We start from the raw sequence: 107,736 nt of genomic DNA, 5'->3' as shown, positions 1-107,736 counted from the left end.
CAAATGTGATGCGCATCGTTGCTTCAAATGAAGCAGGTGATGGTTCATCGACCACGTGTGAGACCGGATGCAGTCGATCCTCTCTGCTGATCGGGAGCTCTGATATATTTATCGGAACAACCTCCTGCTTGCACTCGAGCCTTTCAGATCTGGCCGGAAGCTCACAGGCCTGCTGTCTCAATCGAGCGAGTGCCCGGTAAAATGTACTGGTCGGGATGCTGTTATCTCTACAGTATTCAAAGTCGCTTAAGCCGGATGCTCTGGCAGCGAGTATGATCTGATGCCACTCTTCATCAGAGCGGCGAGGTGCACGTTTATTCATCATGGGACTTCCTCTCTTCTTAAGTAGAGTAAAATAGTCCCATAGTGGAAGCGGCAGTGTAGTGAAATGATCCACCACTGTGAATGCCAGTGGGAAGACTGAGACTAAAATACTCTCGTTTTCCATGATTATGGCATTTTCAAAAGTATCAAACTAGCCGCACTGACACTGAGCGCTTACGATATGACTTTTACGCTAAAGTCGAATGGTGACTATGATCTGGTTGAGATGCCAGTACGCAAAGAAGCTGCATAACATCCACAGAGCTGCAAGACGGCCAGGATGAATACCCAAGATGGGTGTTCCCTGGCTGTCTTTTTTATTCCGCGAAAAGGCTCCAGATTGAATTCTGAGACGGCAACACAGATCACTGCGCTGCCATCTGAGCATTCAATGCTCAAAAAAATGTAATACCGCCGGAGTGACGTCCGAAGGCGGGGTACACATTCATCACAAATTTTTGCAGGCCGAGAGGTCGAGCGCAATTAGTGATGGAAGTACCCCCGGTCAAGTGCGTTCATTTTCGGCTGGGGCAGTACCTCCAAGGACGTCAGTCACTGTTTTGCCCTCTGACCCATTCGGTCAGAAAGGACAAGACTATGACAAAGAAGAACGTTACTGTGAACTACAATGGAGAACCGCTGAAGGCTGATGAGGTGCTGGTTTTCACTCCTTATGATGAGGAAGATGTCCAGAACAATGTGACTAACAAAGAAAGCGTTGTAACCATCACGAAAGCCGGGAAGTCTGTAAAGGCTGTCCTGAAAGCAGTACCGAAGGAATTTGAAGCTGTGGCAAAGGCGCAGTTTAATTCTTGGCAGAGAGAACAGCTGCCGAAACCTACGGAGGGACGCTGCATGATTCCACAGCCGGATGGTACATACAAGGAGTGCTCGTAGAAGACCGGTGATAACCGGGTATCCTGTACCAACTGCCCGAACAAGGGCAAGTTTGAAAGAAAGCTGATCGCCAAGGTCAGCATTGAAGAGCAGCAGGATGAGAATGAGCTTACCCTGGCAGAAGCTCCAGCAGCAGATCAGGCCCTCATTGAGGAGGAGAACCTTTCTGAAGCTCAACAGAGAATTGTGGCTAAGTTCGAGGCCATGATGGACAAGTCTCCGAAGCACTGCCTTGCTATGCTTCTCATGGGAATGGGCTACAAGGGGGAGGAATTCGCCAGCCGAATGCATCTGAAGCATGATGCGGCGAATCGTGTTCGCAATCAAGTCCTTGGCACAGCTCCGGAGGGAATTACGGATTTTGACCAGGTTGACACGCAGAACTTCAGTGCCAACAAGGTTGGAGATACGGAATACTACCGTAAAGAGGCACAGAAGGCATTGGAGACTCTTCTGAAAATGTATTTCTAAAATACTGCGGCACCGTGGAGGTATTGATCCACGGTGCCGTCTTTTACTCTTTCTTCAAAAAATGAAGAGTAGTCTAATCCAATAACCGGATGGAGGGGGCATCTCCTTTATTTAGGGGGTGCAAAAGGGGGTGCAATCGTTTCATTGTATCAAAATGGTGGTTACGATGAATGTAAAGTATGCTGTTATCCGTACTCCCAAAATCCTTTATTTTCAATGATTTTTACATTTTTATATACAGTTAGCCTAATCTGAGTTATAATGAGAACAGCCTATACGGGTGTACTCTATAACGATAACGCAGGAGGGCATTATGGCTATCGTTAAAAAATTGAAACAGCATCCGCCATTACCGCCGTCAAGATATGAGGTTGGCATTTATTGCCGTGTCAGCACTGCAAGTAAAACACAAGTCGTGAGCATTGGTCACCAGCTTTCCGGCCTTATTGCGGATGTGGCTAATAGTCAGCAGGCGCGGCTGTATGACGTCTATTTGGACATTCAGTCCGGCAGGACATCTGATAACCGTAAGAACTTAATGCGGCTCCTGGACGATTGTAGAACCGGGAGAGTGACTCTTGTGTACACCAAGTCCATCAGCCGATTTGCCAGAAATACGGTAGATGTTCTGACTATTGTCCGGGAACTGAAGAAGATGAATGTCCCTGTCTACTTTGAGAACGAGCAGCTGTATTCCTTTGACAACGAAGCAGAGCTGGCTATTAGCCTTTATGGAGCCATTGCCCAGGGCGAGTCTGAGAACAAGAGTGAGAATATCAAGTGGAGCCTGGATAAGGCTGCCCAGAACCCGGATGCACAAATATATAACCGGAAATGCTACGGATACAGCAACGCTGAAGACGGCAGCCTGGTAATCAACGATCCGGAGGCAGAGGTAATACGGCAGATATTCCAGATGTACTTGGATGGATATAGTATCGGCGGGATTAAGAAGTATCTGGAAGAAAAGGGAATTTTGACTTCCAGGGGAAAAACGACCTGGTCGAAGCGTTCCATCGAAACCATACTGGCCAATGAGAAATATGTCGGTGATGTCATTCTCTATAAGACCTTCTCCCCTAACTTCCCGGAGAAGAAGCGAATACCAAACAACGGAGAACATCAGAAATACATCCAGGAGGATCATCACCCGTCTATCATCTCACGAGAGACGTTCCGGGCAGTTCAGGAAATGCGTGAGAGCAGAAGCAACATTGAACGCCATGTAGATGGTACGGTAACCAGAAAGGCCAAGAGGTACACTGGGAAGAAAGAGTAAATATTGGTTTAAAGAGTTTTATGACTCGTTGTTTGGCGATTTGGTAAATCCCGATAAACTAATTTTATAGGGAACAGAAAATTTGAATTTGTGGAGATGATAAGATGGTCAATATTACAGATGTAAAACAGATTCTTCAACTTGCGATAGATGCCGAGATTAAAGTCTTTCTTGATGGTGGCTGGGGGGTAGATGCGTTGCTTGGACATCAGTCAAGAGTCCATAACGATATTGATATTTTTGTAGAAAAGAAAGATTATCAGAACTTTATAGAGATAATGAAAGCTAATGACTTTTATGAGATTAAGATGGAATATACAACATTGAACCATACTGTATGGAAAGATGCGAAAAACAGGATTGTTGATTTGCATTGTTTTGAATATACGGGCGAAGGTGAAATTCTTTATGAGGGGGATAACTTTCCGGTAGAAACTTTTTCTGGTAAAGGAAAAATTGAGGAGATAGAGGTTTCTTGTATTGAACCATATAGTCAAGTAATGTTCCATTTGGGATATGAATTTGATGAGAATGATGTACATGATGTGAAGCTATTGTGTGAGACATTTCATATCGAAATTCCAAATGAGTATAGATAACTGTAAATTCCAGTTTGACGATTTCAAATTTGTTGATTATGTAGTGTGAATTATCGTTGCTATTTTCTTAATATAGAGCGTATATAGACATACCAAAACAAGGAGGTATTTCGATATGCTTTATTTGAGAATAACAAACGAGGACGGGACTATTTCATTTCATCCGCTTAGAGAAAACAACATCTATGTTCACTGCGAGACTTGTGGTAGTATGGTTCCAATCGATGATCCCATCAATTTCATAGCGGACATGGCCGACATGGGAATTATCATGGATGATGCTTTTAATCGGTGCGAAAAATGCTCAGAAGAACATTTTGCTTGGGAAGAAGAATGCTGCGAAAGCTTGACAAGTGAATAATAATAAGAGGAAAGAGATATTGACCTTGGCGCGTTGATATCTCTTTTTTCGTGAAAGAAAAGACTACTCTGCAACCCTCCATAAAATGACGAGTAGCCCAATCCAATGCCCGGATGGAGGGGGTGCAAAAGGGGTGCAATCGTTGGATTGTATCAAAATGGTGGTTGCGATGAATCACTGAAAATGCGGCTCGCGTACAGCCATCCCGGCGGTCAGCACAAATATAAAGTTGATTTGTTCCCTCTTACACTGGGCACCGAAATTAATCCGAGATCACGAAAAAGCAAGTTCAAAAGATCTCAATTTGCACGAAAAAGCAAGTTCAGACATCGCTTCGGAAATTCTGTTAGAAGGCGGGACATTTTACATTTAACGCATTTTAACTCACAATAACGAGTTAAAAACAAATTTAACTCAACACGAAATGAATTAAAATGAGTTAGAATCGAATTAAATGTAAGTAAAAGATAGACAAGGGCACCAGCCCGTCAGCCCAAAAGGCAGGTCTAGATACACTGAGTAATTATTTCAGCGTGTCTGGACCTGCTTTTTTTAATTTTTTTGTCGTAATGCCCCTTTGCGGTAGTGAAACTAAAGCAAATCCGTACAACTAGGGCGGGCAACCCGTACAGCCGGTACCTAAAAATATCCATCCGTACGGGCTAAACTTGTACATGTAAGGAGCCAAACGACTCCTCTACAGGAACCTTGAAAATTACATACCATTCTTCAGGCACAGCCCTGTGATGGGGAGCCACATCAGCGGATGAACGCAACGATCGCCAATAGAAGGCGGGAGCGTGAACCGGCCTGTAAGTATCGGATTGCTTCCGATATACAGCATTGATCCATCACAGCACAATGATACTTCTGTACGCAGCTCGGTGAGAACCACGGAGGGGTTAGATTCCCATGGATCTGGTAGCAGCCAGACGCCTGAATGCATTCCCGGCAGGTCAGAGCACCTGTCAGTTCCCAGGGGTGTCGAGGACAAATGTGGGGATAACAAATGGCAGATCTTCTCGGTGTATCCGATGACACGGCTTATACCCTGATCAAACGGGATCACATTGAGACCTTTGAGGTAGATACCTGGATGCGTATCCGAAAGGATGTATTTGAGGCATGGTACAAAACGCAGACCAAGTATCGAACCCAAGCTGACCGGGAACGAGATGCAGAGCTGGAAGCCGCATCCATGACGATGCCGGAAATGGCCAGACTGCTTTTGATCACCCGGGATGATATCAAGTGGTTCCTGTTTCAGCAGAAACTCTAACGCGAGAACTAAGAAAGGAGTGAAAGACAATGGCATCCATTGTACAGAGAAATAACCGTTACAATGTCGTTTACCTTTACGACGATGAAGCAACCGGCAAGCGAAAGCAGAAATGGGAAAGCTTCAAGACCATGGCCGATGCAAAGCGCCGGAAAGCTGAGATTGAATATCGGCAGGAAATAGGCACTATGGTGATCCATCAGTGCAAGACGGTGGATGAGCTGCTGAAAGAGTATGTTGCTCTCTATGGCAAGACCACATGGTCCATGTCCGTCTACGGAAGCAATACGGCTCTGATCGAGCATTACATATCGCCGATCATCGGCAGTATGAAGCTCAGTGACGTGACAGCACGGGTTCTGGAGAAGTATTATATGCAGCTTCTGAAGACTCCTTCCGTGCACCGAATCACTCAGAAAGCGAATTCTAAAAATGTGATTTATGTGGCTCCGCCGACCGTAAGAACAACGCAGCACTGTTTGAGAAAGCCTTTTACAGCGGGAAGGGTTCAGACAGTATTGAGTCACCGGCTGAAACCGGATCCGAAGCAAAAGCAGCCCCTTCAGGTGTGGATCCTGACCTTCTGGCAAAGATACTCAGTAATCCGGAAATGGCAGCGCTGCTGACAAGCCTGGCGAAGAGCCTGAACTAAAATAAGGGCCGGATCACCGGCCCACCACTTACATAGAGAGTATTGTAAACTCGGATTTCATTCGAACCGGGAATGCAATACTCTCTTTTTGTGCGATAAGCTGCCAAGCGGACGGATGAGCTTGCTCATACGGACATTTGGCGGCCAACGTACATCGAGCCGATAGGCGAGATTATCGTTTTCCCCAGCGAGTGCTTTTCAGGGAGATGTGAGATATTCTGTTTAGACTCGCGGTTCGACTGCAGATGGGTTTTTGCTCGAAAAAGTGCTAAAATTGGCGGTAGATGAAAAATGTTCTTGTTCCCCTTTTTAGAAAAATCCAAAAAACTGCTAAAATGAACCGGTGAACATCTAACGACATCGGTGAACTTGGACGAACACGGAGCGACTCGGAATACGAAAAAAGCCTGACGGATAGCGACTTTCCTGTACATAGGTGAACACAGATGACAAATGTTCAATGGTTCTCCTAAGCGGAAGGTCGCGCGTTCAAATCGCGTCGCGAACATGAAATGACGGTGTCAGCCCCTTGCGAGTGTAAGTGGGCTGGCATCATTTAATTTCCGGTAACTGGATATTCTCTTCGGACAGGCGGTGCACTATACTAGGGAAAGTAAAAAGTCTATCCTGTTGTTTTATAAAGCGAGGTGATCGATATGACAGATTCTGAATTACATGAAATCACGAGAGAGGCGTCGCAGGTGATCCGTGCGCTGCTGGAGCAGACGGAGCTTCGCGAGCACAGTGTGCTTGTGGTGGGCTGTTCGTCGAGTGAGATCCTCGGCGGGCACATCGGGAAGATCGGCAGTATGGAGGTCGCGGATGCGGTGTATCAGGGGATCGCGCCGGTGCTGCAGGAAAAGGGCATCGATCTCGCGGCGCAGTGCTGTGAGCATCTGAACCGTGCCGTGATCGTGGAGCGTGCGTGTGCGCTTCGAAACGGCTATGAGATCGTGTCGGTCTGCCCGTGGCCACATGCGGGCGGCAGCTGGGCGACGACCTGCTGGCAGCACTTCGAGGACCCGGTAGCGGTCGAGGAAGTGCGTGCGGACGCCGGGATCGATATCGGCGATACGCTGATCGGGATGCATCTGAAGCGCGTCGCCGTGCCGGTGAGACTGCGTATTTCACAGATCGGCGCGGCACACGTGGTCTGCGCGAAGACACGCCCGAGATTATGGGGCGGCGAACGTGCGCACTATACGCCGTACGAGGGAGACCAGGCATGATAGAGAAGATAGCGGCACATGTAGTCTGCGCGAAAACACGCCCGAGATTATGGGGCGGTGAGCGTGCGCACTACACAGCGTTTGAGGGAGGACAGGCATGATAGAACAGGAACAGATGGAGCGGATGCAGCAGGCGGTCGCGGAGATCCGCCGCACGATGGCCGAGGCGGCGATCCGTGCAGGACGGAAGCCGGAGGAGATTCTTCTCTGTGCGGCCTGCAAAACACGTACCGTCGAGGAGGTCAGGGCGAGCGCAGAGCTTCCGATCGACATCTTCGGCGAGAACCACGTACAGGAGCTCGTCGAGAAGACGGATGCGGGCGCCTACCTCGGGAAGCCGGGCCACTTTATCGGCCATCTTCAGACAAACAAGGTGAAGAAGGTCGTCGGCCGTGCGTCGCTGATCCAGAGCGTGGACAGCGAGCATCTCGCCCTCGCGATCGAGAAGGAAGCCGCGAAACGGGAACTTCAGCAGGATATCCTTCTGGAAGTCAACATTGGCGAAGAAAGCAGTAAGAGCGGGGTCAATGCAGACGGCCTCTGGTCTCTGTTTGAGCGCCTGCTCGCGACGACCCCGCACCTCGATATTCGTGGCCTCATGGCGATCCCGCCGGCGGACGCCAGCGAAGACGAGACCCGCCGCTTCTTCGCGAAGATGCGCGGACTCTACGAGGAAGCCGCACAGCGCTACGCCGGCAGCGTCGACATGCAGTACCTCTCCATGGGCATGAGCGGCGATTACCCGCTCGCCATCGCGGAAGGCGCTAACATCGTCCGCATCGGCACCGCCATCTACGGCCCGCGCGATTACTCCGCGAAGGCGTAAATTAATGGGGTCTGACCCCATTAATTTTTTCTAAACGGAATCTAAACTCGAGTTTATGGGGTCAGACCCCCTTACGAAATTCTTAAGACAGAAAAACAGCCGGGTGGAAACACCCGGCTGTTCGTTTACGATGCTGTGTTTTTATGGATTCGGTGGGCTCTGTGGATTCAGCATGACGGAGGCGTAGAAGATGCCGTCACGCCACTCGAAGCGGGCATCGCCGTCGTAGCGCTGGGCGATGTAGCGGATCGAGACAGTGCCGACGCCGTGACCTTCGTGCTTCGTGGAGACGAGCTCGCCCTCGTCCCAGATCGGCTTCCGGCTGCAGGTGTTGTCGACCACGATGGAGAGGCAGGCGTCGCCGTTCTGCTTTACGATCACGCGGATGGCCTGATCAGAACGGATATCCGCAGCCGAGGACACGCCGACGCGCGGATCGATCGCCGTGGCCGCGGTGGAGGCAGTGAGGCTGTCGGCTGCGGCCGGAACAGTATCCACCTCGGTGACGAGTCCGCCGGCATTGGCCTCGGCAGAAGCAGCGCCCGACGATGCGCCACGACTCAGCTCAGTCTTACAGGCGTCGACGGCATTCTCGAGGAGGTTTCCGAGGAGGACACAGAAGATCGGGTCCGGAATCAGAAGACGCTCCGGGAGCTGTACACGGGCGGTGAAGCGGATCCCGGCGGCTTCCGCATGCCCCGCGTAGTAAGCGACGACCGCGTTCACGGTCGGGTTGTTACTGTAGGTCTTCGACGGCGTATCCACGTGCTCTGCAGTGTACTCAGCGAGGTAGGTCCGGATCCCATGGAGGTCATTCCGGTCCGCCAGTTCCTTCAGCACCATGCGATGATGGCGGAAATCGTGGCGGGCGCGCCGGCTCTCCATGATGCGCGTCTTCAGCATCTCGAACTGCTCCGTCTGGACGCGCAGGAGATTTTCCATGGTCTTGTTTCGCTCGTTCGTGATGATCTGCTCCTGCAGATTCTTCATAAAGAGGATCAGCAGATGACTCAGCATGAACATACAGAGCAGCAGCAGGATACGGGCGAGCAGCGCGAGACTGCCGACATGGCCGTCCCGGATCGTGCCGGTGAGCAGCAGGATCATCGTGGTCGCGACGAACGGAAGCAGCCACGCCGTCATCCAGAAATCATGGATCTCGACGGATATCAGCGTCCTAAGGATCTCGTGCAGAAATGTAGACATCGGAATCATGGTACTGAGCGTCATGACGAGCGTCACGACGCCGGCCTGCCAGCTGTAAAAATCGAGGGCGATGTTGTTCTCACAGAGGAAGAAGGTCGCGGCGCGGATCGCCAGCAGATAGTCGATCGTAAAAATAAAATGAAAGAGGATGATCCACCTGTCCGTCCGGGAATTCAGCATCATCAGCACGAGAAACAGCGGGGCCGCGAGGTACTGCACGTACACCGCAGGGAAGCCGAGCTTCACCAGAAGCCCGAAGATGCATAGATATCCGCACTCCCAGAGGAGTATGCGTAGAAGGGTGCGCCGCTTCGAAGAGCGGAGACTGTCCAGCGCCGGCAGGTACCCCACAAAAAGGAACGGAAACGTATTCAGTGCTTCGTTGATGATCAGTTCGGTCATAGCGCCTGCCCCTCTCTCAGCGTTTTAAAGGTATAGTCGAGGTACCGCTCACGTACATCGCTGTACTTCAGTCGGCTGATCGCGATGGTGGCACCGCACTTCATGTCGAAACGGTCGCTCTGCAGCTTATGCACATCCTCGAAGTTCACGAGGACGCCCTTCATGCAGTCGCAGAACCAGTCGAACGGAAGCAGCAGCTGCTGAAACTCCTTCTGGCTCAGATTCACCTCCAGCGTCCCGCCATCCTTCATGTACACCATGATCCGCCGGCTCACGTACTCCGTGTAGGCGATGTTATGCAGAAACAGCCGCACATTTTTCCCCTGAGACGGCACCATCACATAGCGGTCGCGCTCGATGCGGTCCATGTTGCAGCGGTCCAGCGCCCGCGTGACCTGCGCCTCATTCACCGGCTTCAGCAGATAGTAGGTCGCATTCACGTCGTAGCTGTCGATGGCGAAATCCGGCGACGTCGTCACGAAGAGAAGACTGCAGTTCGTATCCTGCTCCCGGATCCGCCGCGCCGTTTCCATGCCGGTCATACCGCTCATATAGATGTCGAGAAAGATGATATCGTAACGTGTCGACTCGAAGTGCTCGAGGAAGGCCTCCCCGCTCGCAAACAGATCCGTCTGATCACAGAACAGTCCATGCGTCGACAGGTAGTGCGCGACCAGGCCCGAAAGACGCTCCGCCTCGCCCTTGATATCATCTACAATCGCGATCTTCATACCGCTCCCCCTCTGATCAGGCTAATGCAGTCGACCTGCACGCTCGTGGCTTTCACCGCTGCAGCTTCGTCCGCCACAGCCAGCCCCTGCACGCCGTGGCACGCTTCCGGCGCCTTCGGCTGATGCAGTCGACCTGCACGGTCGTGGCTTTCACCGCAGTTCTCCGCACCACGACCGTGCGATCTCTGATCACATTATACCCCATCCTGGAAGGGAATCGGCATCTTATATAAATTATAATCCTTCCCCGAAAGAGCGACAGTACATCTTGTGTATGCTTAACTACATCTTGCGATTTCGCGGCGGTCCATGCCTCCGGCCTCCGCATCGTCATGCCGCAGTTTCTGTAACTGGCTTTCACAAAAAGCGTTTCCCAGTCGGATAAATATCCTTCCATTTAAAAAGCGGCAGGCTCCACACGGTCCGCCGCTTTTTGAATCATAAATTACTGCCAGCTTCATCTGTTTAATCTCCATGTACTATTTATAAGGCGTGATGGTATAATTTTAAAAAGTATAGTTAAAGGAGATAAGAAGATGAAGTATGATTTTACGTCAATTATGGATCGTGTCGGTAAAGACGCGATCGCAGTAGAAGCGCTCGGTCAGATGAAGATGGCCCCGAAGCCACCGAAAGACGGCTTCGACATCATCCCGATGTGGGTAGCCGACATGAACTTCCCGACCGTTCCGACGATTCCGAAAGCCATCATCGAGCGGGCGAAGCACCCGGCATATGGTTACTTCTCCCCACGCAAAGAGTATTACGACGCCATCATCCAGTGGCAGAAGAACCGAAACGGCGTCACCGACCTGACCCCGGAGTGTATCGGTTATGAAAACGGTGTTCTCGGCGGCGTGATTTCAGCACTTAATGTCTACTGCTCCAGAGGCGATAACGTCCTGGTTCACAAGCCGACCTACATCGGCTTCACCAACAGTCTGACGAACAATGGCTATCACATCGTTCACAGTGATCTCGTAAAGGATGAGAACGGCGTATGGCGTATGGATTTCGACGACATGGAGAAGAAAATCGTAGAGAATAAGATTCATGCAGCGATTTTCTGTTCACCGCACAACCCTTGTGGTCGTGTATGGGAGCGCTGGGAGATCGAAAAGGCCATGGAGATCTATAAGAAGCATGATGTCATGGTTATCTCAGATGAAATCTGGTCCGATATCATCACCACCGGCCATAAGCATATCCCGACACAGAGCGTATCGGAGGATGCGAAGATGCGTACCGTTGCGCTCTATGCACCGAGTAAGACCTTTAACCTCGCCGGTCTGATCGGAAGCTACCACATCATCTATAACAAACATATCCGTGACCGCGTAGAAAAGGAGTCCAGCTTAGGACACTATAACAGCATGAATGTCCTCTCCATGCACGCGCTGATCGGTGCTTATCAGCCGGAAGGATATGAGTGGCTTGAAGAGCTCCGCGAAGTCATCACCGGAAATATCGATTATGCCTGCAACTATATCCGGGATCACTTCGAGGGTGTTTCTGTAGCCCGTCCGGAAGGAACCTATATGCTGTTTGTTGACTGCAGCGAGTGGTGTGAGAAGCACGGAAAGACCATCGAAGATGTCGAAAAGGCTGCATGGGATGTCGGCGTCGCCTGTCAGGACGGTCGTATGTTCCACGGCCCATGCCACTTACGTATCAACCTCGCACTTCCACTCTCGAGAGTACAGGAAGCATTTGACCGCCTCGACAAGTACGTATTCAACGCGTGATGAAGAGGCGAGCCGCTACGTGCACAGTCACTACAACTTCTGCAGGACCGTTGACATCGACGCCACCATCGCCCTCGTCACTCACCTCGTGCAGGACCTCAGCAGCGCAGACCTCCGGCACATCCTCCGCCGCGACATCCTCTCGGAGGACGACTGACCACGCCGTCTTCCCAATCAGTACAGAACTCATATAACTGAAGAGGTATGAATACAGCGCCGGGCGGTTAATATAATTCAAATTATCATAATCTAAATTATATTAACTGCCCGGCACTGCTATGTCCTCGGCCAATGCCTCCGCCCTCTACATCATCGCTCCGCCGTTCCTGTGACTGGCTTTCGCAAAAAGCGCTTTCCGGTCGCTCCTGCCATTATGTTTTTCGCAGACTCGTCGTAAATCGTCCTCCTGCCATTATGTTTTTCGCAGACTTGCCTCCCGGCAACCTTATGACATTAACTCTGACGAATCCCGGCAGAGAATTCTCGAGCAGATTTCCGGTTTTTGACGCAAATATACCATTTTCTCGACCAGTGACATTATCTCGCCCCACGACATCTCGCTGAAAAAGCTTCGGCAAGGGCTCTCGGCGCACTAAACATAATGTCACGCCTTCCAGAATTGTCCCCTCTGCGAAAAAACATAATGTCATGCAGCCAGAAAATCGTCTCTTTGTAAAAACTCCCTAATGTCACGACTTCTGAAATCGAGGGGATTGCGAGAAAACTCAAAAAAGTTAATGGCATGCGCAGCGGAAATCCGGAATTTGCGAAAGGTACATAATGTCACACCGTCTGGAATTCCAGGGCTTGCGAAAAAATCCAAAAAAGTTAATGTCACATAGACCGGAAAACATCACTTTGCGAAAGCCTCATTTTGCCAGTACATTGTGGTGACTGACCGAACAAGCTATAATCAAATATAGTCTATCCTCGCAATGAACCGCGTAAAAAACAACACTCACTGCAGGAACTTAACATGCATTGATCCCATAGGAGTTGTCTATGTGCTGTCGCTTTTACATCGATAAAGAAAGTCCGGAAATGCAGAAAATCATCGCGCAGATGAACCGCTCCCCACTGATGCAACGCTGGCCCTCCACACAATCTGAAGCCTTTGCTCTCGACGCCCAGACATCATCTCTGCAGGCCAGCTTTCTCTCATCGCGGACTCCAGAGGCACAGCTTCACGGCTCCTTGTCTCCGACGGCACTTTCTACACCCAACGTAATCCCGCCTCTCGACATCCGCCCGACCGACCTCGCGCCGGTTATCGCGCCTGACCGCAACGGCCAGCCTGCGGTTTTTCCGATGCAGTGGGGCTACAATGCCCGCTCGCTCCTCATTAACGCACGCGTCGAAACAGCCGCCGAAAAACCGACCTTTCGCGAAGACTGGATCCGCCACCGCTGCATCATCCCCGCAAGCGGCTATTACGAATGGGAGCACCTAAGCGCCCCGGACAGCAAGCCAAAAACCGGCGACAAGTACGCCATCTATCCCGTGCACAGCACCATGACCTGGCTCTGCGGACTCTATCGCATCGAGGCCGGCCTTCCTCACTTCGTCGTCCTGACACGCGAACCCGCAGACAGCATACGCTTCATCCATGACCGCATGCCGCTGATTCTGTCCGAAGATCATCTTTTTTCCTGGCTTGCTCCGACCACAAACCCCGCTGACATCCTCCCGCATGCCATCACCGACATGACCTTCTTAAGAATTTCATAATGGGGTCAGACACTATATACCCGTAGAGGTATAAATACAGCACCTCCATTTTCTCAAAGATTGACACAATCAAACATCGATAATATAATTCAAATTATCATAATTCAAATTATATTAATTAAGAAAGGCGGACTATATGGACTTCATCGGGAGAGCGTCAGAGCTCGCGACGCTGAATGCGGAATATACGCGAGAGAGTGGTTTCGTCGTCGTGTATGGACGGAGACGGGTCGGAAAAACGACGCTGATCAAAGAATTCATAAAAGATAAGCGTGCGTTTTATTTTCTGGCGACGACGGAAAGTGAAGCACAGAGCCGGAAGCGCTTTGCCTCCGTCCTTTCACGTGGCATGAATAATCCGATGCTCGCGAAAGTCACGTTCGATGACTGGCTGGATCTGTTTCAGCTGGTAGCAGACGATCATCCGGATGAAGAAAAGGTTCTGGTCATCGATGAGTTTCCCTATCTCGTGAAAACGAACCCGGATTTCCCTTCGATACTGCAGAATGCATGGGATGAAATACTGAAAGACCACCATGTGATGCTCATCCTCAGCGGCTCACTGATCAGCATGATGAAAAAGCATGCCTTGTCGTATGACAGCCCACTCTATGGACGAAGAACCGCGCAGATTCGCCTGATGCCGCTGCCATTTACCGACGTATACGTAACGCAAAACATGTCCTTTGAAGATACCGTCATGCAGTATGCCATCACAGGCGGCGTGCCGAAATACATGGAGCTCTTTCAGCCGGACGAGCCACTGATCGAGCAGATTCAGCGTGTGATACTGTCGAAAAACGGTTTCCTCTATGAAGAACCGGATTTCCTTCTGAACGAAGAAGTGCAGGCGCCGGTGAATTATTTTTCTGTGCTCAAAGCAATCTCAGACGGAAACCACAAGCTGAGTAAAATCGGTCTTAGCATCGGACAGGACAGCGCTGCGATCACACCGTACCTGAAGACGCTGATGGACCTCGGATATGTCGCGAAACATGTTCCGATCACCGAGAAAAATCCGGAACGTTCCCGAAAAGGCCTCTATTATGTAGCCGATAACTTCATCCGATTCTGGTTCACCTATGTATATCCTTTCAAAGGAGAGCTGGAACTGGGAAATCAGCAGATCGTGCTGGATCAGATGGAAAAAGACTTTCAGCAGAAGTTTGTGGCCTTTTCCTATGAAAGCATCTGCCGCGATATTTTCGCAGAACTGTGCCGCAGACAGCAGATCGAGTTCACACCATCCCGCATCGGTGCATACTGGTGCAACGACCATGAAGACGACACCGAAATCGATGTGGCTGCCGTAGACAACCGAAACAGACGTCTGTTCCTCGGCGAGTGTAAATACCAGCAGAAGCCGGTAGATGTCGCCGTGTACGCATCCCTGCAGGAGAAAGCCAAATCTCCGGATCTGGCAAAAGCCTTTAAGGATTACGAAATCATCTATGGACTCTTCTCAAAAAGCGGATTCACAGACCGCCTGACCAGCATCGCAGAAGAGAATCCACGGCTTCTACTGATACAGGAAGACCAGCGCCTCTAGCATAGTGCAGGGGGCACTCGACCTCTACTCACCTTAAGAATTTCGTAATGGGGTCAGACCCCATATACCCGAAGAGGTATAAACACAACGCCGGGCGGTTAATATAATTCAAATTATTATAATCTGAATTATATTAACTGCCCGGCGTTACCATGTCTTCAGCCAATGCCTCCGCCCCTTACATCATCGCTCCGCCGGCGCGCAGCAGTGCCCGAAAGTCAGCGCGCCCGCGCCTCCCGGCAGTCGATGAAGATTCACACTCAAAACTGACCCGGGTCAATTTTAAGTGTGAATCTCACCGTGAAATAACCGCACAGAAACCTGTACAACAGCCAGAAAAAAATAAGCCCCGACGCAGACGTCACTGTCCGCCCGGAGCTGCCATATTATTCCACGTCATCTTACGATAAAGATATAATTTCTACCAGTATTATCCTGAAAGTTCTGTTGATATCTATACTGTCATGCTTTTTAAAGCCTTCAACTGATCTCGTTTCGCATAAATCACATTCAAAATATAAAGCGAACCAGAAGACTCATCAGCTTTACTTCAAGCTCCTTTCCAGATCATCAAATACATCATCCATAGCTCTGCCCTGCTTTGCAATAGCCTGAGAATAACTATGCTGAATCATCGCAGAAATAATCTTTGTATTTTCTTCAATTTCTGCCAGTTCTTTTGCTGTATCAGAATCGATTTTCTTCACATGATTTTTATAATCTGCCCAGGTTTTCATAATTCAAGTCCCCTTTCGAAACGTGTAGACTACCTCATAAACATGATGGCGTGCATGCTGTAAAAAGTCAATCGGCGACTTCATTTGAAATCCTTACTAAAGTTCTTATCCAATGCCTCCGCCCTCCACATCGTTACGCCGCCGACCGACCACGGGCTCAACAGTAATTCCTGCAAGCTCCGGTTTTGAGAATTTCGTGATGGGGAATTCCAGGGATTGCGAAAAAATCGAAAAAAGTTAATGCCACATAGAATGGAAAACCTCACTTCGTGAAAACAAATAATGTCCCCCCCTCGATCAAAACGACCTTTTGCGTCAGGCGCACAGAAAATGAAATGATTGTATCAAAACAGCAGCAGGAATGTGATAAAATCAGAAGCATATTAAATCTCGTATTTACGTAGCTCATCTTTAACCGCCGGAGGCCTGCCTATGGACTTAGTATTACATACCGATGCTTCCTACAGGAACGATCTGGACACGGGTAAGTTCGCGCGTATGCTGGACGATCCGTCGCAGTGCTATAAGTTCTACTGGCTGGAGGCAATCCTCAACCTGCTGCCGACCGAGGAAGGCGACATCAGCTTCGAAAAGATCATCGACGAGATGATCTGCGACGCGTGGTACTCCGTGACGCGCTACAAGCTGCATCTCGGCCCGACGATCCGGGGCAAGTGCGAGAATGCGATGGAGCGTGCGATCAATGTCATCAACCGGGATGATCAGATGTCCTATGCGTCCTCGAAGGATGAAATCATGCATGGCATTGAGCAGCATCAGGCGGAGATCCGGGCGGATAAGCTCACACTGACGATCAATGTTCCATACCGGCTGCTGTCCTCCTTCCTCGATGAAATCGGCGGCAGTAATAAGATGTGGTACAAGTCTGGAGAGATGATCCGGTACATCAGCCTGCTGAACCAGGACACCGCACTTCCGTACATCATCATTGACGGAAAGGGTCTGGAGAAGAAAATCCGCATCCATCCGGAGTGGCGCCGGCTGATCATCGACAACTACCCGATTATCAAGGGCTGGATTCAGATGAAGAAGGTGCGCTTCCTGCAGGATCGCAATCCGGGCGTGCCGGGCATCATCTATAAGCTGGCGCCGGAAAATGAAAACGGCCGTAAGCTGTCGAACGCCAAGGCGCTCTGGAAAGAGGTGGCGGATGCGCTCGCGACGCCGATTCACGACATCTATTCCGGCCACGAGATCGATGTTCGAAAGAGTGATCTTGATCACTTCGTGCCGTGGTCTTTCGTCGCCAATGATGAGCTTTGGGACCTCATCCCGATGGAGCGTCGGCTGAATTCCAGTAAGAGCAACCGCCTCCCGGAGTGGGATCTCTACTTCGGTAATCTGGCCGCGCTCCAGTATAAGATGTATGAAACCGTCTTCAGCCACGAGCAGATCCAGAAGGCCTTCGAGAAGTGTCGCCGCGATAATCTCAATGCGATGTGGGCGGTCGAAAATCTGTATATCCCCGGAAATACCGAGGAGCAGTTCACGAACATCCTCGAGCACAACCTGAGACCGGTCTATGACGCCGCGAAGCTGCAGGGCTACGGTCTGTGGAGATATACAGATTATGTGGTTATCCGGTAAGAGAAATGTGGAAAACCATGTCGCTCTGAATGATGAATATGTCTCCGATGTCGCGTTATAAAACAGGACACTTGTAGGTGGATAATTGGAGAAACCTCGTGGATGCATAGAATTTCACTGCAGGGTGGGTCAAATCTGAGTGTAAAACGGATCAGTTTTAAGTGTAAAAAATGATGACGAACGAGAAAAACCAGACGATAGCATATTATGACGATCCCGCCAACGCCTATGCGGATCAGACGCTCCATGCGGACATGAGTGAAAGCTACGAGCGTTTTGAGAAGTATCTCACGCCGGGCGCAGCGGTGCTGGATGCCGGCTGTGGAAGCGGTCGGGACAGTCTGCACTTCATGCAGGCCGGTTACGCCGTGACCGCCATCGATGCGTCGAAGGAAATGTGTGCATTTGCATCGCGGCTTCTGCAGCAGGAGGTCCGACAGCTGCGCTTTCAGGAGTTGGATTACGATGCATGTTTCGACGGCATCTGGGCGTGCGCGTCGCTGCTCCACGTACAGGAGCGGCAGCAGGGTGAGGTGTTCCACCGACTGATGTGCGCACTCGTTCCGGGCGGCGTGCTCTACGCATCCTGGAAATACGGCGAAACGGAGCGCACCGAAGCGTCGAGCGGCCGCCTGTTCTGCGACATGACAGAGCAGAGGGTGGAAGCATTGGCTCAGGTGGAAGGCGGTGCCAGCATCGAAGCGTGCTGGATATCCGAAGATGTGCGCGCGGACCGGCGAAGCCAGAAGTGGCTGAATGTGATTTTCAGGAAGGAGACCTGATGATATGAGTTTAATAGGAGTTGCGAGTGCGGATTCCGTCTGGCGCGGCATGGAGTACTATGAAGATAAAATGGTGGCTTCATGGAATGAAGCGGCCGATGGTACTTATGATGGCGTGGTAGAGGGTAGCAATGGAAACAGCTATGTCGTGCATGTCGATAAGATTCATCCTAGAAAATCCACGTGCACCTGTCCTTTCGCCGAGGGGCGACGTGTTGTGTGTAAGCATATGATTGCGCTGTATTTCACAGCGGAACCGAAAGTGGCAGAAGATTTTAAGAAACAGGTGGAAAATTGGGAGCGCGAGGAGGAAGAGCGGGCGAAGCAGCATTACGACGACTTGAAAAAATATGTAAATAGTCTTAAAAAGCAGGAACTGCAGATGCAACTCTATGATGCGCTCGTAGAATTAGAGGAGATAAAAAATCGTCGGTGGTATTGAGGCGGCGCGCAAGGAAACGGCCGGTGGCGCTCTGTTCCGCGGCGTGACGATGTCGAGGGCAGAGGCATTGGCCCAGAACGGATTTATACTGAAATTTGACCTGGGTCAGCTTTAAGTATAAATCAAAAGAGCCTTATGGTTTAAGACGGGGATATAGTTCCGGGTGACAGGCAATGATAGGACGCTCCGCGCTTCAGAGTACCTGCATTCACACGGAAAGATTTCACCTGGAGTGCTCCTCTTTCTCCCAAAATGTATGTATAATTGGGAGAAAGATGGGCGTTTTGGGAGAAAGGGCGATGTATGAGAGCGTTTGATTACTCGAAGCTGAAGGAAAGAACCTGGGATAATGAGATTCTGGCGTATGTGGCGCAGATTCATGAATATAAAGGGAAGCAGGAAGGGTATGCGCAGCAGAAAACGGTTGAGCTGCAGCGGCTAGTGAAGATTGCGCGGATTCAGAGTACGGAAAGCTCGAACCGGATCGAGGGCATCGTCACTACAAACGCGAGACTGAAGCAGCTGGTGCAGGATAAGACGACGCCTGGAAACCGGGCAGAGGCGGAGATACTGGGGTATCGGAATGCGCTGAACATCATTCATGAATCCTATGAGGCGATTCCGATTCGGAGCAATTATATCCTGCAGCTTCATGGTGAACTGCTGAAGCATACCGCGTTTTCCTATGCCGGAAAATTCAAGACGACACCAAACGAGATCGATATGGTGCTAGAGAGCGGAGAGAAGGTGGTGCTGTTCCGACCGCTGGAACCCTATGAGACGCCGGAGGCGGTAGAGCGTTTATGTGATGCATATGACCGGGCCCTCAGAGATGGTACGGTGGATCCACTTATTCTGATTCCGTGCTTCATACTGGATTTTCTCTGCATTCATCCGTTTAACGATGGAAATGGCCGTATGAGTCGGCTGCTGACGTTGCTGCTCTTATATCGGAGCGGGTACATGGTCGGGCAGTATATCAGTATCGAAAAGGCGATCGCGGACTCGAAGGAAAGCTACTATGATGTTCTGCAGCAGGCGGATCAGAGATGGCAAGAGGGGGAAAATGATCCGAAGCCGTTTATCCGCTATATGCTGGCGATCATACTATCGTGCTACAGGGAACTTGAAAGCCGTATGCGTCTGTCTGGTCAGATCGGGAAAAAGAGCACAGCTTACGATATCGTAAAGATGTATGTACAGGGGACACTGGGGAAGTTCTCCAAGCAGGATGCGCTGGAGGCATGCCCGGGGCTCGGAAGTTCGTCAGTGGAGTCTGCACTAAAAAAACTGGTGGAGGAAGGTGCCATCATACGAACCGGTGCGGGACGGAAGACGAAATACATGAGAAGTACAGAGACGTGACGATGCAGAGGGCAGCGGCATTGGCGCAGGACAGCGGTGCCGCTTTCAAAACTTGAAAAATTTTTGAGTTTTGAAAGTGAGGGCGTTCCACATAGTGGATTCACACGGCAATGTTTAATGCAGGCTGTGAAAGCCTTGATTTTTTTAATGATTGAGCATAATAAAAACGAGAACAGAAATGTTCTCGATGTAAGAGCATCGTTAAAAGCTGGGCTGCAGATTGGATCAGGTTATTTTTGCTATTAAATAGACAACGGCTTAACTGCAAAAAACTGCCGTTAAGCCGCCATAGTTATCATAGAAGATCTCTCAATTTACAGAAAAAATTTCACACCGTCAATCTTTGAAATTACTACGTTTTCTACTACTTAGGCACATAACTATAATGCCGTGATTTGCAAGGATTTGCGAGATATTCCTTAGTAGTAATGGACTACTTAGAGGTTGAAAAATACTGCTACTAATAACCTCTTATGATATTTACGCTGATAATACATATTTGGTCTTTAAATCATTACAGCGATTATAGTTTATGAAGCCTTCCTTTTGCAGACGTCCCACAACAACTCCACAAAGAATGTGTTCTTCTTGAGCAAAGGCACAAATGGCTGCTTTTGAAAAATCATTCTGAGTAGTAAATGTGTTGAATTCTTCTGTAGGAATTAGTGTTTCTTTTGCAAAGCTGTCAGCGGCATCTTCATCTTCTTCGGTTGTTCCATTTGGCTGGTTGATGTGACCAAGTAAAATATGACCAAGCTCATGGAATAGACTAAACCAGAATTTATCTGCATCTTTGCCGCAAACTGTTAAGCCAACAACTATTTTGTTTCCGTCGTAGAAAGTTGCACCATGCAGGAAAGAACCTCCAATGTGAGGGAGAAATACAAGCGCAATACCGCAGTTGGATAATAGCTCAATCAACTTAGGGCAGAAATCCGAAGGATTCATTGTGGTCATGCTTCTTATTTCTGGCAAACTTTTCTTAAGCGATTTTAAATCAACTAATGAAGTTTTAATAGTACGAGCCTCCAGTTTGGCTTTCTGTGCCCATGCCAATAGAGCAAGATTACTTTTTTCTGTTTCGGCTAATCTACGACATGCTATTTTTGACAATTGCATATCCTCAATAATTTCAAGGTTTACAACTTCAAAATATTTTCTAAGATAAATAACCTTTTCGGTTGTATCTCTGGTCTCAGGAACCCAACCATTTTTAGACATTTCACGATAAGGTAGTTTTTTTGCAAGTTCCTTATCAGCATCCATGTCATTCTCAGCGTTGGCTTTTACAAGTTTTTCACGATAAGTGGACTCTAGTTTATTCCAAAACTTAGCAGGAACACCTAATACCATTTCTAAACGAACAGCAACATCCGGAGTCAACTGAACTTCGCCATTGATTAATTTACTAATATGTTTTTCGGACATACCCATGCGTACTGCAAATTCTTTCTGGCTAAGTCCTCTATCAAGCAACTGCTCTTTAATAGTTGCTCCCGGTGGTGTTGCAATAAAACTGCGACTTTTCACCATCGTAATACCTCCTTAAATGAAACGGAACTTTAATGATAATCTACAATTTCCATTACGTTTGCAATTTGAATTTCATTCCCTATTTTTTCAAAAACCAGTCGATAGGGATGAACTAAATCCATTGCGTATTGACCTTTGCGATTTCCTTTTAATGGATGACATCTTCCAATATGGAATTGAACCATCTCTTCAACAGTATCGGATGCATCTATTTCATCTATACGCTGATGGATTTTTTCGGCCATTTCTGAACCATATTTCTTTTCTGCCTCGCTTGCGATTGTACACACCTTTTCAATCTTGCGAGTTTTATATGTTATTTCCAATCCATCACCTCTTTCGCAAGTTTACCTTTGAGGTAAATATATTATATCCTTATTTACTATAAATATCAATATTTTTTGTTTACCTGAGAGGTAAACAAAAATCAGCAAAATTTAAATCCCGATGGAATTTACTCTTTCACTGGAATTTAAATTTTCAAGTTAGCTCTTTGAAATCTGATGTGAACTTAATGACAGAAGGAGACACCTTCTTCGTATATCGATTCTGTTCTAAGATTTTAATTTGCTCTAGTGTAAATGAGTTCTTCATAATAATAGCCTCCAAGGATAATTGAATTGTATCAAATGATCCTTAGAGGCTGTATCTGCTTAATGGGATATCTCCAAAAATACTGCTTACTTTACTGGATTTACCCTGAAAATCTGTCTACTCTGCGGGGTACACTTTACTTTAAGCCCCTCAAACCAAACCCTTAAAAACGCAACCCCTCAATAAGTTTGGAGACCCAATTTCGGTGGGGATTCAGCTGAGCTGACCGCCAGGGGGATGACGGTGTGTCGCTGTGGACAGGCCGGGGCACCGCGGGGTTATTCTACCGCCATCATGGTGCAGGCGGTGATATAGCCGTTTGCATCCGTCGCGCTTACGCTCATATAGTTGTAGTCGATATGGCGGGCGAGGAAGTCGGAGATCGACATCACGTCATCGTAGTTATCGCCCGGACCAACATAATAGCTCACGGTTACGAGGCAGTTCTTCGCGAAGCGGGCGTTCGTGATGATGCCGCACTCCATCGGTTCCCAGACGCCCGGGGCACTGCCCTGGTGATAGATCGGGATGAAGGCGTCCGCCGCATAGCATGGGCCATAGTCCGTCAGCTCACTGATATACGAGTCCTTCACTTCGGCGAAGTTGTAATACGGAACGCCGTCCGGCAGGTAGTAGCAGTACTGGCCGTTCGCCATGTGGATCGCATACGCTGGCATGAGGACCGGGTAGATCATGTCGCTCGTATACCAGGATGCGCCGGCGCTGTAGGCGTAGAAGTTTGCGATACCGTTTTCGTCGATATTGATGCAGAGGGTCTCGCCATCCCCGTTCAGGGTGAGCATCGTCTGCTTCGACATCATGCCGTTCGCATCGAAGTGATAGAGCTCTGCCTTCTGGTCGTGGTTCTCATCGAGCCACAGCCAGCAGTTCTTCGCGAAATCGCCGTCGTCGGTCATGTAGGCCCAGTCCTGGCCCATCGGCACCCACTGTCCCGCCACGGCCGCGATCGGACTGATCGTCATCGCGCAGGCGAGCAGCGCCGCAAAAAATTTCATCTTTCGTTTCATAAAAGCCTCCTTTCTGAGTGTACGCTTATATTCACGAACATGGTGTATCTACAACAAACTTACCATGTTTTCAGGCGGAGGTAAAATACAAATCGGCGATGGGACGATAGGAAAGAGAGGGGCGTACGATCATTTTCGTGAGGCCACGAAAATGATCGGCAAGTTTATGAGTTCTGACTACATTAAGTTTTAATCTTCATGCCAGATGCAACGCATTTCGCTTTTCGTCTCATTCGAATGAGACGAAAGCTGATATTCGGCTCAATTTGCGTTTCATAAAGTTAATGGGGTCAGACCTGCGAAATTCTTAAGTTTCGCTTCGTTTCCTCGACTTTGCGTACCGTAGTCAGCAGCGCGTCTACACTTTCGTCATAACCGATTTTAAACAGTGCTTCGGAGAGGAGCGGGTACACGTCGGTTTTTTCGTCCTGTTGCGCATGTGCGTGAGTGATATGCGCTGCTATTTCACGGAGGTCGGTGAGGATGCGAAGCTTGAGCGCGCGGACCTCTTCTTCAGCGGTCCACAGCGCCTGCATATCATAGTCGGCGGTTCTGCCGCATGGTGCCATGCACTGGCTGCACCCTGGCGCGAGCCGGGCTTTCTCTGCGCGGACGTTCTGTATCAGCGTTTCGAGGGCGGCATCGCTGAGGCAGGCATCGGGCGCGGTGGCCATCAGTCCTTCCGTCATGATCGTCCATGTTTCAGCGGAAGCGACCGCCGGATCATCGATGGCTCTCGCGAGACCGATCAGTGCGCCGGTCAACACATCCTGCAAGCGGACGGTCACATCGTTTTTCTCTGCCATAATGCACCCCGCTCAGTCCAGGATCTTTCCGTCGATGCTGATCGTGACCACCTGCCATGGGATGAACTTTCCGCTGGCCTGCAGTGCCTTCTTCGCAGCCATTTCGAGACCGCCGCAGCATGGCACCTCCATACGGACGATGGTCACGCTCTGGATGTCGTTGTTCCGGATGATCTCTGTCAGCTTTTCGCTGTAATCGACATCATCGAGCTTCGGGCAGCCCACCAGTGCGACCTTACCACGGATAAATTCATGGTGGAAGTCTGCGTAGGCATACGCAGTACAGTCGGCGGCGATCAGCAGCTTCGCACCATCGAAATACGGCGCATTCACCGGCGCAAGCTTAATCTGTACCGGCCAGTTCCGAAGCTGAGATACGGCCTTCATGTGACTGCCGGTGGTCGCTTCTGCTTCCTCTGCATGCTGCATCATGCGGACTCTGGAGCCCGGGCAGCCGCCCTCGTGCATATGCTTCATCTTTTCCTGCAGCTCCTTTTTCTTCTTGTTTTCCTGAACCGCCGCCTCATCGTACGCCGCGGCCTCACGCTCCTCGAAGCTGATCGCGCCCGTCGGGCAGGTCGGCAGGCAGTCGCCCATGCCGTCACAGTAGTCGTCTCTCAGGAGCTTCGCTTTCCCATCCACGATGCCGATCGCGCCCTCATGGCAGGCACTGGCACAGATTCCACAGCCGTTGCATTTATCCTCATCGATATGAATAAGCTTTCGTATCATCTCGTCATCCTCCGTTTTATGTAAACCAGATTTCATCATCCCGATGGAGACATTGGCCCGGCATCGAAGATGATTTTGCGTTTGTAACCCGATCATAGTATATTTAAGCGGAATTGTATGTTTGATTTCAAACAAATCGGAGGGGCAATGCAGAAATATTTACCGATACTACGGAGCTGTCCATTTTTTAACGGCATGCGAGATGATGAGATTCTGTCGATTCTTCACTGTGTGCAGGCGTCCACGGTCACCCGTCCGCGGGGCGCGTATATCCTGCGCGCGGGCGACACGACGGAGGTCATGGGTCTCGTGCTGTCCGGCTCGGTGCTTATCCTCCAGGAGGACCTCTGGGGGCACCGGAATATCCTCTCGAAGTGCACGGCGGGGGACTTTTTCGGAGAACCCTATGCGGCGACGTCCGGCACGGTTCTGAACGTCAATGCTGTCGCCGAGGACGATTGTACGCTTCTCTTTCTGAATGTGAAGCGCCTTCTGACGAGCTGCCCGACCGCCTGCGACCATCACCAGAAGCTGATTCGAAATCTGGTCAGCGTGCTGGCGAACCGGCTGCTGGTCTTCAATGATAAGATCACGCACGTCAGCAAACGCTCTACCCGGGAGAAGCTCCTGTCGTATCTTTCCTCTGAATCCGTCCGGCAGGCCTCGCTCTCCTTTGACATCCCCTTCGATCGGCAGCAGCTCGCCGACTATCTCTGCGTGGACCGCGCCGCCATGTCCGTGGAACTCTCGAAGCTGCAGAAGGAAGGCATTCTCAAAACGAATCGCCGGCACTTCGAGCTGATCGTCGGCAGCGCATCTTAAGAATTTCGTAAGGGGGTCTGACCCCATAAACTTCAGTTTAGATTTTGTTTAGAAAAAATTAATGGGGTCAGACCCCATTAATTTCCGCGGCATAAAATCCCCCTGTTCGGTTGTGAACAGGGGGATTCGTATAGTTCATGGATTACTCCAGCAGCTCCTTCGCGGAGATGCCTGGGCTGGTCATGGCGTGGGTGTCGAGGATCTTGCCGATGTTCTCCTGGGTGAGGATGCCCTTCTGGAGGATGAGGTCCTTCACGGAGGCACCGGTGCGGATCGCTTCCTTCGCGATGTCGGCGGCGTGCTCGTAGCCGATGTGCGGGGTCAGGGCGGTGATGATGCCGACGGAGTGGTCGACGTAGCTCTGGCAGCGCTCGCGGTTTGCGGTGATGCCGACGATACAGTTGTCGGTCAGGGTGTTCACCGCGTACGTAAGGAACTCCACTTCATGGGTGAGGTTCCAGAAGATGATCGGCTCGAAGGCATTGAGCTCGAGCTGACCGCCCTCGGCTGCCATGGTGATGGTGAAGTCGTTGCCCATGATGTTGAAGGCCACCTGATTCACGACCTCCGGGATGACCGGATTCACCTTGCCCGGCATGATCGAGGAGCCGTTCTGCTTCGCCGGAAGGTTGATCTCGTTGAAGCCGCAGCGCGGACCGGAGGACATGAGACGCAGGTCGTTACACATCTTCGAGAGGTTGACGGCGCAGGTCTTGACGGCACCGGAGACGGCCACGAAACCGTCGAGGTTCTGGGTGGCGTCCACGAGGTTGAAGGCCTGCACGAGCTGGAGGCCGGTGACCATGGAGAGATTCGGTACGATGCGGCGGAGATACATCTCGTCCGCATTGATACCCGTGCCGACGGCGGTGCCGCCCATGTTCAGACAGCGCATCTCGTCCTGTGCACGCTCCAGGCGGGCGATATCTCGACGTACGGCCTCACTGTAGGCCCGGAACTCCTGTCCGAGTCGAATCGGGACCGCGTCCTGCAGCTGAGTGCGGCCCATCTTCAGGACATCATCGAACTCCTCAGCCTTATCAGAGAGCGCCTTATAGAGACGCTGCAGCTGGATCTGTGCCTTGATGAGGAGCTTGAGCACGGCGATCTTACCGGCGGATGGGAAGACGTCGTTCGTGGACTGACCGCAGTTTACGTGGTCGTTTGGATTTACGAGGGAGTAGTCGCCCTTTTCACCGCCGAGGATCTCGATCGCACGGTTCGCGATGACCTCGTTCGCGTTCATGTTGAGGCTCGTGCCTGCGCCGCCCTGGATCGGGTCGACGATGAAGGCGTCGCGGAACTCGCCGGCGACGATCTCGTCACAGGCCTGTACGATAGCGTCCGCGACCTTCTTGTCGAGGAGACCGATCTCGAGGTTCGTGATGGCGGAGGCCTTCTTGATTTCTACGATGGAGTTGATGATTTCCGGATGCATCTTCAGTCCGGTGATGTGGAAGTTCTCGGAAGCACGAAGTGACTGGACGCCATAGTACGCGTCCTTCGGGACGGTGCGATCGCCGATGGAATCGTGTTCGGAACGGAAATTTGAATTTACAGCTGCCATGTGTATATCCTCCCTGAATGATGCTGAAGTGGCATATCCGCGGCCGCTTCGATGATGTTCTGGTGCTTATCACATGCCGCTTCTGCGGCTTATCTTCTTGTCTTCACTATAGCTTCGTGTTATGTTATTTTCAAATACTTATATGACGAACTGTATTATAGCCTGCGGACTATAATGTGCCGCGCTTTGCAGGGCGTCTGCAGCCCAGACCGGCCATCGTCCTGGGCAGGCCAATGTCGTCTGCCGGACAGTTCGTCGTCCGTCCGGGACGCGGTGGTGCCGGGCAGATAGTGGAGGATGGTCCCACCCGTAATGATGGACGTGTCGCCAAACGGTGGTGCCAGGCAGGAAGTGGAGGATATATGTTCCAGTCGATGCGCTATATCTATGAGGTTTATAAGGAGATGAGCTTTTCCCGTGCGGCGCAGAAGCTCTTTATCAGTCAGCCGTCGCTCAGTGCGGCGGTGAAAAAGGAGGAGGAGAGGATCGATGCGCCGATTTTCGACCGGAGCACGAACCCGATTCATCTCACTGAGGTTGGGCAGGAGTACATCCGTGCGGTGGAGCGTATCATGGATGCGGAGAACAGCTTCGAGAGCTATGTGCGTGACCTCACGGAGCTCCGGCATGGCGCGCTCAGTATCGGCGGGACGAATTTCTTCGTATCGTATGTACTGCCGCCGATCCTCAGTCGCTTTACGGCGAGCTATCCGTCGATTCATATCACCCTCGTCGAAGGCTCGACGGGTGAGCTGACGGAGAAGCTGTCGGCGGGCACCCTAGATCTGCTCCTCGACAACAGTGAGCTCGATTCGCTCGTTTTCGATCGGAAGGTGATCCAGGAGGACCATCTCCTCATGGCGGTGCCGGTGGACTTCGCGTCGAACATGGAAGTCGTGCCTTATGCATTGACCGCGGCGGACATAAAGGCCGGACATCACCTCGCGGCCGAGCGGACCCCGGTACCGATGCATGTCTTCCGCGACGACCCTTTCCTGCTGCTGCATGAGCGGAACGACACACGTGAGCGCGCCATGACGATCTGCCGGGAGAACCACTTCAGTCCGAAGATCCGACTCGAGCTCGACCAGCAGATCACCGCGTACAACCTCGCCTGCTACGGCATGGGCATCGCCTTCGTCGGCGACTCCCTGATCCAGAACGTCCCGAAGGCGAAAAACCTCCTCTTCTATAAACTCGAAAACCGTGACTCCGTCCGCCAGATCAGCTTCTATTATAAGAAGAACCGCTACGTGTCGCGGGCACTTGCCGCGTTCCTGGAGATGATCTGAAGCTGTAGGCATGATTTCATTTTAAAGCGCTTACCATGCCTGCAGGCTTACATTTCGCCGGAGTGCGTGGTAAGCTGGTGGTGGATATCGACGAAAACTCTCATCCTGGAACAGAGTTTCAGGAGACCGCCGGGGGCGAAACCGGAGGCGACGTGATGAGGTCACGCCGGAGACATTGGCGGAAGCAGGAGGTGACGCATGAATAATCTGGTGAGCATCGGTCGGATGGCAGAGATGAATGGCATCACGGTGGCGACGCTTCGGCTCTACGATGAGATGAATCTGCTGAAGCCGCGGCGGACGGACCCGAAGACGGGCTACCGCTACTACGACATCACGCAGAACGCGCGGCTCGATATGATCGCGTATATGAAGGAGCTCGGGATGAGTCTGTCCGAGATCCAGAACATCCTCGAGAAGGAGGATATCACGCTGATCGAGACGCTGCTGGTGAAGAAAAACGAACAGCTGCATGAGCAGATGCGGGAGCTGAAGTCGCGGCATGCCGCCGTGGAGCGCGCGATCGCGTCGATCGAGAAGTACCGGAAGTCGCCGACGAACGGCACGGTGTCGCTCGAGTACATTGATCGCCGCTATACCTATGGGCGCCCGTGCCGCCACAATTTCTATGCGATGGACGCGGATTCCTTCGAGGAAGAGCTGATGGGGCTTCGACAGGAGCTCGTGAAGAAGGGCTTCCTCCACGTCCACTCGTATAATGTCGGCACCTCAATCACGCTGGCGAACTTCGAGGAGGGCCGTTTCGTCCCGGAGGAGAGCTTCGTCTTCGTGGACCACAAGGACCGGGACATCGTGCCGGGCGTGAAGGTCCTCGACAGCGGTATGTTCGCCTGCATCTACCTCGATTCCTTCGACGAGGAGATCGCATACGCGCTGAAGCTCCGCGACCACTGCCGCGCGCAGGGCTGGATCCTCGACGGCGACTACATCTGCGAGATCATCACCGAGTTCAACGTCTTCGACTCAGAGAAGCGCAGCATGTTCATGCGCCTCCAGGTGCCTGTACGTTTTGTTTGATAATTAACAAACATAATCTGCTTGACTCTCTTCCGACCGCAGACCTTATAGTGGAGATATCAGAAAAGTTCGTGTTTGATGAGACCCACAGGGTCTGCAAAGGAGGAAGATATGGAGAAGATTAAGGTCGTTCAGTATGGCTGTGGTAAGATGGCGAAGTACATCATCCGCTATCTGTATGAGCATGGCGCACAGATCGTAGGTGCGATCGATGTGAATCCGGCTGTGGTGGGCATGGATATCGGTGATTTCGCGGGGCTCGGTCTGAAGACCGGCATCCTCATCTCGAACGACGCCGATAAGGTGCTCGATGAGTGCGATGCAGATGTGGCGATCGTGACGCTGTTCAGCTTCATCAACGATATCTATGATCATGTAGAGAAGTGCGTGGCACGTGGCATCAATGTTATCACCACCTGTGAGGAGGCGATTTATCCGTGGACCACGGCAGCGGCACAGATTAACAGACTCGATGCGCTGGCGAAGGAGACCGGCTGCACCATCGCGGGCAGCGGCATGCAGGATATTTTCTGGATCAATATCGTCGGTCTGGTCGCAGGTGGCATGCATAAGATCACGAAGATCAAGGGAGCATACAGCTACAATGTCGACGAGTACGGACTCGCACTCGCGAAGGCACACGGCTGTGATCTTACGAAGGAAGAGTTCGAGGCGCAGATCGCGCATCCGGCAGCATTTGAGCCGTCCTACGCATGGAACGCGAGTGAGGCCATCTGTAACAAGCTTGGTCTGACGATCAAGTCGATCACACAGAAGCATGTACCGTACATCATCGACCACGACATCTATTCCGAGACCCTCGGCAAGACCATCGAGGCGGGAAAGTGCATCGGTATGTCTGCAGTCGTAACGATCGAGACCATGCAGGGCATCATCGTAGAGGAGGAGACCATCGGTAAGGTTTACGGACCGGACGACGGTGATATGTGTGACTGGAAGATCTCCGGCGAGCCGGATACCGAGTTCCACGTAGTGAAGCCGGCAACCGTCGAGCACACCTGCGCGACCATCGTAAACCGTCTCCCGCAGCTCCTGAACGCACCGGCAGGTTATGTCACCGTCGACCAGTTCGACCCGAACGCATACCTCACCTACCCGATGGAGTATTATATCTGATGAAGTGATCAGGAAGTGCATCGGATAAATTGAAGTGAAGCAGGATGTTCATCAGATGTGGTGATACGCAGGATTTCGTGGCAGACCTGTGCCTGTCCGGTGGAGTCCGTTATCTGACAAGAAATCATCCTGAATAGAAGATTCAGCCTTATGGGGGCGGCCGCACGATTGCGACCGCCCTTTTTGGTGCAGAGAGTGTGGGTATCTGGCGACGCCGCGCGGGAATGCTGCTCGATTTCCGGCAAACCACCGCGCGCGGCCAGGAAATTTGCATGGACGAGCCGGCCGAAATACATGAAAATCAAGGACACTATCCAATAATGGGCGGATTCTGAAATCGTGGATAGTTTGCGTAGCTTTGATTACTTATGCGCACGGATCGGAAATATCCACAATTTCAGAAAAGGCCACTTATTGGATGGTTTTCTGTGAAATCAGACATACGCTTAAAAGCGTACTATCGAATAATCCTTGATTTCAAAAATAGTGGATATGGATTTCAGGCTTTAGGGAAGCATTTCTTCGCGCGCATATCCAATATTCTTTCTTTTTTTTAAAGCTGGATACATGAAGGCGAAGCCCCCTTAGGAAACAAGGCTTTCAATATCCAGTATTTCTGAAATCGCCAAGGATTGGATGGTTTGCAGCTGTCGTCGACTTTTTCAGCCCAAAAACATATCCAGTATTTTCAAAATCGAAGTGGATTAGATACGACTGGACACGCGATGCTTTTTTCGAAAATCGTGTATATGGATTTCCTGCCTGAAATCGAAAATCGACAGGTAAAATAGACACGGACGTTCTTTTTCTTAAATCGTGTATATTTAATCGGCGATTGACAGCGAAAATCAGCATCTGATTCCGATTTTTACAGACACGATTTCTGAAAAAGTGCTTCCGTGTATAGTTTCTCTCCTGAATCTGGTTTCAGAGCGTTATTTTCATAGACACGATTTCTGAAAAAGCCCTTCCGTGTATAGTTTCTCTTCTGGGTCCGGCTTCGAGCGCAACTTTCATATACACAAAATCGTAAATCACCGAATCATGTCGATCGTCGTCTGCGTCTGCCGAAACTATGCCTCCTGCAAGCGAGAAATCCGCAGTATTTCGCACATCCAGGCTTAAATCTGATATGATATAAGTAGATTTTACAACTGTACGTGAGGGTGCCATGCAGGCACCGGGAGGTCTTCGCTTCCGTGCGCGGACTTCCAACAGAAGAGCGTGCCATACAGGCACCGAGGAGGTGACGGATGAGAAAGAGAGACATTGCCTTCGGGCTGGGGCTTATGATGATGGCGATCTCACTGTCGGCATGTTCAGGATCGAAGAAGAATCCGGCAGCGACGGAAGGTCCGACCGTGGTCGAGGCGACAGAAACAGCGGATGCGACGGGGCAGAATCCGGGCGCAGATGAGGATGCTTCCCAAAAGGGGCCAGGCGCCGTGAATGATGCTTCCGGAAACGGGCAGGATGCAGCGGGCGACACCACAGGAAAACAAGATGGTACCGGCACAGATGCGTCAGGCCAGGGCGACGCGCAGGGCGTGCAGCACATTCCGCTCACGGTGGCAGAGCGCAGTCTGAGCGCCTGCAAACCGGACAGCTATGCGACGATGGCGCAGTACGACTACTTCACGCTCGAGCTGGATGCAGAGACGGCGAAGCAGTATCCGGCGCTCCAGCGTGCCCTCGTGCAGGCGGCGAAGGACGAAACCGCCCGCGCACAGAAGTCGATCGCGGATCTCTCCACGGAGTACCAGGAGCTGACCGCTGAATGGAGCGATTACGAGGGCCATATGAGTGAGAGCGTCAAGCCGCATGTGATGCGCGCGGATTCCAGAATCGTGAGCGTACTCTGTAGCTTCGAGGATTATCATGGCGGCGCGCACGGTTACTACTACAGTTACGGACTGAACTATGATGTGGCGAGTGGCCGGGAGCTGAAGCTCTCCGATGTGGTGTCGAAGAAGGACAAATTCATCGAGCTCGTGCGCGACAAGTTCGAAGAGAAGTACGCAAACGACTCGTATATGCTGACGAACGCGGGCGAGTACCTCGCAACCCTCGGGGATGAGGAGTATGCGAGCACGCCATGGATCATGGATTCCGAAAGCATTACCCTTTTCTTCGCGCCGTACGTCCTCGGCACCTACGCGGACGGTGCGCAGGAAGTCAGCATTTACTTTGACGAGGCACCGGAGCTTTTCGCTGCGAAGTACCTCGACACCTGCGCGGACTACGTCATCCCGCTGCTTCCGGCCCGTTCGTATGAGGCCAATGCAGGCGACGGGAAGCGTGTGGCGATCGACGTGGACTTCGACTACAACGACGAGTACGGAAGCTACGCCCGGGAGTACGTGATCGGCAACACCCGCATCCGCCCGGAGGGCTACAGCTACTCTTCGGACAGCTATATCGTGGTTGCCGGCGGAAAGCACTACCTCTATACCTTCTCGTCTGCTGAAAATGACTATTCGATGCTGGAGGTCGTGGATGTGGATACAAAGAGCCTCGATGAAAGCCGCACCGAAAATGCAGGCCTGGGTGGCGTTGACTATACCTGGGACGAGGGCGACAGCTATGATACGAGCTGCCTTCGTGGACCGGCATTCACCGATCCTTCCGATGTCGTGCTTTCACGTCGTCTCGAAGTCCTCGGGACGACGAACGGCTATCGATCCTGCCATGTCGGTACCGATGGCTATCCGGCTGCGAATGACGAGCTCTACACGATTCTGACCAGCTTCGCTATCCGCGCGAAAAAGGATCTGAAGCTCGACGTCGTCGACGCGAGCGGAAAAAAGACCGGCACGAAGACCGTTCCGGCCGGAACCTACCTCTTCGACATGCGCACCGACGGTGAGACCTTCGTGGATCTCCAGACGATCGACGCATCGGCCCTCGGAATCAACGATGAAAGCGAGTGGAAGTACTTCCAGATCGCGAATCGGAGTACCGACCACATCAACCTCACGAAGCCGATCTACCGCGTTCACGTCGATCACTCCGACGGCTGGCCGTACCACGTAAACGGCGTCGAAGAAGACAGCCTATTCGAAGGCATCATGTATGCAGGATGAGGAAGTGGCTGCTGTCCGCCGAGCCACGAGTGAACAGTAACTTCTGATCCTGTCTATATTGTTAAAAATCCATACATGTTTGACACGCATCTGCCTGTATTTTATTATTTACACATGAAACTTCGTGATCAGAGCAGAGGAAACCACCATGGAAAATAAGCGAGCAGAGACGACAGATGAGCGTCACCTCTGGAATATAGACATCAACGATCGGAGTCCGCACGGGATCTGTGTGATGCATGTGCTGCTGAACGAGGCCGGGGCACCGTACGACTGGTGCTTCGACTACTGTAATCCTGCGCTGGCGCGGGCAGAGGGGACGACGCCGGAGGCACTTCGCGGAAAGAGCTACTTCGAGCTGCGTCCGAACAGCAGCCGCGAGTGGCTGCCGTACTACTACCGGGCAGCTTATGAGGATACCTACCAGGCGTTCGACATCGTATCGCAGCAGACCGGTACCTACCTCCGCGTCGAGGCGCTGCCGACCGGGAAGACCGGCTACTGCATGTGCATTCTCAACAACATCCAGCAGGAGATCGTCGAGAAGGAGCGCCAGAACCGGCAGCTGCAGGAGATGTACCAGCAACTCGCAAACGAGAAGAAGGTGCTCGACCAGCTCTGTACGGACTACACCGCCGTATATCAGGTCAATGTCGACACCGGGACCTTCAACGCTCTGCATATCGCATCCGGCTCCAATGCCAGTCGCCTGATGGACCGGGATTATACCGATTTTGATGCATTTACGGATCGCTATGTGGAGACTTATCTCTATCCAAAAGAGCGGGAAAGATTCCGGTCATGGCTCCGTGTGGCGAATATCCGGAAGCTGCTGTCGGAGCAGCCGCGTGTGACCGGACACTATGAGAGCGTGCCGACACCGGACGGGCACCGCTACTTCGAGGCGCAGATCGTGCGGACGTATGACGCACAGGGTAAGATGCATGCGCTGATCGGCTTCCGCTGCATCGACGGCATCATGGAGCGGGAAAAGGCGGTACAGCAGAAGCTGAAGACGGCACTCGATGAGGCGCAGCTTCGCTATGAGATCATCTCGGCGATTTCGAAGGCCTACACGACCATCGTGCGGATCGACCTCCTCCAGGATCGCGCAGAGAAGATCAGCGATCGAGGCCGTGCGCAGGACATCGCGCAGACCGAAAAGACGGCGACGGCAGGGCTTCGGAAGGTATGCGACGTACTGGTGGCACCGGAGTACCGTGCGGCAGTGAAGACATTTATGGACCTCTCGAGCATCCCGGAGCGCATGGCGCACGACGACATCCTCGACACCGAGTATAAGATGGTCGACGGCAGCTGGCATCGCCTGTCCTTACTCGTGAAGAAGCGGGATGAGACAGGGCGTGTCACCCACGTGCTCTGTGCGGTGCGAAGCATCAGTGATGTGAAGCGACGGGAGCTCGACCTCGTCTACCAGGCGGATGCGGCGAAGCGGGAAGGTGAGATGAAGGCCCGCTTCCTGTCGAATATGAGCCACGACATCCGGACACCGCTGAACGGTGTGATCGGTCTCGTGAACCTCGCGGAGCAGTATCCGAGGGACCTCGAGATGCTGACGAAGATCCGGGCGCGGGAGAGGGAGACGCTCCAGTACCTCGTGTCCCTCGTGAATGATATCCTCGATATGAACAAGCTCGCGAGCGGTGAAATCGAGGAGCGGAGCCTCGACTTCGATCTCGTCGATCTGCTCGTTCGCGTAAATCAGCAGGCACTGACGAAGGCAGAGAAGAAGGGCATACAGTATCAGATCGACTGGAATCGCGGCGACATCCGGCATCCGGCCCTGCGTGGAAATCCGGTGTACCTCAGCCGTATCCTTACAAACATCGTGGATAACGCTATCAAGTTCAGCGAGCCGGGCACGACGATCCGCGTCTGGGGTGAGGAGGTGACGGACACCGCACAGGCCGGGGGCGATGTTTCCGCCGCCGGTACCGTCACTGCGCAGGACACCCCGGCTTCGGGCAGGGAGGTGACGAACGCCGGGGCAGAGACATCAGCCTCGGAAGCGGCACCGCAGAAGGCGGTGTTCCGCTTCTACTGTGAGGATCAGGGCTGCGGCATGAGCGAGGAGACGCTGCAGCGCGTCGGCATGGCGTTCACACAGGGTGAAGAGACGAGCCGGACGCAGTACCAGGGGGCCGGCCTCGGCCTCGCGATCACGAAGCAGCTGGTCGATCGCATGGGCGGCCAGATGAAGATCGAGAGCACCCTCGGCGTCGGTACGAAGGTCATGATCGAGCTTCCGTTCGCTATCGGCGAGCAGAACGCGATTCATCCAGAGGAACAGAACTTCGACGAGATTTCGGTGGCGGGTATCCGCGCGCTGGTGGTCGAGGACAACGAGCTGAACCGCGAGATCGCGACCTTCATGCTCGAGAACCACGGCATGGAGGTGACGCCGGCGGTGGACGGCCAGGAGGCGGTGGAGATCTTCGAGAACTCCGCCCCGGGCTACTTCGGTGCGATCTACATGGACATCATGATGCCGCGCATGAACGGCCTCGATGCGACCCGTGCGATCCGCGCCATGAAGCGGCGCGACGCGCGCGTGATTCCGATCATCGCGATGTCAGCCAATGCCTTCGCCGACGACATCATCAACGGCCGTCTCGCTGGTATGAACCGGCACCTCGCGAAGCCGGTCGACGAGGAGGGCATGATCCGCGCGCTTCGTGAGTGTATGTCGGAGAACGATGTGCTGAAGCTCTCGGACGAGCTGTAAAAAAGCATGGAACGCCCGGCGAATCGTGCTATAATGTAAATAAGTTGTAAATGGAAGTATGCATATCTATAGCAATATAGGTATGCATACTTTTATGTTGGAACATATATATCCCGGACACATGCAGGCGATAACCCGCAGTGATCGCAGAGGATGCCCTGTACGGTCGGGAGCATGGCCTGTATGTTTATGTAGATGAACTGGAGAGATTTATGGAGCAGAGTACCGCTATCAAAAAGAAAACCACCACCCGTGACATGACGACGGGCAACATCGCGAAGGAGATCATGCTTTTCGCGCTGCCGCTGATGTTCGGCAACATCTTCCAGATGCTGTACAACACCGTCGACTCGATCGTCGTCGGCAACTACGTCAGTACCGAGGCCCTCGCGGCGGTCGGCGCGACCACGATGATCGTCAACATGGCGGTGTTCTTCTTCAACGGCTTCTCGATCGGTGCCGGTGTTATCATCGGCCGCTATTTCGGCGCGAAAAACATGGAGCGACTGCATGATTCCATCGAGACCACCATGGCCACCACCTTCGTATGCTGCGTGCTCTTCACCATCATCGGTATCCTCGGCGTACCGTTCATGCTCAACTTCATGGCGACTCCGGACGACGTCATGGCCGACGCCAGCACCTACCTCCGCACCTACTTCGCGGGCATCGCCGGCCTCCTCATCTACAACATCGGCTCCGGCATCCTACGTGCGGTCGGTGATACGCGCCGCCCACTGTACTTCCTGGTACTGACCTCCGTCATAAACATTGGCCTCGACCTCCTGTTCGTGCTGCAGTTCCACCTCGGCATCTTCGGCGTGGCGCTCGCGACGATCATCTCGCAGTTCATCTCGGCGGGACTCACGCTGCTTCTGCTCCTGCGCACGAACGACATCTACCGCCTGACCCTCCGCGACTGCCGCATCGACCCGAAGATGCTCCGGCAGATCCTGGCGGTCGGCCTCCCGGCGGGTATCCAGTCCGTCATCACCGCGTTCTCGAACGTTTTCGTCCAGTCCTACATCAACAACTTCGGTTCGGCCTGCATGGCCGGCTGGACGAGCTACAATAAGCTCGACGCCTTCATCATGCTCTTCATCCAGAGCATGGCCATGGCTTCGACGACCTTCGTCTCGCAGAACATCGGCGCCCAGAAGGTGAAGCGGGCCAATGAAGGCACCGTGGCGTCGGTGGTGATGACCCTCATGCTGAACGTCGGCCTCGCCGTGTTCCTCTGGGTTTTCGCCCCACCAGCCGTCGGACTCTTCACCCCGGACCCGGATGTCATCTTCTACGGAACGCTGTTCCTGCGCCAGAACGTGTTCTTCCTCCTGTTTAACAGCGTGAACCACGTCCTCGCCGGTGCCCTCCGCGGCCGTGGCGACTCCACCGGCCCGATGATCATCATGCTGTTGAGCTTCGTCGCCGTCCGCCAGACCTACCTCTTCTTCATGACCCGCTTCATCGCGAACACACCGGCCAGCGTCGGCTTCGGCTATCCGGTCGGCTGGACCACCTGTTGCATCCTCGAAACGATCTACTTCTTCCGCCGCTGGAGCCGGAAGAACTGATCGAGAGGGGTCTGCCCCTTCCTGCACACCATTTCACGACGTGAATTCAGCCGGAACCCCGGGGTCTGACCCCTGACGAAGTGGGGTCAGACCCCTTGCCCGCACACCATTTCACGAATTAAATTCGAGGCACAACATGGAAAAATACTTCGACATCAACGAATCCGGCTTCAGCATTCGCTGCAAGCTCTACTATAATAAGGACCTTCATGACCTCCCGCACATCGTCGTCGCGACCTACGGCTTCGGTGGCAACAAGGATAACAAAGCCATCGAGAAATTCGCCGAGCGTCTCACCACGAAGTACCACGGCTACGGCGTCGTCTGCTTCGACTGGCCATGCCACGGAAAAGACGCCCGCAACAAGCTGATCCTCGACGAGTGCTGCACCTACCTCGACCTCGTCACCCGTTACGTGCGGGAGACCATGCACGCCGAGGACGTCTATAACTACTCCTCGAGCTTCGGTGCCTACATCACCCTCCGCTACCTCGCGGAGCATGGCGACAACCCGTTTAAACGCATCGCCTTCCGCTGCCCGGCGATTAAGATGTACGACTCCATCGCCGCCGGCGTCACCCAGGAGGACTGGGATAAGCTCCGGAAGGGCAAGGAGATCCTCCGCGGCTTCGACCGGAAGATCAAACTCACCGAAGACTTCTTCGACGATCTCCGGGCCCATGACATCAGCAGCTGCGACTTCATGGATTACGCCGAATCCATCCTCATGATCCACGGCACGAAGGATGAGATGGCCCCGATCGAGGTCACCCGGAAGTTCAGCGACGACAACGTCATCGAACTCATCGAAGTCGAAAACGCTGATCACCCCTTCAGCAACCCAGCCTGCATGGACCTCGCCATCCAGAAGATCATCGAATTCTTCGCTCCCTGACACTGGCCTGAGGATGGCCAGCGTCAGCCCTGCGGGCACCGGGCACAGCCCGGTGAGATATCGCTACGGAATAAGCGGATGCTTATTCCTCCGCTCCTTGACTTCCTTAAAATTCTATGAAATTTGGGCATATGGGCGGTTATGACAGGTATTCATTCTTGTAAACAGCGGGTAAAACACTTATAATGTTTCTGTGTTTCCCATTACGGGAGAAATGTTTTTCGGCCATCCATGGCCGATACATAGGAGGAAAGTATTTATGAAAAAGAGAATGATTGCCGCATTTATGGCCGCATCCATGGTTGCTTCTCTTGCAGCATGCGGTTCCAGCAAGCCAGCAGAGACCACAGCAGCATCTGCAGAGACCACAGCTGCAGCAGAGGCAGGAACCGAGGCCGCAGCAGCAGAGACCACAGCAGCCGCAGAGGCTACCGGTAAGGACGCTTCCGACGTGAAGATCGGTATCGTAACCGATGTCGGTGGTGTAAATGATGGTTCCTTCAACCAGTCCGCATGGGCAGGCCTTTCCAAGGCAGCAGACGAGCTCGGCTTCCAGGCTTCTTACCTCGAGTCCCACACCGACGCTGATTACAAGCCAAACATCGAGACCTATATCGATGAGGATTACGACATGATCATCTGCATCGGCTACGCACTCGCAGATGCACTGAAGGATGAGAGCGCAGCGAACCCGGATATGAAGTTCGCCATCGTCGATGATGCTTCTCTCGCAGATGTTCCTAACGTAACTTCCCTTATGTTCGAGCAGGCACAGGCTTCCTACCTCGTAGGTTATGTAGCAGGTAAGACCACCAAGACCAACACCGTAGGTATCGTTCTCGGTATGGCGACTGACCTTATGAACCAGTTCGGTTACGGCTACGTTGCCGGTGCGGTCGATGCAAACCCGGATTGCAAGGTTCTCCAGAACAACGCAAACTCCTTCGCAGATACCGCTGCTGGTAAGACGGCTGCAAACAACATGGTTGCACAGGGCGCAGACGTGATCTTCCACGCAGCTGGTGGTACCGGCCTCGGTGTCATCGATGGCTGTAAGGAAGCCGGCATCTGGGCGATCGGCGTTGACTCCGATCAGTCCTCCATCGCTCCGGAGACCATCCTTACATCCGCTATGAAGCGTGTAGATAACGCTGTATACGATGTAGCGAAGGCAACCGTAGAGGGTAATGTTGAGCCAGGCGTAAAGACCTACACCCTTGCAGACGCAGGTGTTGATCTCGCTCCGACCACAGACAACATCGACCCGGCTATTCTCGCTGAGGTTCAGGATGTGAAGCAGCAGATCGTAGACGGTAAGATCACTGTTCCGTCAAACAAGGCTGATTTCGAAGCTAAGTACGGCGACATCTACGAGCTCGACTAAGTCTCGATCGTTCTATATGAAAACCGCAACCGGGTGGCACGCGCCACCCGGTTTTTTATAAAAAAATATAGAATTTCATCGTCATCTATTATATTATAAGTATAAAGAAAAATGCGAACGATTATCGATTTCAGAGAGGCGATGACAGAATCACATCCGACTCCGAATCCGACTCCGATCGTTCGTTGGCATGATACAGAATACGAGGTAATCTATATGAGAGATATTTCCATGGAGCGCGTAAATCAGACGCGCGAAGCGATGCTGGAGACCGTAAAGTCCCCGACCCTGACACATGAGCAGAAGGTAGCGACGATGGCGAATCAGGCGGATTCCCTGCTCGAGGTGCTGAACCTTCCAGAGGGACTCGATGAGCTCCTGAACCAGCCGATCGACCGTCAGTGCATCTGCGACCTCAGCGAGGGCCACGCACCGCTGCGCCCGCGCTACATCATCCCGAATTACGAGAAGTTCATGAAGGAGGGCTCCCGCTTCCTGAACCTCGAGCCGCCGAAGGACCTCTTCGAGGCGATCAATGCACTCGAAATCATCTATCGTCATGTCCCGTCCGTGACCAATTTCCCGGTCTACGTGGGACAGCTCGATGAGCTCCTCGACCCGTTCGTACAGGATATGGACGAGGAACTTGCGCAGAAGCTGATCACCCTGTTCTTCGTCAACATGGACCGCACGATCCTCGATTCCTTCTCCCACGGCAACATCGGCCCACGCGACACAAAGGCCGGCCGTCTCATCCTGAAGGCGATCGAAGCGACCCGGGATGCCGTACCGAACATCACGATGAAGTACGATGAAGCGGAGACCCCGGATGACTTTGCGCTCGAGTGCGTAAGAGCAGCGTTGGCTTCCGCGAAGCCGTCCTTCGGAAACCACGCGATGTTTAAGTCCGAGCTCGGCGAGGAGTATGTCATCGCCTCCTGCTACAACGGTCTCAAGTTCGGCGGCGGCTCCTACACGCTCGTCCGCCTCATCCTCGGCAACATCGCGAAGCGCGCGAAGAACATCGAGGACTTCCTGCAGAACCAGCTCCCGTACGTGATGGACATCCAGGCACGCTACATGGATGAGCGTATCCGCTTCATCGTGGAGGAGTCCGGCTTCTTCGAGAACAACTTCCTCGCGAAGGAGGGTCTCATCCGCCGCGACCTCTTCAGTGCGATGTTCGGTCTCGTCGGCCTCGCAGACGCCGTCGACATCCTGCTGGAGAAGGAGGGCCACCCGGAGTGGCGCTTCGGCCGTGATGACGAAGCGACGAAGCTCGGCGTGCGCATCATGGACGTGATCAAGGACTTCAACGATCACCACTTCAACCCGTACTGCGAAGCGACCGGCGGCCACTTCCTCCTGCACGCGCAGGTCGGCATCGCCTCCGACGTGAACGTCACCCCGGGCACCCGCATCCCGATCGGCGAGGAGCCGGCGAACCTGGTGGATCAGCTCATGATCCTGTCGAACTTCCACCACTACTTCCCATCCGGAACCGGTGACATCTTCCCGATCGACATGACCGTGCACAAGAATCCGGACTACGTCCTCGATATCATCAAGGGCTCCTTCCGGCAGAACCTCCGCTACTTAAGCTTCTACGCGAGCGACTCCGACGTCATCCGCGTCACTGGCTACCTCGTAAAGAAGTCTGAGATCGAGAAGCTCGAGCAGGGCCAGAACGTCAAGCACGACACCACCGCCCTCGGCCTCGGCGCGAAGCAGAACGGCCACATCATGGAGCGAAAAGTCCGTTAATACGGCACCCATGAGGAACATCCACACAGCGAGGAGAGCAGACCAGCAGAGGTCTGCTCTTTTCCCTTCTTTCGGCCAATGTTTTCGCTGGAAAATCATCATGCCTATAAAAGCCGAAGAAAAAACAGGCATGATGGGTGATTTCGAGTCCGAACATGCCTACAGTGAAGAAAAAAGGAGAGAGTAATGCGAAACGATCCGAGACGCGCGGGCGGCCGCGTGCCCGTTAACAAAATCATCCCGTTCAGCTCCGTCGACGGCCCAGGCAACCGTACCGCCGTCTTCGTTCAGGGCTGCAATTTCAACTGCCACTACTGCCACAACCCGGAGACCCGCGCCGTCTGCATCAGCTGCGGCGACTGTGTCGCGACCTGCCCGGCCGGGGCCCTCACGCGCTCAGCCGAAGGCCTCGTCCTCTTCGATCCGACGAAGTGCGTCGGCTGCGACACCTGTATCCATACCTGCACCCATGACGCGAGCCCGCGTATCCGCTACATGAACGCGGAAGAGGTGTACGCCGAGGTGCGGAGAAACGTCCCGTTCATCCGTGGTGTCACCGTCTCCGGCGGCGAATGCACCTTCTACCCGGCATTCCTCCACGACCTCGCGATCCTCGCGAAGAAGGATGGCCTCGGCTTCCTCCTCGACTCGAACGGCAGCTATGACTTCGAAGCCGACCCTGCGGAGCTCCTGTCCGTGATCGACGGCGTCATGCTCGACATCAAGGCCTACGACGCCGCAGACCACCGGGCAGTGACCGACGTGGACAACACCCTCATGCTCAAGAACATGCGCTTCCTCGCCGACCGCGGCCAGCTCTACGAAGTCCGGACCGTCATCGTCCCGGAGCTTTTCGACACCGAAAAGACCATCGTCGACACCGCCTGCGCGCTGCAGCCATACCTGTCACGGCAGAAGCATTGGCCGGCAAACGAGGGGACGAGCATACGCTACAAGATCATCAAGTACCGCCCGTTCGGCGTCCGCGAAGCGTACCGCAGCTTTACCCCGCCGACCGACGCCTGGCTCGAGCACCTCGCCGACCTCGCACGCGCAGAAGGCATGACCGACATCGTCATCATCTGACACTGCTTCAGTACAATCGGATAACCCGGAGGACTGCCATCAGCAGCCATACGTAGAGAACGTGTGAAATCAAGCCGGGTTCCCTTAGCAGCACTTCAACAAACCAGTGTAAAACGCGCGCGATTTATGATATTCTAAAGAGTATCAACAGAGTGAAAGTACCGTCTCTGTCCTGGCTTTTCCGACAGAACGGCCGTGTCAACCAGCAGTAAACGGTGGGCGTTTCGCCATGGACACACTGCTCGAAATACATTAAAGAAGGGACACAATGCAATGAAAAGCAACATGGATGTAAGCACTGTCGTCATCGAGATGAAGGACATCGTGAAGAAGTTCGGAAACTTCACCGCGAACGACCACATCAACCTGACCGTGCACAAGGGCGAGGTCCACGCGATCCTCGGTGAGAATGGTGCCGGCAAGTCGACGCTCATGAACGTACTGTACGGTATGTACCGACCGACCTCCGGACAGATCTTCATCAACGGAAAGGAAGTTTCCATCGATAACCCGGAGAAGGCCATCGAGCTCGGCATCGGCATGGTGCACCAGCACTTCATGCTCGTGCAGCCGTTTACCGTCACCGAGAACATCGTGCTCGGCGCAGAGCCGAGAAAGGGACTGACCGTGGACTTAAAGACCGCGCGTCAGAGGATCGTAGAGCTCAGTGAGAAGTACGGCCTCATGGTCGACCCGGATGCGAAGGTCGAGGATATCTCGGTCGGCATGCAGCAGCGTGTCGAGATCCTGAAGGTCCTCTATCGTGGTGCAGATCTCCTCATCTTCGATGAGCCGACCGCGTCACTGACCCCGCAGGAAATCAACGAGCTTATGGACATCATCCATAACCTCACCGCCGCCGGCAAGTCGATCATCCTCATCACGCATAAGCTGAAGGAGATCAAGGAGTCGTCCGACAACTGTACGATCATCCGCCGTGGTAAGTACATCGACACCGTCCGTGTCGCCGATGTCAGCGAGGATGACCTTGCGGCGATGATGGTCGGCCGTCAGGTCACCAACAAGGTCGACAAGAAGGAGATGGAGCCCGGTCGTGTCGTCGTAGAGGTGAAGGATCTCCACGCGAAGGACTACCGAGGCGTCGAGGTCCTGAAGGGCCTCAATCTCGAGGTGCATGCCGGTGAGATCCTCGGACTCGCAGGTATCGACGGCAACGGCCAGTCACAGCTCGTCGAGATCCTCACCGGTCTCGGTAAGGCGACGAGCGGTCAGGTCCTCATGAACGGCAAGGATGTCACGAACGAGACACCGAAGATGCTCTTCGACGAGGGCATTTCCTCGATTCCGGAGGACCGTCAGAAGCATGGTCTCGTGCTTGATTTCAGTGTCGCCGAGAACCTCGTGCTCCAGAACTTCGCTGTGGCACCGTACGCGAAGAACGGCATCCTGCAGAAGAAGGTGATCCGTGATCACGCGACCGACATGATCCGTGATTTCGATATCCGCCCGGTGGGCTGTGAGGAGCGTCTCGCAGGTCAGCTCTCCGGTGGTAACCAGCAGAAGGTAATCATCGCCCGTGAGGTGACGAATGATAAGGACTTCCTTATCGCCTTCAACCCGACCCGAGGTCTCGATGTCGGCGCGATCGAGTTCGTCCACAAGTACCTCGTGGCGCAGCGCAACAAGGGCCGCGCGATCCTGCTCGTTTCCTTCGAGCTCGATGAGATCATGAACCTGTCCGACCGCATCGACGTTATCTTCGACGGTCAGATCGACGGTGAGATGATGGGCGCAGAGGCGGATGAGTACAAGCTGGGCCTGATGATGGCAGGAGGTAAGGCAGAATGAAAAAGAAAATATTAGACAGCTCCCTGCTGTACACCCTGATCGCGATCGTGATCGGTTTCATCGTGGGGGCGATCCTCCTCGCGGCGATCGGTGTCAATCCGGGCGAGGCCTACACGAAGCTCTTCAACGGTGTCTTCAGTAAGCCGAAGTTTTTCACCTACAGTATCGTTTATGCAGCACCGCTGATTTTCACCGGACTTTCGGTGGCGTTCTCCTTCCGTACCGGTGTCTTCAACATCGGTGCCGAGGGCCAGTACGTGGTCGGCTCGCTGGCCGCCGCGGTGATCGGTATCCTCTGTCCGCTGCCGCCGGTGATCCACGCGATCGTATGTCTCCTGGCAGCGGCCCTCGCCGGTGCGCTCTGGGGTGCCATCGTCGGTGTGCTGAAGGTAAAGAAGGGCATCAACGAGGTCCTTTCCTATATCATGTTTAACTGGATCGCGTTCTATCTCTCGAACTTCGTCGTGAACCTGAAGACGATTCATACGGATCAGGGCGCGGAGGCCTCGAAGAACATCCTCGCGAGTGCGTCGATCAAGATGCCGACGGCGGTGGCGAAGCTTACCGGCTGCTCCGACGTCCACTGGGGCATCGTGATGGCCATCATCGCCGCGATCATCCTCTGGTTCGTCATGACGAAGACCACCTTCGGCTATCAGCTGCGTGCCGTCGGTTTCTCGAGAACGGCCGCAGAGTATGCCGGTATCAGCTCGAACCGCGTATTCCTCGCATCGATGTCGCTCTCCGGTCTCCTGTCGGGTCTCGGTGGAGCGGTACAGCTCCTCGGCATGAGCCAGCGTATCCCGCAGTTTGCAGCCCAGGAATCCTACGGCTTCCAGGGTATCACCGTCGCCCTCATCGGTGCCACGAATCCGATCGGCTGTATCTTCGCCGGCTGGTTCTACGGTGCGATGAAGTACGGTGGAAACAAGCTGACCGTAATCCAGGTACCGAATGAGGTCGTCAACATCATCATGGGTACCGTTATTATCTTCATCGCGATCGCACCGGTATTTAAGTCGATCCTCACGAAGATGACCAGTAAGAAGGAGGCGGCGAAGTAATGCTTACGAATTTAGGACTTTTAATCAATGCGATGCTGATCTCGACGCCACCACTGCTGCTCGCAGCCTTAGGCTCCTGCTTCAGTGAGCGCTCTGGCGTCGTAAACATCGGCATCGAGGGTATGATGACCCTCGGCGCGTTCGTGGGGGCGGCGGTTGCGTACTTCACGGGCAACGGCTGGATCGGTTTCTTTGCAGGTGGTCTCGCGGGTGCTGTGCTCGGCATCATCCACGCGGTGGTCTGTGTGAGTCTGCATGCGGACCAGACGATCGCCGGAACTGCGATCAACTTCATCGGACCGGGCTTCGCGATCTTCCTCTGCAAGGCGATTTTCGAGAACTCCTCGGATTCACCGGCGCTCGATATGATGGCGAAGCTGCCGAAGATGTTTACGAACGACAAGGGCGTGTCCATCTTCCCGGCCGGTTCATTTCAGTACAATGTTATCTCCACCTACTCGGTGGCGTACCTCAGCTTCCTGGTGGTGGCGCTCATCTGGTTCGTGTTCTACAAGACCCGTTTCGGTATGCGGCTTCGTGCAGCAGGTGAGCATCCGGAGGCATGTGAGACCCTCGGCATCAATGTCTATGCCGTGCGCTATGTCTGCGTGATCCTGTCCGGCTTCCTGTCCGGTCTCGGTGGTGCCTTCGTCACCCTCGCGACCGTATCGCAGTTCCGTCCTGCGGTCATCGTCGGCCAGGGCTTCATCGCGATCGCAGCCGTCATCTTCGGTAAGTTCTCCCCGGGCGGCGCCTTCGTCGGCTGCCTCCTCTTCGGATTCTGTAACGGTGTCAAGTCACTGCTCGGCGGCTCGAACCTCATCAGCCCGAACCTCCTCAGCATGATCCCGTACATCGTGACCCTGCTGACCCTTATCTTCTTCGTCGGCGCCGGCCACGTACCGTCAGCAAACGGCAAGCCGTTTGTTCGTTCGAAGTAACAGCTTATTTCCAGCCCCCGGTGTATCCGCACCGAGGGCTGTTGTTTTCCGAAATTTCGTAATGGGGTCAGACCTCCTTACGAAATCCTTAAGGTGACCGTAATGGGGTCTGACCCCATTACGAAATTCTTAAGACAGAGAGAGCCATCCCGCGGCAGGCTTGCCTGTCACGGGATGGCTCTCTGATTTCTGATTTGTGCTGTCTGGTCGGATGCTCGTCGCTTAGTTGTCGCTTGCGTCGGATCCGGACAGGGTGAAGACGAATCTCTTCTTGATGTCCTCGTCGGATGCGAGGTACTCGTCGTAGGTGGTCATCTTATCGATGAGCTTTCCGTCGATGATCTCGAAGATACGGTTCGCGGTGGTCTCTACGACCTGGTGGTCACGGGATGCGAAGATGATGACACCCGGGTAGCTCTTGAGTCCGTCGTTCAGTGCGGAGATGGACTCCATGTCGAGGTGGTCGGTCGGCTCGTCGAGGATGATGACATTGGAACCCGAAATCATCATCTTACTGAGCATGCAGCGTACGCGCTCACCTCCGGAGAGGACGTTGACCTTCTTCAGACCGTCGTCGCCCTTGAAGAGCATACGGCCGAGGTAACCACGGACGAACTGGGTATCCTTATCCGGGCTGTACTGGGTCAGCCACTCGACGATCGTGTCCTCGGATGCGAACTCCTTCGTGTTGTCCTTCGGGAAGTAGGACTGGCTGGTGGTCACGCCCCACTTGTAGTCACCGCTGTCCGGCTCCATCTCGCCGGAGATGATCTGCATGAGGGTAGTCTTCGCAAGCTCGTTCGGGCCGACCAGTGCGATCTTATCGGTACGGTTCACGATGAAGGAGATATCATCGAGCACCTTTACGCCATTGATGGTCTTCGAGAGGTTCTTCACCTCGAGGACATCGTTACCGATCTCACGATTCGGCTTAAATACGATGTACGGATACTGACGAGAGGACGGCTTGATGTTGTCGAGCTCGATCTTCTCGAGCGCACGTTTACGGGAGGTCGCCTGCTTGGATTTGGAAGCATTGGCCGAGAAACGCTGGATGAACTCCTGCAGCTCCTTGATCTTCTCCTCCTTCTTGCGGTTCGCTTCCTTCTGCTGACGCACGATGAGCTGGGAGGACTCGAACCAGAAGTCGTAGTTTCCGGCGAAGAGGGTGATCTTACCGTAGTCGATGTCCGCGATGTTCGTGCAGACCTTGTTCAGGAAGTAACGGTCATGGGATACGACGATGACGGTGTTCTCGAAGTTGATGAGGAACTCCTCGAGCCACTCGATGGAGTTCAGGTCGAGGTGGTTGGTCGGCTCGTCGAGAAGCAGGATGTCCGGGTTACCGAACAGCGCCTTCGCGAGGAGGACCTTGACCTTCTCGGAGCCCTTCAGCTCGTTCATCTGCTTGTAGTGCAGGTCCGTGCCGATCCCTAAGCCGTTCAGCATCGTCTCGGCATCCGCTTCCGCATTCCAGCCGTCCATCGCAGCGAACTCGGCCTCGAGATCTGCGGCACGGAGTCCATCCTCGTCGGTGAAATCCGCCTTTGCATAGATGGCGTCCTTCTCCTTCATGATGTCATACAGACGCTTGTTGCCCATGATGACGGTATCGATGACGGAGTAATCGTCGTACTTGAACTGATCCTGCTCGAGTACGCTGAGACGCTGGCCCGGGGTCATGGTGATCTCACCGCTGGTCGGCTCGAGCACTCCGCTCAGGATCTTCAGGAAGGTCGACTTACCGGCACCGTTGGCACCGATGATGCCATAACAGTTGCCCTCGGTGAACTTGATATTAACGTCTTCAAACAGTGCCTTCTTACCTACACGGAAGGTAATGTTATTTGCTGCAATCATGTGGCTGCTCCTTTTCTTGAATTCAACAGAACGAACGTAGTGAATCTGGCAGAGCGGTCATAAAGCGGGATCCATGATGCTGGAAACCGAAATCATCGCTCGCGTAAAAAATAAGAGTGGCTCGGGAAGCCGCTCTCAACTGTCATTAACCTCGAGCATTATAGCCGAGAACCCGCATAAAAGCAATAGATTTGAAGAAAACCGGGGGTTGGGATCGTGATGGTGGTATGCCTTCGTCAGTGCAGATTCGGATCATGGCTGATTCGTACATCAGGGAGCTGATTTATTAAATTTTTCTATTATATAATTCACAAAATCTTCACTTGTATTCTGTGGAATATTTCCTATAATCTACATTCGATGTTTCGGAGAGTTTCGAACAGATCGAAGTCACGGAGCATCCGATGGTCGCTGAGCTGCCGGATATTTCCCGCGGGCGTAATCGCGCGGGTGGGAGATGAAGTGCAGGAGCCGGCATTGCCCGACAGGGCGATGTGCAGGAAATCAGCGATACAGAACATTCAGGAGGACTAGAATTATGAAGAAGAATTATGTTGTGATTGCTGCGATGATGCTTGCGATGAGTATGAGTGCCTGCGGTGCCAACTCGACACCAGAGGCGACCACTGCAGCTGCGACGACCGCTGCGGCTACCGAGGCTGCAACAGAAGCGGCTACGGAGGCTGCAAGTGAGGCTGCTACCGAGGCTGCGGAGGAGACCACAGCGGCTGCAGAGGCAGAGTCCGGTGAGGCTACCAGCGCAGTTTATACTGTAAAGAACACCACAGGTTCTAAGGTGACCGATCTCTATCTCTATGAGGCAGGCTCTAAGGAGAAGGGTGAGAACCTGGCAGGTGAGGGTCTCGCAGATGGTGAGACCGTAACCATCACCCGAGATGAAGATGCGGACAAGCAGAAGGAGATCAAGTACACCCTCGAGTTCACTACCGAGGATGGCACCACTCAGCATTTCGATACCCTGTCGTATGAGACCGTCGGCATCGATCTGAAGAGCGCAGATGCTGCTTCCGGTGCGACCCCAATCGCATTTACAGAATAAAACTCGAATACAATTCGAATAAAATCGTAAAAATTTCGAAACCGCTACGCATTCACTGCGCAGCGGTTTTTCTGTATACTTATAGTATATGGGCATTTCGCTCTGGAGCGCTGTATGCGCGGCCGGCGACATCCATAGAAGCGCCGCTGTGCCGGCACAGTGAAGCCGGGCACAGCAGAAAGACAGATCAAAACCACCAAGGGGGGCACATATGAAATCATCACATCTGAAGAAAATGACCGCGGCCATACTCTCGAGCGCACTGGTACTTGCGTCGAGTACGCCGGCATGGGCCTTTTACAACACGCCGGAGTCGAAGAAGGGTATCTGCTCCTCGCACGTCGACATGGTCTACGACATCCAGCAGCTCGGCTGTAAGCAGGTGACCTTCCAGTTTAACGCAAGCTTCCTGAAGGATGAGCAGCAGATGCGCGCGTTCGACGCGATGATCGACCGGTTCGACGCGGCCGACCTCACCATCACGATGGGCGTCATGAATGATTTCCAGGCGGGCGACCCGATCTGCCCGACACTGACCCCGACGGCGAACCTCTACCAGTACAACACCCTGACGCCGGAGGGCATCGTGCGCACGCAGCAGGTGGCGGAGCAGCTCGCGAGCCGTTACCGTGACCGTGTTTCGAACTGGGTCATCGGCAACGAAATCAACAACACGGTCTGGAACTACCTCGGCGCGGTCGACACGAACACTTACGTGAAGGCTTACGCGGACGGTTTCCGCATCTTCTATAACGCGATCAAGGCACAGAACCCGGACGCGCGCGTCTTCATCCCGTTCGACTACAACTGGACGCAGCAGGGCGACACGACCATGCCATCGAAGACTCTGCTCGAGCTCCTGAATACCTACTTAAGCGACACCGACTACGGCATCGCCTGGCACCCGTACCCGGAGGGGCTCCTGAATCCAGACTTCCTGAACGCGTCCCCGCACGCGACCGAGTCGCCGAACAGTCCGATCATCAACATGAAGAACCTGCACGTGCTGACCGACTACATGCAGCAGGGGCCAATGCTGAGTCCGAGTGGCGCGGTCCGTCATCTGATTCTGTCCGAAGAGGGCTTTAATTCCGCCTCTGCCGGCGGCGAAGCCGCCCAGGCCGTCGCCATCCAGCAGGCATGGCAGCTCGCGCAGGCGAACCCGTACGTCGAAGCCTTCCTCCTGAGCCGCCTCGTCGACGCCCCGGCCGAACTCGCCCAGGGCTACGCCTTCGGCCTCTATAACTGCGACGGTGTCAGCGAAATCCCGACCACCCGCAAACTCGCCTGGAACACCTACCAGATGTGTCAGTGATGCTTTAGTTGTTTAGATAGGGCCCCGGAGGACCGGCAACAGAAGCCATACAAAGAGTTCGTGAAGAATCAAAATTGTCCCCCTTAGAACCAGTTGGAGTAATTTTTCCTTAGCACTCTCTGCAACACTGAGTTTTCATAAAGAAAACTCAGTCGTTTGCAGAGAGCCTACTGGTTCTTAGGGGGACAATTTTAGATTCTTCCGAACTCGGAGTATTGCGCTTCTGTTACCGGCCCTCCGGGGCCTCATCTACGCTGTTACAGCAGCCCCTGCCGCACGAGCTTCTCGAACGCCTGCATCTCATCGGTGACCCACTTATCCTTATGGAAGAAGATCTGTCGGTACATCGTCATGTCGAAGTCGTCGACCTTGATCTCACGCAGCTCCCCGCGCGCGATGGAGTCCTGCACGGAAAACGCCGGCAGGAAGGAGATGCCCTGGTTCTCCTTTACGAGACGGATCAGCACCTCCGTGTTTCCGGTCTCGAAGAACGGATGGATCTGCATGCGCTCCGCCGCGAGGTGCTGCTCCAGCGCATAGCGGTAGTTCGCATCCTTCTCCGTGAGGAAGAAGCGGAGATCGACGAGATCCGCGAGACGTACATGCGACACCGAACCGACACGCTTCTCGCCCGGGATCACCATCTCGGCGCTCGCCACGAAGATGATCGGCTCCGGCTCCTCCAGAATCTTCACCCAGTTCTTATCGTAGACACGACGATCCAGGAAATATACTACATCCACGAGATTATGCTCGAGCATATCCGTGAGCTCCTTCGGGGATCCCGTCTTGATCTCCAGCGAGATCTCCGGATGCTCCTGATAGAAGTAGCGGACGACGTTCGGAATCTTATAGGTCAGCAGCGACTCGAGCGAACCGATGCGCAGCTTATGCTCCTGCATCTTTGAGTTGCCGAGCGCTGTATGGACGTCATCTACGCGCCGGAGGATTTCATTGGCATACTGCAGAAACTCCCGGCCTGGTGGGGTCAGCACGACGCGACGACCGACACGATCGAAGAAACGGGTGTTGAACTCCTGCTCCAGCTGACGGATCTGGATCGTCACGGCCGCCTGCGTGTAGCCGAGGGCCTCTGCCGCCTTTGAAAAGCTCTGCATCTCTACGATTTTTACAAAAGAAGTCAACTGACGAATTTCCATAAAGGGATCCTTTCCTTTAGTTATAGGCCCTGGAGGGCCGGCAACAGAAGCACGAACGCTCCGTATGGCTTCTGTTGCCGGTCCTTCGGGGTCCTTTAGCTGAAATGTCTCTGCTTATTATATGTGAACAGAGATGCGGAAACAAGGAAAAATATAAATTATTTTTATGAGTGAAATAAAGACTATCTACGGAATTACGCGCATTTTTGGGGGCTTACAGCTTGTTATGCAGTTGAATTAACATTAAAATGATTTATATATAAAGGATAGCAAGGGGAGCTGTCAGAGGTCAGATCGAGCACATGTGTCCGAACTGACTCCTGGCAGTTTTCGTTCGACAGGATGCGCAGTATCGATCTCCTGGAAACAGTGAGGGATACCTGAAATATCATGCATGCTATCTGTTAGGATGTTCAGAATCAAAGGAGACAGTTATGGACGTTTTCGATATGATCGGACCTGTAATGATCGGTCCGTCGAGTTCACATACCGCGGGCGCGTGCCGTCTCGGCCGTGTGGCCAATAAGCTGATGGATGGACGGACGCCATCTCGCTGCGACATCATCCTGCCCGGTTCCTTTTCACGTACGGGCCGCGGCCACGGTACGGACCGCGCCATCGTGGGCGGGATCATGGGCTTCGAAACGGACGATATCCGCATCCGTGACGCGCTCGACATCGCGAAGAAAGCGGGCATCGAGATCAACTTCATCCACCAGGATCTCCCGAACACACATCCGAATACCGCGCGCATCACCTACTATCTGCCGGACGGCAGCAGTGGCTTCATGCAGGGTGCCAGCGTCGGCGGCGGAAACATTCGCATCGACATCATCAACGGCATGGAGGTGAAGTTCTCGGGTGACAAGGAAACCATCCTCGTCCTGCACCGCGACGTGCCGGGCGTCATCGCGAACGTCACGAACCTCATGCACCGCATGTACAGCGACATCAACATCGGTGCCTTCCAGCTGAGCCGCCGCGAGAAGGGCGGTGAGGCCCTGATGACCATCGAGGCTGACTCCGTCCCGCCGGAGAAGATCACCGCCGACATCCGCCAGACCCCGGATGTGCTGAACTGTTTATTAATCCACAAGATCTGATGCTAAGCCTTTCAGACAGCAGCGCAATCCGTAGCATCACCATAATGAAAGGAGAAGATTCCCATGCTGAAATACGATTCCATCGCCGAGCTCATCGAGGCGGCGAAGAAGCAGAAGATGAAAATATCCGAGATCGTGCTGGCAGATCAGGCCGCTGCGGCGGAAGCCGATCCGGAGACCCTCTACGCACGGATGGAGCGAAGCTTCGACGTCATGTGCGAGGCAGTGGAGTCCGGCTCTGCGAAGGACCAGGTATCGATGTCCGGTCTCACCGGCGGCGAGGGCTACCACATGTTCGACTACGCGAAGCGTACCGGTGGCGGGCTCTCCGGCAGCTTCATGACCGGCGCGATGGCACGGGCGCTCAGTGTGGCTGGGTGCAATGCTTCCATGGGGCGCATCGTCGCGAGCCCGACCGCCGGCTCCTGCGGGATCCTTCCGGGCTGCCTCGTCTCTCTTTATAAGGAAGGAAGAGCAGAGAAGCGCGACATCGTGATGTCCATGTTTACATCGGGCGCCTTCGGTATGGTCATCGCGAAAAATGCATCGATCGCCGGCGCGACCGGCGGCTGTCAGGCCGAGTGCGGAAGTGCCTCCGGCATGGCCGCTGCAGCGCTCGTCGAGCTCATGGGCGGCAGCCCGGACATGTGCGCGGACGCCCTCGCTATCGCCATCGCGAACCAGCTCGGCCTCGCGTGTGACCCGGTCGCCGGCCTCGTCGAGATCCCATGTATCAAGCGAAACGTCTCCGGCATCATGATCGCCTTCTCCAGCGCGGACATGGTCCTCGCCGGCATCCGCGCCTATATCCCGGCTGACGAGTGCATCGGCGCGATGCAGTCCGTCGGCGACATGATGAACAGTGCCCTCAAGGAAACCGCCGCCGGCGGCCTCGCCGCCACCCCGACCGGTCGCAAACTGAAAGAAAAGGTCTTTGGAGCGGAGGAGTAATTATCAGATTACTCCGTAGCGACATCCCACCGGGCTGTGCCCGGTGCCCGAAGGGCTATCTCTGGCCAACCACAGGCCAGAGATAGGGCCAGGAGGAGTAATCATCAGTTTATAAAATTTTTAGAATCTGGTTTTCATATTTATGCCCCTGTGTTATACTGTCAGAAATCATGTAAATAATTCTGGAGCGTATATGGGCATTATATCGTGGCCAACAGAATAGAACGATCCGAGGCACACAGGGGGGACTATTTCCTCTCTCGTGTGCCTTTTCTATGGGCCTTAAGAAAATCTTAATGGGGTCTGACCCCCTTACGAAATTCTTAAGATGGCCGTAAGCTTCAGAGGGTGTAAATGAAAGGGGATTTTTATGAGTAAAGAAGCTGTAAAAATCGGTGAAGAGGGCATCTATGATGCGAAGAAGCTCGGCACCGGCAAGGTTCTGATTCTCGGCTTCCAGCACATGTTCGCCATGTTCGGCTCGACGGTGCTGGTTCCGCTGCTCACTGGCTTAAGTGTGTCGACGACACTGCTGTTTGCCGGTCTCGGCACACTGCTGTTCCATCTCATCAGTAAGAAGAAGGTTCCGGCATTCCTCGGATCGTCCTTCGCGTTCCTGGCTGGTTATGCAGCCATCGCACCGAACGGTGAGCCGGATCTGCTCCGCTATGCCTGCTTCGGTGTTGCGTGTGCTGGTCTCGTCTACCTCGTGCTGGCGGCGGCTTTCCGTGCCTTCGGTACCTCGAAGGTCATGAAGTACTTCCCGCCGGTTGTCACCGGTCCGATCATCATCGCCATCGGTCTCAACCTTTCGAAGTCCGCAGTTGAGAACTGCTCCAGCAACTGGGGCATCGCACTCGTCGCGATCGTCATCGTCGTCGTCTGCAACATCTGGGGACGTGGCATGGTGAAGATCATCCCGATCCTCCTCGGCGTCATCGGTTCCTACCTCGTAGCCGCTATCGCCGGCTTCATCGATTTCGCACCGGTCGCAGAGGCAGCCTGGTTCGGTCTTCCGATCGAGTACGGACGTACCGTATTCTCACTCTTCACAGATGGAAGTCTCGACTCTTCTCTGCTGATCACCTCCGTAATCACCATCGTGCCGATCGCCTTCGCGACGATGATGGAGCATATCGGTGACATTTCCGCGATCTCCTCGACGGTTGGCAAGAACTTCATCCAGGATCCGGGTCTTCATCGTACACTGACGGGTGATGGCCTTGCAACAACATTGGCCTCCCTCTTCGGTGCACCGGCGAATACGACCTACGGCGAGAACACCGGCGTACTGACGCTGACAAAGGTGTACGATCCGATGGTGATCCGTCTGGCCGCCTGCATTGCCATCCTGCTCAGCTTCTGCCCGAAGTTCTCAGCCCTCATCGAGGTGATGCCGTCCGCAACGGTCGGTGGTATCTCCCTGGTACTCTACGGTATGATTTCTGCCGTCGGTGTGCGTAATGTCGTCGAGACGAAGGTGGATTTCTCCCAGTCACGTAACGTCATCATCGCAGCACTCATCCTCGTACTGGCGATCGGTATCAACTACTCCACCGCTGGTGCGATCGTGATTCCGCTCGGTGCGATCACCATCAACTTCTCCGGTATCGCGACCGGTTCACTCGTCGGTATCCTGCTGAACGCGATCCTCCCTGGTAAGGATTACGAGTTTATCGAGGACGAGCCGAACGACACCGGTGTCAACTTCGAAATCGCGCAGGGCGAGTCCCTCGTATGGCAGCTCGCGAAGAAGGCTGGCCAGCAGAACATGATGGACGACGGCAGCGTGAAGGAAAAGTAATCATCTTAAGGATTTCGTAAGGGGGTCTGACCCCATTAAAAAAGTATAAACAAAAAGAGCCCGTGGAACGCATGCTCCACGGGCTCTTTTATGAGCTGTCTGAACGGTCCTGTGAACCAGGACATCAGCAGCTCGTATACTCATTTCGTTTAAAATCAGATATTTGCGCCACCCATCATGAAATCAACGACACGCTTCATATCCTCCGGCTCTGCCACGATGAGCTCGAGTTCGCTGATGTTGGCCTTCGTGAAAAGATTTGCTGTGAAGAGCATCTGGGAAAGCTTAGACTTCAGATTGATACGATCGCCTTCCTTGGAAACGAGATATACATCACCCTGGCACTTATCGAGCACCTCGAAGAGACCTTCTACATTATTGACATTTACAAGCTTCATAACAAACCTCCTTTGTTTGTATTATCGTTCGTGCTTATCGACACTTCATGATACAGCGTTCATTTATCTGTATCATGCATTGATGATATAGCACATTGTACAAATATACAAGTAAATTTTTGTGTACATTTACAGCCCGCTTTGTGGCGTTTTTCTTATGTATGTGACAGTACGGATTCACCTTCATGTAAAAATTATGCTATACTGCAGGTGATACAGGCAAAAGTCTGTTTAAAAATTAACAAAAACACAAGGCGCATTCAGCGAGCGGACGAGGAGAAAGAATTATGAAATTAGTTATTGGCAACGATCATGCAGCGATTGAGATGAAGAATGAGATCAAGGAGTACCTCGAGGGGAAGGGCATCGAGGTGATCGATGTCGGCACGAATTCTCCGGAGAGCTTCGATTATCCGATTTCCGGCTATCGTGTCGGAAAGATGGTCGCTTCCAGTGAAGTGGATGGAGGCATCGCCATCTGTGGTACCGGTGTAGGCATCAGCCTCGCATGCAATAAGGTCGAGGGTATCCGCGCGTGCTGCTGCAGCGAGCCGTACTCCGCAGAGATGAGCAAGCGCCATAATAATTCGAACGTTATCTGCTTCGGCGCACGTGTGATTGGCATCGAGACCGCGAAGCAGATCGTCGATGCGTGGACCGGCGCAACCTTCGAGGGTGGCCGTCACCAGAGACGTGTCGATGAGATCATGGAGATCGAGGCGACTCAGAAGCTGAAGGTGGCCGACGAGGCATAAAAAAATGGGGGTATGATCCCCCATTTTTTTATTTCAGCAGGTCCTTCACACCGCTTTCCTTCAGTGCGCTGAGGAAACTCTGCCGGTCGCGGCTTGCGATGAGCTCCTCCGGGAATCCGACTTCCGCGAGGAGCTTTTTCGTCTCCTCGAACTTTCCGATGTGCGGTGCGATGTGCGCGTCGGTCGCGATGGTGATCTGGCAGCCGACCTCCGCGCAGGCCGCGAGGATCTGCCGGCAGCGATCCTTATTGACACCGCCGCTCCACGGGAAGCCGAAGCTGTGCTCGTTCACCTCGAGGCACTTATGCATCGCCTTCGCCGCTTCTGCGAGCGCACGGTAGTCGACATCGAGGCCCGTGCGGCCGACATGGCCGAGGATGAAGACCTTCGGATTCGACAGCGCCTTGATATACATGTCCGTCAGCGCGACGCGCGACGCATCGCCGATGAAGGACTTGCCATGCACGCTCGCGATGACGTAATCCATCTGGCGGGTCGTGTGTTCGTAGAGCGTGGTCGGCTCCTTATACGCGTCGCCGACGATCGACGTCGTATTCGGGATGTCCTCGCCGAAGAGCGCGCCGTCCAGCCCCACGATATCCACCTCACAGCCCGCGAGCAGCGTCACGCCCATCCAGGTCCGTGGCCAGGTCGCCGGTGCATTGGCGAGGTACTGGTAGTTCTTCGCATTTTCGACATCCGGCCAGAGCATCGCCGAGAAGTGGTCGGTGGAGCCGAGCAGCTCGAGTCCGGTGTCCGCTGCCTCCTTCACATTCTCCGCAATCGTGGAAAATGCGTGCCGACTGTACAGTGTATGGGTATGCGTGTCACATTTGATTTCGTACATAATAAACCTCTCTGAAAACGCCTCGGAATCGCCGGGTCGCGCGGCTCGTGGATGTCGCGGGCGGGTGCCGCAGCACCGCCGTCTGCATTGGCCTCGAAAAAGCGCGCAGAAACACTTCTAAATTGCTTGCAATCATAACACAAGTGCGCTAAATTGCAAATCAGGAAAAAAGAGAGGTGACTATGGGAACATCATTGGTTTCAGATGGAAAAGTGATTCTGCGTAAGGGCGAGGGCCGCACGATCAAGGCGGGCGGTGCCTGGGTTTTCGACAATGAAATCGACCAGTACGCAGGTGACTACGCGAACGGGGATATCGTCCGCGTAGAGGATTTCGACGGCTTCTTCATGGGCTATGGCTTCATCAACCACAATTCGAAGATCCGGGTGCGGATGCTGAGCCGCTGGCGGAAGGAGCCGATCGACGCGGAATTTCTGCGTGATCGCGTGAAGGCAGCGTGGGAATACCGGAAGACCGTCATGGGCGAGGATACGGATGCCTGCCGTGTGATTTTCGGTGAGGCGGACTGGCTGCCGGGACTCACGGTCGATAAATATGAGGATGTGCTGGTGGTGGAGTCGCTCGCACTCGGCATAGATCGTCTGAAGCCGATGATTCTCGAGGATCTCGTGGAGATCCTCCGGGAAGACGGCATCCACATCCGCGGCATCTACGAGCGGAGTGACGCGCCGGTTCGAAAGAAGGAAGGCATGGACGTGTATAAGGGCTTCATCGGCCCGGAGTTTGACACGAATGTCGAGATCACGGAGAATGGCGTCAAGTATATGGTCGACGTCGTGAATGGACAGAAGACCGGATTTTTCCTCGATCAGAAGTATAATCGGCGGGCGATGCAGCGGATCTGTAAGGGGAAGCGCGTCCTCGACTGCTTTACGCACATGGGCACCTTCGCGCTGAATGCCGGCATCGCGGGCGCAGCGGAGGTCGAGGGCCTCGATATCTCGGAGCTCGCGATCCAGCAGGCGACGGCGAACGCGAAGCGGAACCATCTCGAGGACACCGTGCATTTCCGTGTGGCGGATGTGCTCGACGAGCTGCCGAAGCTGAATGCGCGCGGCGAGAAGTACGACGTCGTCATCCTCGACCCGCCGGCCTTTACGAAGTCCCGCGAGGCGACGAAGGCCGCGATCCGCGGCTACCGCGAGATCAACATGCAGGGCCTGAAGCTTGTGAAGGATGGTGGCTACTTCGCCACCTGCAGCTGCAGCCACTTCATGACACCGGAGCTCTTCACGAAGACCATCGCAGAGGCGGCCGGCTCCGTACATCGTCGCCTTCGCCAGATCGAGTACCGCACCCAGGCCTGCGATCACCCGATTCTCTGGTCTGGTGATGAAAATTCGTATTACCTCAAGTTCTATATCTTCCAGGTTGTGGATGAGAAGTAAAAAAGAGGTCAGCCCTCTGTAACGGGCTGACCTCTTTTTCTTAAGGAAAGCATTTTCAGTTGAATACAAAATGTAGTCAACTGTCAACGCAATCTATCTTTTTGGCGACAAGATTGTCGAGTATAATCGACAAAAGCAGTATAAAACTGTCGACTATACTCGACAGTTTTTCTTTTTGATAGTAAAATAACGACAGGGAAGGAGGACAGAGATGAATCATCTGATTTTAAAAACGGTCATCAACGATATGCACGAAGTGATAAAGGAAGCGGACATCGTCGATCGAGAGTATGTCTTTGAAAAGAATGTCAATTATGTGCTGATCGGCATCCGGCGTGCAGGCAAGTCAACATTGCTCTATAAAATCGTGAGGGATCTGATCGCAGAGGGCGTGGATTGGAGCCGGATCATCTATGTGAACTTCGAGGATGAGCGTCTTACCGAATTTTCGCTGGAGGATTTTAACGATCTGGTCGCAACCGCAGGAGAACTGACGAGTGAGAAGCCTTACTTTTTCCTCGATGAGGTGCAGAACATTCCAGGCTGGGAACGCTTCGCCCGTCGTATGGCGGATGCCCGGGAGCATGTTTATATCACCGGCAGCAACGCAGAGATGCTCAGCCATGAGATGGAATCCAGACTCGGCGGACGGTACATGACCATGCACGTGTATCCATATAACTTCCGTGAGTATTTGACGGCTTCAAAGCTTGATTATTCGGAATCGGCGTTTCTGACAACGAAGCTGAACGGACGGATTCGAAGCGCAGCACAGTCCTATCTTACCGATGGCGGATTCCCGGAATCTCTGATGTTTGTCAACCGGCGAAGCTATGTGGAGAATATCTATCAGAAAATACTGTATGGTGATATTCTCGCCCGAAATGCGATTCGAAATCCGGAGTCACTTCGACTGATGATGAAGAAAATCGCAGAAACCGTCACGAGCGAGCTGTCGATCTCGAAGCTAAGTGGGACGATTCAGGCGGCAGGCGTAAAGCTCTCGAAGGATACGGCCGCAGAATATGTAAATTATGCAGAAAATGCGTATCTGATTTTCAGAATCACAAATTTCGTTGCCAAATTCGCAGAGCGTGAAAGTGTACCGAAATACTACTTTTCGGATAACGGGCTCCTGAATTTGTTTCTGATCAATAAAAACAGCTACCTGCTCGAAAATATCGTGGGGATCAAGCTACACCAGCAGTTCTCCGACCGCCTGTTTTACTTCAAATCACCGAAGACCGGTATCGATATCGACTTCTATACACCGGATAACCACACGGCTATTCAGGTCGCTTGGAGCATCGAAGAGGAAACTGCCAGGAAGCGAGAGGTCGATAATCTCGTGAAGCTTTCCCGTTCATTTGAAGACGTAAAGCGCTTTATCATCGTCACCCTAGAGGAAGAAGAGACGATCGAAATCGCACAGACGACGATCGAAGTCATCCCGCTGTATAAATATCTTGCAATGCGCGACTGCTGATGGAGAAGGAACAAACCACGTTATGAACAGCTCAGCAGTTCGCCGGCTTAAAGCCTTCGGCGCTCGGCGTTCTGGCTGTTCTGAGAATACAAAAAAGAGGACATCCACTATACAGTAGATGTCCTCTTTTTTTCGAGGCGAGAGTCGGATTCGAACCGGCGCTCAGGGTGTTGCAGACCCATGCCTTACCACTTGGCTATCTCGCCATAGATCCGATGTTTTCTTTCGGACTTCCCATAGTATAGCGTATTTATAGGAAATAAGCAATCACATATTTTGTGGCGGTTGCAGAGGGATAACAGTTCAGGCAGGGGACCCGGAGCGGCGGCAACGGAGGCCATACGTAGAGATCGTGTAAAATCAAGCCGGGTCCCCTGCCTGAACTGTTACGCGTAATGGGGGTCAGATCCTTCGCCCGGCCACCCGGAAGAGTATCTTAGTCCTGCCGCCCCGGCACGGTCTGCACGAAATTCTGAATCGTCTGCAGCTTCTGGTACTCCGCGCTGTCCTTGATGCCCGGCTGCTTCAGATAGTGCTCCTTGATCTTCTCGAAGGTCTCCGGACTCAGCACATGCTCGATCCGGCAGGCATCCTGACCTGCGGTATACGCACTCACCCCGAGCCGCACCAGCATATTCGTAAGAACCACATGCTTCTCGTAGGTCGCCTTCGCCGCCGCCATCCCGGCCTCCGTCAGCGCGATGTAGCCATTGTCATCCACCGTGATCATGCCCTCTTCACGCAGATGCTTCATCGCCACGGAAACCGACGGCTTCGAAAATCCGAGCAGATTTGCGATATCGATGGAACGCACCACCTGCTGGCTCATCGCCAGCACCAGAATACTCTCCAGATAATTCTCCGACGACTCATGTGTCGCATACGTACTCATATCGAAACTCCTTTTCAGAAACTTGAAGATTTCATCATGTATCCCCGATAGTATAACACATCTGAGCGGATATCCGCGAAAGTTAGATATAACTAATTATTTTAACGAAAGCTATTGACTTGAAAAAAAGTTAGTGCTAACTTACTAGCGTGAAGTTAGCTTCGACTAATTAGACGGGACTAATTTATACTTTTATGTAGAGGCGGCGGCCATCAACATCATGTAAAGGAGGTACGATGATGCCATTATCGATGGGAACACAGGGTGAAGAATATGAGATTCAGCGCATCGGAGGAAATGACAAGACGCAGCATTTCCTGGAGTCACTGGGATTCTATGCCGGAGGCAAGGTGAAGATCGTTTCCTGTAATCGCGGCAATCTGATCGTACAGGTGAAGGAGTCGAGACTGGCACTGGACGAGACGATGGCCCGTAAGGTCATGATCAGTGCGTGAAGACGCGATAACATCCGTAGACGAGCACAGGAAGCATCGTGGGTGAGTCCATAGCCACAGCAACACAGTATCATCCGCAGCGTGTCTGCGCTTTATAGATAGATGAGGAGGGAATAGAGTTGAAAACATTAAGAGAGGTTCAGCCAGGTGAGGATTGCGTTGTAGCGAAGATCACCGGTGAGGGTGCCATCAAGAGAAGAATCATGGATATGGGAATCACGAAGGGGACGACTCTTCATGTGCGTAAGGCAGCGCCGCTCGGCGATCCGATCGAGATCACCGTACGTGGCTACGAGCTTTCCGTCCGGAAGGCCGACGCCGAGATGGTACAGGTCGAGACGAAGGCCTGAGCACAGCAGATCCTGAGCGGGCGGTGCCCGGATGGAAGCATTGGCCACGGAGGACGTGGCGGAGAATGAAAATCTTAGAGGGGGAAAATCAAATGGCAATCACGATTGCACTCGCAGGTAATCCGAACTGCGGAAAGACGACGCTATTTAATCAGCTGACCGGATCCAACCAGTACGTTGGTAACTGGCCAGGCGTTACAGTAGAGAAGAAGGAAGGTAAGCTGAAGGGCCACGCAGATGTGACCATCGCCGATCTTCCGGGTATTTATTCACTTTCTCCATACACACTGGAGGAGGTCGTTGCGCGAAACTATCTCATCAACACGAAGCCGGATGCGATCCTGAACATCGTGGATGGTACGAACCTCGAGCGTAACCTCTACCTCACCACACAGCTGAAGGAGCTCGGGATTCCGGTGGTGATGGCCGTGAACATGATGGATGTCGTAGAGAAGAACGGCGACCAGATCCGCCTCGACCAGATCGAGAAGTACCTCGGCTGTAAGGCAGTGAAGATCTCCGCGCTGAACGGCACGGGCATCAAGGAGGCGACCGAGCTCGCGATTCATGAGGCACAGACCGGTTCCACCGAGATCGTACACAGCTTCTCTGAAGAAGTCATGGATGCCATCCTCCAGATCGAGGAGAAGATCGCTGCGTACGTCCCGGAGGGCGAGAAGCGCTTCTTCGCGGTCAAGCTCTTCGAGCGTGATGATAAGATCCGCCACGAGATGATCGGTGCCGGCCAGAACGTCGACGTCGAGTCCATCATCGCCGCGGTCGAGAAGGCGGAGGATGACGACGCCGAGTCCATCATCACCAACGAGCGGTACAGCTACATCCAGAACATGATCGCCGCTGCGTACACGAAGAAGCATGTCGGTAAGCTGTCCACCTCCGACCGGATCGATAGCATCGTCACGAACCGCTTCCTGGCGCTCCCGATCTTCGCAGCCGTGATGTGGCTCGTATACTACATCTCCATCTCGACGATCGGTGCGATCGGTACCGACTGGGTCAATGATGTCCTGTTTGGCTCAGACCCGTGGTCTTTCTTCGGCCTCTGCGAGCTGCCGTCGATCCCGGGCCTTTTCGAAGGCATCCTCAGTGCACTCGGCACCGGTGAGGTATTGACAAGTCTCGTCCTCGACGGTATCGTCGCAGGTATCGGCGCGGTGCTCGGCTTCCTGCCGCAGATGCTCGTCCTGTTCTTCTTCCTCGCCTTCCTCGAGGGCTGTGGATACATGGCGCGTATCGCCTTCATCCTGGATCGAATCTTCCGTCGTTTCGGTCTCTCCGGTAAGTCCTTCATCCCGATGCTGATCGGCTCTGGCTGCGGCGTTCCGGGTGTCATGGCATCGAGAACGATCGAGAACGAGCGTGACCGTCGTATGACGATCATGACCACGACCTTCATCCCGTGCTCCGCGAAGCTTCCGGTCATCGCCCTCCTCGCAGGTGCGGTATTCGGCGGTGCTTCCTGGGTCGCACCATCCACGTACTTCCTCGGCATCGCAGCCATCATCTTCTCCGGTATCGTACTGAAGAAGACGAAGTGGTTCGCAGGTGACCCGGCTCCATTCGTTATGGAGCTCCCGGCGTACCACCTTCCGAGACCGATCGACATCCTGAAGTCCATGTATGAGCGTGGCTCCTCCTTCGTAAAGAAGGCCGGCTCGATCATCCTTCTGTCCACCATCGCGGTCTGGTTCACCTCCTCCTTCGGTATGCAGGACGGCCAGTTCGGCATGGTCGACATGGACAACTCCATCCTCGCGGCCATCGGTAACGCGATCGCCTGGATCTTCACACCGCTCGGCTGGGCAGACTGGAAGTCCGCTGTGGCTGCCGTGACCGGCCTCGTCGCCAAGGAGAACGTCGTCGGTACCTTCGGTATCCTCTTCCATTATGAAGGAGCAGAGGAGCTCGCCGAGGCAGGTGACCAGATCTGGAACCTCGTACAGGCGAACTACTCCGGTGTCGCTGCTGGCTACAGCTTCCTCGCCTTTAACCTGCTCTGCGCACCTTGCTTCGCAGCGATCGGCGCGATCCGTCGTGAGATGAACAACGCAAAGTGGACCTGGAGAGCGATCGGCTGGGAGTGCGGTCTCGCGTACTGCGTCGGTACGGTCATCTACCAGATCGTCGGCCTCTTCACCGGTGAAGCCCACTTCGGTATCTTCACCGTCATCGCCATCGCCCTCGTCATCCTCGGCATCTGGGCCCTGGTTCGCCCGTACCACGAAGCGACGGAGCTCTCCGACAAGTTCGACTCCGTAGCCGCCGCGGCACAGAAGTAATTTCAGAAGTATTTCAGGTCAATGTCTCCGGGCACCACGCAGATGGTGTAGCTGGAGGCATTGCCCACCGAAGGATCCGACAGATGCTTCCCGGACGATGATGATCACGGGATCGAAGCATCATTCTCAGAAAGGAGGAACTATGGGAGATCTCATCGTGGGAGGACTGATCGCACTTATGGTGATCCTCATCCTCCGAAGTCTTCATAAGGCCGTCGCGAAAAGCGGCGCCTGCGCGTTCTGCAGCTACGCGAAAAACGGCTGCGACCACGTCGGCCATCACGAGCTCGACCTCGAGCGCGCCGAAAGCCGGCTGAACGCCACCCAGAAAGCGATTCTCGCGAAACATCGCAGACAGAATTAACTGAAAGGGGCCAGTGTGATGACGAATCCTCGAGATGATCGTCATTACGCTGGCTTCTTTGCTGTTTCCGCGTTTTAACACATTATAGCCGCGAAGTGCCCAGGAAATTTCCCCTGGACACATCGTTATCATTGTAACAGGGCCGTAAACTGTGATAAAATAGATACAATTTTATGAATGTACGCCCGGAAGGACGTCGGGAGAGGCAGAAAATGAGTAAAGAGAAGTACATGGCATATATCGGTTCCTACAGCTACACGGGCAATGCAAAGGGCATCACCGTCTGTGATGTCGATGTAGAGAAAGGAACCTTCACGAAGCGGACCGAGATCGAGGTGAACAACTCCTCCTACCTCGTCGCATCGAGAGATCAGAAGACACTGTATTCCATCGCGGATGAGGGCGTGGTTTCCTTCCGTATCCTCGAGAACGGTGCACTGCAGAAGCTGAACACCCAGAACATCCGTGGCATGCGTGGCTGCCACCTCGCGATCGACCAGTTCGATCAGTACCTGATGGTCTCCGGCTACCACGATGGCAAGGCGACCCTGCTCGCACTGAATCCGGACGGTTCCGTCGGTCCGATCGTCGATGGCGTCTTCGATAAGGGCATCGGTTCCGTCGCAGAGCGGACCTTCCGTCCACACGTATCCTGCGCACGCATGACGGATGATCAGAAGTATATCCTCGTCGCAGACCTCGGCATCGACCAGGTACGCATCTTCCGCTTCGATAAGCCGGACGGACGGATGCGTCAGATCGACACGCTCCGCTGTGAGCTGAAGTCTGCACCGCGTCACTTCCGCTTCTCGCCGGATCGTAAGTTCCTCTACCTCATGTATGAGGTGAAGAACGTGATCGATGTGTTCCGCTTCACGGAGGGCAAGAAGCCGAACGATATCAACCTCGAGAAGATCCAGACCATCTCGACCCACAACGACCCGTCGAACAGCCCGCTGATCGCGGCATGTCAGATGCGCTTCTCACCGGATAAGGATGCGAAGCATCTGTTTGTGTCCAATGCTGGCATCGATACGATCACGATGTATGAGCGTGATGTCGAGACCGGCCTTCTGACCATGAAGAGCTCCCTCCCGGTATCCGGTGTCTATCCGAAGGATTTCTGTATCTTCCCGGATGAGAAGCACATCGCGGCCGCGAACAACGAGTCCGGCACGATCACCTTCTTCTCGATGGATTATGATACGGGTATGCTCGTGATGAGCGCCCGCGATATCCCGGTGGATGAGCCGAACTGCATCTGCATGGTGAAGCTGCCATCCGGTAAGTAAAAACGCGTTTCAGGGGGACATCCATGGCAGGCAATACATTTGGAAAACTCTTTCGTATCACCACCTTCGGTGAGTCACACGGACCGGCACTCGGCGTCATCATCGATGGCTGTCCGGCTGGCCTCGCACTGTCCGTCGAGGACATCCAGCCGTATATGGACCGGCGGAAGCCGGGCCAGAATTTGAAGGCTACCCAGCGGAAGGAGGACGACCAGATCGAGATCCTCTCCGGTGTTTTCGAGGGAAAGACGACCGGTACGCCGATCGCGATGATGGTTCGAAACAGTGATCAGCACAGTAAGGACTACTCGGATATCGCCCACGTGTTCCGTCCGGGCCACGCCGATTACGGCTTCTATGAGAAGTACGGCTTCCGCGACTACCGTGGTGGCGGTCGCTCCAGCGGTCGCGAGACCCTCGCGCGTGTTGCTGGTGGTGCCGTCGCAGCGAAGGTGCTGTCGGATCTCGGCATCACGGTGGACGCCGAGGTGACGGAGCTTGCCGGTATCGACGTGACGACTCCGGCTGGCCAGGAGGCGGCCGACCAGCGCATCCTCGAGCTCCGCGAGGAGAAGGACAGCGCCGGTGGCGTGGTGACCTGCTTCGTCAACAACATGCCGACCGGCATCGGTGAGCCGGTCTTCGATAAGCTCGACGCTCGCCTCGCTCAGGCCGTGATGTCGATCGGTGCGGTCAAGGCCGTGGAGATCGGCGACGGGACGAAGGCAGCCCGCGCCCTCGGCTCCGAGAACAACGATGGCTTTGAGGCCGTCGCGGTGCCGATCGCCCCGATGGAGGTCGATGATGACGACGAGGACTACGAGCACCAGCCGAGCCTCGAGGATGTGAACCGCGCCCGTGCGCTCCATGACGAGACGCCACTCACGGAAGAAGAGTTCGAGGAGATGCTCGCAAGTGGTGAGCTCGACGGCATGGAGGAGGTCTTCCGTGTGAAGACGAACCACGCCGGCGGCATCCTCGGCGGCATGTCTGACGGCGCCGAGATCGTCCTCCGTGCCTACTTCAAGCCGACGCCGTCCATCGCCAGCCCGCAGGAAACCGCGAACGAAGAGGGCGATAACATCACGATCGAGATCAAGGGCCGCCATGACCCGACCGTCGTCGAGCGGGCCTGCGTCGTCGTGGAGTGTATGGTGGCCATCACCGTACTCGATGCGCTCCTCGAGAATATGGGTGCGCAGATGGAGTTCCTGCACGAAATCTATCCGCTTGATTAAGCGGGAGAGAAAGAGTATTTTATTAGTAAAGCGCTTTACTGCCTTGCGGGCGGGTGCCTCCGCGGAGGACGACTGCATTGGCCGGGACAGTGGCGGAAACGATGACGAGACAACAGGAGGTATGAACATGGCAGATCAGATGTCAAAGGAGTATGATGCAGTGAAGGAGCTCGGTCTCTGCGTACTGCATGTAGGTATCAATGCAAACGGCGAGGAGGATGCACTCAGAATCGCAGACGAGTTCCAGACCCTCATGGGCTTCATCCCGAGAGTCGGCCACAGCTCCATCTTCGCTTCGGACCTCATCGAGATCATGAAGAAGGACGGCCCGGGCGAGAAGGGCCACATCGCGATCGGCTGCCATGACGTAGACGCCGCGGTCGCTTTCTTCGAGAAGCGCGGCATGGGCGTGAAGCCGGAGACCGCAAAGAAGAACCCGGACGGCAGCCTCATGTTTATCTACCTCGATAAGCAGATTGCAGGCTTCGCGATTCACCTGAAGCAGTACTGATTTATACGAATCTTATGCGCCGGAGGATAATCCTCCGGCTTTTCTCTTGTAAATCCTTTTTCACATGCTAAAATAGATGCGCATATAAACCTGCGACGGCAAGGCACGAAGGATGTGCGACGGTGCCGACGCATTCAAAAAGAAAGGCTATGATTATGGCAGACAAGAAACTTGTCGAGCAGATCACTCCTATGGGGGAGGATTTCGCTCAGTGGTACACAGACGTTGTTAAGAAGGCAGAGCTCACGGACTATTCATCCGTCAAGGGGTTCATGGTCATCCGTCCGGCTGGCTATGCGATCTGGGAGAACATCATGCATGAGCTGGATCAGCGCTTCAAGGCGAGCGGCGTAGAGAACGTAGCGATGCCGATGCTGATTCCGGAGTCCCTCCTTCAGAAGGAGAAGGACCACGTCGAGGGCTTCGCACCAGAGGTTGCCTGGGTAACCGAGGGTGGACAGAAGAAGCTCGAGGAGCGTCTCTGTGTACGCCCGACCTCCGAGACACTGTTCTGTGATTACTTCTCAAAGGTTGTAAAGTCCTATCGTGATCTCCCGCAGATCCTCAACCAGTGGGTATCGGTCGTTCGTTGGGAGAAGACCACCCGTCCGTTCCTGAGAACCCGTGAGTTCCTGTGGCAGGAGGGACATACCGTGCATGCAACCGCGGAGCAGGCTGAGGAGAGAACGAAGCTTATGCTCGAGATCTATGCGGACATCTCGGAGAACGTGCTTGCGATCCCGGTCGTAAAGGGACAGAAGACCGAGAAGGAGAAGTTTGCCGGTGCCGTAGCTACTTATACCATCGAGGCTCTCATGCATGATGGTCAGGCACTTCAGTGTGCGACCTCCCACAACTTCGGTGCGGATTTCGCGAAGGCCTTCAATGTACAGTTCCTTGATAAGGACAACCAGCTGAAGCCGGTATACGAGACTTCCTGGGGTATGACCACCCGTATGATCGGTGCGCTCATCATGGTACATGGTGATGATTCCGGTCTCAAGCTGCCACCGAGAATCGCGCCGACGCAGATCTGCATCGTTCCGATCCAGCAGAAGAAGGAAGGCGTGCTTGAGAAGGCATACGAGCTGAGAGATCAGCTTCGGAAGTCCGGCTTCCGCGTAAAGGTAGACGATGGTGACAAGTCACCGGGCTTCAAGTTCGCGGACTGTGAGGTACGTGGTATTCCGCTTCGTATCGAGGTCGGTCCGAAGGATATCGAGGCCGGTCATGCCGTACTGGTACGTCGTGATACCCGTGAGAAGATCCAGGTTTCCTTCGACGAACTCGCGGAGGAGACCGGAAAGCTGCTCGAGCAGATCCAGCAGGATATGTACGACCGCGCGAAGACCTTCCTCGAGGAGCATACCTCCAGTGCGACCAACATGGACGAGCTCGTCGATATCGTAAACACCAAGCGTGGCTTCGTGAAGGCCATGTGGTGCGGCTGCCGCGAGTGCGAGGATAAGCTGAAGGAGATGTCCGGCATCACCTCGAGATGTATCCCGTTCGAACAGGAGAGCATCAGCGATACCTGTGTTGTCTGCGGAAAGCCGGCGACGAAGATGGTATACTGGGGACGTGCATACTGATCTGATTTGAATATCGGGTGCCGTAGAGCTGTCGCGACTGCGACAGCTCTTTTACGCTATGCAGGCATTCCATGTTAAAATAAGTATAATGAAAAAAATCAAATTACCTTCAAATGTAGAATATATCATCCATCAGCTGGAGCGTGCGGGCTACGAGGCTTACGCGGTCGGTGGCTGTGTGCGCGACAGTCTCCTCGGGCGGGTTCCGGGCGACTGGGACATCACGACGAGTGCGCGTCCGGAGCAGGTGAAGGCGGTGTTCCGCCGCACCATCGACACCGGGATCCAGCATGGCACCGTGACGGTGCTGATGCCGGCGGAGCAGGCGGATTCTTCTGTGGCTGGTGAGGCGTCTGGCATCCAGGGAGATGCGCGCAGGGCAGCATCGCAGGGAGTTCATACCGGCACAGCGCATGCCGGTCGTTCGGCGGAGCACCCGGGAGCGAGGTCCATGCCGGTCTGGGAGGGCTACGAGGTCACGACCTATCGGATCGATGGTGCCTACCTCGATGGGCGTCATCCGAGCGCGGTGCAGTTCACGCCGTCGCTCCATGAGGATCTCGCGCGCCGTGACTTCACGATCAACGCGATGGCGGTCAATGACCGGAGTGGTATCGTGGATGACTTCGGTGGTCTCGAGGACCTCGGTCGTCGTGTCGTCCGCGCCGTCGGCGAGCCGGAGCAGCGCTTCCAGGAGGATGCCCTTCGCATGCTCCGCGCCCTCCGTTTCTCGGCCCAGCTCGGCTTCGACATCGATCCGGCGACCTGGGAGGCCGTACGGAAGCTCGCGCCGAACCTCGAGCACGTCTCGAAGGAGCGTATCGCCGTCGAGCTCACGAAGCTCCTGATGTCCGACCATCCAGAGCACATCGCGCTGGTATCGACGAGCGGCCTCTCCGAGTACATCAGTGAGCACTTCGCCGACGCCTTCCACGACGCGATCGACGTGCCGGATGACTATCCGGTCTATCCGTGGATGCCGTCCGACCTTCCGGCCGAGCGCTACCTCCGCTGGGGCGTTTTCCTGCGCGGTGTGCCGGACCGTGCGCGCGGCATCCTCCGGGAGCTGAAGATAGACAATGATACCATCGCGAAGGCAGGCACCGTCGCGCAGCTTTTCCAGGAACCGCTGCCGGACTCACGCTACAAGATCCGGAAGAAGCTGTCGGAAGTCGGCTACGAGACCTACGAAAACTATCTGCGGGCCGTCACCTGCCTGCTCCTCGCGGCACGTGATGCCGAGTGGATGCGGCCGTACCTCGACGCCGCCTGCCCGAAGCAGGAGACCGTGATCATGCCATGCTGTCAGACCGCGACGAAGCCAGACAGCGCCTGCAGCGCACCGGAGAAGCACAAAGACCCTACGGCGGAGCTCCTCGACTGCATCCGACGGGTACAGTTTGAAGTGGCGGCCATCCGCGTCGCGGGCGACTGCATTGAACTGAAAAACCTCGAGATCAGCGGACAGGACCTTATGGCGATCGGCATCCCGCGTGGGCCGGAAATCGGGCGGATCCTGCACGCACTCCTCGACCAGGTGCTTCAGGACCCGTCGCAGAACCACCGCGAACGACTGACGGAGCTCGCACGTGGCATGATGCTCTGATTGTACGATGGCATAGCCTGGACGTCGGAGGGCCGGCAGCAGAAGCCATACGAAGAGGTCGTGAAGAATCAAAATCCCAGTCCTTAGAAGTACTTGGTGTATCTCTCCTTGGAACCCTCTGACAACGCTGAGTTTTCATGAAAGAAAACTCAGCGATTGCAGAGGGCCTAGTACTTCTTAGGACTGGAATTTTAGAGTCTTCCGAGCTCGTAGTACTGTGTTTCTGCTGCCGGCCCTCCGGCGTCCAGGCAGTCCTGTAAAATTTCAGTGAAACCGCCGCGAACATGCCCCGACGCCTTGAAGCGGATGTGCAAAATTGATATATTTATAATAGCTGAATTTTTCAGAAAGAGAGGGCAATCTATCTATGTATCAGGATGAATATAAGCGTTGGCTTCATGCCGAGCTTCAGGATGTTGACTTAAAAACCGAGCTTCAGAATATCGAAGGCGATGATGACGCGATCAAGGAGCGTTTCGCCGTTGCACTGAAGTTTGGAACCGCTGGCCTCCGCGGCACACTCGGCGCAGGAACCAACCGGATGAATATCTGGGTCGTTCGTCAGGCGACACAGGGTGTGGCAGACTGGGTGAAGACCCAGGGCGGAACACAGACCGTTGCGATCAGCTACGATTCCCGTCTGAAGGGCTGGAATTTCGCACGTGACGCAGCCGGTGTGCTGGCAGCGAACGGCATCCACGTGCGCATCTACGATGAGCTCATGCCGGTACCGGCCCTTTCCTTCGCCACCCGTTACTATCACTGCAACGCCGGCATCATGGTGACCGCTTCCCACAACCCGGCGAAGTACAACGGCTATAAGGCCTACGGTCCGGACGGATGTCAGATGACCGATGAGGCTGCGGACATCGTTTACCAGCAGATCCAGAAGACCGACGTGCTCACCGGCGCGAAGTACATGAGCTTCGCCGAGGGCGTCAATAAGGGTCTCATCCAGTTCGTCGAGGACGACTGCAAGAACGCACTCTACGAGGCGATCGAGGCACGTCAGATCCGCCCGGGTATCGCGGCGACCTCCGGCCTCAAGCTCGTGTACTCACCACTGAACGGTACCGGCCTCGTTCCGGTCACCCGTGTACTGAACGACATCGGTATCCACGACATCACGATCGTGCCGGAGCAGGAGTACCCGAACGGCTACTTCACCACCTGCTCCTATCCGAACCCGGAGATCCTCGACGCACTGAAGAAGGGCCTCGAGCTCGCTGAGAAGACCGGCGCGGACCTGATGCTCGCGACCGACCCGGATGCAGACCGTGTCGGCATCGCCATGAAGTGCCCGGACGGTTCCTATGAGCTCGTCACCGGTAACGAGATGGGCGTACTGCTCCTCGATTACATCTGCGCAGGCCGCACCGAGCAGGGCACCATGCCGGCGAAGCCAGTCGCTGTGAAGTCGATCGTTTCCACACCGCTGGCCAATGCTGTCGCCGAGCACTATGGCGTCGAGCTTCGGGAGACCCTCACCGGTTTCAAGTGGATCGGTGACCAGATCGCACAGCTCGAGGCAGCCGGGGAAGTGGATCGCTTCATCTTCGGCTTCGAGGAGTCCTACGGCTACCTTGCCGGCCCGTATGTACGTGATAAGGACGCCGTGATCGGCTCCATGCTCATCTGCGAGATGGCTGCGTACTATCGCTCCATCGGATCCTCCATCAAGCAGCGCCTCGAGGAGATCTACAAGGAGTATGGACGCTACCTCAACAAGGTCGATTCCTTCGAGTTCCCGGGCCTCAGCGGTATGGATAAGATGGCCGGCATCATGAACGAGCTCCGCACGAATCCGCCGAAGGATTTCGCCGGTAAGAAGGTCGTGAAGGTCATGGATTACACGAAGCCGGAGGAGACCGGACTTCCAGCAGCGAACGTCCTGATCTACTCCCTCGATGACGGCTCCACCGTCGTGGTTCGCCCGTCCGGCACGGAGCCGAAGATCAAGGCCTACTACACCACCCTCGGAAAGGACCTCGCAGAGGCTGAAGCCGAGAAGGAGAAGCTGGCAGCCGCACTCGAGCCGCTGTTTAAATAAGCGATGATCAAAGATGAAGTATGAAGCATCGTAGGTGCCCGTTACGACAGGACGCACGAGCGGTGCAGATATGAATCAAGCCACGGTGGAGGGCTGCCATCAGAGAGAGGCGGCCTGCCACCGTGTTTTTTATTTGGACCGGCCCGGCGATGGATACGTTTGCGGTCGCTAGAAGTGCAACCCGGGCCTGGTCCTCAGATTTAGTGAGGTGTTTTGTGAAGGAACGAAATCTGAAGCTCGACAACGCAAAGGGCATCCTGATCACCCTGGTGGTGATCGGCCACATGCTGCTCCCGATCCAGGGCACGACCCGCGGCGTCACAAATTTCTTCTATATGATCTACGCCTTTCACATGCCCGCCTTCGTCTTCATCTCCGGCCTCCTCGCGCAGCGCATCTACATCCGCGTGCCGAAGCAGGCGCATGCTCCAGCCGAAAACTGTGCACAGCGCCACCCGCATCACGCGACCAATGTTTCTGCCACTCAGCAGGTGACTACCGTGGGTCACTTCAACGGACATCGCTGGTGCTCGACCCTCTGGCTGTACCTCCTGTTTCAGTTCATCCTGTTCTTCTCGGAGATTCCCGCCTACGGCCGCACGACCCGCTTCCCGGACTTCCTTCATACCTCCGGTGCACCCTGGTACCTCCTCGCCCTGCTCCTCTGGTATCTGATGATCCCTTTCTTCGCCGGGTGCCGAGGAAAAGTGCTTCCGCTCCGGCCTGCATGTTCGAATCGTCGCCACCAGCCGAGTGAGAGGCGGGCGCAGTCGGACGAGGGTCTGCAGGCGGGCAGGGCACAGCGCGGCATCCCGTGCAGTCTGATCGCCTGGATCCTCCTCACAGGCCTGTCCCTCGCCGGCGGCTACCTCGCGAGCGGTGCCCTCGCCGGTATCGGCGACTTCCTCGCCCTCGATCGCGTCATCGCCTTCGCCCCGTTCTTCTTCGCCGGCTACTTCATCGGCCCGGAACGCCTGATGAAGTTTCTCGGAGTGCAGCAGGAGAGTGTAGCGGCACCGAAACGCGCGACCTCCCGGCGTCGGTCTTCGGAAGGGACTTCAAAGCGTGCCGATCGAGGCATTGTCCTGCTCCTGATGGCGCTCGGCCTCCTCTGTTTCGCGCTGATCGGCACGCAGACCTTCGACCGCCTGCTTCCGTACCGAAACGTCGTCTACGGTGCCTGGTACTACCGCTTCCATCCGGAGCAGAACCCAGCCGCCTTTCCGGGCGCGCTCAGCTCGCAGCTCTGGCTGATCCGCCTCGCCTGGTTCCTCGTATCCGGCCTCATGAGCTTCACGCTCCTCGCCCTGATGCCGAACCGGCAGATCCCGCTCCTCACCACCATCGGGCAGCGCACCCTGCAGATCTACATCCTGCACCGCCCGATCCGTGACCTCCTCCTCGCAAGCGGCTTCATCACCGCCGCCGGCCCGGAAAACATCCTGCACGTCCTCCTGCTCATCGCCCTGTCGCTCCTCATGACCCTCGTGCTTTCCGCCGGCATCCTCCAGCGCCTCTTCGACGCCATCCAGAAGCTTCCGGACCGGCTACTCTGAGTCTTCATAGAAAGGAATTTCAAGAAAAATGTGGGTTTTCGTTAATGGTTTAAAGGTCTTTCAGAATTACACTCTGCTGCAGTGGGCGTGGTTTTTCATGTTCTACTGCATCTTCGGCTGGTGCTTCGAGTCGACCTACTGCTCGCTGAAATCGATGCGCCTCATGAACCGCGGCTTCTGTCACGGCCCGTGGCTTCCGATCTACGGCGCCGGCGGCACGCTTTTCCTCATCTTCGCCTGGCCCTACCGCGCGAACCTCATCACGACCTTCCTGATGGGCATGCTGGTCGGCACCGGCCTCGAGCTCATCACCGGGCCGCTCATGTACCACATCTTCCACATGAAATGGTGGGATTACAGCCAGAATCCGCTGAACTTCCGCGGCTACATCTGCCTCGGGGCGTCCCTCGGCTGGGGCGCGATGGCGCTCTTTTTCGTGCATTTCCTGCATCCGCGTGTGGCGGAGCTCACCGTGGACTGGACCCCGATCGGTTATATCGTCGTCGTCACCATGCTCTACACGCTCTTCGTCGAAGACGTGATTTTCTCTGTACTCGGTGCCCTCGATATCCGGAAGCGTCTCGAGACCCTCGCCGCAAATTCGGAGGAGATTCAGCAGCTGAAGCTGAGTATCTCGGAAGCTCGCGAGCATCTCGAGGAGCTGCAGGAGGCGGCGCGTGCCAATGCCTCTGAAGTGAAGATCGTCGCGGAGTCGGAGGGACGTCTGGCGGCCGCGAAGCTCGCGACCGAGGAGGCTGCCCGCGCTCTGCAGGCTGCCCGTGAGACGGGCACCCTCGCGGCGCGCAGCCTCGCCGAAAGCGGCGTCCAGGCGGCGCGTGCCGCTGTGGACAGCGGCATGCAGACCGCGCGCACGGTTGCGGAAACCGGCCGCAGCGCCGGTGAGCTCGGCAAGTCCGCCGTCCAGCGCAGCCTCGAGCTGCGCCGTCGCCTCGCCGAGGAACGCCGTCGTCGCCTCGAAGAGCGCCTCGCCATCCTGGAGGATGGCGGTGATGCCCGCAGCGGCCGCATGAACTGGTGGGTCGGCAACACCCTTCGAAACAACCCGACCATGACCCATCACCCACGCCACAGCGCAGACTTCGAATTCTACGCGCGTCTCCGCGCCTCCTCACAGCGCCACCGCGAGAGCTTCGAAAAGATGGAAGCCCGCATCGACGCCGAAAAAGCGAAGGACCGCGCCGCTGAAGAGATATGACATCCTGTCTGACAGCCCAAACCCGCCGATACTTCGGCGGGTTTTTCATATAAATCATGAGAAATATCAAATATTTGATAATTTTGAAAAAAGTGGATAATTATGACTAATTTCACCGAACTTGCGCAGATACTCAGACTATCTACTATTTTCATATTTGATATATATTGGATAAATTTGGACGGAATCATACATACGCTTATTTGCGTACGATCTAAGATCGGCTTGATTCATAAAAAGTAGATATGGATTTTGAAGATATCTTACCTTCATCGATCTCTTCGTATCCAATAATCCTTCTATTTAAAAATCTTGGATAGTTGTCACGCATCAGCTCTTATGAAACTAGCATTTTGATATCCATTATTTTTGAAATACTAAAATAATGGATAGTTTCTTCTGCAAGAATCGATTTTCACCCGCAAAACATATCCATTATTTATAAAAAGAGCTAAAAGTGGATAGTGCTCATTCATTTCCGTCGCTACTGTTCTTCATGCGTCCATTTCCGGTCTATTCGGAACGACACCCGCACTTCTTTTTTTCGGCTATCGAAAATATTCCCAAATACTACTTCAAGCGCGCGAAGCGTTGGGGTACAATGAGAAGAAATGAAAAGCAACGTCTGTACCGGGGGCTGACCCCTGCGTACCCCCGGGCATCCCCTTCCGGATTTCGGAAGGGGTCTGACCCTAATCACTGAACGACACAAACGCCCGCCATCCGCGGGCGAAGGAGGAAGATATGGCACTTTCGAAAAGTATGCAGCAGCTGGTCGCCGGCAACTCCGCGATCCGCAAGATGTTCGAGCTCGGGCAGGAGCTCGCCGCGCGCGTCGGTCGTGAAAACGTCTACGACTTCAGCCTCGGCAACCCGGCCTCGCCGGTCCCGGAGGAGGTGCGCGATTCCATCGTACGCATCGCGACAGAGGAAGCGCCGAATTATGTTCACGGTTATATGGCCAATGCAGGCTACCCGGAGGTGCGTGCCGCGGTAGCGGAACACCTGAATCGCCTCCACGGCACCGACTATGACGCCCAGGACATCATCATGACCGTGGGTGCTGCCGGCGGCCTGAACGACGTCCTCCGCGCACTCCTCGACCCGGACGACGAAGTCCTAACCTTCGCCCCGTTCTTCACCGAGTACCGCAGCTACGCCGCAAACTTCGGCGGGAAGCTCACCATCGTCCCACCGGATACCGAGCACTTCCAGCTCGACATCGACGCCGCGGAAGCCTGCATTGGCGAGCGTACGAAGGCCATCATCGTGAACAACCCGAACAATCCGTCGGGTGCCGTTTACACCGAAGAAACCATTCGGAAGCTCGGCGCGATGCTGGAACGTAAGGAGCAGGAAATCGGCCATCCGATCTACGTGATCTGCGACGAGCCGTACCGCGAGCTCGTGTACGACGGCCTCACCGTCCCGTACATCCCGAATATCATCAAAAACGCGGTCTTCCTCTACAGCTTCAGCAAGACCCTGTCACTGCCGGGCGAGCGTATCGGCTACATGGCGCTGGCGAAGCGCGCAGACGATCACGACACGATGATCCAGGCCCTGACGATCGCGAACCGTTGCCTCGGCTTCGTGAACGCGCCGTCCCTCCTGCAGCTCGTCGTGAAGGACTGTCTCGCGGTAGAGGCCAATGTTCCGTTTTATGACCGGAACCGGAAGCTGCTGTATGCCACCATTTCCGGCCTCGACTTCGAGTGTGTTCGACCAGAGGGTGCCTTCTACATGCTCGTGAAGGCACCGAACGGCAGCGCCGCGGACTTCGCCGCCGCCGCGGAGAAGCTCAACATCATCATCGTCCCGTGTGACGGCTTCGGCCTCCCGGGCTATGTACGCATCGCCTACTGCGTCGACTACGCGATGATCGAACGCTCCATCCCGGCCTGGGAACAGCTCGCGAAAATTTATGGGGTCAGACCCCATTAAATTTTTCTAAACAGATTCTAAACTGAACTTTATGGGGTCAGACCCCCTTACGTACATCCTCTCAAACTGAAAAATCCCGCCGGAGCTTCTTCGCTTCGACGGGATTTTCATGTTTGTGCTTTATGTCAAGAGATCAGCCAAGGGGGGAGCCGAACTCCTATGAAGTATATGGAAAACGGTCATGCTCGATGGAGCTTCATGAATCTGCTGGAGCGTTTGTGCATCGCCCCGTCTTTCATAAAGAATCGTAAGCATTTGCGACCGTTTTTTTAGAAGGGGGCTCCGGAGTGTATTTCAACTCCGGAGTATGAGTATGAAAAGCGTTTCTTCGTTACATCTCTGTAACTATGATATATGATACAGGGCACTTGTGACTGAAGTATGTCGCCAGACTAAAAGAACTCTAAAGAATCTAAACAAAGTCTAAACAGAAGCGAAAGGATCATTTACGAGATTCTTTCGTGCCCGAACTCCACAATTCTGACTTTAAAAACAGAGGGCCATCGATTATACTATAGAAGATTCTATGTTGAATTACTAAATTCGCCCTGCGCGCCCATAAGCCGGGTGGCTCACGAGAGCAGCTTCGACGGGATTTCTTCGGACGGGTATCGGAAACGGTACCGACCGTGCGTGGCGCAGCGCAGAGAGCTGCGTATCCTGACAGGGCTTCGTTTTATACATCGTTATATAGTAGGAGTTTTTCATGTTTTCACTGATTTCAAATGATATCGGCATTGATCTGGGTACCTCCAGCATCCTTGTATATATAAAAGGCCGCGGCGTCGTTCTGAAGGAGCCGTCCGTGGTGGCCGTTAACCGCGATACGAACACCGTGCTGGCGTACGGTGAGGACGCGCGTCTCATGCTGGGCCGCACCCCGGAGAACATCTCGGCGGTTCGTCCGCTGCGCCAGGGCGTCATCTCGGACTACACCCTGACGGAGAAGATGCTGAAGTACTTCATTCAGAAGGCCGTCGGCAAGCGTACCCTCCGGAAGCCGCGTATCTCTGTCTGCATTCCAAGTGGTGCGACCGAGGTCGAGAAGAAGGCCGTCGAGGATGCCGCTTACCACGCAGGTGCCCGTGAGGTCACGATCATCGAGGAGCCGGTAGCGGCGGCCATCGGTGCCGGCATCGACATCAGTAAGCCGCAGGGCAACATGATCATCGACATCGGTGGTGGTACCGCGGATATCGCCGTGATCGCACTGGACGGTCCGGTCGTTTCCGAGTCCATCAAGGTGGCCGGCGACGACTTCGATGAGGCCATCCTCCGTTACATGCGGAAGAAGCATAATCTCCTCATCGGTGAGCGTACCGCCGAGGATATCAAGGTCAACATCGGCTGCGCCAGCAAGCGCCCGGAGAACGTTACCATGGAGGTCCGCGGACGCAACCTCGTGACCGCTCTCCCGAAGACCGTCATCGTGAGCTCGGACGAGATCATGGACGCGCTGCTGGAGCCGGCGATGATGATCGTCAATGCTGTGCATAACGTACTCGAGCGCACGCCACCAGAGCTCGCTGCCGACATCTATGAGCGCGGCATCGTCATGACTGGTGGAGGCTCTCTCCTGTATGGCCTCGATAAGCTTCTGCAGGAGAAGACCGGCATCAACTGCGTACTCGCCGAGGACCCGCTCACCGCGGTCGCCATCGGCACCGGTAAGTTCATCGACTTCGCGAGCGGTGACACCGACGAGGACTGACATCTTATTCATCAGGGGTAGCCTTATTCAGGCTGCCCTTTTATTGACTTCAGCCGACGACCGTTCGTATGGCCAATGCAGTCGACGGAACTGCGGTGGCGGGCGGTGAGGGCTTCAGCAGGCACGACACGTTTACATTTTCGGGAGAACACACCGTGGAATATTTTGAGGGCTATATCGATCATATCATTTTCCAGAGTCCGGCGACGGGCTACACCGTGATGACGGGCGTGATGGAGGGGAAGACCTACACCCTCGTCGGTACGCTACCGGGCATCGAGGCAGGCGAGAATATCAAGGCGGATGGCCACGAGGCCACCCACCAGATTTATGGTACCCAGTTCGTCATCGACCAGTACCAGGTCGTCGCGCCGAAGACTCAGGAAGCCGTCGAGCGCTACCTCGGCTCCGGCGCGATCAAGGGTATCGGTGCCGCGATGGCCTCCCGGATCGTGAAGAAGTTCGGTGACGATACCATGCGCATCATCGAGGAGGAGCCGGAGCGTCTCGCTGAGATCAAGGGCATCTCCGCGCGGAAGGCGATGGATATTGCGGCCTCCGTGAACGCGAAGCGTGACATGCAGGACGCTGTCATGTTCCTTCAGAAGTACGGCATCTCCATCAACCTCGCCGGCAAGATCTATAACCGCTACGGCAACGAGATGTACGACATCGTCCGCGATAACCCGTACCGTCTCGCAGAGGATATCGAGGGCCTCGGCTTCCGGACCTGCGACGAGATCGCGCGGAACGCCGGCATCGCGGAGGACTCCGCCTTTCGTATCGAGTCCGGCATCCAGTACGCGCTCGGCATGGCAGAGGGCAACGGTCACTGCTACCTGCCGCTCCCGGAGCTCTGGTCCTCCGTTGAGTCGCTTCTGAACATCACGATCCAGGACCTGAACCAGTACCTCCTCGAGCTCCAGATGAAGGGCCGCGTCATGGTGAAGTCGAGCCGTCCGCGCAGCATCTCCGATTTTCTGGACAGCGCGGCCAATGCGGGCGATGCCGATGCCCCTGTCTACGACGCGAATCCGGCGCTGCATGCAGACCCGGCGACCCACGTCTACCGCGCCACGATCTACTACACAGAGCTCCAGGTCGCGACGCTGCTGAAGGATCTGAACGTCACGGTCGAAAACGCGGAGCTCGACGCGAAGCGTGCGCTGACCATCGATGAGATCACAGAAAAGCACGGCATCGAGCTCGACCCGCTCCAGCGCGACGCCGTGCTCACCGCCGGCCACTCCGGCCTCCTCGTCATCACCGGCGGCCCGGGCACCGGAAAAACGACGACCATCAACACCATCATCCGCATGTTCGCGGACGAAGGAAAGACCATCCTGCTCGGTGCCCCGACCGGTCGTGCTGCGAAGCGTATGTCGGAGGCCACCGGCTGGCCGGCCTCCACGATCCACCGCCTCCTCGAGTACCAGGGCCGCCCGGACGAGGACGGAGAGGACGGCGACCAGGTGCGTGGTCACTTCGAGCGCAATGAAAACAACCCACTCGAGTGCGACGTCGTCATCATCGATGAGATGTCCATGGTCGACATCTTCCTCATGAACGCCCTTCTGAAGGCCATCCACCGCGGCACCCGCCTCATCATGGTCGGTGACGCGAACCAGCTGCCATCGGTCGGTGCCGGTAATGTCCTCCGCGACATCATCGCCTCCGGCGTGATCCGAACCATCCAGCTCCGCCACATCTTCCGCCAGGCCGCCGCGTCGGACATCGTCGTGAACGCCCATAAGATCAACGAAGGCGAGCCGGTCGACCTCAGTAAGCGCTCGAAGGACTTCCTTTTCATCAAGAGCCAGACGCCGGATCAGATCTTCGCGGCCATCGCCGCCCTCGTGCTGAACAAGCTCCCAGGCTACCTCGGCGTGGATCCCTTCGACATCCAGATCATGACCCCGCAGCGGAAGGGCGCGCTCGGCGTCGAGCGTCTGAACCAGCTCCTTCAGGAGCAGATGAACCCGAAGAGCAGCCGCAAGACGGAAAAGGAAATCGGAGGCACCCTATTCCGTGTCGGCGACAAGGTCATGCAGATCCGAAACGACTACAACCTCATCTGGGAGATCCGTGGCCGCTACGGCATCCCGACCGAGAAGGGCGAGGGCGTCTTCAACGGCGACATCGGCATCATCACTGAGATCAACAGCTTCGCCCAGAACCTGACGGTTCGCTTCGACGACCGCTTCGTCGAGTACGCCTTCAAGGACTGCGAGAGCCTCGAGCTCGCCTACGCGATCACGATCCACAAGTCCCAGGGCTCCGAGTACCCGGCGGTCATCGTCCCGATGTACCAGGGCCCATCCATGCTCATGAACCGGAATCTGCTCTACACCGCCGTCACCCGCGCGAAGTCCTGCGTCTGCCTCGTCGGCAACCCGCCGATCTTCGACCAGATGCTTCACAACGCGTCCGAGGCGAAGCGCTATTCCTCCCTCGGTGAGCGGCTCCAGGAGGTCTCTCATGACGAAAATTCACTCTGAATCGGCTATCCCGGGTCCGAGGTCAATGTCTCCGGCTGCACGCAGTCACGCTGCGGACATCCCTCCGACACCCGCAGCAGCCTATCCGCCGATGACGACATCGGCAGCTCGATCGACCAGGACGTCCGCGGCGAAGCAGTGGCTCCTGTCGGTTCTTTTTCCGCGCCGCTGTCCGGTCTGTGAGGAGATCGTCTCGCCGCGCGGCGCGCTGATCTGTCCGGACTGTGAACGCAAGCTTCACTTCCTGACAGAGCCGACCTGCCAGATCTGCGGCCGTGAAATCCTCGCCGACGACGAGGAGCTCTGCGAGAGCTGTAAGCGCCATCGCTTCTTATTTAAGAGAAGCATCGCCCTCGTCGGCTATGACGACGTCGCGGCGCGCTCCATCAGCCGCATCAAGTATACCGGTGCCCGCGAGTTCCTCGACTATTACGGGCGGGAGGCCGTACGCCGTCGAGGCGAGGAGCTTCGCCGCATGCAGATCGACGCCATCGTACCGGTGCCCGTCCACCCGAGCCGAAAGCGGAAGCGTGGCTACAACCAGGCGACCGTGCTCGCCGAGGTCATGGGCGCAGAGCTCGGCCTCCCGGTTTACGAAGCGGCACTCTACCGGCGTAAAAAAACCGCCGCATCGAAGGAGCTCAATGCGGCGGAACGTTTGAAAAATCTAATGTCGGCCTTTTACGCGGGGCCGATCCCGCAGGATCTCCGGCGGGTGCTGCTGGTCGACGATATCTTCACGACCGGCGCCACCATGGAATCCTGTACACGGACGCTGCTCGCGGCCGGAGTGGAAGAGGTCTACTGCTTCGCGCTCGCGATCCGCTCCGAGCGCTGATCACTTCACGCGGGTCCAGTAGTCGCGGGCCAGCTCGATCAGATCGAGCATCGGCTCCGAGGTGTAGCGGTCCTTCCGGTAGACGGCGACGGCGTGCATCATCGGGTGCGTACTGAGGTGGATGAGCTTCACGCCCTTCGGGATGGTGGTGTGATGTGAGGCGCTGATCAGCGCGGCACACTCGTCGGCGGCGACCAGGGCGAGCTGGTAGTTGATGCCCTCGGCATCCATGTAGGTGTCTGGCTCGAAGCCGGCCTCCTCGAAGACCTGCTCGGAGACCATACGCTCGGTGGAGTCCTTCGCGCCGAGGCAGAACGGGACATCACGGAAGCGACGGATGTCGATGACCTCATCGCCACTCTCGTCGGTGATGGTTTCCGAAGCCAGTGGGTTCGAGCTCGCGACGGCGAGCATGATTTCGACATCGGCGAGGAACTCGTAGTGCAGGCGGTAGTTCTGCTTGTCGCCCATCAGGATGATACCGAGGTCGATCGTACCGTTTTTGACGAGCTCCTGTGCCTTCAGCCCCTTCATGAGGTTGAGCTGCAGCTTGACGGTCGGGTGCTGACGGTGAAACTTCTTATATAAAGAGGTCATCATGTAGTCAGCCTCGACGCCGGCGGCACCGACCGCGATCTCCTCGTTGTGCAGCTTCGCGATATCGGAGATGCGGGAGTAGCAGTCCTTCTTCATGGCGATCATCTTCCGGGCGGTATCGACATAGATCCGGCCGGCCTCGGTGATGGCCCACTCGTTACCACGACGATAGAAGAGTTTGGTGCCGAGCTCCTTCTCGAGATTCAGCAGCTGCAGATTCAGCGCAGGCTGGGAGATGAAGAGCTTGTCAGCTGCGCGGGTGATATTCTTTTCCTCCGCGATACGGATGATATTTTCGATACGACGTAGATCCATGGTGGCCTCCTGACGTAGTATTGCCTTCGGTGCTCAGGCGGGCGATGATGCCGCGCCGGAAACATTGGCCGAAGGATGGTGGACATAACATAGTAAGATACCTGTGATTCAAGTATATACGGCTCTCTAAATCTATGCAATAGAACTTCTATCAAACTCTTGAAAAAATAAATAATAGACGCCCGGCGGCAAACGCTTGACGCATAGGGTGCTTCATGGTATAGTTGCCCCGTAATCAAGGGCTAGGCCCTATTTTTTATGCACTAATTTCGTAGTCATGCGAAGTTAAGAATCATTGGAGGTGAAGAGCCGTGCGTACAAAGATTATATTAGCATGTACAGAGTGTAAGCAGAGAAACTATTTCACGACGAAGGAGAAGAAGAATCATCCTGAGAGAATGGAAGTTCGTAAGTACTGCAGATTCTGTAAGAAGCACACGCTTCATAAGGAGACGAAGTAATGAGCGAGAAGAAGAATTCCGGTTTACAGGACTTCTTCAAGGGTCTTAAGACGGAATATAACAAAATTATTTTCCCGACGAGACAGGACATCATCAAGGAGACCACCGCAACCATCGTTGTCAGTCTCCTGGTCGGAGCGCTTATTGCTGTTCTTGATCTTATTATGAAGACGGGACTTGGTTTTATCATCAGATAAGGGGAAACTATGTCAGAAATTAATCCTGCAGCTCGCTGGTATGTAGCACATACCTACTCAGGCTATGAGAACAAGGTTAAGATGGATCTGGAAAAGACGATCGAAAACCGTGGTCTTCAGGATCTGATCTTCGAAGTCAGCGTACCGATGCAGCCGGTCATCGAGATGAAGAACGGCGTCGAGAAGAAGTCTGATAAGAAGATGTTCCCTGGCTATGTTCTCGTAAACATGATAATGAATCAGGAAACCTGGTACGTAGTGCGTAATACACGTGGCGTAACCGGATTCGTCGGCCCAGGATCAGAGCCGACACCTCTTTCCGAAGAGGAGATCAAGGCACTTGGCTACAGAGCCCAGGAGGTCCTTGTAGATTTCGCGATCGGCGATACCGTAAATGTTACTTCCGGTGCATGGAAGGATACGGTGGGTGTCATCAGTGAGATCAATGATCAGAAGAAGACTGTTACCATCTCGGTTGAGATGTTTGGCAGAGAAACTCCGGTAGAGTTATCCTACGGAGAGATTCAGAAACTCAGATAACGAAGTATGGGAGGGTTAATCAGATCTGCTGATTACCCCGCAATTACCACAAGGAGGTGCCTCATATGGCAAAGAAAGTAGAAGGATACATCAAGTTACAGATTCCAGCTGGTAAAGCAACTCCAGCTCCACCAGTAGGTCCGGCTCTCGGCCAGCATGGTGTTAATATCGTTGCATTCACTAAGGAATTCAATGCAAGAACAGCAAACGAGGGTGATGTTATCATCCCTGTAGTGATCACTGTTTATGCAGATAGAAGCTTCAGCTTCATCACGAAGACTCCTCCAGCAGCAGTTCTGATCAAGAAGGCATGCAAGCTGCAGAAGGCTTCCGGTGAGCCAAACAAGAACAAGGTTGCTACCATCAGCAAGGCTGATCTCCAGAAGATCGCAGAGACTAAGATGAAAGATCTTAACGCTGCATCACTTGAGGCTGCTATGTCTATGATCGCAGGTACCTGCAGATCCATGGGCGTTGAAGTAGAGAAGTAATAGGGAGGTCAACTGATTATGAAGACAGGTAAGAGATATACAGCAGCCGCTCAGGGCTTTGACAGAACGGTAAAGTTCACCGAGGTTGACGCACTTGAGCTTGTAAAGAAGAATGCAACAGCAAAATTCGACGAGACCATCGAGCTCCATATCAGAACTGGTTGTGACTCACGTCACGCAGACCAGCAGGTTCGTGGTTCTGTCGTCCTTCCAGCCGGCACAGGTAAGAAGGTAAGAATCCTCGTATTTGCAAAGGGCGCTAAGGCCGATGAGGCTCAGGCAGCTGGTGCAGATTTCGTAGGAGCTGAGGAGCTTATTCCGAAGATCCAGGATGGCTGGTTTGATTACGATGTAATCATCGCTACTCCGGATATGATGGGTGTTGTTGGTCGTCTCGGTCGTGTACTTGGACCGAAGGGCTTAATGCCGAACCCGAAGACCGGTACTGTTACCATGGATGTTACCAAGGCAATCGCTGATACTAAGGCTGGTAAGGTCGAGTATCGTCTTGACAAGGCAAACATCTTCCACGTAGCAATCGGTAAGGCTTCCTTCACAACTGAGCAGCTCAAGGAGAACCTTGATGCGATCATGAGCGCAATTGTAAAGGCTAGACCAGCTACATTAAAGGGAACCTACCTGAAGTCCGCTACACTGACTTCTACCATGGGTCCTGGCGTTAAGATGGATACCGTTCAGTTCGGTGCTTAATCTTGACAAAATAGGGTATTGACAGCGGCGTGAGCCGATGTTAATATACACTGCGTATTAACCCGAAGACAGCAGGTGGTGCGTCCGCACCGTAAGTCAGAACGCCTGCCGAGGAAAGATACAAACGATTTTAGTTTGTTCAACCCCGTGTCTTTTGGCATGGGGTTTTCCTTTTGTAAAGGTTTATACGAAAAAATCTTATAAGGAGGAAGAACCGAAAATGGCAAAGGTTGAATTAAAGCAGCCGATCGTTGACGAAATCAAGGCACTCCTTGATGGCGCTGTCGCTGTTACTGCCGTTGATTATCTCGGACTTACGGTTGAGCAGGATACTGAGCTCCGTAAGCAGTTAAGAGAGGCTGGTGTTACTTACAAGGTATTTAAGAACACCCTGATCAAGAGAGCAGCAGAGGGTACAGATTTCGCTCAGCTCGACGGCGTACTTGAGGGTCCTACCGCTATTGCAGTATCTAAGGATGATCCTGCAGCAGCAGCTAGAATCATCGCTAAGTTTGCTGAGAAGGCTACGAAGCTTGAGCTTAAGGCAGCTGTAGCAGAGGGCAAGCTTTACGATCAGAACGAGGTCAAGGTACTCGCAGCTATCCCTTCCAGAGAAGAGCTTCTCGGAAGACTTTGCGGATCCCTGCAGAGCCCGATCGCGAACTTCGCACGTGTCATCAATCAGGTGGCAGAGAAGAACGCAGAGCCAGCTGCTTAATCAGCAGATGGACATCCAAAGCCGCGTAAGCGTGCGGAGGAACCTGAACTCACAGGTGGTGAGTACCGCAGTATCGACTGCAAAACATAAAAGAATTATTTTGAACTGTGCATGAGCACAAAATTTCAAATGGAGGAAATTAAAATGGCTAAGTTAACTACAGAAGAGTTTATCGCAGCTATCAAGGAGCTTTCCGTTGTAGAGCTTAATGACCTTGTAAAGGCTGTTGAGGAAGAGTTTGGCGTATCTGCTGCTGCAGGTGTTGTTGTTGCTGCTGGCGCTGCTGCAGCTCCAGCTGAGGAGAAGACTGAGTTCGACGTAGAGCTTACTGATGTTGGTCCTAACAAGATCAAGGTTATCAAGGTTGTACGTGAGGCTACTGGTCTTGGCCTTAAGGAAGCTAAGGAGGCCGTTGAGGCTGCACCTAAGGTTCTCAAGGAGGCTGCTCCGAAGGCAGAGGCTGAGGATCTCAAGGCTAAGCTTGAGGCTGAGGGCGCTAAGGTTACTCTTAAGTAATAAAAGCGACATTAAGTCAGATCTTATACAGAGTCGGAAGGTAAGTTACTTGCCTTCCGGCTTTTTTATGTGAATCAGTACGATAAGAATTACCAGACACTGTCTGGCAAATTTTGTACGTTTTTATGCCCCAGCCGTCCTCCCTGCACTATAATTTTAATAACTATCTCTACGATTATTTGGTATAATAAAATAAGGACTGTCTAAATATATTTGCTTCGCATCCCGCGAAGCGCACTGAACAAGGCATATTTATGATTTGTACAAACTGTGGAAAAGAAATACAGGATGGCGCGTCGTTCTGCCCTTACTGCGGAGCGCTGTTTGCCGACGGCTTAGTCCGGATCCACTACGAGGCCCAGCTCGAGAGCTCGGCGGAGACGCTTCCGGTCTATAACGCGGAAACCGTGCGCGCGGCCTGGGACCGTCAGAAGGCAACCATCGGCGACGATCTTTCGGCGAAGCTCGATCAGATGACGGAGACCCCGTCGGCGGATGCAGGCGACCTCAACGCAGATGGCGCAGCCTCGACACTCGCTGCCGCCGGTGCATCGTCGGCCAATGCAGGTGATCTCAACGTAGATGGCGCAGCCTCAACACTTGCTGCCGCCGGTGCATCGTCGGCGGATACAGGCGACCTCAACGCAGATGACGCTGCGGCAGATCCTCGCGTAACGCAGGACGGTGAGCATGCTTCGGAAGAAGATGCTGAAGATGCCGCAAACACGCCTGCGCGTGAGGATATCGACGCAGATTTCGATATAGACTTCGGCGATTCCTTCGGAAGGAAACGCGATGCTCCATCGAAAGCGTCTGCTGTAGAAGCTTCTTCGGAAGACGAGGATTACGACCCGGCAGCGGAAGACGAAGCGATCCTGGATGAGTTTTACAAGAAGGCCCTCCGCTTCGAAGCGGAGGAGCGTCGCCGCCGTGAGGAAGAAGAGCGCAAGGCCCGCGAGGAAGCCGAGGCGAGAGCCGAAGCAGAGCGGAAGGCACGCGAAGAAGCGGAGCGCATCGCCCGCGAAGAAGCTGCGGCGAGAGCCGAAGCAGAGCGGAAGGCGCGCGAAGAAGCAGAGCGAATCGCCCGTGAAGAGGCAGAAGCGAAAGCGGAAGCCGAGCGCCTCGCCCGTGAAGAAGCGGAGCGTCAGGCCCGTGAAGAGGAAGAGGCGAGAGCGGAGGCCGAGCGTAAGGCACAGGAAGAAGCCGAAGCCCAGGCGAAGAAGGACGCAGAACGCGCCGAACTCGAAGAAGCGATGAAGCAGGAGCTCCTCAACCTCGCCGCCCATAAAACCCTCGGCACCCACATGTTCGACGATGACGAGGAAGAAGCAGAGACTTCCGAAGCAACCGAATCTTCCGATGAGGTTGAGCTGGTAGAAGCAGAGGAAGCTTCCACTGAGGAAACAACGGACGAAGTAGCAGAATCTGAAGAAACAGAAGCAGTAGAGGAAACCGAAGAAACTTCCGAGGAGGAATCAACCGAAGAAACAGACGAAGATTCTGAGACCGCAGAGGTGGTCCCGATCGCGGATCATCTGCCGGATGATCCAGAGGAAGAGTCCGAGGAAGAGTCCGAAGATGATTCAGACGATGACGATATCGATGATGATGCCGATGACACAGAAGCTGATCTCGATGATGATGCCGATGACACAGAAGCTGATTCCGATGACGCAGATTCCGACGAGTCCCTCGATTCCGATGAGGCAGATTCTGACGAGTCCCCCGACAGCGATGCTGACGCTTCCGACGATCTTGACACTGACGACTCTGATGACGCGGATTCCGACCCCGCCGCTGACGACTCTGACGAAGACTCCGAGTCCGCCACCGCCGAGGATGCCGACTCCGCTGACGGCGAGCGCACGGCAACCATCACTCCGCTCAATGATTACGATCGTGTCGACCAGATGCTGGGCGTGAGCGACGTCACCACCGACACCGCTTCCGCGGCACACGCGCACAGCGCGAAGCGGTTTGTGAAAGTCGCGATCGCAGTGATCGCAGTCGTGGCCGTAGCATTGGCGGGATGGTACCAGATGCCAGCCACGAAGGAAAGCCGGATCCGCAGACAGGCGGAGAAGGCATACGCAGCCGCCGACTATACGACGGCCGCAGCGGCCTACCAGCAGCTGTTCGGCTACGGTGTGCAGAGTGAGGAGATCTGCCTCCACGCCGCCGACGCCTACGCAGACGCCGGACACCACACCGAGGCCGTGGCGCTCCTGAAGAGCAACCTCGCAGACTACCCGGACAGCAGAGCGCTGAAGGACGAGCTCGAGGCGCTGGACCCGACGGTTCACTTCGACCCGGAGGGCGGCGACTTCAGCGATCCGGTCAGCGTGAAGCTGAGCACCGACGCCGGCGATCCGATCCGCTACACGATCCAGCGGGACGGTGACAGCACGACGCCGGAGACGATCGAGTATGCCACCCCGGCCGAGCTCAGCTACAGCGGCCGCTACACCGTGACCGCCCACGCGATTGCGAAGGACGGCGAGGCAGGCAGCAGCTTCACGCAGAGCTACGAAATCCGGCTCGACCCGGACAAGTACTCGCTGAACGACTGGCATGAAACCGCCGACGGCGTGCAGTACCTCGACGAGGATGGCCGCTTCGTGACCGGCTGGCAGACCATCGACGACCAGAAGTATTACTTCGACGAGGCGGGCTACCGCGCGACCGGGCTCACGGAAATCGACCGCGCCACCTACTTCTTCGACGCAGAGGGCGTGATGCAGACCGGCTGGCAGCAGTCGGACGACGACTGGTACTTCTTCGACGAGACCGGTCACATGCTCACCGACGTCTGGATCGAGGATACCTACTACGTCGGTGCCGACGGAAAGATGCTGAAGGACACCACGACACCGGACGGCATCGCCGTGGACGCAAGCGGCCGCAGGGCCTCCGACCTCGTGACCCTGTTCCAGCAGCACCCGAAGGCGATGGTGGTTATCCAGACCGCCGACCGGCAGAAGACGGGCGACTACTCGACCTTCGCAGCGAAGGCATACTATTCGCACAGCTCCGACACACCGGAGGGCGACAGCACCGACGTCACCGTGAAGATCAGCAACCGCGCATGGATGCATTACATCGATAAGAAGCTTCCGGACGCGCTGGTCACCGACGCCTACCACTTCCTGCCGCACATCGGCATCCTGAATCCGACCTTCGACGACGACGGCGTCATCACGAAGTTCGACTTCATCCTGGGCAGCCAGGGCTGATCGCGGCCAATGCTTACATCCTGCACCCGCCCGCGCACCCGTGTGCCGCGGCTCTGCAGTTCCGTTCACTCCGCCCGCGCGGCCACCGAAACCCGCGGGCGACATGCATACACACCATAGAGGAAAACGATGAATAACACTTTCGCATTCAACCACTTCAACTTTAACGTCAAGGACCTGGACCGCTCCCTCAAGTTCTATAAGGAAGCCTTCGGTCTCGAGCCGGTCGAGGTCAACGACCGCCCGAACTTCACCCTCGCCTTCCTCGGCGACAACACCACGAGCTTCCGTCTGGAGCTCACCTACCTCAAGGACCGCACCGAGGCCTATGACCTCGGCGAGCAGGAGTTCCACCTCGCGCTCCGCACTCCGAACATCAAGGAAGCGCACGACCTCCACACGAAGATGGGCTGCGTCTGCTTCGAGAACGCCCCGATGGGCATCTACTTCGTCGAGGACCCGGACGGCTACTGGATCGAGGTGATCCCGGACCGCACAAAGCCACAGTCCTGGCCGGAAGAAGCGTAACCATGGATTTATTTGAGTATATGGCGGAGAAGCAGAAGGAGTCCGACGCGCCGCTGGCCTCCCGCATGCGCCCGGAAACCCTCGACGACATCGTCGGCCAGGAGCAGATCATCGCCCCGGGCACCCTGCTCTACCGCGCGATCCGCGCCGACAAGCTCGGCTCCCTCATCTTTTACGGCCCGCCGGGCACCGGCAAGACGACCCTCGCGCAGGTCATCGCGCACACCACGAAGGCTGACTTCGAGCAGGTGAACGCCACCATCGCCGGCAAGAAGGACCTCGAGGAGGTCATCGCCCGCGCGAAGCAGAACCACGGCGGCTATGGTCGGAAGACCATCCTCTTCATCGACGAGATCCACCGCTTCAACAAGGCGCAGCAGGATTACCTCCTCCCGTTCGTCGAGGACGGCACCGTCATCCTCATCGGCGCGACCACCGAGAACCCGTACTTCGAGGTCAACGGCGCGCTGATCTCCCGCTCCCGCATCTTCGAGCTGAAGCCACTCTCCCGCGAGAACATCGCGACCCTCATCGACCGCGCCCTCACGGACACGCGGAAGGGCGTCGGCTCCTTTCATGCCTGGATCGACGACGACGCACGTGAGTTCCTCGCTGATGCTGCAAACGGCGACGCTCGCGCGGCGCTGAATGCTATCGAGCTTGCGGTCCTCACTACCGACCGCGACCCGGACGGCCGCATTCACATCACTCTTGACGTCGCCTCCGAGTGCATTCAGAAGCGCGCGGTGCGCTACGACAAGGACGGTGACAACCACTACGACACCGTGAGCGCCTTCATCAAGTCCATGCGCGGCTCCGACCCGGACGCCGCCGTCTATTACCTGGCCCGCATGCTCTCCGCCGGCGAAGACATCAAGTTCATCGCCCGCCGCATCGTGATCTGCGCCTCTGAGGACGTGGGCAATGCAGACCCCATGGCGGCAGTGGTTGCGACCAACGCGTTCCTGGCGGTGGAACGTGTCGGCATGCCGGAATCCCAGATCATCCTGGCCCAGGCCGCGACCTACGTCGCCTCCGCACCGAAGTCGAACGCTTGCTCCGCCGCGATCTTCGAGGCCATGCAGGAGGTGCAGCACTCCGGCAACCTCCCGATCCCATCCTACCTGCAGGACGCCCACTACAAGGCCAGCAGCAAGCTGAATCGCGGCGTCGGCTACAAGTACCCGCACGACTTCCCAGGCAACTGGGTCGAGCAGCAGTACCTCCCGGACGGCGTGAAGGACATGGAGTTCTACCACTACCCGCATAGTCATAGAAGGAATCACGACTGATAACGCCCAGAGAGGGGCCCCGGAAGCACAGTACTCCGCGACCGGAAGAATCTAAAATCCCATCCCTAAGAAGCACTAAGCCCTCTGCAATCACTGAGTTTTCTCTATGAAAACTCAGCGTTGCAGAGGGTGCTAAGGAAAAATTACTCTAAGTGCTTCTAAGGGATGGGATTTTGATTCTTCACGGTCGCTCTGTATGGCTTCCGGGGCTCCTCTCCGGGCTTGGCATCCAGCATGTGCGGCACCCGTCTGTCGCTTTCTTGCATACATTCACTCCATTCGCTCTCAGTATGTCTTCGATGTCTTCCAGTGCGTTATTATAACTGCTTACGTTAAGGAGATCATAGCATTCGGAAATAAACCCAAGAAGATCATATTTTTTAAAGAGTTCAGCACAATCCTTCGCCGTCATTTCCCACTTTGACTGCGCCATTCGGAACACCCAACATTGCATATCTGCGATATCCTTCTGTCTCTCAGTCATAAACTGTGTCTCCTTTCTTTACGATTCTATACCTGATTGTGATTATATATTGCTTGCTTAGACATCACAATGTACAAAATCATCGAGCTGACCCCTTTCATTATTTTGAAGTCACTTGCATGGCTGGCATAATCTGCTTTAAAATGTTGAATATTATGCTCTAATTATGGCATAATAATCCCATAAGAAAGGCGGTGCGATATGCCACAGATTATTCCAATCAAAGAACTCAAAGATACTACGAAGATTTCTGAACTATGCCATGCATCCTCTGAACCGATCTATATCACTAAAAATGGATATGGCGATATGGTCGTCATGAGCATGGAAACGTATGAGGCGACGATAAGGAGAGACCAGATTTATAAAGAACTTGAGATTTCAGAGAGACAGGTCGCAGAAGGGAAAACGCGCCCGGCGAAAGAAGCACTAGCGGATCTTAGGGTAAAATATGAATTATAAGCTTGAATTATCGGCTCATGCCGACGCTCAGATTGATAATTGCATTCAGTATGTTCGTCACTCTCTTCACAGCAAACAGGGCGCATCCGCAATACTGGATGATCTTGAATCTGCTTTTACCACATTGGAAATGTACGCAGAATCATTTGCTTTTTGTGAGGATCCTTATCTTCGTTCCAAGGAATACCGAAAACTTTCATTAGAAAAACACGATTATATACTCATATATCGAATCATCCTCGATACCGTCTACATCATCGGTTTTTTTCACATGAAAGAAAACTATCATGTAAAGCTATAATAACGTTTGAAAAAAATTGAGCCCTACCTCTTCAGAGGTGGGGCTCGATCTTTCATATGGATTATTTTCTGTTTTCAGCTTACTCCACGACGGTGATGGTGTCGGCGGTTGCGACACGCATGCGGAGGGAGTCCACGAAGCTTATCTTGACCTTCTTGCCAACGGCTGCGGTGGCGTCGGAGAGAAGCTGGTCGTCGCCGCTGACGCTGAACTTGAACTCGGTGGCGTCGTCACACTGGAGGTAAACGACGTCGTCCTCAAGCTTCGTGAGGGTGCCCTGTACGGCGTAAACGTCAGAAGCAGGGTCGTCCATCATGTCGTCGGTCAGGACGCGGAAGCAGGTGGCGTCATCTGCGCCGAGCTCGCCGATATAGAGGATCTGTGCGTATGTGCCGACCGCCGGCTCACCGATATCGAAACCATAGCTCGCGCGCTTGAAGGTGTACTCGGTGCCGTCCTGCGGGCCGTCCTCTTCGTTTCTGCCTTCCTCCTCACGTACGGTGATAGAGTCGTCGGTCAGTGCCGTGATCTCGCCGTACACCTGGGTGTTCTCGGAGAAGTCGGAGTTGGTGTTCTCGTACGGTACATCCATCTGAACCTCTGCGACCTTCATGCCATCCGTCGGGTCACCCTCGCCGGCGTAGTAGATGTCGACCTCGTCACCCGGCATCCAGCTCCATGCCGGATTCGTGTGTGCCTCTGAGAGGTCGACCGTGATGCTGCTGCCATCATCGAGCTCGACGGTCAGCTGATTACCGTCCGCCTTCTGAATAGTCGCATAGAAGTCGCTCATGTCATCAGTCGCGATCGTACCCTCGACCGTCTCCTGCTTTCCATCCTTCTTACCGCCACAGGCAGAAAGAGACAGTGCCATCATCGCCATCAGTAATGTGTATGTTAATTTCTTCTTCATGTAGTTCTCCTTTGGTTATTCTGTAAATCCATATCTCTGTTGCGAAGCCTGACACAAGCTTATCCTCATGCTCCTCACTGCGCTTCCGCAGCCAGACAGCCGACGATAAAATCAAGCGAACTATAAGATACCACGCAGAGGCGCGCAGTTCCATTTCTTTCCTCTTAAGGCTTTATTAAAATTCCGTTCATGCTTCGTCCGATTCGCAATGATGCACTATTTATAATAGGAAGCTGTGTTTGTTTTGTGAATTTTAAAAGATCTTACTGCGACAGGAGAAATTCTGCCGTCATGTTCCCCCACTGCCCGTTTTTCTCTATAACCGATGGCTTTATAAATACTGTCATTAATTTACTAAAGTATATAGAAAAATGACGAAAATTTTAGCGAAAATGCAACGAAACCACGAAAGTTACGAAAACGTGTACGAAAACCGGTTTATATATTGAACTGGCCGCGCGAGGGGCATATATTAAGTTTGAGTCAGAATCTCTGTAAGAAAATCGTAAGAATTAAAGTTCTGCATCAGATTTTTCAGTATAGTTAAGATTTCATCTTGGGGGAGAAGAAAATGAGGATTCATCTGAAAAAACGTTTCACAGCGCTTATGCTGGCGGGCATGATGGTGACATCGAACGTGCTGCCGGCGTATTCCGCGACGGATGGCATCGCCGTAGAGCAGGCGGACGCCAGCTACGAGGCTGAGGCCACAGCTGCGGACGCATCCGCAGCTGCCGAAAATTCGGAAGTTTGGGGGGGGGTATCATCTGAACAGGGTGATGCCGGGAAACCAGTGATCGATGCCGATGACACCGACAGCACCACGGATGCTTCTGGAAATGCCGCTTCCGACAGCGCCTCTTCCACCGCCGCTTCGGCTGATGCAGGCGACGAGAGTCATGTGGCGGATGCCGCAGCAGGCGAGCAGACCACCACAAACAAGTCCGAGGCGACCGATGGCGCAGCGATGGAAGAGTCAAAGTCCGACGCTGCCAATGGTACAGTGACAGAAGAGTCGAAGGCAGATGCTGGCAACGGCGCAGCAACAGAAGAGTCAAAGTCTGACGCGGCCAACGGCATAGTGACCGAAGAGAGTAAGTCGGATGCCGGCCATGGTACCGGTGCAGAAGAGAGTAAGGCAGATGCTGTCCATGGCTCGAACGCTGGCGGAAGCTCCGTGGTCGGAGCCGGCAGTGTAGACATTGACGAAAGCACGGGTGCGGCGGTCGAAATCGAAGAGACGAAGCCGGGCGAGCTCCTCGAGGAGGAGACGAAGCTTGCGACCGAGTCCGAGATCCCGAAGGAAGAGGACGAGAAGAAGCTCGAGGAAAAGGAAAACCGGAAGACCATCTACATCGCCTTCGGTAAGGGCGTTAAGGTGACGGCTACCCTCGAGGATGCGAATGCGGTGCCGGATGATGCCCGCCTCCGCGTAACCGAGATCGACGACGATGAGATGTATGCGGCGTATCTCGAGGCCATGGATGAAGCAGAGCCGGAGATTGAGCACACGAAGGACAACACCGTTCTCCGCGATATCTCCTTTATTATGAAGGATGAGAATGGCAAAGAGATCGAGTACGAGCCGACAGAAGGCTCCGTAAAGATCACGATCGAATACCTCGAAAATCACTTACAGGACTGGTTCGGCGTAGAGGACGCCGCTGAAGTGAAGACCTACCACCTCCCGCTCGCGGAAGGTGTAAAAGCCGAGGGTGAAAAAACCATTGACGTTCAGAATGTAAAGGCTTCTGACATCAACGTGCAGGAACTGGACAGCGACGTAAAGACAGAGAAGACAGTCGAGGTTGAAGTCGACAGCTTCTCTATGTTTGCGATGAGAAGAGCACAAGCAAGAACGACATCTTCAACCCCTATTGAATTAAAAGATATTACAAGCAGTATTAAAATAACGACAAATGGTAATATATCGAGAGATACTCCATTTACGCTGAATATGCACTTTGATGTAGATGACAACAGACTTCTGGATACAGTGAAAACAGAAAATGAAAGTGGCGAAAGCGTAATACGTAATGTTTGGGAGTACGATCTTTCTGAGTTTGTTGCGAGCCAGCCGCTGAATATTATCAATGGAATTTCGGGCGATCTCTATGAAGGAAATGAAATCACCGGTAGTTATAAGGTCGAAAATAATAAAATTACGTTTACAGTTAAGCAGGAGTTCTTAAAAGATAAAACACAAGGCGTAAATGGAAATTTTAGCTTCGAAGCTCAGCTGAATAAGAAAATGATCGGAACGGAGAAGGAATATACCTTTACATTCCCAGGCTCTGCGACAGGCGTTACCGTTGTTTTCCCGAAGAAAGCAGAGGCATCTAAAACTTGTGATAGTGGCTCTGGCGATGTTACATTTGAAAAAATAAATGAAGATGGCAGTATCATACTTAACTACACGCTTAAGTTTAAAGCGAATGCTGCAGTGAAAAATCTCGAGCTGAGAGATGAGCTTATCGGCCCACAGAATTATAAAGAGGACTCTTTTAAACTTTCTGAGAACTGGTATCCAGTATATAACAATTTGGGTGATGCACTTACCTTTAGCACAGATAGAAAAAGTATAACACTAGATGTATGTAAAGCTTTAAATATTACGAATACCACAGCTGATAGTGAATATATTCTCCAGTACTCAACGATCGTGAATAAGGAGGATATCGGACAGAATCTGCGAAATCGTGCGCAGTGGAGCTGGGACGGCGGCCAGACCACGGATGGCGGTACGACCAGTATCACGCCTCATAAAAAGCTTCAGGTAAGAAAGTCGGTCGAAAATAAAAACGGAGAATATCATTATACGATTACAGTCGGTGGTGAGGGCGTCAACATGCGAGGCCATAAGATTACCGATACGATGTCGGATAACCAGGTATTGGATGGTGATATTACGATTTCTCCAGACATAAATGGAATAAAGACAATTACGCCTGATGATAAGAATTATAGTCAGAAAGATACAAAGCTGTTTGAGTATATCTTCCCGAATGATCAGGATTGTATCGGCACCTATACCATAACCTACAAGACGAAGCCGGCAAAATCAGATCAGTTAACGGGCACACAGGATATAAAAAATAGGGTGACGGATGAACATAATGGAGATCGTGGAGAAGCATCGTCTGAAAACCAAAAACATAACTTCGGTGTTCAGCAGATGGCTAGGATTACGAAATCCTGGGCTGGCTTTAATACGGACGCAAAGGCTGTTCTTTGGAATATCAAGGTAGAGCTTCCGAAAGGCTGTACGGAGCTTCATAATGTCATTGTGACAGAACTGATGGCTGGATGTGGTGAAAATCAATGGTATAGACCATATATTATGACCTTTGATTTAAGCCATGTTGCGATTAAAAAGACAGATGGAACCCCTTATGAAGGAAGTCACAGTATTATCGAAGATGGGAAGAGTATTAAATTTGAAAATCTCACGTCGAGCATCGTTATAGAGGGTGTTCGAACAGTTTGTTCAGATGACCACGATTATACTAACACAGAGAAAGCAAGTTTCTATAATAAAGCAGGCGTAACTGTAGATGGCAAACCTGGTCAGGATAGTTGGGCAGAAAAAACCTTCGCAGACTGGAGCATGTCAAAATATGTTACAGAAGATAAAGCAACAGGAGAATTTAACTGGACGGTTACTGTGAACCCAGAGAAGGCAGATCTTCGTGAAGAAAAGAATCTAATCTTTGAGGATGAGATTCCAGAAGGCATGGAGCTTGTTGGTGGTTTGAAAATCACAACAGACGGATGGAGTTCAAATGGAAAACGTTACGATCGTTCCTGGGTATGGCCGGAAATAAAAGTATCAAATAAAACTGGTAAAATCCATGTGGATATAACTTCACAACTGGATGGAACCAAAGTGAATAATGGAGGAACAATTTATAACATCGAAACACCAGCAGGTATCAGTGGTGTCAGATATACGATTTCGTATAAGACGAAGCTGACGGGTGAGGCTCAGAAGCAAGAAAAGGAAAACCCACATCAGGTATTTTCTTATGAGAATGTGGCAAGAGTCGTTGATCAGGGTGGTGATAAGATAAAGGGAGATGCTACGGCGACGGTCGAGCATAAGTACAAGTACTTTACGAAGACTGATACTTCACCAGAAACTTTAACGGCGGATATTATCGAGTACCAGATCGTAATCAATCCAGATGCGCTGACTTTAAATGGCGGAAAAGACCTTACCTTGACGGATATTCTTCCGGAAGGAACGCAGTTTATCAGTAATGGCTATAATTTCATCCCTGAAGGGAGCTGCAAAAATCTGGGTCTGGATTCTGGAACGAGAACGCTTACGGTTGTCGTGCCGGATAGTCGGAGAATTACCTTTACGTATAAGTTGAAGTCAGATAATTTGTATCCTGACTGGTCTGGACATGTATTTACAAATTATGCAGAACTGAGTGGAACAGGAAAACAGGTTATCAACGTAGAGAAGAAGCATATTATCAAGAAGCATGCTGCAAATATTACTGGTTCTACGTCATCGATTCATATTCATAAATATGATGAAGATAATACCCATACATCACTATCTGGTGCAGAATTTAAGCTGTATCGATTAAAAGTTAGTGAGGATGGCACGCTTACCAAGGACGGAACGGATTCAGTTGCAACTGCAACTACAGATAAGAACAGTGGCAAGCTTACATTTAAGAATCTTACACCAGTAAATAACGCCAGCACAGCTGCACCATATTACGCCTACAAATTCGTGGAAACGAAGGCACCAGAGGGATATGCTATCAACGAAAAGTACGACGACAAGCATGGATGTTATTTCGTTTTCTACGAAGGCGAGGATGAAAATGCGGATAAAAAGGCGCAAGAAGTAAAGACACTGATTGAAAACAAAAATAAAGATAAAAAGCTAGAGGTAAAGGTTGTTCCTGGAGCCTATACATTTGAGGTAAGTAATAAGAAACCGAGCACACCTGCTCAGGAGACCATAGAAATCAGTGGCGAAAAGGTGTGGAATGATGCGAATAACCAGGATGGACTGAGACCGAATGAAATCACGGTAGATCTGTACGCGAATAACAAAAAGGTTGAAGGTAAGACAGTAACAGTAACTGCATTGAGCGACTGGAAATACGGTTGGAGCGGTTTGGAGAAATTAGATAAGGCCGGAAAGGAGATTGCATATACAGTAGTCGAGAGAAGTGTACCGGCTGGATATAAGTCGTCTGCGCCTGGCGACAAAAATAATGACTATAAGATTACAAACACCCATACTCCGGAAACGACAAGCATCACTGTACAGAAGGTATGGTCGGATAATAACGATCAGGATGGCAAGCGACCGAAGACAATCACAGTAAAGCTGATGAAACAGCTTGCTGGCAGTGAGACGATCGAAGATGCAAACCGTCAGAAGGTTCTTGATGAAGCCGGGGAATGGAAAGCAACGTTTGACAATCTTCCGGTGTATGAGTCAGGCAAAAAGATTACCTACACCGTAACCGAGGAAGCGATTCCGGGTTATGTTCTGACGGATTCGAAGTCTTCTACAGAAGATGGTAAGATCGTGGTACAGCTGACGAATAAGTCGATCGATTTTAAGGTCAACAAGTTCGAGCGTACGGGTACGCGTGAGCTGGATGGTGCGAAGATTCAGATTAAGGATTCCACGGGCGCAGTAATTGCGGAGTGGATTTCGAAGTCGGGTGAGACGCATGACTTCGGCTCGAAGCTGAAGGCAGGTGAGACCTACACGATTCACGAGGAGACAGCGCCGAGCGGTTATTACACGATCAGCGATATGAACTTCACCGTAGGTGAGAAGGGTGAAATCACGCTGGCAGGCAGCTCCGATGATGTCAAGCTTGAGGACGGTGTCATCAAGATCTGTGATGAGCGGATCAAGTCCTCCGGCGGTGGCGGTGGTGGAGATCATCCGCATCCGCTTCCGGAGACTACACCGGCTGAGACGACACCTGCGGAGACGACGGTACCAGAAACCACACCGGTAGAGACGACGAATCCAGGCGGCGGACATGGTGGTCCGTCCGAGGAGGTTGAGACCGACGAGTATGGTCGAGTAAGAGGTGCGAACCGTAACAAGAACAAGAAGGGCCAGAATGGCCAGGATGGCGGTAATGTAAAGGGAGCGAACAGAGGAAAGACGAGAACGGGCGATGAGTCCATGATGTCGATCTTTGGTTTTGGATTCCTGGCAGCCGTACTGGTACTGCTCGGATGGTTCGGCATTCGATTCACGAAGAGAAATCGCCGTTAATTCAGTAGAGTAGAAAGAGAGAGGGGACAGGCCGTGTGGCCTGTCCCCTCTTTATAAAATTTATTCCCCGAACAGCTGCTGGGAGTCCAGCATCAGGGTGAATGGTCCGTCGTTCAGCAGCTCGACCTTCATGTCGGCGCCGAAGCGGCCGTGCTCGACGGTCGGCACGTACTTCCGGCACTCGGCCATGAAATACTCGTAGAGAGCATTGGCCTTCTCCGGGGCACCGGCCTCGATGAAGCTCGGGCGGTTGCCCTTCCTGCAGTTCGCGTAGAGGGTGAACTGGCTCACGACGAGCAGCTCACCGCCGACATCGGCGAGGGAGCAGTTGGTCTTGCCGTTTTCGTCCGGGAAGATCCGGAGTCCGCAGATTTTCTTGACCATGCGGTCCGCGAGCGCCTCGGTATCCGTTTCGGCGACGCCGAGGAGGATGAGGAAGCCGCGGTCGATGCGGCCGATCTGTTCACCGTCGACCGTGACGGAGGCGTGGTTGACGACCTGGATGACACATCTCATAGTAGTTTCTCCTGTTTCTTTCATGAAGCACCGGCGCGATGCCGATGTACACGGAAACCTGTCCACTGGCAAGCTTAGTATACATTCGCGCATCGGCGTGCGAGCTTCGTATTTACTTGAACTGATTCAGTTCGCGATTGTAGTGGTAGTCGATGCCGGCGAGCGTCGCTTCGAGGGTGGCCTGGTCGGCGTCGAGGGCGTCGCAGAGGGCCTCGAGTGAGTCGTAGTTGTCGCGGAGCTGGGTGTTGAGGTAGCTCAGCAGCATGATGGGATCCTTCGGTAAATTCATCTTCGTTCCTTTCTATGTTGTGAAATTCTGATCAAAATACTATAATGTTCAGTAATCTGCGGTTCTATGAGCTGCCGCGCGGGCCGACACTGAGAAGCCGGCCACGCCCGCGGTCATGAGCGCGCACAGACTGACCGCGGCGAGATGTACCAGGCGCCCGGAGGCATTGGCCTCGGACAGGGTACAGGAAGCCGCATCCGAAAGGAGTATAGCATATGAAAGACGAGAATTGTATTTTCTGTAAGTTAGCTTGTGGAGATATTCCGACGACCACCCTCTACGAGGATGACACCTTCCGCGTGATTTTCGACGCGAGCCCGGCGACGGTGGGCCACGTCCTGATCATCCCGAAGGAGCATTATGAGGACCTCACGCAGCTGCCGGACGAGGTGGCGGCGCAGGTGATGCCGCTCGCGCGTCGCATCGGCATCGCGGAGATGGAGGCGCTCGGTGCGAAGGGCTTTAACGTCGTGCAGAACAACGGCGAGGCGGCCGGTCAGACCGTACATCACTTCCACACGCACGTGATCCCGCGCTACGGCACAGAGGACGAGATGGTGCTCTGGAAGCCGGGCACGACCGACGCGGCGGAGCTAGCGGATACCTGCGAGAAGCTGCAGGCGGCGCTGAACAACGAGCGTTGATAGCATGTCGCTGTGCCCCTGGGCGGACGCGGGCGCTTCACGCTGCCTGGGCCGCTGCGATGACGCAGGCGCTTCACGCTGCCTGGGCCGCTGCTGGGGGCCGCAGCATAGATGGGAGAAGTTTATTCGATGATGACGAAAAAGATCGTGCTGACCGGTGGGGGTACCGCTGGCCATGTCACTGCAAATATCGCACTGATGCCGCGTCTTCGGGCGGACGGCTATGAGGTGCACTACATCGGTTCCTACGACGGCATCGAGAAGAAGATGATGGAGCGCGAGGAGGTGCCGTACACGGGGATCTCCACGGGGAAGCTTCGTCGTTACTTCGATCTCCGGAATTTTTCGGACCCGATCCGTGTGCTGAAGGGCTACGGGGAGGCGAAGCGGGCGCTTCGGCGGATCCAGCCGGACATCGTGTTCAGTAAGGGCGGCTTCGTGGCCGTGCCGGTGGTCTGGGCGGCGCATGCCCTGCATATTCCGGTGGTGACGCATGAGTCCGACATGACGCCGGGACTCGCAAATAAGCTCTGCCTTCGTGCCGCGAGCCGCATCTGCTGCAACTTCCCGGAGACGACGAAGTCGCTCCCGGCGGGCAAGGCCGTGCTGACCGGTTCGCCGATTCGTGAGAAGCTGCTCCAGGGCACCCGCGAGGAGGGCCTCGCGATGACCGGATTCAGCGGCGACAAGCCGGTGCTCATGGAGATCGGCGGTTCCCTGGGCTCCGTGGCGATCAACACAGCGCTCCGCGCGATGCTGCCGCAGCTCCTCGAGAAGTACGACGTGATCCACATCTGCGGGAAAGGCAACCTCGATGAGTCGCTCGCCGACACGCCGGGCTATAAGCAGTACGAGTTCCTGTCCGACGGACTCCGGAATCTCTACGCCCTCGCGGACGTCGTGATTTCCCGCGCCGGTGCCAATGTCATCTGCGAGCTGCTGGCACTGAAGAAGCCGAATATCCTGATCCCGCTGCCGCTCGATCAGAGCCGCGGCGATCAGATCCTGAACGCGGAGTCCTTCGAGAAGCAGGGCTTCAGCTACGTCCTCGATCAGCATGCGATGGAGAAGGACTCGACGCTCCTCTCGACGGCCATCGAGACCGTCTATGCGAAGCGTGCCCAGTACATCGCGGCCATGGAGCAGTCCCAGCAGGGAAACGGCGTCGACCAGGTCATCGCCGTGCTGCGGGAAGTCGTAAATAATAATTAAGAGGTTTAGAAATGATTGGAATTATTGGAGCAATGGATGAAGAGGTCGAGAAGCTGAAGGCGGACATCACCGACGCGGTGACCGAAGTACACAACGGACTCAGCTTCGTGACCGGCCAGCTGAACGGGAAGGACGTCACCGTGGTGCGCTCCGGCATTGGCAAGGTCAATGCTGGCGCCTGCACAGCGGTGCTGATCGACCGCTTCGCTGTGGACTGCGTCATCAACACCGGCATCGCCGGATCCCTCGACGCCCACATCAATATCGGAGACATTGTCCTCTCCGAGGATGCGGTGCAGTACGACATGGACGCGACGAACTTCGGCTACCAGCTCGGCGAGATCCCGCGCGTCGGCACCATGGCCTTCCACGCGGACGATCGTCTGATCGCTGCCGCGGAGGAGGAGAACCGCCGCGTGAACCCGGAGATCCGCACCTTCATCGGCCGCGTCTGCAGCGGTGACAAGTTCGTCTCCGACAGCGACACGAAGAACTGGATCATCAAGCATTTCCAGGGTCGCTGCTGCGAGATGGAGGGCGCGGCCATCGCCCAGATCGCATGGCAGAATAAGGTGCCGTTCGTCATCATCCGCGCCATCTCTGACAAGGCCGACGACTCCGCTCATGTGGACTACCCGACCTTCGAAAAGCAGGCCATCGAGCACTGCGTGAAGCTCACCGAAGCACTCGTGGCGAGAATCTGATGCGCGAAACATCATGAGGTGCTGTGCCAGACATTCCTCCATGTGCAGGTAAAGGACAACATGCACACGAACGCGTAGAGTGGAAGTGCGCATCCATAAGGGAATACTGTTATATCAAAAAGACCGTTCCGGCAGCTGTGGCTGTGGGAGCGGTCTTTAAATTTCGTGATGAAACCGTCAGGCAAGGCGATGCATCCTCTTTTAATTTCATGATGAAGTCGTCACCATGCTGGTCATCCTTCAGGTCGGAAATCACTGCGCCGGGTGCTCGAGCTGTGCGACGGCGTCGATGATCGAGGTCGCGCTGCCCTGCTGCAGCATCTCGGCGATGCGGTCGATGTCCTGGGCGTTCATGTGGGCCTTTCCGAGATACTGCTCGTAGGTCCGGGAGAGGTTCAGCGCCTGCTCCTTCTCCTGGTTCTCGAAGTGCTGGCGGAGCTCGGTGGCTGCCTTGAAGTTTTTCTGAAGCTCCTCGAGCTGCGGGCGGGCCGCGGTCTCGATCTCATCCGTGATGATGTTCGTCGTCACGGTTTCGAAGGTGTTCTGGGCGCCCTGCTTGCGGCTGATGACATCATTGCGCTCCTGCTGCGCCTTCGCGATCTCATCGTCGTACGACTGCAGATTATAGTCTGTGTCATCCGCATCCGTCCGGATGGACTTCGTCAGCGACTTGATTTTCCTGCGATTGCTGCGGATCTGATTCTTGATCTTCCGACCGTCACGGATCACCGCGGAGTGCTTCCCGATGGTGGCATTCATCAACGACACATAGATCCCGCCGATCAGGAGAATGTCTACGACGTAAATCAGTACCAGCTGCCAGATCTTATGCGCCGGGATGAAGTAGTAGATGCCGAACGGGAGTGCCGCGAAGAACACAACGAAGGTCAGCAGGCAGAGGAAGAGTTCGACGAAGCCGGATGGGCGGAACAGGGTGTAGAACACACTCGAGTTGCAGATCGACGGCACATGATCCCTCTTGAAGATCGCGGCCAGCTGACGCTTCAGCTCCTTGTTCTCGGTGACCAGCGGCTCGGTTTCCCGCTTGATGCGGCCCTTCATGCCCTCCTTGCGGGCATGCTCTCGCTCGTCCTGCGCCTTCTTGAGACGCGCATCGACCTGACTCAACTGCTTATCGTAGGTCGCCGTGATCTCGTCACCACGCGCCTTCAGCGTCTTCTGAATCTTCTCCTGCATCTCCTTCCGCGCCTTATCGAGTGCGGCAGACAGCTGCTTCTCCTGCTCGCGCTGCGACTTCAGACTCTCACTCACCTTCTGATAAGCAGCGACGGCGATTTTCGCCTCCCCTAAAAACTGCTGTGGATTCTCTATTTCCAGTCCCATGATCTTCCGTCCTCCTGAAAGCGATGAATTCATGATTCACACGGTCTTTACTTTTCTGTTTATTTCCATTAAGGTAATAAACTACAGATTTACTTCATCATAGTATCCATATTTGAATAAACCATGAACGCAGAACCGCAAAAATAAATTTCTTCCGTTCTGAAACTATTATAGCATTTATCTACTTCGTGATAAACGAAAAGGCGCTTCAGAACGGTTCACATCCCCGATTTTTTACAGCAGTTCAGGCAGGGGCACCAGAGTGTGACAATACCGAGATCGTTTCTCGACATCGCTTTACAGCAGTTCAGGCAAGGGCACCAGAGCGGTCGAGTCAGTTGACATTACAAAGGAGAATCCTATGTTTCGTATGAGTGGCACAATTTATAAGGACGGACGTATCGTTCGGGACTGTGTTTCCCGCCAGGAGGATTACATCATGTCCCGTACCGATCGCGTGCTCACCGCGCTGAAGGAAATCTGTGAGTACATGGACCTCGCCGTACCGATCTGGCTCTCCACGAACATCCGGGAGTTCCAGCGGAAGTCCGTCACCGTCTTCCGCGAAGACTGCTTCATGGAACCGATCAGCTTCGACTATCTCCGCATCGAAGTTATCGAGGAGTGAGGAAAACCAATTTGTTTCCAGTGAAAAAACATCCAATCAAAAAAGACCGCTTCCACAGCCACAGCTGCCGGAGCGGTCTTTTTGATGTGAAAAAGTAGTTTCTTATAAATGCTCACTTCCACTCTAAGTGGCGCTCGTGGAGCATGCAGTCCTTTAAATACATATTGATGAGCGTCTGATACGGCACACCCACCTGTGCAGCTTCATTTTTGAAGTACACGATGATACTGCTGTCAAGATTGATGGAAATCGGTTTTTTGGCCTCTTTTGCGTATGGATTCTTACGCGGATTTAAGTTCTTGATGTCATATTCTTCACGCATACTGCACCTCCATTCATTTTCTATTTATATATATTATATATATAAAATCCATATATGTCACTACATGTTGCGAGAAAGGCGAGACATGTTTTGGGCCCGCGTTACTGTTCACTCGTCAACTGAATTCAGGCAGGAGCCGGAGGGGCAGCAACGTAGGAACAGTACTCCGTTGCCGCCCCTTCGCCGCCTCTGGCCAACGTTACTATCCAATATGGTTTGATGATAAAAATACTGGATATGTTTTTTGACTGTAAGCATGACAGGTGGATGCAAAATATCCACTCTCAGGCGATTTCAAAAATATTGGATACGAAAAGCCTTGTTTCCTAAGAGGAATCCGGGCTCGCATAACCAGTATTTAAAAAAAGAAGGTTTATTG

The 107,736-nt window shown here is 54.1% G+C and carries 96 protein-coding genes, 1 tRNA gene and 1 other annotated feature; of the genes, 72 read left to right on the top strand and 25 right to left on the bottom strand.

Annotated elements, in window-relative coordinates:
* Positions 1 to 448: IS66 family insertion sequence element accessory protein TnpA (gene tnpA, locus ACTNC3_RS05215; protein ID WP_441226706.1), on the bottom strand; the 448-nt coding region annotated here is incomplete at its 3' end.
* A 473-nt stretch (positions 449 to 921) separates the two neighbouring features.
* Here tnpA and ACTNC3_RS05210 point away from each other — a divergent pair.
* From ACTNC3_RS05210 to ACTNC3_RS05170, 9 genes are all read left to right on the top strand, one after another.
* Entirely contained in the window at positions 922 to 1,221 is a 300-nt protein-coding gene (locus tag ACTNC3_RS05210; protein ID WP_441226705.1) for a hypothetical protein, read from the top strand.
* 186 nt (positions 1,222 to 1,407) lie between these two features.
* Entirely contained in the window at positions 1,408 to 1,692 is a 285-nt protein-coding gene (locus ACTNC3_RS05205) for a hypothetical protein (RefSeq protein WP_441226704.1), read from the top strand.
* A gap of 313 nt (positions 1,693 to 2,005) precedes the next feature.
* Complete coding sequence (locus ACTNC3_RS05200; protein WP_441226703.1) at positions 2,006 to 2,971, top strand: recombinase family protein; 966 nt, start codon at positions 2,006 to 2,008, stop codon at positions 2,969 to 2,971.
* Between the two features lie 104 nt (positions 2,972 to 3,075).
* The gene (gene lnu(C) / locus ACTNC3_RS05195; protein WP_075720925.1) at positions 3,076 to 3,570 is read left to right on the top strand and encodes a lincosamide nucleotidyltransferase Lnu(C); all 495 of its coding nucleotides are present in this window, start codon (positions 3,076 to 3,078) and stop codon (positions 3,568 to 3,570) included.
* Positions 3,571 to 3,685: 115 nt separating this feature from the next.
* Entirely contained in the window at positions 3,686 to 3,931 is a 246-nt protein-coding gene (locus ACTNC3_RS05190) for a hypothetical protein (RefSeq protein WP_441226702.1), read from the top strand.
* A 1,009-nt stretch (positions 3,932 to 4,940) separates the two neighbouring features.
* On the top strand, positions 4,941 to 5,210 hold the full coding sequence (locus ACTNC3_RS05185) for a hypothetical protein (protein WP_441226701.1): 270 nt from the start codon (positions 4,941 to 4,943) through the stop codon (positions 5,208 to 5,210).
* Between the two features lie 29 nt (positions 5,211 to 5,239).
* Positions 5,240 to 5,836 (top strand): hypothetical protein, encoded by a 597-nt coding sequence (locus ACTNC3_RS05180; protein WP_441226700.1) that lies wholly within the window; start codon positions 5,240 to 5,242, stop codon positions 5,834 to 5,836.
* A gap of 676 nt (positions 5,837 to 6,512) precedes the next feature.
* Entirely contained in the window at positions 6,513 to 7,091 is a 579-nt protein-coding gene (locus ACTNC3_RS05175; protein ID WP_410043713.1) for a TIGR01440 family protein, read from the top strand.
* Between the two features lie 97 nt (positions 7,092 to 7,188).
* The gene (locus tag ACTNC3_RS05170) at positions 7,189 to 7,917 is read left to right on the top strand and encodes a YggS family pyridoxal phosphate-dependent enzyme (RefSeq protein WP_410043672.1); all 729 of its coding nucleotides are present in this window, start codon (positions 7,189 to 7,191) and stop codon (positions 7,915 to 7,917) included.
* A gap of 141 nt (positions 7,918 to 8,058) precedes the next feature.
* Here ACTNC3_RS05170 and ACTNC3_RS05165 read toward each other — a convergent pair whose 3' ends face one another.
* The 4 genes from ACTNC3_RS05165 to ACTNC3_RS05150 form a co-directional block, all read right to left on the bottom strand.
* Positions 8,059 to 9,525 (bottom strand): ATP-binding protein, encoded by a 1,467-nt coding sequence (locus ACTNC3_RS05165; RefSeq protein ID WP_441226699.1) that lies wholly within the window; start codon positions 9,523 to 9,525, stop codon positions 8,059 to 8,061.
* Positions 9,522 to 10,256 (bottom strand): LytR/AlgR family response regulator transcription factor, encoded by a 735-nt coding sequence (locus ACTNC3_RS05160; RefSeq protein WP_441226698.1) that lies wholly within the window; start codon positions 10,254 to 10,256, stop codon positions 9,522 to 9,524. Before ACTNC3_RS05160 ends, ACTNC3_RS05165 begins: the two co-directional genes overlap by 4 nt.
* 52 nt (positions 10,257 to 10,308) lie before the next feature.
* Positions 10,309 to 10,449 carry a hypothetical protein gene (locus ACTNC3_RS05155; protein ID WP_441226697.1) on the bottom strand — a complete coding sequence of 47 codons (141 nt, stop codon included), beginning with the start codon at positions 10,447 to 10,449 and terminating at the stop codon, positions 10,309 to 10,311.
* 85 nt (positions 10,450 to 10,534) lie between these two features.
* Complete coding sequence (locus ACTNC3_RS05150) at positions 10,535 to 10,717, bottom strand: hypothetical protein (RefSeq protein ID WP_441226696.1); 183 nt, start codon at positions 10,715 to 10,717, stop codon at positions 10,535 to 10,537.
* A gap of 75 nt (positions 10,718 to 10,792) precedes the next feature.
* Here ACTNC3_RS05150 and ACTNC3_RS05145 point away from each other — a divergent pair, with 75 nt between their 5' ends.
* The 4 genes from ACTNC3_RS05145 to ACTNC3_RS05130 all read left to right on the top strand — a co-directional run bounded on the left by ACTNC3_RS05145 (position 10,793) and on the right by ACTNC3_RS05130 (position 15,278).
* Positions 10,793 to 12,001, top strand: coding sequence for a MalY/PatB family protein (locus tag ACTNC3_RS05145; RefSeq protein WP_441226695.1), 1,209 nt, complete (start codon positions 10,793 to 10,795; stop codon positions 11,999 to 12,001).
* Positions 12,002 to 12,020: 19 nt separating this feature from the next.
* Positions 12,021 to 12,158 (top strand): hypothetical protein, encoded by a 138-nt coding sequence (locus tag ACTNC3_RS05140; RefSeq protein ID WP_441226694.1) that lies wholly within the window; start codon positions 12,021 to 12,023, stop codon positions 12,156 to 12,158.
* Positions 12,159 to 13,042: 884 nt separating this feature from the next.
* Positions 13,043 to 13,729: an SOS response-associated peptidase gene (locus ACTNC3_RS05135; protein ID WP_441226693.1), complete on the top strand. Its 687-nt coding sequence runs from the start codon at positions 13,043 to 13,045 to the stop codon at positions 13,727 to 13,729.
* Positions 13,730 to 13,865: 136 nt separating this feature from the next.
* Complete coding sequence (locus ACTNC3_RS05130; protein WP_441226692.1) at positions 13,866 to 15,278, top strand: ATP-binding protein; 1,413 nt, start codon at positions 13,866 to 13,868, stop codon at positions 15,276 to 15,278.
* Between the two features lie 545 nt (positions 15,279 to 15,823).
* Here ACTNC3_RS05130 and ACTNC3_RS05125 read toward each other — a convergent pair.
* On the bottom strand, positions 15,824 to 16,015 hold the full coding sequence (locus ACTNC3_RS05125; protein WP_441226691.1) for a hypothetical protein: 192 nt from the start codon (positions 16,013 to 16,015) through the stop codon (positions 15,824 to 15,826).
* A gap of 432 nt (positions 16,016 to 16,447) precedes the next feature.
* On the opposite strand from ACTNC3_RS05125, the gene ACTNC3_RS05120 reads away from it, so the two are divergent.
* The 4 genes from ACTNC3_RS05120 to ACTNC3_RS05105 all read left to right on the top strand — a co-directional run bounded on the left by ACTNC3_RS05120 (position 16,448) and on the right by ACTNC3_RS05105 (position 20,212).
* The gene (locus ACTNC3_RS05120; RefSeq protein ID WP_441226690.1) at positions 16,448 to 17,623 is read left to right on the top strand and encodes an HNH endonuclease domain-containing protein; all 1,176 of its coding nucleotides are present in this window, start codon (positions 16,448 to 16,450) and stop codon (positions 17,621 to 17,623) included.
* Positions 17,624 to 17,793: 170 nt separating this feature from the next.
* Entirely contained in the window at positions 17,794 to 18,405 is a 612-nt protein-coding gene (locus tag ACTNC3_RS05115; RefSeq protein ID WP_441226689.1) for a class I SAM-dependent methyltransferase, read from the top strand.
* A 4-nt stretch (positions 18,406 to 18,409) separates the two neighbouring features.
* A complete protein-coding gene (locus ACTNC3_RS05110; RefSeq protein ID WP_441226688.1) occupies positions 18,410 to 18,847 on the top strand; it encodes an SWIM zinc finger family protein in 438 nt (145 codons plus the stop codon).
* A 303-nt stretch (positions 18,848 to 19,150) separates the two neighbouring features.
* The gene (locus ACTNC3_RS05105) at positions 19,151 to 20,212 is read left to right on the top strand and encodes a Fic family protein (RefSeq protein WP_441226687.1); all 1,062 of its coding nucleotides are present in this window, start codon (positions 19,151 to 19,153) and stop codon (positions 20,210 to 20,212) included.
* Positions 20,213 to 20,692: 480 nt separating this feature from the next.
* On the opposite strand, the gene ACTNC3_RS05100 is transcribed toward ACTNC3_RS05105, so the two are convergent.
* The 5 genes from ACTNC3_RS05100 to ACTNC3_RS05080 form a co-directional block, all read right to left on the bottom strand.
* Positions 20,693 to 21,745 carry a HigA family addiction module antitoxin gene (locus tag ACTNC3_RS05100; protein ID WP_441226686.1) on the bottom strand — a complete coding sequence of 351 codons (1,053 nt, stop codon included), beginning with the start codon at positions 21,743 to 21,745 and terminating at the stop codon, positions 20,693 to 20,695.
* 29 nt (positions 21,746 to 21,774) lie between these two features.
* Entirely contained in the window at positions 21,775 to 22,071 is a 297-nt protein-coding gene (locus tag ACTNC3_RS05095) for a type II toxin-antitoxin system RelE/ParE family toxin (protein WP_154477530.1), read from the bottom strand.
* Between the two features lie 546 nt (positions 22,072 to 22,617).
* Entirely contained in the window at positions 22,618 to 23,367 is a 750-nt protein-coding gene (locus ACTNC3_RS05090) for a hypothetical protein (protein WP_441226685.1), read from the bottom strand.
* Between the two features lie 290 nt (positions 23,368 to 23,657).
* Entirely contained in the window at positions 23,658 to 24,173 is a 516-nt protein-coding gene (locus ACTNC3_RS05085; RefSeq protein ID WP_441226684.1) for a hypothetical protein, read from the bottom strand.
* Positions 24,174 to 24,185: 12 nt separating this feature from the next.
* Entirely contained in the window at positions 24,186 to 24,905 is a 720-nt protein-coding gene (locus ACTNC3_RS05080) for a 4Fe-4S dicluster domain-containing protein (protein ID WP_441226683.1), read from the bottom strand.
* Positions 24,906 to 25,052: 147 nt separating this feature from the next.
* On the opposite strand from ACTNC3_RS05080, the gene ACTNC3_RS05075 reads away from it, so the two are divergent.
* Positions 25,053 to 25,727 carry a Crp/Fnr family transcriptional regulator gene (locus ACTNC3_RS05075; RefSeq protein ID WP_441226682.1) on the top strand — a complete coding sequence of 225 codons (675 nt, stop codon included), beginning with the start codon at positions 25,053 to 25,055 and terminating at the stop codon, positions 25,725 to 25,727.
* A gap of 142 nt (positions 25,728 to 25,869) precedes the next feature.
* On the opposite strand, the gene ACTNC3_RS05070 is transcribed toward ACTNC3_RS05075, so the two are convergent.
* Positions 25,870 to 27,294, bottom strand: a complete 1,425-nt coding sequence (locus ACTNC3_RS05070) for an aspartate ammonia-lyase (protein WP_441226681.1) — start codon at positions 27,292 to 27,294, stop codon at positions 25,870 to 25,872.
* A gap of 362 nt (positions 27,295 to 27,656) precedes the next feature.
* On the opposite strand from ACTNC3_RS05070, the gene ACTNC3_RS05065 reads away from it, so the two are divergent.
* The 13 genes from ACTNC3_RS05065 (at position 27,657) to ACTNC3_RS05005 (ending at position 47,107) form a co-directional block, all read left to right on the top strand.
* Positions 27,657 to 28,586 carry a LysR family transcriptional regulator gene (locus ACTNC3_RS05065; RefSeq protein ID WP_441226680.1) on the top strand — a complete coding sequence of 310 codons (930 nt, stop codon included), beginning with the start codon at positions 27,657 to 27,659 and terminating at the stop codon, positions 28,584 to 28,586.
* A gap of 198 nt (positions 28,587 to 28,784) precedes the next feature.
* Positions 28,785 to 29,624: a MerR family transcriptional regulator gene (locus ACTNC3_RS05060; RefSeq protein ID WP_410044045.1), complete on the top strand. Its 840-nt coding sequence runs from the start codon at positions 28,785 to 28,787 to the stop codon at positions 29,622 to 29,624.
* Positions 29,625 to 29,735: 111 nt separating this feature from the next.
* Positions 29,736 to 30,761 (top strand): NAD(P)H-dependent amine dehydrogenase family protein, encoded by a 1,026-nt coding sequence (locus ACTNC3_RS05055; RefSeq protein ID WP_410044044.1) that lies wholly within the window; start codon positions 29,736 to 29,738, stop codon positions 30,759 to 30,761.
* A gap of 1,253 nt (positions 30,762 to 32,014) precedes the next feature.
* On the top strand, positions 32,015 to 33,844 hold the full coding sequence (locus tag ACTNC3_RS05050) for a DUF3298 domain-containing protein (protein ID WP_441226679.1): 1,830 nt from the start codon (positions 32,015 to 32,017) through the stop codon (positions 33,842 to 33,844).
* 148 nt (positions 33,845 to 33,992) lie between these two features.
* A complete protein-coding gene (locus ACTNC3_RS05045; RefSeq protein ID WP_441226678.1) occupies positions 33,993 to 36,590 on the top strand; it encodes a response regulator in 2,598 nt (865 codons plus the stop codon).
* Between the two features lie 212 nt (positions 36,591 to 36,802).
* A complete protein-coding gene (locus ACTNC3_RS05040; RefSeq protein WP_410044041.1) occupies positions 36,803 to 38,164 on the top strand; it encodes an MATE family efflux transporter in 1,362 nt (453 codons plus the stop codon).
* A 136-nt stretch (positions 38,165 to 38,300) separates the two neighbouring features.
* Positions 38,301 to 39,059 carry an alpha/beta hydrolase family protein gene (locus ACTNC3_RS05035; RefSeq protein WP_410044040.1) on the top strand — a complete coding sequence of 253 codons (759 nt, stop codon included), beginning with the start codon at positions 38,301 to 38,303 and terminating at the stop codon, positions 39,057 to 39,059.
* Between the two features lie 259 nt (positions 39,060 to 39,318).
* Positions 39,319 to 40,443: a BMP family lipoprotein gene (locus ACTNC3_RS05030; protein ID WP_410044039.1), complete on the top strand. Its 1,125-nt coding sequence runs from the start codon at positions 39,319 to 39,321 to the stop codon at positions 40,441 to 40,443.
* A gap of 216 nt (positions 40,444 to 40,659) precedes the next feature.
* A complete protein-coding gene (locus tag ACTNC3_RS05025; RefSeq protein ID WP_410044038.1) occupies positions 40,660 to 42,207 on the top strand; it encodes a YjjI family glycine radical enzyme in 1,548 nt (515 codons plus the stop codon).
* Positions 42,208 to 42,393: 186 nt separating this feature from the next.
* Positions 42,394 to 43,293, top strand: a complete 900-nt coding sequence (locus tag ACTNC3_RS05020) for a YjjW family glycine radical enzyme activase (protein ID WP_441226677.1) — start codon at positions 42,394 to 42,396, stop codon at positions 43,291 to 43,293.
* 285 nt (positions 43,294 to 43,578) lie between these two features.
* Positions 43,579 to 45,102, top strand: a complete 1,524-nt coding sequence (locus ACTNC3_RS05015) for an ABC transporter ATP-binding protein (RefSeq protein WP_441226676.1) — start codon at positions 43,579 to 43,581, stop codon at positions 45,100 to 45,102.
* On the top strand, positions 45,099 to 46,166 hold the full coding sequence (locus ACTNC3_RS05010) for an ABC transporter permease (RefSeq protein WP_441226675.1): 1,068 nt from the start codon (positions 45,099 to 45,101) through the stop codon (positions 46,164 to 46,166). The genes ACTNC3_RS05015 and ACTNC3_RS05010 overlap by 4 nt, the downstream gene beginning before the upstream one ends.
* Complete coding sequence (locus ACTNC3_RS05005; RefSeq protein ID WP_410044034.1) at positions 46,166 to 47,107, top strand: ABC transporter permease; 942 nt, start codon at positions 46,166 to 46,168, stop codon at positions 47,105 to 47,107. Before ACTNC3_RS05010 ends, ACTNC3_RS05005 begins: the two co-directional genes overlap by 1 nt.
* Before the next feature lie 222 nt (positions 47,108 to 47,329).
* Here ACTNC3_RS05005 and ACTNC3_RS05000 read toward each other — a convergent pair whose 3' ends face one another.
* The gene (locus tag ACTNC3_RS05000) at positions 47,330 to 48,967 is read right to left on the bottom strand and encodes an ABC-F family ATP-binding cassette domain-containing protein (RefSeq protein WP_410044033.1); all 1,638 of its coding nucleotides are present in this window, start codon (positions 48,965 to 48,967) and stop codon (positions 47,330 to 47,332) included.
* A 538-nt stretch (positions 48,968 to 49,505) separates the two neighbouring features.
* Here ACTNC3_RS05000 and ACTNC3_RS04995 point away from each other — a divergent pair.
* Positions 49,506 to 50,027, top strand: a complete 522-nt coding sequence (locus ACTNC3_RS04995; RefSeq protein ID WP_441226674.1) for a hypothetical protein — start codon at positions 49,506 to 49,508, stop codon at positions 50,025 to 50,027.
* Positions 50,028 to 50,238: 211 nt separating this feature from the next.
* Positions 50,239 to 51,342, top strand: a complete 1,104-nt coding sequence (locus ACTNC3_RS04990; RefSeq protein WP_441226673.1) for a DUF5722 domain-containing protein — start codon at positions 50,239 to 50,241, stop codon at positions 51,340 to 51,342.
* Positions 51,343 to 51,599: 257 nt separating this feature from the next.
* Here the strand turns inward: ACTNC3_RS04990 and ACTNC3_RS04985 are convergent, their stop codons facing one another.
* On the bottom strand, positions 51,600 to 52,502 hold the full coding sequence (locus ACTNC3_RS04985) for a LysR family transcriptional regulator (protein ID WP_441226672.1): 903 nt from the start codon (positions 52,500 to 52,502) through the stop codon (positions 51,600 to 51,602).
* Between the two features lie 434 nt (positions 52,503 to 52,936).
* On the opposite strand from ACTNC3_RS04985, the gene sdaAB reads away from it, so the two are divergent.
* The 3 genes from sdaAB (at position 52,937) to ACTNC3_RS04970 (ending at position 56,360) form a co-directional block, all read left to right on the top strand.
* Positions 52,937 to 53,605: an L-serine ammonia-lyase, iron-sulfur-dependent subunit beta gene (gene sdaAB / locus ACTNC3_RS04980; RefSeq protein WP_441226671.1), complete on the top strand. Its 669-nt coding sequence runs from the start codon at positions 52,937 to 52,939 to the stop codon at positions 53,603 to 53,605.
* Between the two features lie 63 nt (positions 53,606 to 53,668).
* Positions 53,669 to 54,556, top strand: coding sequence for an L-serine ammonia-lyase, iron-sulfur-dependent, subunit alpha (gene sdaAA, locus ACTNC3_RS04975; RefSeq protein WP_441226670.1), 888 nt, complete (start codon positions 53,669 to 53,671; stop codon positions 54,554 to 54,556).
* Positions 54,557 to 54,926: 370 nt separating this feature from the next.
* Positions 54,927 to 56,360 carry a uracil-xanthine permease family protein gene (locus ACTNC3_RS04970; protein WP_410044027.1) on the top strand — a complete coding sequence of 478 codons (1,434 nt, stop codon included), beginning with the start codon at positions 54,927 to 54,929 and terminating at the stop codon, positions 56,358 to 56,360.
* Positions 56,361 to 56,515: 155 nt separating this feature from the next.
* Here ACTNC3_RS04970 and ACTNC3_RS04965 read toward each other — a convergent pair whose 3' ends face one another.
* Positions 56,516 to 56,758, bottom strand: a complete 243-nt coding sequence (locus tag ACTNC3_RS04965; RefSeq protein ID WP_410044026.1) for a polya polymerase — start codon at positions 56,756 to 56,758, stop codon at positions 56,516 to 56,518.
* A 287-nt stretch (positions 56,759 to 57,045) separates the two neighbouring features.
* Here ACTNC3_RS04965 and rpiB point away from each other — a divergent pair, with 287 nt between their 5' ends.
* A complete protein-coding gene (gene rpiB / locus ACTNC3_RS04960; protein WP_441226669.1) occupies positions 57,046 to 57,513 on the top strand; it encodes a ribose 5-phosphate isomerase B in 468 nt (155 codons plus the stop codon).
* A gap of 28 nt (positions 57,514 to 57,541) precedes the next feature.
* Here rpiB and ACTNC3_RS04955 read toward each other — a convergent pair whose 3' ends face one another.
* Positions 57,542 to 58,360 (bottom strand): PHP domain-containing protein, encoded by an 819-nt coding sequence (locus ACTNC3_RS04955; protein ID WP_441226668.1) that lies wholly within the window; start codon positions 58,358 to 58,360, stop codon positions 57,542 to 57,544.
* Between the two features lie 182 nt (positions 58,361 to 58,542).
* Here ACTNC3_RS04955 and ACTNC3_RS04950 point away from each other — a divergent pair, with 182 nt between their 5' ends.
* Both ACTNC3_RS04950 and ACTNC3_RS04945 read left to right on the top strand, forming a co-directional pair.
* Complete coding sequence (locus ACTNC3_RS04950) at positions 58,543 to 59,769, top strand: class I SAM-dependent rRNA methyltransferase (RefSeq protein WP_441226667.1); 1,227 nt, start codon at positions 58,543 to 58,545, stop codon at positions 59,767 to 59,769.
* A 211-nt stretch (positions 59,770 to 59,980) separates the two neighbouring features.
* Positions 59,981 to 61,255, top strand: coding sequence for an ATP-binding protein (locus tag ACTNC3_RS04945; protein ID WP_441226666.1), 1,275 nt, complete (start codon positions 59,981 to 59,983; stop codon positions 61,253 to 61,255).
* Between the two features lie 135 nt (positions 61,256 to 61,390).
* On the opposite strand, the gene ACTNC3_RS04940 is transcribed toward ACTNC3_RS04945, so the two are convergent.
* Both ACTNC3_RS04940 and ACTNC3_RS04935 read right to left on the bottom strand, forming a co-directional pair.
* Positions 61,391 to 61,461 (bottom strand) — tRNA-Cys (locus ACTNC3_RS04940).
* Positions 61,462 to 61,691: 230 nt separating this feature from the next.
* The gene (locus ACTNC3_RS04935; protein ID WP_410043369.1) at positions 61,692 to 62,147 is read right to left on the bottom strand and encodes a metal-dependent transcriptional regulator; all 456 of its coding nucleotides are present in this window, start codon (positions 62,145 to 62,147) and stop codon (positions 61,692 to 61,694) included.
* Positions 62,148 to 62,383: 236 nt separating this feature from the next.
* Between ACTNC3_RS04935 and ACTNC3_RS04930 the strand changes: the two genes are divergently transcribed.
* From ACTNC3_RS04930 to ACTNC3_RS04855, 16 genes are all read left to right on the top strand, one after another.
* A complete protein-coding gene (locus ACTNC3_RS04930) occupies positions 62,384 to 62,602 on the top strand; it encodes a FeoA family protein (protein WP_441226665.1) in 219 nt (72 codons plus the stop codon).
* A 119-nt stretch (positions 62,603 to 62,721) separates the two neighbouring features.
* A complete protein-coding gene (locus tag ACTNC3_RS04925) occupies positions 62,722 to 62,952 on the top strand; it encodes a FeoA family protein (protein WP_410043367.1) in 231 nt (76 codons plus the stop codon).
* Positions 62,953 to 63,044: 92 nt separating this feature from the next.
* Complete coding sequence (gene feoB / locus ACTNC3_RS04920) at positions 63,045 to 65,252, top strand: ferrous iron transport protein B (RefSeq protein ID WP_441226664.1); 2,208 nt, start codon at positions 63,045 to 63,047, stop codon at positions 65,250 to 65,252.
* A gap of 142 nt (positions 65,253 to 65,394) precedes the next feature.
* Positions 65,395 to 65,616 carry a FeoB-associated Cys-rich membrane protein gene (locus ACTNC3_RS04915; protein WP_410043365.1) on the top strand — a complete coding sequence of 74 codons (222 nt, stop codon included), beginning with the start codon at positions 65,395 to 65,397 and terminating at the stop codon, positions 65,614 to 65,616.
* Between the two features lie 212 nt (positions 65,617 to 65,828).
* Entirely contained in the window at positions 65,829 to 66,908 is a 1,080-nt protein-coding gene (locus ACTNC3_RS04910) for a lactonase family protein (RefSeq protein WP_441226663.1), read from the top strand.
* A gap of 23 nt (positions 66,909 to 66,931) precedes the next feature.
* Positions 66,932 to 68,146, top strand: a complete 1,215-nt coding sequence (aroC, locus tag ACTNC3_RS04905) for a chorismate synthase (RefSeq protein ID WP_441226662.1) — start codon at positions 66,932 to 66,934, stop codon at positions 68,144 to 68,146.
* A 127-nt stretch (positions 68,147 to 68,273) separates the two neighbouring features.
* Positions 68,274 to 68,657, top strand: coding sequence for a VOC family protein (locus tag ACTNC3_RS04900; RefSeq protein WP_441226661.1), 384 nt, complete (start codon positions 68,274 to 68,276; stop codon positions 68,655 to 68,657).
* Between the two features lie 155 nt (positions 68,658 to 68,812).
* Positions 68,813 to 70,249, top strand: a complete 1,437-nt coding sequence (gene proS / locus ACTNC3_RS04895; RefSeq protein WP_441226660.1) for a proline--tRNA ligase — start codon at positions 68,813 to 68,815, stop codon at positions 70,247 to 70,249.
* 88 nt (positions 70,250 to 70,337) lie between these two features.
* Positions 70,338 to 71,855: a CCA tRNA nucleotidyltransferase gene (locus ACTNC3_RS04890; protein WP_441226659.1), complete on the top strand. Its 1,518-nt coding sequence runs from the start codon at positions 70,338 to 70,340 to the stop codon at positions 71,853 to 71,855.
* 367 nt (positions 71,856 to 72,222) lie between these two features.
* Entirely contained in the window at positions 72,223 to 73,905 is a 1,683-nt protein-coding gene (locus ACTNC3_RS04885; protein WP_410043359.1) for a phospho-sugar mutase, read from the top strand.
* 215 nt (positions 73,906 to 74,120) lie between these two features.
* Positions 74,121 to 75,461 (top strand): acyltransferase family protein, encoded by a 1,341-nt coding sequence (locus ACTNC3_RS04880; RefSeq protein WP_441226658.1) that lies wholly within the window; start codon positions 74,121 to 74,123, stop codon positions 75,459 to 75,461.
* A gap of 28 nt (positions 75,462 to 75,489) precedes the next feature.
* A complete protein-coding gene (locus tag ACTNC3_RS04875; protein WP_441226657.1) occupies positions 75,490 to 76,677 on the top strand; it encodes a putative ABC transporter permease in 1,188 nt (395 codons plus the stop codon).
* Positions 76,678 to 77,421: 744 nt separating this feature from the next.
* A complete protein-coding gene (locus tag ACTNC3_RS04870; RefSeq protein ID WP_441226656.1) occupies positions 77,422 to 78,621 on the top strand; it encodes a pyridoxal phosphate-dependent aminotransferase in 1,200 nt (399 codons plus the stop codon).
* Between the two features lie 706 nt (positions 78,622 to 79,327).
* Entirely contained in the window at positions 79,328 to 80,332 is a 1,005-nt protein-coding gene (locus tag ACTNC3_RS04865) for a rod shape-determining protein (RefSeq protein WP_410043355.1), read from the top strand.
* Positions 80,333 to 80,487: 155 nt separating this feature from the next.
* The gene (gene recD2, locus ACTNC3_RS04860) at positions 80,488 to 82,830 is read left to right on the top strand and encodes an SF1B family DNA helicase RecD2 (protein ID WP_410043354.1); all 2,343 of its coding nucleotides are present in this window, start codon (positions 80,488 to 80,490) and stop codon (positions 82,828 to 82,830) included.
* Positions 82,811 to 83,668 (top strand): double zinc ribbon domain-containing protein, encoded by an 858-nt coding sequence (locus ACTNC3_RS04855; protein ID WP_410043353.1) that lies wholly within the window; start codon positions 82,811 to 82,813, stop codon positions 83,666 to 83,668. The genes recD2 and ACTNC3_RS04855 overlap by 20 nt, the downstream gene beginning before the upstream one ends.
* Here ACTNC3_RS04855 and ACTNC3_RS04850 read toward each other — a convergent pair whose 3' ends face one another.
* Positions 83,669 to 84,580: a LysR substrate-binding domain-containing protein gene (locus tag ACTNC3_RS04850; RefSeq protein WP_441226655.1), complete on the bottom strand. Its 912-nt coding sequence runs from the start codon at positions 84,578 to 84,580 to the stop codon at positions 83,669 to 83,671.
* 311 nt (positions 84,581 to 84,891) lie between these two features.
* Here ACTNC3_RS04850 and rpmG point away from each other — a divergent pair, with 311 nt between their 5' ends.
* The 10 genes from rpmG (at position 84,892) to ACTNC3_RS04800 (ending at position 93,267) form a co-directional block, all read left to right on the top strand.
* Positions 84,892 to 85,041: a 50S ribosomal protein L33 gene (rpmG, locus tag ACTNC3_RS04845; protein WP_410043351.1), complete on the top strand. Its 150-nt coding sequence runs from the start codon at positions 84,892 to 84,894 to the stop codon at positions 85,039 to 85,041.
* Positions 85,041 to 85,238 (top strand): preprotein translocase subunit SecE, encoded by a 198-nt coding sequence (secE, locus tag ACTNC3_RS04840; RefSeq protein WP_410043350.1) that lies wholly within the window; start codon positions 85,041 to 85,043, stop codon positions 85,236 to 85,238. The genes rpmG and secE overlap by 1 nt, the downstream gene beginning before the upstream one ends.
* Before the next feature lie 9 nt (positions 85,239 to 85,247).
* Positions 85,248 to 85,778, top strand: coding sequence for a transcription termination/antitermination protein NusG (gene nusG, locus ACTNC3_RS04835; protein WP_410043349.1), 531 nt, complete (start codon positions 85,248 to 85,250; stop codon positions 85,776 to 85,778).
* 65 nt (positions 85,779 to 85,843) lie between these two features.
* On the top strand, positions 85,844 to 86,269 hold the full coding sequence (gene rplK, locus ACTNC3_RS04830; RefSeq protein WP_036606756.1) for a 50S ribosomal protein L11: 426 nt from the start codon (positions 85,844 to 85,846) through the stop codon (positions 86,267 to 86,269).
* A gap of 18 nt (positions 86,270 to 86,287) precedes the next feature.
* Positions 86,288 to 86,980 carry a 50S ribosomal protein L1 gene (gene rplA / locus ACTNC3_RS04825; RefSeq protein ID WP_410043348.1) on the top strand — a complete coding sequence of 231 codons (693 nt, stop codon included), beginning with the start codon at positions 86,288 to 86,290 and terminating at the stop codon, positions 86,978 to 86,980.
* 44 nt (positions 86,981 to 87,024) lie between these two features.
* Positions 87,025 to 87,160: a sequence feature (ribosomal protein L10 leader region), on the top strand.
* Positions 87,161 to 87,200: 40 nt separating this feature from the next.
* Positions 87,201 to 87,698, top strand: a complete 498-nt coding sequence (gene rplJ, locus ACTNC3_RS04820) for a 50S ribosomal protein L10 (RefSeq protein WP_410043347.1) — start codon at positions 87,201 to 87,203, stop codon at positions 87,696 to 87,698.
* 144 nt (positions 87,699 to 87,842) lie between these two features.
* Positions 87,843 to 88,214 carry a 50S ribosomal protein L7/L12 gene (gene rplL / locus ACTNC3_RS04815; protein ID WP_410043346.1) on the top strand — a complete coding sequence of 124 codons (372 nt, stop codon included), beginning with the start codon at positions 87,843 to 87,845 and terminating at the stop codon, positions 88,212 to 88,214.
* A 254-nt stretch (positions 88,215 to 88,468) separates the two neighbouring features.
* On the top strand, positions 88,469 to 91,447 hold the full coding sequence (locus ACTNC3_RS04810; RefSeq protein ID WP_441226654.1) for a zinc-ribbon domain-containing protein: 2,979 nt from the start codon (positions 88,469 to 88,471) through the stop codon (positions 91,445 to 91,447).
* 129 nt (positions 91,448 to 91,576) lie between these two features.
* Positions 91,577 to 91,975: a VOC family protein gene (locus tag ACTNC3_RS04805; RefSeq protein WP_410043344.1), complete on the top strand. Its 399-nt coding sequence runs from the start codon at positions 91,577 to 91,579 to the stop codon at positions 91,973 to 91,975.
* 2 nt (positions 91,976 to 91,977) lie between these two features.
* Positions 91,978 to 93,267 (top strand): replication-associated recombination protein A, encoded by a 1,290-nt coding sequence (locus ACTNC3_RS04800; protein WP_441226653.1) that lies wholly within the window; start codon positions 91,978 to 91,980, stop codon positions 93,265 to 93,267.
* 181 nt (positions 93,268 to 93,448) lie between these two features.
* Here ACTNC3_RS04800 and ACTNC3_RS04795 read toward each other — a convergent pair whose 3' ends face one another.
* Positions 93,449 to 93,700, bottom strand: a complete 252-nt coding sequence (locus tag ACTNC3_RS04795) for a DUF3791 domain-containing protein (RefSeq protein WP_441226707.1) — start codon at positions 93,698 to 93,700, stop codon at positions 93,449 to 93,451.
* 252 nt (positions 93,701 to 93,952) lie between these two features.
* Between ACTNC3_RS04795 and ACTNC3_RS04790 the strand changes: the two genes are divergently transcribed.
* Both ACTNC3_RS04790 and ACTNC3_RS04785 read left to right on the top strand, forming a co-directional pair.
* Entirely contained in the window at positions 93,953 to 94,213 is a 261-nt protein-coding gene (locus ACTNC3_RS04790; RefSeq protein ID WP_441226652.1) for a type II toxin-antitoxin system Phd/YefM family antitoxin, read from the top strand.
* Positions 94,203 to 94,514, top strand: coding sequence for a type II toxin-antitoxin system RelE/ParE family toxin (locus tag ACTNC3_RS04785; RefSeq protein WP_441226651.1), 312 nt, complete (start codon positions 94,203 to 94,205; stop codon positions 94,512 to 94,514). Before ACTNC3_RS04790 ends, ACTNC3_RS04785 begins: the two co-directional genes overlap by 11 nt.
* Positions 94,515 to 94,593: 79 nt before the next feature.
* Here ACTNC3_RS04785 and ACTNC3_RS04780 read toward each other — a convergent pair whose 3' ends face one another.
* Entirely contained in the window at positions 94,594 to 95,427 is an 834-nt protein-coding gene (locus tag ACTNC3_RS04780) for a hypothetical protein (RefSeq protein ID WP_441226650.1), read from the bottom strand.
* Between the two features lie 571 nt (positions 95,428 to 95,998).
* On the opposite strand from ACTNC3_RS04780, the gene ACTNC3_RS04775 reads away from it, so the two are divergent.
* A complete protein-coding gene (locus tag ACTNC3_RS04775; RefSeq protein ID WP_441226649.1) occupies positions 95,999 to 101,698 on the top strand; it encodes a Cna B-type domain-containing protein in 5,700 nt (1,899 codons plus the stop codon).
* 60 nt (positions 101,699 to 101,758) lie between these two features.
* Here ACTNC3_RS04775 and dtd read toward each other — a convergent pair whose 3' ends face one another.
* Together dtd and ACTNC3_RS04765 are read right to left on the bottom strand one after the other, a co-directional pair.
* Positions 101,759 to 102,214, bottom strand: a complete 456-nt coding sequence (dtd, locus tag ACTNC3_RS04770; RefSeq protein WP_441226648.1) for a D-aminoacyl-tRNA deacylase — start codon at positions 102,212 to 102,214, stop codon at positions 101,759 to 101,761.
* 112 nt (positions 102,215 to 102,326) lie between these two features.
* Complete coding sequence (locus ACTNC3_RS04765) at positions 102,327 to 102,503, bottom strand: DUF4250 domain-containing protein (RefSeq protein WP_441226647.1); 177 nt, start codon at positions 102,501 to 102,503, stop codon at positions 102,327 to 102,329.
* A gap of 215 nt (positions 102,504 to 102,718) precedes the next feature.
* Here ACTNC3_RS04765 and ACTNC3_RS04760 point away from each other — a divergent pair, with 215 nt between their 5' ends.
* From ACTNC3_RS04760 to ACTNC3_RS04750, 3 genes are all read left to right on the top strand, one after another.
* Positions 102,719 to 103,147 (top strand): HIT family protein, encoded by a 429-nt coding sequence (locus ACTNC3_RS04760; protein ID WP_441226646.1) that lies wholly within the window; start codon positions 102,719 to 102,721, stop codon positions 103,145 to 103,147.
* 129 nt (positions 103,148 to 103,276) lie between these two features.
* Positions 103,277 to 104,359, top strand: a complete 1,083-nt coding sequence (locus ACTNC3_RS04755; protein WP_441226645.1) for an undecaprenyldiphospho-muramoylpentapeptide beta-N-acetylglucosaminyltransferase — start codon at positions 103,277 to 103,279, stop codon at positions 104,357 to 104,359.
* A gap of 11 nt (positions 104,360 to 104,370) precedes the next feature.
* A complete protein-coding gene (locus ACTNC3_RS04750; protein ID WP_410043334.1) occupies positions 104,371 to 105,063 on the top strand; it encodes a 5'-methylthioadenosine/adenosylhomocysteine nucleosidase in 693 nt (230 codons plus the stop codon).
* 252 nt (positions 105,064 to 105,315) lie between these two features.
* On the opposite strand, the gene ACTNC3_RS04745 is transcribed toward ACTNC3_RS04750, so the two are convergent.
* Positions 105,316 to 106,407 (bottom strand): hypothetical protein, encoded by a 1,092-nt coding sequence (locus tag ACTNC3_RS04745; RefSeq protein ID WP_441226644.1) that lies wholly within the window; start codon positions 106,405 to 106,407, stop codon positions 105,316 to 105,318.
* A 370-nt stretch (positions 106,408 to 106,777) separates the two neighbouring features.
* Here ACTNC3_RS04745 and ACTNC3_RS04740 point away from each other — a divergent pair, with 370 nt between their 5' ends.
* Positions 106,778 to 107,035 (top strand): hypothetical protein, encoded by a 258-nt coding sequence (locus tag ACTNC3_RS04740; RefSeq protein ID WP_441226643.1) that lies wholly within the window; start codon positions 106,778 to 106,780, stop codon positions 107,033 to 107,035.
* A 112-nt stretch (positions 107,036 to 107,147) separates the two neighbouring features.
* Here ACTNC3_RS04740 and ACTNC3_RS04735 read toward each other — a convergent pair whose 3' ends face one another.
* On the bottom strand, positions 107,148 to 107,357 hold the full coding sequence (locus tag ACTNC3_RS04735; RefSeq protein WP_441226642.1) for a CopG family antitoxin: 210 nt from the start codon (positions 107,355 to 107,357) through the stop codon (positions 107,148 to 107,150).
* Positions 107,358 to 107,736: the final 379 nt, after the last annotated feature.

Source organism: Oribacterium sp. HCP3S3_B9 (assembly GCF_052064255.1).
Lineage (GTDB): Bacteria > Bacillota > Clostridia > Lachnospirales > Lachnospiraceae > Oribacterium.
The sequence above is the reverse complement of the archived record's forward strand: the minus strand, read 5'-3'. Positions and strand labels throughout refer to the sequence as shown.

Excerpts from the sequence above, each read along its gene's own strand:
- ACTNC3_RS05000 (WP_410044033.1), bottom strand. The coding sequence starts at position 48,967 with ATGATTGCAGCAAATAACATTACCTTCCGTGTAGGTAAGAAGGCACTG.
- ACTNC3_RS05005 (WP_410044034.1), top strand. The coding sequence starts at position 46,166 with ATGCTTACGAATTTAGGACTTTTAATCAATGCGATGCTGATCTCGACG.
- ACTNC3_RS05075 (WP_441226682.1), top strand. The coding sequence starts at position 25,053 with ATGCAGAAATATTTACCGATACTACGGAGCTGTCCATTTTTTAACGGC.
- ACTNC3_RS05110 (WP_441226688.1), top strand. The coding sequence starts at position 18,410 with ATGAGTTTAATAGGAGTTGCGAGTGCGGATTCCGTCTGGCGCGGCATG.
- ACTNC3_RS05020 (WP_441226677.1), top strand. The coding sequence starts at position 42,394 with ATGCGAAACGATCCGAGACGCGCGGGCGGCCGCGTGCCCGTTAACAAA.
- secE (WP_410043350.1), top strand. The coding sequence starts at position 85,041 with ATGAGCGAGAAGAAGAATTCCGGTTTACAGGACTTCTTCAAGGGTCTT.
- ACTNC3_RS05145 (WP_441226695.1), top strand. The coding sequence starts at position 10,793 with ATGAAGTATGATTTTACGTCAATTATGGATCGTGTCGGTAAAGACGCG.
- ACTNC3_RS04935 (WP_410043369.1), bottom strand. The coding sequence starts at position 62,147 with ATGAGTACGTATGCGACACATGAGTCGTCGGAGAATTATCTGGAGAGT.
- ACTNC3_RS04855 (WP_410043353.1), top strand. The coding sequence starts at position 82,811 with ATGACGAAAATTCACTCTGAATCGGCTATCCCGGGTCCGAGGTCAATG.
- ACTNC3_RS04915 (WP_410043365.1), top strand. The coding sequence starts at position 65,395 with ATGGGAGATCTCATCGTGGGAGGACTGATCGCACTTATGGTGATCCTC.
- ACTNC3_RS05035 (WP_410044040.1), top strand. The coding sequence starts at position 38,301 with ATGGAAAAATACTTCGACATCAACGAATCCGGCTTCAGCATTCGCTGC.
- ACTNC3_RS04900 (WP_441226661.1), top strand. The coding sequence starts at position 68,274 with ATGGCAGATCAGATGTCAAAGGAGTATGATGCAGTGAAGGAGCTCGGT.
- ACTNC3_RS05130 (WP_441226692.1), top strand. The coding sequence starts at position 13,866 with ATGGACTTCATCGGGAGAGCGTCAGAGCTCGCGACGCTGAATGCGGAA.
- ACTNC3_RS05040 (WP_410044041.1), top strand. The coding sequence starts at position 36,803 with ATGGAGCAGAGTACCGCTATCAAAAAGAAAACCACCACCCGTGACATG.
- ACTNC3_RS04780 (WP_441226650.1), bottom strand. The coding sequence starts at position 95,427 with ATGAAGAAGAAATTAACATACACATTACTGATGGCGATGATGGCACTG.
- ACTNC3_RS05210 (WP_441226705.1), top strand. The coding sequence starts at position 922 with ATGACAAAGAAGAACGTTACTGTGAACTACAATGGAGAACCGCTGAAG.
- ACTNC3_RS04870 (WP_441226656.1), top strand. The coding sequence starts at position 77,422 with ATGGCACTTTCGAAAAGTATGCAGCAGCTGGTCGCCGGCAACTCCGCG.
- ACTNC3_RS05180 (WP_441226700.1), top strand. The coding sequence starts at position 5,240 with ATGGCATCCATTGTACAGAGAAATAACCGTTACAATGTCGTTTACCTT.
- ACTNC3_RS04945 (WP_441226666.1), top strand. The coding sequence starts at position 59,981 with ATGAATCATCTGATTTTAAAAACGGTCATCAACGATATGCACGAAGTG.
- ACTNC3_RS05115 (WP_441226689.1), top strand. The coding sequence starts at position 17,794 with ATGATGACGAACGAGAAAAACCAGACGATAGCATATTATGACGATCCC.
- ACTNC3_RS04745 (WP_441226644.1), bottom strand. The coding sequence starts at position 106,407 with ATGGGACTGGAAATAGAGAATCCACAGCAGTTTTTAGGGGAGGCGAAA.
- aroC (WP_441226662.1), top strand. The coding sequence starts at position 66,932 with ATGGCAGGCAATACATTTGGAAAACTCTTTCGTATCACCACCTTCGGT.
- ACTNC3_RS04795 (WP_441226707.1), bottom strand. The coding sequence starts at position 93,700 with ATGGCGCAGTCAAAGTGGGAAATGACGGCGAAGGATTGTGCTGAACTC.
- ACTNC3_RS04810 (WP_441226654.1), top strand. The coding sequence starts at position 88,469 with ATGATTTGTACAAACTGTGGAAAAGAAATACAGGATGGCGCGTCGTTC.
- ACTNC3_RS04955 (WP_441226668.1), bottom strand. The coding sequence starts at position 58,360 with ATGTACGAAATCAAATGTGACACGCATACCCATACACTGTACAGTCGG.
- ACTNC3_RS05030 (WP_410044039.1), top strand. The coding sequence starts at position 39,319 with ATGAAAAAGAGAATGATTGCCGCATTTATGGCCGCATCCATGGTTGCT.
- ACTNC3_RS04865 (WP_410043355.1), top strand. The coding sequence starts at position 79,328 with ATGTTTTCACTGATTTCAAATGATATCGGCATTGATCTGGGTACCTCC.
- rplJ (WP_410043347.1), top strand. The coding sequence starts at position 87,201 with ATGGCAAAGGTTGAATTAAAGCAGCCGATCGTTGACGAAATCAAGGCA.
- ACTNC3_RS05160 (WP_441226698.1), bottom strand. The coding sequence starts at position 10,256 with ATGAAGATCGCGATTGTAGATGATATCAAGGGCGAGGCGGAGCGTCTT.
- ACTNC3_RS05055 (WP_410044044.1), top strand. The coding sequence starts at position 29,736 with ATGGAGAAGATTAAGGTCGTTCAGTATGGCTGTGGTAAGATGGCGAAG.
- ACTNC3_RS05165 (WP_441226699.1), bottom strand. The coding sequence starts at position 9,525 with ATGACCGAACTGATCATCAACGAAGCACTGAATACGTTTCCGTTCCTT.
- ACTNC3_RS04775 (WP_441226649.1), top strand. The coding sequence starts at position 95,999 with ATGAGGATTCATCTGAAAAAACGTTTCACAGCGCTTATGCTGGCGGGC.
- ACTNC3_RS05050 (WP_441226679.1), top strand. The coding sequence starts at position 32,015 with ATGAGAAAGAGAGACATTGCCTTCGGGCTGGGGCTTATGATGATGGCG.
- ACTNC3_RS04760 (WP_441226646.1), top strand. The coding sequence starts at position 102,719 with ATGAAAGACGAGAATTGTATTTTCTGTAAGTTAGCTTGTGGAGATATT.
- ACTNC3_RS05105 (WP_441226687.1), top strand. The coding sequence starts at position 19,151 with ATGAGAGCGTTTGATTACTCGAAGCTGAAGGAAAGAACCTGGGATAAT.
- ACTNC3_RS04805 (WP_410043344.1), top strand. The coding sequence starts at position 91,577 with ATGAATAACACTTTCGCATTCAACCACTTCAACTTTAACGTCAAGGAC.
- sdaAA (WP_441226670.1), top strand. The coding sequence starts at position 53,669 with ATGCTGAAATACGATTCCATCGCCGAGCTCATCGAGGCGGCGAAGAAG.
- ACTNC3_RS04885 (WP_410043359.1), top strand. The coding sequence starts at position 72,223 with ATGTATCAGGATGAATATAAGCGTTGGCTTCATGCCGAGCTTCAGGAT.
- ACTNC3_RS05085 (WP_441226684.1), bottom strand. The coding sequence starts at position 24,173 with ATGGCAGAGAAAAACGATGTGACCGTCCGCTTGCAGGATGTGTTGACC.
- ACTNC3_RS04800 (WP_441226653.1), top strand. The coding sequence starts at position 91,978 with ATGGATTTATTTGAGTATATGGCGGAGAAGCAGAAGGAGTCCGACGCG.
- ACTNC3_RS04890 (WP_441226659.1), top strand. The coding sequence starts at position 70,338 with ATGAAAAAAATCAAATTACCTTCAAATGTAGAATATATCATCCATCAG.
- ACTNC3_RS05200 (WP_441226703.1), top strand. The coding sequence starts at position 2,006 with ATGGCTATCGTTAAAAAATTGAAACAGCATCCGCCATTACCGCCGTCA.
- ACTNC3_RS04755 (WP_441226645.1), top strand. The coding sequence starts at position 103,277 with ATGATGACGAAAAAGATCGTGCTGACCGGTGGGGGTACCGCTGGCCAT.
- rplA (WP_410043348.1), top strand. The coding sequence starts at position 86,288 with ATGAAGACAGGTAAGAGATATACAGCAGCCGCTCAGGGCTTTGACAGA.
- ACTNC3_RS04850 (WP_441226655.1), bottom strand. The coding sequence starts at position 84,580 with ATGGATCTACGTCGTATCGAAAATATCATCCGTATCGCGGAGGAAAAG.
- feoB (WP_441226664.1), top strand. The coding sequence starts at position 63,045 with ATGGCAATCACGATTGCACTCGCAGGTAATCCGAACTGCGGAAAGACG.
- ACTNC3_RS05120 (WP_441226690.1), top strand. The coding sequence starts at position 16,448 with ATGGACTTAGTATTACATACCGATGCTTCCTACAGGAACGATCTGGAC.
- ACTNC3_RS05090 (WP_441226685.1), bottom strand. The coding sequence starts at position 23,367 with ATGAAACGAAAGATGAAATTTTTTGCGGCGCTGCTCGCCTGCGCGATG.
- ACTNC3_RS05010 (WP_441226675.1), top strand. The coding sequence starts at position 45,099 with ATGAAAAAGAAAATATTAGACAGCTCCCTGCTGTACACCCTGATCGCG.
- rplK (WP_036606756.1), top strand. The coding sequence starts at position 85,844 with ATGGCAAAGAAAGTAGAAGGATACATCAAGTTACAGATTCCAGCTGGT.
- ACTNC3_RS05100 (WP_441226686.1), bottom strand. The coding sequence starts at position 21,745 with ATGGTGAAAAGTCGCAGTTTTATTGCAACACCACCGGGAGCAACTATT.
- ACTNC3_RS05170 (WP_410043672.1), top strand. The coding sequence starts at position 7,189 with ATGATAGAACAGGAACAGATGGAGCGGATGCAGCAGGCGGTCGCGGAG.
- ACTNC3_RS04970 (WP_410044027.1), top strand. The coding sequence starts at position 54,927 with ATGAGTAAAGAAGCTGTAAAAATCGGTGAAGAGGGCATCTATGATGCG.
- sdaAB (WP_441226671.1), top strand. The coding sequence starts at position 52,937 with ATGGACGTTTTCGATATGATCGGACCTGTAATGATCGGTCCGTCGAGT.
- proS (WP_441226660.1), top strand. The coding sequence starts at position 68,813 with ATGGCAGACAAGAAACTTGTCGAGCAGATCACTCCTATGGGGGAGGAT.
- ACTNC3_RS05015 (WP_441226676.1), top strand. The coding sequence starts at position 43,579 with ATGGATGTAAGCACTGTCGTCATCGAGATGAAGGACATCGTGAAGAAG.
- ACTNC3_RS04910 (WP_441226663.1), top strand. The coding sequence starts at position 65,829 with ATGAGTAAAGAGAAGTACATGGCATATATCGGTTCCTACAGCTACACG.
- rplL (WP_410043346.1), top strand. The coding sequence starts at position 87,843 with ATGGCTAAGTTAACTACAGAAGAGTTTATCGCAGCTATCAAGGAGCTT.
- dtd (WP_441226648.1), bottom strand. The coding sequence starts at position 102,214 with ATGAGATGTGTCATCCAGGTCGTCAACCACGCCTCCGTCACGGTCGAC.
- ACTNC3_RS04930 (WP_441226665.1), top strand. The coding sequence starts at position 62,384 with ATGATGCCATTATCGATGGGAACACAGGGTGAAGAATATGAGATTCAG.
- ACTNC3_RS04765 (WP_441226647.1), bottom strand. The coding sequence starts at position 102,503 with ATGAATTTACCGAAGGATCCCATCATGCTGCTGAGCTACCTCAACACC.
- ACTNC3_RS04950 (WP_441226667.1), top strand. The coding sequence starts at position 58,543 with ATGGGAACATCATTGGTTTCAGATGGAAAAGTGATTCTGCGTAAGGGC.
- ACTNC3_RS04790 (WP_441226652.1), top strand. The coding sequence starts at position 93,953 with ATGCCACAGATTATTCCAATCAAAGAACTCAAAGATACTACGAAGATT.
- ACTNC3_RS05190 (WP_441226702.1), top strand. The coding sequence starts at position 3,686 with ATGCTTTATTTGAGAATAACAAACGAGGACGGGACTATTTCATTTCAT.
- ACTNC3_RS04875 (WP_441226657.1), top strand. The coding sequence starts at position 75,490 with ATGTGGGTTTTCGTTAATGGTTTAAAGGTCTTTCAGAATTACACTCTG.
- ACTNC3_RS05070 (WP_441226681.1), bottom strand. The coding sequence starts at position 27,294 with ATGGCAGCTGTAAATTCAAATTTCCGTTCCGAACACGATTCCATCGGC.
- ACTNC3_RS05060 (WP_410044045.1), top strand. The coding sequence starts at position 28,785 with ATGAATAATCTGGTGAGCATCGGTCGGATGGCAGAGATGAATGGCATC.
- ACTNC3_RS05185 (WP_441226701.1), top strand. The coding sequence starts at position 4,941 with ATGGCAGATCTTCTCGGTGTATCCGATGACACGGCTTATACCCTGATC.
- ACTNC3_RS05045 (WP_441226678.1), top strand. The coding sequence starts at position 33,993 with ATGGAAAATAAGCGAGCAGAGACGACAGATGAGCGTCACCTCTGGAAT.
- ACTNC3_RS04995 (WP_441226674.1), top strand. The coding sequence starts at position 49,506 with ATGAAGAAGAATTATGTTGTGATTGCTGCGATGATGCTTGCGATGAGT.
- ACTNC3_RS04990 (WP_441226673.1), top strand. The coding sequence starts at position 50,239 with ATGAAATCATCACATCTGAAGAAAATGACCGCGGCCATACTCTCGAGC.
- ACTNC3_RS05025 (WP_410044038.1), top strand. The coding sequence starts at position 40,660 with ATGAGAGATATTTCCATGGAGCGCGTAAATCAGACGCGCGAAGCGATG.
- ACTNC3_RS04750 (WP_410043334.1), top strand. The coding sequence starts at position 104,371 with ATGATTGGAATTATTGGAGCAATGGATGAAGAGGTCGAGAAGCTGAAG.
- ACTNC3_RS05125 (WP_441226691.1), bottom strand. The coding sequence starts at position 16,015 with ATGAAAACCTGGGCAGATTATAAAAATCATGTGAAGAAAATCGATTCT.
- ACTNC3_RS04735 (WP_441226642.1), bottom strand. The coding sequence starts at position 107,357 with ATGCGTGAAGAATATGACATCAAGAACTTAAATCCGCGTAAGAATCCA.
- ACTNC3_RS05135 (WP_441226693.1), top strand. The coding sequence starts at position 13,043 with ATGCAGAAAATCATCGCGCAGATGAACCGCTCCCCACTGATGCAACGC.
- nusG (WP_410043349.1), top strand. The coding sequence starts at position 85,248 with ATGTCAGAAATTAATCCTGCAGCTCGCTGGTATGTAGCACATACCTAC.
- ACTNC3_RS04740 (WP_441226643.1), top strand. The coding sequence starts at position 106,778 with ATGAGTGGCACAATTTATAAGGACGGACGTATCGTTCGGGACTGTGTT.
- ACTNC3_RS05080 (WP_441226683.1), bottom strand. The coding sequence starts at position 24,905 with ATGATACGAAAGCTTATTCATATCGATGAGGATAAATGCAACGGCTGT.
- ACTNC3_RS05150 (WP_441226696.1), bottom strand. The coding sequence starts at position 10,717 with ATGAAGCTGGCAGTAATTTATGATTCAAAAAGCGGCGGACCGTGTGGA.
- ACTNC3_RS04785 (WP_441226651.1), top strand. The coding sequence starts at position 94,203 with ATGAATTATAAGCTTGAATTATCGGCTCATGCCGACGCTCAGATTGAT.
- ACTNC3_RS05065 (WP_441226680.1), top strand. The coding sequence starts at position 27,657 with ATGTTCCAGTCGATGCGCTATATCTATGAGGTTTATAAGGAGATGAGC.
- ACTNC3_RS04985 (WP_441226672.1), bottom strand. The coding sequence starts at position 52,502 with ATGGAAATTCGTCAGTTGACTTCTTTTGTAAAAATCGTAGAGATGCAG.
- ACTNC3_RS04965 (WP_410044026.1), bottom strand. The coding sequence starts at position 56,758 with ATGAAGCTTGTAAATGTCAATAATGTAGAAGGTCTCTTCGAGGTGCTC.
- rpiB (WP_441226669.1), top strand. The coding sequence starts at position 57,046 with ATGAAATTAGTTATTGGCAACGATCATGCAGCGATTGAGATGAAGAAT.